The sequence below is a fragment of the Caldifarcimen microaerophilum genome (genome assembly GCF_055387105.1).
On record NZ_AP038914.1, the window covers coordinates 1 to 114,573 of the forward strand.

The 114,573-nt window shown below is 60.7% G+C and carries 108 protein-coding genes, 1 tRNA gene and 2 pseudogenes (1 of these 111 only partly in view); 39 read left to right on the forward strand and 72 right to left on the reverse strand.

Going from position 1 to position 114,573, the window contains the following annotated elements:
- Together AC6HU3_RS00005 and AC6HU3_RS00010 are read left to right on the forward strand one after the other, a co-directional pair.
- Positions 1–1,224 (forward strand): DnaA/Hda family protein, encoded by a 1,224-nt coding sequence (locus AC6HU3_RS00005; RefSeq protein WP_497473758.1) that lies wholly within the window; start codon positions 1–3, stop codon positions 1,222–1,224.
- Positions 1,214–1,462, forward strand: coding sequence for a hypothetical protein (locus AC6HU3_RS00010; protein ID WP_497473759.1), 249 nt, complete (start codon positions 1,214–1,216; stop codon positions 1,460–1,462). Before AC6HU3_RS00005 ends, AC6HU3_RS00010 begins: the two co-directional genes overlap by 11 nt.
- Here the strand turns inward: AC6HU3_RS00010 and AC6HU3_RS00015 are convergent.
- From AC6HU3_RS00015 to AC6HU3_RS00155, 29 genes are all read right to left on the reverse strand, one after another.
- Entirely contained in the window at positions 1,459–2,346 is an 888-nt protein-coding gene (locus AC6HU3_RS00015; protein WP_497473760.1) for a glycosyltransferase family 2 protein, read from the reverse strand. The two genes, AC6HU3_RS00010 and AC6HU3_RS00015, sit on opposite strands and share 4 nt — an antisense overlap.
- Entirely contained in the window at positions 2,343–3,293 is a 951-nt protein-coding gene (locus AC6HU3_RS00020; RefSeq protein WP_497473761.1) for an NAD-dependent epimerase/dehydratase family protein, read from the reverse strand. Before AC6HU3_RS00020 ends, AC6HU3_RS00015 begins: the two co-directional genes overlap by 4 nt.
- Entirely contained in the window at positions 3,290–4,519 is a 1,230-nt protein-coding gene (locus tag AC6HU3_RS00025; protein WP_497473762.1) for a dTDP-glucose 4,6-dehydratase, read from the reverse strand. Before AC6HU3_RS00025 ends, AC6HU3_RS00020 begins: the two co-directional genes overlap by 4 nt.
- Positions 4,516–5,325 (reverse strand): dihydropteroate synthase, encoded by an 810-nt coding sequence (folP, locus tag AC6HU3_RS00030; protein WP_497473763.1) that lies wholly within the window; start codon positions 5,323–5,325, stop codon positions 4,516–4,518. The genes AC6HU3_RS00025 and folP overlap by 4 nt, the downstream gene beginning before the upstream one ends.
- Complete coding sequence (locus AC6HU3_RS00035; protein WP_497473764.1) at positions 5,325–6,359, reverse strand: hypothetical protein; 1,035 nt, start codon at positions 6,357–6,359, stop codon at positions 5,325–5,327. Before AC6HU3_RS00035 ends, folP begins: the two co-directional genes overlap by 1 nt.
- Position 6,360: 1 nt before the next feature.
- The gene (locus AC6HU3_RS00040) at positions 6,361–7,614 is read right to left on the reverse strand and encodes an adenylosuccinate synthase (protein ID WP_497473765.1); all 1,254 of its coding nucleotides are present in this window, start codon (positions 7,612–7,614) and stop codon (positions 6,361–6,363) included.
- A gap of 2 nt (positions 7,615–7,616) precedes the next feature.
- On the reverse strand, positions 7,617–8,624 hold the full coding sequence (gene ruvB / locus AC6HU3_RS00045; protein WP_497473766.1) for a Holliday junction branch migration DNA helicase RuvB: 1,008 nt from the start codon (positions 8,622–8,624) through the stop codon (positions 7,617–7,619).
- Positions 8,621–9,169 carry a Holliday junction branch migration protein RuvA gene (ruvA, locus tag AC6HU3_RS00050; RefSeq protein ID WP_497473767.1) on the reverse strand — a complete coding sequence of 183 codons (549 nt, stop codon included), beginning with the start codon at positions 9,167–9,169 and terminating at the stop codon, positions 8,621–8,623. Before ruvA ends, ruvB begins: the two co-directional genes overlap by 4 nt.
- On the reverse strand, positions 9,166–9,636 hold the full coding sequence (locus AC6HU3_RS00055) for a crossover junction endodeoxyribonuclease RuvC (protein WP_497473768.1): 471 nt from the start codon (positions 9,634–9,636) through the stop codon (positions 9,166–9,168). Before AC6HU3_RS00055 ends, ruvA begins: the two co-directional genes overlap by 4 nt.
- Positions 9,636–10,391 carry a YebC/PmpR family DNA-binding transcriptional regulator gene (locus AC6HU3_RS00060; protein ID WP_497473769.1) on the reverse strand — a complete coding sequence of 252 codons (756 nt, stop codon included), beginning with the start codon at positions 10,389–10,391 and terminating at the stop codon, positions 9,636–9,638. The genes AC6HU3_RS00055 and AC6HU3_RS00060 overlap by 1 nt, the downstream gene beginning before the upstream one ends.
- A gap of 81 nt (positions 10,392–10,472) precedes the next feature.
- Positions 10,473–11,408 (reverse strand): calcium/sodium antiporter, encoded by a 936-nt coding sequence (locus AC6HU3_RS00065; RefSeq protein WP_497473770.1) that lies wholly within the window; start codon positions 11,406–11,408, stop codon positions 10,473–10,475.
- A 231-nt stretch (positions 11,409–11,639) separates the two neighbouring features.
- On the reverse strand, positions 11,640–12,023 hold the full coding sequence (locus AC6HU3_RS00070) for a hypothetical protein (RefSeq protein WP_497473771.1): 384 nt from the start codon (positions 12,021–12,023) through the stop codon (positions 11,640–11,642).
- A gap of 3 nt (positions 12,024–12,026) precedes the next feature.
- A complete protein-coding gene (locus AC6HU3_RS00075) occupies positions 12,027–12,206 on the reverse strand; it encodes a hypothetical protein (protein WP_497473772.1) in 180 nt (59 codons plus the stop codon).
- 149 nt (positions 12,207–12,355) lie between these two features.
- Entirely contained in the window at positions 12,356–12,826 is a 471-nt protein-coding gene (locus AC6HU3_RS00080) for a V4R domain-containing protein (RefSeq protein WP_497473773.1), read from the reverse strand.
- Between the two features lie 11 nt (positions 12,827–12,837).
- Positions 12,838–13,221: a roadblock/LC7 domain-containing protein gene (locus AC6HU3_RS00085; RefSeq protein ID WP_497473774.1), complete on the reverse strand. Its 384-nt coding sequence runs from the start codon at positions 13,219–13,221 to the stop codon at positions 12,838–12,840.
- A gap of 166 nt (positions 13,222–13,387) precedes the next feature.
- Positions 13,388–14,785, reverse strand: a complete 1,398-nt coding sequence (locus AC6HU3_RS00090; RefSeq protein WP_497473775.1) for a SpoIID/LytB domain-containing protein — start codon at positions 14,783–14,785, stop codon at positions 13,388–13,390.
- Positions 14,782–15,636, reverse strand: coding sequence for a YihY/virulence factor BrkB family protein (locus AC6HU3_RS00095; protein WP_497473776.1), 855 nt, complete (start codon positions 15,634–15,636; stop codon positions 14,782–14,784). The genes AC6HU3_RS00090 and AC6HU3_RS00095 overlap by 4 nt, the downstream gene beginning before the upstream one ends.
- Positions 15,637–15,639: 3 nt before the next feature.
- On the reverse strand, positions 15,640–16,944 hold the full coding sequence (locus AC6HU3_RS00100; protein WP_497473777.1) for a hypothetical protein: 1,305 nt from the start codon (positions 16,942–16,944) through the stop codon (positions 15,640–15,642).
- Positions 16,941–18,425 (reverse strand): NAD(P)H-hydrate dehydratase, encoded by a 1,485-nt coding sequence (locus tag AC6HU3_RS00105; RefSeq protein WP_497473778.1) that lies wholly within the window; start codon positions 18,423–18,425, stop codon positions 16,941–16,943. The genes AC6HU3_RS00100 and AC6HU3_RS00105 overlap by 4 nt, the downstream gene beginning before the upstream one ends.
- Positions 18,422–19,381 (reverse strand): bifunctional UDP-sugar hydrolase/5'-nucleotidase, encoded by a 960-nt coding sequence (locus tag AC6HU3_RS00110; RefSeq protein WP_497473779.1) that lies wholly within the window; start codon positions 19,379–19,381, stop codon positions 18,422–18,424. Before AC6HU3_RS00110 ends, AC6HU3_RS00105 begins: the two co-directional genes overlap by 4 nt.
- 3 nt (positions 19,382–19,384) lie before the next feature.
- A complete protein-coding gene (locus AC6HU3_RS00115; protein ID WP_497473780.1) occupies positions 19,385–19,924 on the reverse strand; it encodes a phospholipase D-like domain-containing protein in 540 nt (179 codons plus the stop codon).
- A gap of 18 nt (positions 19,925–19,942) precedes the next feature.
- The gene (locus tag AC6HU3_RS00120; protein WP_497473781.1) at positions 19,943–20,878 is read right to left on the reverse strand and encodes an aldo/keto reductase; all 936 of its coding nucleotides are present in this window, start codon (positions 20,876–20,878) and stop codon (positions 19,943–19,945) included.
- The gene (gcvT, locus tag AC6HU3_RS00125) at positions 20,878–21,987 is read right to left on the reverse strand and encodes a glycine cleavage system aminomethyltransferase GcvT (RefSeq protein ID WP_497473782.1); all 1,110 of its coding nucleotides are present in this window, start codon (positions 21,985–21,987) and stop codon (positions 20,878–20,880) included. The genes AC6HU3_RS00120 and gcvT overlap by 1 nt, the downstream gene beginning before the upstream one ends.
- Positions 21,988–21,993: 6 nt before the next feature.
- Entirely contained in the window at positions 21,994–22,557 is a 564-nt protein-coding gene (locus AC6HU3_RS00130) for a YceD family protein (RefSeq protein ID WP_497473783.1), read from the reverse strand.
- The gene (locus AC6HU3_RS00135) at positions 22,554–23,492 is read right to left on the reverse strand and encodes a dipeptidase (protein ID WP_497473784.1); all 939 of its coding nucleotides are present in this window, start codon (positions 23,490–23,492) and stop codon (positions 22,554–22,556) included. Before AC6HU3_RS00135 ends, AC6HU3_RS00130 begins: the two co-directional genes overlap by 4 nt.
- A gap of 46 nt (positions 23,493–23,538) precedes the next feature.
- Entirely contained in the window at positions 23,539–24,192 is a 654-nt protein-coding gene (locus AC6HU3_RS00140) for a hypothetical protein (protein WP_497473785.1), read from the reverse strand.
- On the reverse strand, positions 24,189–24,992 hold the full coding sequence (locus tag AC6HU3_RS00145) for a hypothetical protein (protein WP_497473786.1): 804 nt from the start codon (positions 24,990–24,992) through the stop codon (positions 24,189–24,191). The genes AC6HU3_RS00140 and AC6HU3_RS00145 overlap by 4 nt, the downstream gene beginning before the upstream one ends.
- Positions 24,993–25,012: 20 nt before the next feature.
- A complete protein-coding gene (locus AC6HU3_RS00150; protein ID WP_497473787.1) occupies positions 25,013–25,798 on the reverse strand; it encodes a hypothetical protein in 786 nt (261 codons plus the stop codon).
- Positions 25,798–26,796, reverse strand: coding sequence for a DUF6754 domain-containing protein (locus AC6HU3_RS00155; RefSeq protein WP_497473788.1), 999 nt, complete (start codon positions 26,794–26,796; stop codon positions 25,798–25,800). Before AC6HU3_RS00155 ends, AC6HU3_RS00150 begins: the two co-directional genes overlap by 1 nt.
- Positions 26,797–26,873: 77 nt before the next feature.
- Between AC6HU3_RS00155 and recF the strand changes: the two genes are divergently transcribed.
- The 9 genes from recF (at position 26,874) to AC6HU3_RS00200 (ending at position 35,970) form a co-directional block, all read left to right on the forward strand.
- Complete coding sequence (recF, locus tag AC6HU3_RS00160) at positions 26,874–27,911, forward strand: DNA replication/repair protein RecF (protein WP_497473789.1); 1,038 nt, start codon at positions 26,874–26,876, stop codon at positions 27,909–27,911.
- On the forward strand, positions 27,908–28,201 hold the full coding sequence (locus tag AC6HU3_RS00165; protein ID WP_497473790.1) for a hypothetical protein: 294 nt from the start codon (positions 27,908–27,910) through the stop codon (positions 28,199–28,201). The genes recF and AC6HU3_RS00165 overlap by 4 nt, the downstream gene beginning before the upstream one ends.
- On the forward strand, positions 28,198–30,087 hold the full coding sequence (gene gyrB / locus AC6HU3_RS00170) for a DNA topoisomerase (ATP-hydrolyzing) subunit B (protein ID WP_497473791.1): 1,890 nt from the start codon (positions 28,198–28,200) through the stop codon (positions 30,085–30,087). The genes AC6HU3_RS00165 and gyrB overlap by 4 nt, the downstream gene beginning before the upstream one ends.
- Positions 30,088–30,102: 15 nt before the next feature.
- Entirely contained in the window at positions 30,103–31,299 is a 1,197-nt protein-coding gene (locus AC6HU3_RS00175) for a thiamine pyrophosphate-dependent dehydrogenase E1 component subunit alpha (protein WP_497473792.1), read from the forward strand.
- Between the two features lies 1 nt (position 31,300).
- Positions 31,301–32,278 (forward strand): alpha-ketoacid dehydrogenase subunit beta, encoded by a 978-nt coding sequence (locus tag AC6HU3_RS00180; RefSeq protein ID WP_497473793.1) that lies wholly within the window; start codon positions 31,301–31,303, stop codon positions 32,276–32,278.
- A 10-nt stretch (positions 32,279–32,288) separates the two neighbouring features.
- Positions 32,289–33,611, forward strand: coding sequence for a dihydrolipoamide acetyltransferase family protein (locus tag AC6HU3_RS00185; protein WP_497473794.1), 1,323 nt, complete (start codon positions 32,289–32,291; stop codon positions 33,609–33,611).
- A gap of 86 nt (positions 33,612–33,697) precedes the next feature.
- A complete protein-coding gene (locus tag AC6HU3_RS00190; RefSeq protein WP_497473795.1) occupies positions 33,698–34,636 on the forward strand; it encodes a polyprenyl synthetase family protein in 939 nt (312 codons plus the stop codon).
- A 9-nt stretch (positions 34,637–34,645) separates the two neighbouring features.
- Entirely contained in the window at positions 34,646–35,608 is a 963-nt protein-coding gene (locus tag AC6HU3_RS00195) for a GWxTD domain-containing protein (RefSeq protein WP_497536321.1), read from the forward strand.
- Entirely contained in the window at positions 35,605–35,970 is a 366-nt protein-coding gene (locus AC6HU3_RS00200; protein ID WP_497473796.1) for a YraN family protein, read from the forward strand. Before AC6HU3_RS00195 ends, AC6HU3_RS00200 begins: the two co-directional genes overlap by 4 nt.
- A gap of 4 nt (positions 35,971–35,974) precedes the next feature.
- Here AC6HU3_RS00200 and AC6HU3_RS00205 read toward each other — a convergent pair whose 3' ends face one another.
- Positions 35,975–37,033 (reverse strand): N-acetylmuramoyl-L-alanine amidase family protein, encoded by a 1,059-nt coding sequence (locus tag AC6HU3_RS00205; RefSeq protein ID WP_497473797.1) that lies wholly within the window; start codon positions 37,031–37,033, stop codon positions 35,975–35,977.
- Between the two features lie 119 nt (positions 37,034–37,152).
- Between AC6HU3_RS00205 and AC6HU3_RS00210 the strand changes: the two are divergent.
- Positions 37,153–37,695 (forward strand): annotated as a pseudogene (locus AC6HU3_RS00210) (ABC transporter substrate-binding protein); the annotation flags it as partial.
- A 64-nt stretch (positions 37,696–37,759) separates the two neighbouring features.
- Positions 37,760–37,909: a hypothetical protein gene (locus AC6HU3_RS00215; RefSeq protein WP_497473798.1), complete on the forward strand. Its 150-nt coding sequence runs from the start codon at positions 37,760–37,762 to the stop codon at positions 37,907–37,909.
- Between the two features lie 50 nt (positions 37,910–37,959).
- On the opposite strand, the gene tpx is transcribed toward AC6HU3_RS00215, so the two are convergent.
- From tpx to queA, 9 genes are all read right to left on the reverse strand, one after another.
- A complete protein-coding gene (gene tpx / locus AC6HU3_RS00220) occupies positions 37,960–38,466 on the reverse strand; it encodes a thiol peroxidase (RefSeq protein ID WP_497473799.1) in 507 nt (168 codons plus the stop codon).
- Between the two features lie 250 nt (positions 38,467–38,716).
- Positions 38,717–39,763, reverse strand: a complete 1,047-nt coding sequence (locus tag AC6HU3_RS00225) for a GGDEF domain-containing protein (RefSeq protein ID WP_497473800.1) — start codon at positions 39,761–39,763, stop codon at positions 38,717–38,719.
- Between the two features lie 32 nt (positions 39,764–39,795).
- Positions 39,796–41,100: a short-chain fatty acid transporter gene (locus tag AC6HU3_RS00230; protein ID WP_497473801.1), complete on the reverse strand. Its 1,305-nt coding sequence runs from the start codon at positions 41,098–41,100 to the stop codon at positions 39,796–39,798.
- A complete protein-coding gene (gene panB / locus AC6HU3_RS00235) occupies positions 41,100–41,876 on the reverse strand; it encodes a 3-methyl-2-oxobutanoate hydroxymethyltransferase (protein WP_497473802.1) in 777 nt (258 codons plus the stop codon). The genes AC6HU3_RS00230 and panB overlap by 1 nt, the downstream gene beginning before the upstream one ends.
- Positions 41,873–42,322: a nucleoside deaminase gene (locus AC6HU3_RS00240; RefSeq protein WP_497473803.1), complete on the reverse strand. Its 450-nt coding sequence runs from the start codon at positions 42,320–42,322 to the stop codon at positions 41,873–41,875. Before AC6HU3_RS00240 ends, panB begins: the two co-directional genes overlap by 4 nt.
- A gap of 1 nt (position 42,323) precedes the next feature.
- Positions 42,324–43,577, reverse strand: coding sequence for a S8 family peptidase (locus tag AC6HU3_RS00245; protein ID WP_497473804.1), 1,254 nt, complete (start codon positions 43,575–43,577; stop codon positions 42,324–42,326).
- On the reverse strand, positions 43,574–44,236 hold the full coding sequence (locus tag AC6HU3_RS00250; protein ID WP_497473805.1) for a Crp/Fnr family transcriptional regulator: 663 nt from the start codon (positions 44,234–44,236) through the stop codon (positions 43,574–43,576). The genes AC6HU3_RS00245 and AC6HU3_RS00250 overlap by 4 nt, the downstream gene beginning before the upstream one ends.
- Positions 44,236–45,141, reverse strand: coding sequence for a class II fructose-bisphosphate aldolase (locus tag AC6HU3_RS00255; RefSeq protein ID WP_497473806.1), 906 nt, complete (start codon positions 45,139–45,141; stop codon positions 44,236–44,238). Before AC6HU3_RS00255 ends, AC6HU3_RS00250 begins: the two co-directional genes overlap by 1 nt.
- Positions 45,141–46,199, reverse strand: a complete 1,059-nt coding sequence (queA, locus tag AC6HU3_RS00260; protein ID WP_497473807.1) for a tRNA preQ1(34) S-adenosylmethionine ribosyltransferase-isomerase QueA — start codon at positions 46,197–46,199, stop codon at positions 45,141–45,143. Before queA ends, AC6HU3_RS00255 begins: the two co-directional genes overlap by 1 nt.
- Before the next feature lie 115 nt (positions 46,200–46,314).
- Between queA and uvrA the strand changes: the two genes are divergently transcribed.
- From uvrA to AC6HU3_RS00335, 15 genes are all read left to right on the forward strand, one after another.
- Positions 46,315–49,131: an excinuclease ABC subunit UvrA gene (gene uvrA / locus AC6HU3_RS00265; protein ID WP_497536322.1), complete on the forward strand. Its 2,817-nt coding sequence runs from the start codon at positions 46,315–46,317 to the stop codon at positions 49,129–49,131.
- Between the two features lie 3 nt (positions 49,132–49,134).
- Positions 49,135–49,728, forward strand: coding sequence for a hypothetical protein (locus AC6HU3_RS00270; protein ID WP_497473808.1), 594 nt, complete (start codon positions 49,135–49,137; stop codon positions 49,726–49,728).
- A gap of 47 nt (positions 49,729–49,775) precedes the next feature.
- Entirely contained in the window at positions 49,776–50,696 is a 921-nt protein-coding gene (locus tag AC6HU3_RS00275; protein WP_497473809.1) for a diacylglycerol/lipid kinase family protein, read from the forward strand.
- 10 nt (positions 50,697–50,706) lie between these two features.
- Complete coding sequence (gene fabD / locus AC6HU3_RS00280) at positions 50,707–51,609, forward strand: ACP S-malonyltransferase (RefSeq protein ID WP_497473810.1); 903 nt, start codon at positions 50,707–50,709, stop codon at positions 51,607–51,609.
- Positions 51,610–51,621: 12 nt separating this feature from the next.
- The gene (gene tdh, locus AC6HU3_RS00285; protein WP_497473811.1) at positions 51,622–52,665 is read left to right on the forward strand and encodes an L-threonine 3-dehydrogenase; all 1,044 of its coding nucleotides are present in this window, start codon (positions 51,622–51,624) and stop codon (positions 52,663–52,665) included.
- On the forward strand, positions 52,662–55,109 hold the full coding sequence (locus tag AC6HU3_RS00290) for a tetratricopeptide repeat protein (RefSeq protein ID WP_497473812.1): 2,448 nt from the start codon (positions 52,662–52,664) through the stop codon (positions 55,107–55,109). The genes tdh and AC6HU3_RS00290 overlap by 4 nt, the downstream gene beginning before the upstream one ends.
- 34 nt (positions 55,110–55,143) lie before the next feature.
- Positions 55,144–55,908 (forward strand): phosphate ABC transporter ATP-binding protein PstB, encoded by a 765-nt coding sequence (gene pstB / locus AC6HU3_RS00295; RefSeq protein ID WP_497473813.1) that lies wholly within the window; start codon positions 55,144–55,146, stop codon positions 55,906–55,908.
- Positions 55,909–56,121: 213 nt separating this feature from the next.
- Positions 56,122–56,763, forward strand: a complete 642-nt coding sequence (locus AC6HU3_RS00300; RefSeq protein ID WP_497473814.1) for a peroxiredoxin — start codon at positions 56,122–56,124, stop codon at positions 56,761–56,763.
- 167 nt (positions 56,764–56,930) lie between these two features.
- A tRNA-Leu gene (locus AC6HU3_RS00305) sits at positions 56,931–57,014 on the forward strand.
- Positions 57,015–57,029: 15 nt separating this feature from the next.
- The gene (locus AC6HU3_RS00310) at positions 57,030–58,082 is read left to right on the forward strand and encodes a V-type ATPase subunit (RefSeq protein WP_497473815.1); all 1,053 of its coding nucleotides are present in this window, start codon (positions 57,030–57,032) and stop codon (positions 58,080–58,082) included.
- Complete coding sequence (gene sppA, locus AC6HU3_RS00315; protein ID WP_497473816.1) at positions 58,079–58,951, forward strand: signal peptide peptidase SppA; 873 nt, start codon at positions 58,079–58,081, stop codon at positions 58,949–58,951. Before AC6HU3_RS00310 ends, sppA begins: the two co-directional genes overlap by 4 nt.
- Positions 58,951–59,670 carry a bacillithiol biosynthesis deacetylase BshB1 gene (gene bshB1, locus AC6HU3_RS00320; RefSeq protein ID WP_497473817.1) on the forward strand — a complete coding sequence of 240 codons (720 nt, stop codon included), beginning with the start codon at positions 58,951–58,953 and terminating at the stop codon, positions 59,668–59,670. The genes sppA and bshB1 overlap by 1 nt, the downstream gene beginning before the upstream one ends.
- A 6-nt stretch (positions 59,671–59,676) precedes the next feature.
- Positions 59,677–61,080, forward strand: a complete 1,404-nt coding sequence (locus AC6HU3_RS00325; RefSeq protein ID WP_497473818.1) for a hypothetical protein — start codon at positions 59,677–59,679, stop codon at positions 61,078–61,080.
- A complete protein-coding gene (locus AC6HU3_RS00330; protein ID WP_497473819.1) occupies positions 61,052–61,834 on the forward strand; it encodes an inositol monophosphatase family protein in 783 nt (260 codons plus the stop codon). The genes AC6HU3_RS00325 and AC6HU3_RS00330 overlap by 29 nt, the downstream gene beginning before the upstream one ends.
- On the forward strand, positions 61,831–63,000 hold the full coding sequence (locus AC6HU3_RS00335) for a THUMP domain-containing protein (protein WP_497473820.1): 1,170 nt from the start codon (positions 61,831–61,833) through the stop codon (positions 62,998–63,000). Before AC6HU3_RS00330 ends, AC6HU3_RS00335 begins: the two co-directional genes overlap by 4 nt.
- A 162-nt stretch (positions 63,001–63,162) precedes the next feature.
- On the opposite strand, the gene AC6HU3_RS00340 is transcribed toward AC6HU3_RS00335, so the two are convergent.
- The 24 genes from AC6HU3_RS00340 to AC6HU3_RS00455 form a co-directional block, all read right to left on the reverse strand.
- Positions 63,163–64,458, reverse strand: coding sequence for an oligosaccharide flippase family protein (locus tag AC6HU3_RS00340; RefSeq protein WP_497473821.1), 1,296 nt, complete (start codon positions 64,456–64,458; stop codon positions 63,163–63,165).
- The gene (locus AC6HU3_RS00345) at positions 64,455–65,570 is read right to left on the reverse strand and encodes a glycosyltransferase family 4 protein (protein ID WP_497473822.1); all 1,116 of its coding nucleotides are present in this window, start codon (positions 65,568–65,570) and stop codon (positions 64,455–64,457) included. Before AC6HU3_RS00345 ends, AC6HU3_RS00340 begins: the two co-directional genes overlap by 4 nt.
- Positions 65,567–67,360 carry an asparagine synthase (glutamine-hydrolyzing) gene (asnB, locus tag AC6HU3_RS00350; protein ID WP_497473823.1) on the reverse strand — a complete coding sequence of 598 codons (1,794 nt, stop codon included), beginning with the start codon at positions 67,358–67,360 and terminating at the stop codon, positions 65,567–65,569. The genes AC6HU3_RS00345 and asnB overlap by 4 nt, the downstream gene beginning before the upstream one ends.
- Positions 67,361–67,397: 37 nt before the next feature.
- Positions 67,398–68,444 carry a hypothetical protein gene (locus tag AC6HU3_RS00355; RefSeq protein ID WP_497473824.1) on the reverse strand — a complete coding sequence of 349 codons (1,047 nt, stop codon included), beginning with the start codon at positions 68,442–68,444 and terminating at the stop codon, positions 67,398–67,400.
- A gap of 239 nt (positions 68,445–68,683) precedes the next feature.
- Positions 68,684–69,829 (reverse strand): glycosyltransferase family 4 protein, encoded by a 1,146-nt coding sequence (locus AC6HU3_RS00360; RefSeq protein ID WP_497473825.1) that lies wholly within the window; start codon positions 69,827–69,829, stop codon positions 68,684–68,686.
- Complete coding sequence (locus AC6HU3_RS00365) at positions 69,826–70,749, reverse strand: glycosyltransferase family 2 protein (protein WP_497473826.1); 924 nt, start codon at positions 70,747–70,749, stop codon at positions 69,826–69,828. Before AC6HU3_RS00365 ends, AC6HU3_RS00360 begins: the two co-directional genes overlap by 4 nt.
- A 21-nt stretch (positions 70,750–70,770) precedes the next feature.
- Positions 70,771–71,727, reverse strand: a complete 957-nt coding sequence (locus tag AC6HU3_RS00370) for a sulfotransferase family protein (RefSeq protein WP_497473827.1) — start codon at positions 71,725–71,727, stop codon at positions 70,771–70,773.
- 1 nt (position 71,728) lies between these two features.
- On the reverse strand, positions 71,729–72,694 hold the full coding sequence (locus tag AC6HU3_RS00375; RefSeq protein WP_497473828.1) for an SDR family NAD(P)-dependent oxidoreductase: 966 nt from the start codon (positions 72,692–72,694) through the stop codon (positions 71,729–71,731).
- A gap of 6 nt (positions 72,695–72,700) precedes the next feature.
- Entirely contained in the window at positions 72,701–73,099 is a 399-nt protein-coding gene (locus tag AC6HU3_RS00380) for a DUF559 domain-containing protein (protein WP_497473829.1), read from the reverse strand.
- A 53-nt stretch (positions 73,100–73,152) separates the two neighbouring features.
- Positions 73,153–73,797, reverse strand: coding sequence for an acetyltransferase (locus AC6HU3_RS00385; protein ID WP_497473830.1), 645 nt, complete (start codon positions 73,795–73,797; stop codon positions 73,153–73,155).
- Positions 73,797–74,111: a tRNA-binding protein gene (locus AC6HU3_RS00390; protein WP_497473831.1), complete on the reverse strand. Its 315-nt coding sequence runs from the start codon at positions 74,109–74,111 to the stop codon at positions 73,797–73,799. The genes AC6HU3_RS00385 and AC6HU3_RS00390 overlap by 1 nt, the downstream gene beginning before the upstream one ends.
- Positions 74,112–74,453: 342 nt before the next feature.
- Positions 74,454–78,710: a tetratricopeptide repeat protein gene (locus tag AC6HU3_RS00395; RefSeq protein ID WP_497473832.1), complete on the reverse strand. Its 4,257-nt coding sequence runs from the start codon at positions 78,708–78,710 to the stop codon at positions 74,454–74,456.
- Positions 78,688–79,428 (reverse strand): phosphocholine cytidylyltransferase family protein, encoded by a 741-nt coding sequence (locus AC6HU3_RS00400; protein ID WP_497473833.1) that lies wholly within the window; start codon positions 79,426–79,428, stop codon positions 78,688–78,690. The genes AC6HU3_RS00395 and AC6HU3_RS00400 overlap by 23 nt, the downstream gene beginning before the upstream one ends.
- Complete coding sequence (locus AC6HU3_RS00405; protein WP_497473834.1) at positions 79,410–80,492, reverse strand: CDP-glycerol glycerophosphotransferase family protein; 1,083 nt, start codon at positions 80,490–80,492, stop codon at positions 79,410–79,412. Before AC6HU3_RS00405 ends, AC6HU3_RS00400 begins: the two co-directional genes overlap by 19 nt.
- 5 nt (positions 80,493–80,497) lie before the next feature.
- Complete coding sequence (locus AC6HU3_RS00410) at positions 80,498–81,466, reverse strand: SH3 domain-containing protein (protein ID WP_497473835.1); 969 nt, start codon at positions 81,464–81,466, stop codon at positions 80,498–80,500.
- Positions 81,467–81,505: 39 nt separating this feature from the next.
- On the reverse strand, positions 81,506–82,831 hold the full coding sequence (locus AC6HU3_RS00415; RefSeq protein WP_497473836.1) for a nucleotide sugar dehydrogenase: 1,326 nt from the start codon (positions 82,829–82,831) through the stop codon (positions 81,506–81,508).
- The gene (rfbC, locus tag AC6HU3_RS00420) at positions 82,815–83,366 is read right to left on the reverse strand and encodes a dTDP-4-dehydrorhamnose 3,5-epimerase (protein ID WP_497473837.1); all 552 of its coding nucleotides are present in this window, start codon (positions 83,364–83,366) and stop codon (positions 82,815–82,817) included. Before rfbC ends, AC6HU3_RS00415 begins: the two co-directional genes overlap by 17 nt.
- Positions 83,367–83,379: 13 nt before the next feature.
- Positions 83,380–84,450 carry a glucose-1-phosphate thymidylyltransferase gene (locus AC6HU3_RS00425; RefSeq protein WP_497473838.1) on the reverse strand — a complete coding sequence of 357 codons (1,071 nt, stop codon included), beginning with the start codon at positions 84,448–84,450 and terminating at the stop codon, positions 83,380–83,382.
- 1 nt (position 84,451) lies between these two features.
- Complete coding sequence (gene kdsA, locus AC6HU3_RS00430) at positions 84,452–85,297, reverse strand: 3-deoxy-8-phosphooctulonate synthase (protein WP_497473839.1); 846 nt, start codon at positions 85,295–85,297, stop codon at positions 84,452–84,454.
- A 3-nt stretch (positions 85,298–85,300) separates the two neighbouring features.
- Positions 85,301–85,930, reverse strand: a complete 630-nt coding sequence (locus AC6HU3_RS00435; protein WP_497473840.1) for a hypothetical protein — start codon at positions 85,928–85,930, stop codon at positions 85,301–85,303.
- A gap of 14 nt (positions 85,931–85,944) precedes the next feature.
- Complete coding sequence (locus tag AC6HU3_RS00440) at positions 85,945–86,625, reverse strand: hypothetical protein (protein ID WP_497473841.1); 681 nt, start codon at positions 86,623–86,625, stop codon at positions 85,945–85,947.
- Positions 86,622–87,047: an Ig-like domain-containing protein gene (locus AC6HU3_RS00445; RefSeq protein WP_497473842.1), complete on the reverse strand. Its 426-nt coding sequence runs from the start codon at positions 87,045–87,047 to the stop codon at positions 86,622–86,624. The genes AC6HU3_RS00440 and AC6HU3_RS00445 overlap by 4 nt, the downstream gene beginning before the upstream one ends.
- A 27-nt stretch (positions 87,048–87,074) precedes the next feature.
- Positions 87,075–89,522, reverse strand: coding sequence for a ComEA family DNA-binding protein (locus AC6HU3_RS00450; RefSeq protein ID WP_497473843.1), 2,448 nt, complete (start codon positions 89,520–89,522; stop codon positions 87,075–87,077).
- A gap of 1 nt (position 89,523) precedes the next feature.
- Positions 89,524–90,324: a hypothetical protein gene (locus AC6HU3_RS00455; protein ID WP_497473844.1), complete on the reverse strand. Its 801-nt coding sequence runs from the start codon at positions 90,322–90,324 to the stop codon at positions 89,524–89,526.
- An 84-nt stretch (positions 90,325–90,408) separates the two neighbouring features.
- Here AC6HU3_RS00455 and AC6HU3_RS00460 point away from each other — a divergent pair, with 84 nt between their 5' ends.
- Both AC6HU3_RS00460 and AC6HU3_RS00465 read left to right on the forward strand, forming a co-directional pair.
- Positions 90,409–92,442: a ligand-binding sensor domain-containing protein gene (locus AC6HU3_RS00460; protein WP_497473845.1), complete on the forward strand. Its 2,034-nt coding sequence runs from the start codon at positions 90,409–90,411 to the stop codon at positions 92,440–92,442.
- 2 nt (positions 92,443–92,444) lie between these two features.
- The gene (locus AC6HU3_RS00465) at positions 92,445–94,496 is read left to right on the forward strand and encodes an LPS-assembly protein LptD (protein ID WP_497473846.1); all 2,052 of its coding nucleotides are present in this window, start codon (positions 92,445–92,447) and stop codon (positions 94,494–94,496) included.
- 19 nt (positions 94,497–94,515) lie between these two features.
- Here AC6HU3_RS00465 and AC6HU3_RS00470 read toward each other — a convergent pair.
- From AC6HU3_RS00470 to AC6HU3_RS00495, 6 genes and pseudogenes are all read right to left on the reverse strand, one after another.
- Positions 94,516–96,114: pseudogene (locus AC6HU3_RS00470) on the reverse strand (penicillin-binding transpeptidase domain-containing protein); the annotation flags it as partial.
- Positions 96,111–96,506 (reverse strand): hypothetical protein, encoded by a 396-nt coding sequence (locus AC6HU3_RS00475; RefSeq protein WP_497473847.1) that lies wholly within the window; start codon positions 96,504–96,506, stop codon positions 96,111–96,113. The gene AC6HU3_RS00475 and the pseudogene AC6HU3_RS00470, both read right to left, overlap by 4 nt.
- Entirely contained in the window at positions 96,457–97,140 is a 684-nt protein-coding gene (locus AC6HU3_RS00480; RefSeq protein ID WP_497473848.1) for a rod shape-determining protein MreC, read from the reverse strand. Before AC6HU3_RS00480 ends, AC6HU3_RS00475 begins: the two co-directional genes overlap by 50 nt.
- Positions 97,140–98,198 (reverse strand): rod shape-determining protein, encoded by a 1,059-nt coding sequence (locus AC6HU3_RS00485; RefSeq protein ID WP_497473849.1) that lies wholly within the window; start codon positions 98,196–98,198, stop codon positions 97,140–97,142. Before AC6HU3_RS00485 ends, AC6HU3_RS00480 begins: the two co-directional genes overlap by 1 nt.
- Positions 98,161–100,740: a DNA mismatch repair protein MutS gene (mutS, locus tag AC6HU3_RS00490; protein ID WP_497473850.1), complete on the reverse strand. Its 2,580-nt coding sequence runs from the start codon at positions 100,738–100,740 to the stop codon at positions 98,161–98,163. The genes AC6HU3_RS00485 and mutS overlap by 38 nt, the downstream gene beginning before the upstream one ends.
- Positions 100,737–101,609 carry a PHP domain-containing protein gene (locus AC6HU3_RS00495; RefSeq protein WP_497473851.1) on the reverse strand — a complete coding sequence of 291 codons (873 nt, stop codon included), beginning with the start codon at positions 101,607–101,609 and terminating at the stop codon, positions 100,737–100,739. The genes mutS and AC6HU3_RS00495 overlap by 4 nt, the downstream gene beginning before the upstream one ends.
- A 123-nt stretch (positions 101,610–101,732) precedes the next feature.
- Between AC6HU3_RS00495 and AC6HU3_RS00500 the strand changes: the two genes are divergently transcribed.
- Genes AC6HU3_RS00500 through AC6HU3_RS00540 form a run of 9 tightly spaced genes read left to right on the forward strand, consistent with a single transcriptional unit; the run spans position 101,733 to position 111,768 of the window.
- Positions 101,733–105,032, forward strand: coding sequence for a hypothetical protein (locus tag AC6HU3_RS00500; RefSeq protein WP_497473852.1), 3,300 nt, complete (start codon positions 101,733–101,735; stop codon positions 105,030–105,032).
- A 4-nt stretch (positions 105,033–105,036) separates the two neighbouring features.
- The gene (locus AC6HU3_RS00505; protein ID WP_497473853.1) at positions 105,037–105,339 is read left to right on the forward strand and encodes a UPF0758 domain-containing protein; all 303 of its coding nucleotides are present in this window, start codon (positions 105,037–105,039) and stop codon (positions 105,337–105,339) included.
- A gap of 22 nt (positions 105,340–105,361) precedes the next feature.
- Positions 105,362–108,595, forward strand: a complete 3,234-nt coding sequence (locus AC6HU3_RS00510) for an N-6 DNA methylase (RefSeq protein WP_497473854.1) — start codon at positions 105,362–105,364, stop codon at positions 108,593–108,595.
- Between the two features lie 50 nt (positions 108,596–108,645).
- Positions 108,646–109,026: a nucleotidyltransferase domain-containing protein gene (locus AC6HU3_RS00515; protein ID WP_497473855.1), complete on the forward strand. Its 381-nt coding sequence runs from the start codon at positions 108,646–108,648 to the stop codon at positions 109,024–109,026.
- Positions 109,023–109,211: a hypothetical protein gene (locus AC6HU3_RS00520; protein ID WP_497473856.1), complete on the forward strand. Its 189-nt coding sequence runs from the start codon at positions 109,023–109,025 to the stop codon at positions 109,209–109,211. Before AC6HU3_RS00515 ends, AC6HU3_RS00520 begins: the two co-directional genes overlap by 4 nt.
- A gap of 6 nt (positions 109,212–109,217) precedes the next feature.
- Positions 109,218–109,541, forward strand: a complete 324-nt coding sequence (locus AC6HU3_RS00525; RefSeq protein ID WP_497473857.1) for a nucleotidyltransferase domain-containing protein — start codon at positions 109,218–109,220, stop codon at positions 109,539–109,541.
- On the forward strand, positions 109,538–109,945 hold the full coding sequence (locus AC6HU3_RS00530; protein ID WP_497473858.1) for a HEPN domain-containing protein: 408 nt from the start codon (positions 109,538–109,540) through the stop codon (positions 109,943–109,945). The genes AC6HU3_RS00525 and AC6HU3_RS00530 overlap by 4 nt, the downstream gene beginning before the upstream one ends.
- Entirely contained in the window at positions 109,938–111,362 is a 1,425-nt protein-coding gene (dnaB, locus tag AC6HU3_RS00535) for a replicative DNA helicase (protein WP_497473859.1), read from the forward strand. The genes AC6HU3_RS00530 and dnaB overlap by 8 nt, the downstream gene beginning before the upstream one ends.
- Positions 111,334–111,768: an acyl-CoA thioesterase gene (locus AC6HU3_RS00540; RefSeq protein WP_497473860.1), complete on the forward strand. Its 435-nt coding sequence runs from the start codon at positions 111,334–111,336 to the stop codon at positions 111,766–111,768. The genes dnaB and AC6HU3_RS00540 overlap by 29 nt, the downstream gene beginning before the upstream one ends.
- Here AC6HU3_RS00540 and AC6HU3_RS00545 read toward each other — a convergent pair.
- The 3 genes in view from AC6HU3_RS00545 to AC6HU3_RS00555 are tightly spaced (each overlapping or abutting the next) and all read right to left on the reverse strand, a layout consistent with a single transcriptional unit that may run on beyond the window.
- On the reverse strand, positions 111,748–113,412 hold the full coding sequence (locus tag AC6HU3_RS00545) for an ABC-ATPase domain-containing protein (RefSeq protein ID WP_497473861.1): 1,665 nt from the start codon (positions 113,410–113,412) through the stop codon (positions 111,748–111,750). The two genes, AC6HU3_RS00540 and AC6HU3_RS00545, sit on opposite strands and share 21 nt — an antisense overlap.
- Positions 113,378–114,367 carry an acyl-CoA thioesterase gene (locus AC6HU3_RS00550; protein WP_497473862.1) on the reverse strand — a complete coding sequence of 330 codons (990 nt, stop codon included), beginning with the start codon at positions 114,365–114,367 and terminating at the stop codon, positions 113,378–113,380. Before AC6HU3_RS00550 ends, AC6HU3_RS00545 begins: the two co-directional genes overlap by 35 nt.
- Positions 114,352–114,573, reverse strand: the final stretch of a protein-coding gene (locus AC6HU3_RS00555; RefSeq protein WP_497473863.1) for an HAD family hydrolase. The gene runs 543 nt beyond the window's last position; 222 of the gene's 765 nt are visible here — the last part of the coding sequence; the start codon falls outside the window, past its right edge — the gene reads right to left on this strand; the stop codon is at positions 114,352–114,354. Before AC6HU3_RS00555 ends, AC6HU3_RS00550 begins: the two co-directional genes overlap by 16 nt.

The following is a 114,573-nucleotide window of genomic DNA, read 5'->3' on the forward strand; positions in this document are numbered from 1 at the left end:
ATGTCTGCCCTTTCGGAGTCCCGTCTTCTTGATCTTGTCTGGGAACAAATTCGCTCGCGCCTTGGCCGGGGTGGCGAGCGGAGGGATCTCAAACTGCTGGAGGTGAGGGGGAAAGAAGCCGTGGTGCGGGGACGGCCCACCACGGAACTGGAGCGATGGCTTCTCTCTGCCCTCCAGGAATTTTTCCCCGCCGTGGAACGTGTGGTCTTTCAGGAACCGGAAGCTCCACCGTCGCCCGAAAGCCCCCTGGACCGCATCGCCCGCACACCTCACAACCGGTTTGCCGTGGAACTCATGGCCCATCTTCTGCCCCGCAAAGGCAAGCCCCTCTATAACCCTCTGGTGTTCTGGGGTCCTCCCGGCGCCGGAAAGTCCACGGTGATTCTGGCCTATGCCCACGCCCTCCGGAATCAGGGGGTCCCCGTTCTCTACTGGACCGCCGATCGGTTCATGAAAGACGCGGTGGAAGCTCTTCGGGAAAAGCGCCTGCGCGCGTGGCATGCGGAAATCACCCGTCACACGGTGATCATCCTGGAAAACCTCCAGGAACTCTCGACCCGGGGGGGCTTTTTCCAGTCGGAGGTTCTCACCCTGTTCGAGGAAACCCGGGTGCACAGCCAGTGGATCCTTTCCCTGGACCAGCACCCCCGCCATCTCCGCAAGCTCCGGGATGACCTCCGTTCTCGTCTTCTCGGTGGGCTTTCCGTCCACCTCCCTGCGCCGGATCTGGAAAGCCGGCGGGCGTTTGTACAATTTCTTCTCGAGAAACGGGGCCGGGCGCTCCCTTCGGAACTGGTGGACCTCCTGGTCTCCCGTGCCCCCGGAGATCTGCGGGTTCTGGAAGGCTGGATCAATCAGGTGCTGGCCTATGAAGAGCTCCAGGGACGCCTCCCGGACTGGCACACCCTGGAACGGGATGTGCTCCTGGAGGAACCCTCCATTGCCCACACCGTGATCGCCGTGGTGAGCGAGACTCTGTCCGTTTCGGTGGACGGCATCCTGGGGCGGAGCCGCCGCCGGAACGTGGCCCTTGCCCGCCGGATTGCCATGTTTCTGCTCCACGAAGACTTCCACATGTCCCTGCGGGAGATCGGTGAGGTGTTCGGTCGCCACCACACCACCGTCCTTTCCAATCTCCGGACCCTGGACAGGGAACGCCGCAGGGATTCCCGTGTGGACGGGCTGATTCAGCGTATCCGGAGTGCCCTTGAGAGTGAGACCTGAGGAAATCCGGGAGCGCGTCCGCGAACTGTATGTCCGGGCGGAAGAAGGTTATGAATCCCGGCTTCGCCCCGTTGTCCCCGGGTCCCCTCCCTTCTGGCTGTTTTCCCTTTTTCTGGCGGTGGGACTGGTGGGGGTGATGTGGGGCACGATGTTTGCCCTTCTGGGGGGCTGGCATGCCCTCACCCGGATGGTCAACTTCCTTTCCGAGGCCACCCGGGTGTATGAACCCACGCCCTAAAACCCGAACCGATCCACCACCACAAAATTCTGATACTCCAGAAATCGCCGACCGGTCAGGCGTTCGGTGAGATCGGCAACCGCCTTCTGGAGCCGCCGGCGCAGGGAAGGCGGGCGAAGGGTGGGGCGAAAAGTCCAGGTGCACCGGGCGAGGTAGTCCTCCATCACGGCGGGATGAGGACCCCTGTACCGGCGAAGCCCTTCCGTCTCCCCATACACCGCTTCCGCCGGAACGTCCTCTGGGGGTTCGGCGATCTCGGACCGCTTGCCCCGAACGTATTCGGATTGATAGATTTTCCGGAGCATCCTCCGCGGCGGGAGCATCCACCCGTAGTGGTGGATCCAGGCGTTGAGGAGCACCACCCGGAGTTTCCGTCCCTGCCGGCGAAAGCCCTGGGCATCCCCCCATGCGTGGATGTCAGGGAGATTGCGCACAATCCGGACCTCCCGGGCATACCAGCCGTATCCGTGGTGGAAATATTCGGGGCTCCCATAAAAGTGCCGGTATTGAAGGGCCATGCCCTCCACCCGGGAATCTTCCTCATAGCGCTCCAGGGCCTCCCGGATCAGGGGGATATCCCATTCGGGGATGACCTCGTCCGCCTGGAGATACACGCACCAGCGCCCCCGGCAGGCCCTGAGGGCCAGATCGGTGTAGTGGGCATAATAGCGGGGACCGGTGAAGGGAACGGGATCGGCCGGGAGGATCCGGATTTTCGGATCGTTGAGGGATCGCAGAATGTCTTCCGTTCGGTCTTCGGAAGGGGCGAGCACCACCACCAGTTCGTCCACCAGGGGAAGAAGACTCAAAAGGCTTTCCCGCAGGGGATAGCCCGCCCGCTCGGCGTTGGCGACAAAGGTGAATCCACTCACCCGGGGGGTCATGCGGGGAGAAAAGCGAGAAGGGTTTTCTGGAGGCCCTCCCGCAGAGACGTTCGGGGGGCCCACCCCAGGACCTCCTGCGCCCGGCGGGGGGAAAGAAGGCTTTTCTTGAGATCTCCCGGCCGGGCGGGGCCCTTCCGGGGTTGTTCCGCTCCTTCGGGAAGGGATACCCCCGCTTCCCGCAGAAGGTCCACCAGAAGCCGGTACAGTTCCCCCGTCGTGGTGGGCCTGCCCGTGGCGATGTTGAGGATCTCCCCGTCTCCACGGTGCAGGGCGAGGAGATTGGCCTCCACCACGTCCCCCACGAACACGTAATCCCGGATCATGCCGTCCGGGGTTTCCGGATAGGCGTACATCACCGGAATCTCGCCGGCAAGCAGTTTTTCCAGAAAGATGGCCACCACGCCGGCCTCTCCGTGGGGAACCTGCCGGGGTCCATACACGTTGGCATACCGCAGCACGGTGAAGGCAAGGCCGTGGGTCTGGCCGAACCAGCGGATGTACAGCTCGCCCGTGAGTTTTGAAAGGGCATAGGGGGAGAGGGGAGAAGGAGGACGGCTTTCCTCCGCAGGCTCATCCACCTCGCCATAAATGGCACCGCCCGTGGAGGCAAAGATGATCTTCCGAACCCCGGCCCGCACGGCGGCCTGGAGGAGCCGGAGGGTTCCGAGCACATTGACGCGGGCATCTTCGTGGGGGTCCTCCACCGAAAGGGGCACCGAGATCTGCGCCGCATGGTGATTGATCACCTCCGGCCGCTCCCGGAGAATGAGCTCGTCCACCGCCGGATCCGTGATGTCCATCTTGAAGAACCGGGCATCGGGATGGACGTTCTGTGCCTTTCCGCTTGTGAGGTTGTCCACCACCAGGACCTCATGCCCGGCCGCCACATACGCATCCACCACGTGGGAGCCGATAAATCCTGCACCACCCGTGACCAGGATCTTCATGACAGACGCTCGCTGTACCAGGCGTCAAAATATTGCCGGAACTGAGGATCGTGGTCCACAATCCGCTCCCACCAGGCCGGATGGGTTCGATACCATTCCACCGTGAGTGAGAGGCCCTCGTCCAGGGAAATCCGGGGCGACCAGTCCAGGTCCTTCCGGGCCTTGCTGGAGTCCAGCCAGTAACGCCGGTCGTGCACTGGACGATCCTTCACAAACCGGATGAGGGACTCCTCTTTCCCCAGAAGTTGAAGGATTTTCTTCACCATTTCGATGTTGGGGGTGGGGCGTTCGGCACCCAGGTTATACACTTCGCCCGGTTTTCCTTTCTCCATCGCCCGCACGAGCCCTTCCACCGCGTCCTGAACGAAAAGCCAGGATCGCTCCTGCCGACCGTCCCCATACACGGGAAGGGGGGCGTCCCGCAGGGCACGGATGATCATGAGGGGAATGAACTTTTCCGGGTGCTGGCGAGGGCCAAAGATGTTGGTGGGTCGAACCACCACCCCCGAAAGGCCCATCCGGGCAAAGAACGCGTGGGCAAAGCGATCTGCGGCAAGTTTGGAGAGGGCATAGGGGTTGGTGGCGTCCAGGGGTGCGTTCTCGGATGCGGGGGAAAAGGTTTCACCATACACCTCGTCCGTGCTCATGTGGAGGATCTTCCCCGCATACTTCAGACGGTGGGCTTCCTGGAGCAGGGAGACCGTGCCATGGATATCGGAAAACAGGAAACTCTCCACGTCCAGAAACGACCGGTCCACATGGGTTTCCGCCGCCAGGTGGAACACACCATCCGAAGCCGACAGGAGGGCCGGCCACACCGAAGGGTTGGCCACATCGGCAACGACCAGGACAAACCGGTGATCCTGCCCGAACCGATCTTTGAGAAACATCCCGAGATCTTCCGAGGTGGGGACGGGCTGGACGGACCAGGCGGAGGGGATTTTCACCGCAAGATCCCGGGCTTCTTTGGCCTCCATGGCAAACTCGGCGAGGCGGTGTCCATCCTCCTCGGCATAGTGGGCATAGAGGGCGTGCCGGCGGGGAAGACTCCCGAACAGGGGCACATAGACCTTCCGTTCCGATTCGGGGACGAAATCCAGATTTTCCACCGATCCCGCATAGGTGAGCCAGTCCACGCCGATCACACGGTGTCCGAGAGAGAGGAGATGCTCCACCAGATGGGATCCGATGAACCCGGCCGCGCCGGTGACGATGTAGGTTTTCATGAGACCTGCTCCTGGATGGCTTGGAGAACGGTAAAGAACTTTTTGTGGGCGCCCACATCGTGGACCCGGAACACCCGTACACCTTTGAGAAGACACCAGGCGGCCGCAGCAAGGGTGCCCTCCAGGCGTTCATCCGGCGTGTCTCCCGCTCCCAGCATCCCGATGAAAGACTTGCGAGACACGCCGATCAAAACCGGCGCCAGTTCCCGAAAGCGGTCCACATGGTGAAGGAGGGCAAGGTTGTGCTCCAGACGCTTGCCAAACCCGATGCCCGGGTCCACCAGCACGCGGTCCACGCCGTGCTCCCGGGCAAACCGGACCCGTTCAGAAAGAAAGGTGTGCACTTCCTGGACCACGTCCCGGTATTGCGGGTTCTGCTGCATGGTTCGCGGGGTTCCTTTCATGTGCATGAGCACCACAGGGACCTGGTAGGTCCGGGCCACCTCCACCATCCGGGGGTCAAACCGGAGGGCGGACACATCGTTGATCCAGTTTGCGCCCTGCTTGAGGGCCTCTTCCGCCACCGTGGCTTTGGTGGTGTCCACCGAAATGGGGATATCAAAGCGGGTGCGGATGGCCTCCACCACGGGAATCACCCGCTCCAGTTCTTCCTCAAGGGAAACCGGTTCGGCACCGGGGCGGGTGGATTCCCCACCCACGTCCACGATATCCACCCCCTCTCGCACCATCTCCTCCACCCGGCGAAGGGCCGCATCCAGGCGATTGTACCGTCTGCCATCGAAAAAGGAATCCGGGGTGACGTTGAGGATTCCCATGATCACCGGGCGAGGGGGAAGGGGCCACATCAGAGCTCACCCGCAAAGGCCCAGACCTGGAAAAGGCGTTCAGGAGGAATGGATTGCTCCAGCCGCTCCAGGGACAGGGGCTCACCGCTGTGGAAGGCCTGGATCTCCCGATCGTGCAACACCACAATCCCCTGCCTCAAATCCTCTCCGGGAAGAACGTAGAAAAGGTCTCCCGGGACCTGGGCTTCCCGGAGGGCCCGGAGCCACCACAGAAGGCTCCCACCGGGGAGAATCCCCTGAATCAGGGGGATGCCGGTGAAATACACCCCGATCCCGGTGAGCAGACGTTCTTCCAGATCATAAAAACGCCATTCCATGGGATCCACGGTGGAAAGCAGGTGCACGTAATGGAGGGCTGCCCGACCTTCTCGCAGTTCGTCCACGCCGTTTTTCCAGAACACCGATCCCACCACGGTCCCCCCCAGAAAGATCCCCCAGAGTTTCCCCTTGGTTGAGCGTCCCAGAAGGAGGCCCGAGGCTTTCGCGCGGTAGATCTCCCGGAAGATTTCCTTGGCCAGGGACCACTGTTCGGCCTTGCGCACCCAGCGTTCCTGGAGGGGGAGCTGGGCGAGAAGGGCATCAAAGAGCTCAAATCGGTTGGCCTCCACCACCGTTCGAACCCGGACCATCTCCAGCAGCTCAATCCCCCGCTCCATGGAGGACTCGGGGGGTGTTTCGGGGGCCTCGGCAGGCGCCGCCTGTTCCGCCGGCCTGCGCTCCAGCACGGCATACACCTCTTCATCCTTTTCGAGGCCTCCGAAATCCTCCGAGGTGAGGGCTTCCAGTTCCGGGACCTCTTCCAGGGATACTTCTTCGTTCAGCTCTTTTTCGGCATACTCCCCCGCACCCCACAAAAACAGTTTGGAGAGTTCTTTTCGTCCCCCGCCCCAGGTGCTGTCCACCGAGAGAATCCGCCCCTCTTTGATCTTGACGATTACCACCCCCGACCGCTCCGGTCCCCAGAACACGAGCTGGACCGTCTTCTTTTTCGAGAGGGCGTTGTACAGCACATCCACAAAGGATCCACGTCTCATCTCACCGCCCCGTGCGTTCAATCAGGGCATCCCTGGCCTGGCCGACCGAAACCCATCGCACCGGGACACCCAGCGCTTCTTCCAGTTGTAAAACATAGGGGGCGCGGTCCGCTCCGTCAAGATCCTCCGGAACCGGCCACATCCCATACTCCACCTCCACATCCTCCAGGTCAATCATCCCCAGAGGCGGCCATTCATACCGTTTTTCACCGATCCGCCAGGCCACACCCACCGGGACTTCACCCAGACCCGCCAGGACATCCAGCTTGGTGAGGGCAATATCCGTGACACCGTTCAGGCGGACCATGTAGCGCAAGAAGGGAAGATCCAGCCAGCCGCAGCGTCGGGGACGTCCCGTGGTGGAACCGTATTCTCCCCCCCGATCCCGCAACCATTCGGCTCGTTCATCCCTGATCTCGGTGGGGAAAGGTCCTTTTCCGACGCGGGTGGTGTAGGCTTTCATCACACCGATTACCCGGGTGAGGGCATGGGGTGCCACGCCGAGTCCCACTGTGGCACCTCCGGCGATGGTGTGGGAAGAGGTCACGAAGGGATAGGTTCCGAAGGCGAGGTCCAGGCCCGCACCCTGCGCCCCTTCCAGAAGGATCTGGCCCCCCTGTTCGTGATCCTTCTGGGTGAGGTAGGCTACGTCGGCCACAAAGGGGGCCACCCAGTCCCGAAAAGCCAGAAGTTCCTCCATCACCCGATCCCGGGGAAGGGGTGGTTTCCCATACCGTGCCGCAAGGATCGCCTCGTTCCATTCAAAAAACCGCTGAAGCATGCGGTCCCGGCGTTCCGGCCGCTCAAAAAGAACCCGGAGGGGGATGCCCCTCCGGGCACTACGATCCCGGTAGGTTGGGCCAATCCCGCGGCGCGTCGTCCCCACCCCCTTCCCCTTCTCTTCCTCAAAGTGGTCTTCCCAGCGGTGGTGGGGGAGGACGAGATGGGCCCGGGCATCCACAAACAGGCGGTCCCGCAAAGGGATCCCCTTCTCTTCCACGGTGGCGACTTCCTCCCGGAGAACGCCCGGATCCACCACCACCCCCGGACCGATCCCGCACCGGACATTCGGACGCAGAATCCCGGAGGGGAGCAGGTGGAAGATGTGTTTTTCACCGTTCACCAGAACGGTGTGGCCCGCATTGGCCCCCCCCTGAAACCGCACCACCCAGTCAAACGAGGGGGTAATGGCGTCCACGATTTTGCCTTTTCCTTCATCTCCCCACTGGAGTCCGATGATGACCGTGTAGGGCATGGCTATCCTCCAAAAAGGTCTGGCGTTGTGGAAAGCCCGAGATACCGAAGTCCCCGGGCGGTGATTTTCCGTCCCCGTGGGGTGCGAACCAGAAAACCGATCCGGAGCAGAAAGGGCTCCACCACCTCTTCCAGGGTCTGGGGATCCTCCCCCAGGGTGGCGGACAGGGCCCGAATGCCGGCGGGACCTCCCCCAAATTGTTCCACCAGCGTTTTCAGAAATCGCTGGTCCAGGGCGTCCAGGCCCCGGGGGTCCACACCCATGCGGTCCAGGGCATAGCGGGCAAGGTCATCCGTGATCACGCCATCCCCTTCCACCAGCGCAAAATCGTGGGTGCGACGCAACAGACGGTTGGCGATTCGAGGCGTTCCCCGGGACCGTCGGGCGATTTCCAGCGCACCTTCGGGGGTGATCTCCACACCGAGGATCCGGGCGGAGCGCACCACGATGTCCCGGATTTCCTCGTCCACGTAATACTCCAGGTGTTCCAGGATCCCGAACCGGGAGCGCAGGGCACCCGTGAGCATACCCGGACGGGTTGTGGCACCCACCAGGGTGAAGGGCTGGAGGTGGAGGCGGATGGCACGGGCGTGGGGACCGCGGTCCAGCATCACGTCCAGGACAAAGTCTTCCATTGCACTGTAAAGGTATTCTTCCACCACACGGGGCAACCGGTGGATCTCGTCAATAAAGAGCACGTCCCTTTCCTTGAGGCGCGTGAGAATGCCGGCAAGGTCGGCAGGGCGCTCAAGGACCGGTCCCGACGTGGCCACGATGTCCACGCCGAGTTCCTGAGCGATCAGATGGGCCAGGGTGGTCTTCCCCAGCCCCGGAGGTCCCGAGAGCAGCACGTGATCCAGGGCTTTCCCCTGCTTTCGGGCGGCCTCCACATACACCCGAAGGTTGGACACCACCCCCTTCTGTCCGACAAATTCCTCAAAGCGCCGGGGCCGGAGGGTGGTTTCGAGTTCTTTTTCTTCCGGGAGGGGAAAGGGAGAGTGCCAGCTCATGGGGGGCTCCTGAGTTCGAGGGCCCGACGAAGGAGGGCCTCTTCATCGGCTTCGGGATGCTCCCGGAGAGCTGTCTGAAGGGCTTCCCGGGCTTCCCGGGGGGAGAGTCCCAGGGCGATGAGGGCCTCCAGCACGCTGGATGGAACCTGCGCCGGAAGGGTCAGATCCTCTTTGAGCTCTGCAAGGATTCGAAGCGCCCGCTTTTTCCCCACCCCCGGAATCCGGGAGAAAAACCGTGTGTCTCCGCTCTCCACGGCCTGACGGAGTTCTTCCAGAGTGGACCCGGCAAGGATGCGCAGGGCCGTCTGGGGTCCAATCCCCGGGATCTTGAGAAGACGAAGAAAAAGGTCTCGCTCCGGAAGGCTCTGAAAACCATAAAGGGCGGGCACATCCCCCATCACAAGGTGGGTCCAGAAGGAAACGCGGGATCCGGCCGGTGGGAGATTCCGGGGAACCGTCCACACACGAAACACCACCGGACCCACCTTCAGGAGGACCCAGAGATGCCCCCGTTCGACCACCTCCCCTTCCAGGCGTTCGATCACCGGAGCATCCCCGTTTGCACGGCGAAACCGGCGGCCAGGGCCAGGGCATCGGTGAGATCCCGGGGCCAGGATGTGAGATCCGTATCCAGAAGATGACCGATCATCCGGGCAATCTGTTCTTTGGATGCCTGTCCATATCCGGTGAGCATGCGTTTGATACGGGTGGGAGACACTTCCTCCACGGGGATCCCTGCCCGGGCGAAGGCCACCAGAAGGGCTCCCCGGACAGCCCCCATCCCCAGCGCGGTTCGGGGATTTCGATGAAGGATCACCCCCTCCATCACCACCTGATCCGGGCGCTCTCGCGTCAGAATGGCTTCACACATGTTCACAATGGAAAGGAGCCGTTCAGCCAGCGGATCCCGGGAGGATGTCCGGGCAAGCCACCCCTCCACCCGCCGATGGTCAAGATCCAGCAGGGCAAATCCTGTGGAGCGAAGGGCAGGATCCACCCCCAGGATGCGCATCAGGACGATTCCGCAAGGGCCTGGAGGGTTTCCTCGGAGATATCGAAATTGGCAAACACCCGCTGCACGTCGTCATGCTCCTCAAGGGCTTCCATCAGTTTGATCACCTTTTCGGCGTCCTTCCCCTCCACCCGCACGGTGCTCTGGGGAAGTTTGGTGAGTTCGGCATGGGTGTAGGGGATCCCCGCCTGCTCCAGCGCCTCCACCACCGGGCGGTAGGCCTCCGGAGATGTGAGGATCTCATAGGTTTCTTCCTGCGCCCGGAGGTCGTCCGCGCCCGCCTCGATGGCGATCTCCATTAGGGTGTCTTCGTCCACCGCCTGGCGGTCCACATAGATCACGCCCCGCTCTTCAAACTGCCAGGCCACGCTTCCAGGGGTGGACAGGTTCCCTCCGTGTTTGCTGAAAAGATGCCGGATTTCGTTGGCCGTCCGGTTGCGGTTGTCGGTGAGGGCCAGGACAAGAAAGGCCACTCCACCGGGGCCATACCCTTCATACACGATCTCTTCGTACTGCACCCCCTCGGCTCCCCCGGTGGCCCGTTTGATGGCCCGTTCGATGTTATCCATGGGCATGTTGTGGGCCTTGGCCCGTTCAATCGCCAGGCGAAGGCGAGGGTTGAGGTCCGGATCCGGTCCCCCCTGCCGGGCAGCCACCATGATTTCGCGGGTCAGTTTGCTGAACACCTTCCCCCGCTTCGCGTCCACCTTGGCCTTTTTATGCTTGATCTGCGCCCATTTGGAATGTCCAGCCATCCCATCACCTCCTTTCAGGGGATAGTATAGCCTTTCCAGCGGGTAGCGTCAACCGCAAGAGGGACAAAAGTCGGGGTAAATTCAGCGAAACAGAAAGGTGATGTAGGTCGCATACAGGATCAGCATCACGAGCCCATGCCACCGGCGGATGAGGCGGGTTCGGGCCACCCCAAAGAGAAACACGCTGAAGGCCAGCATTGTGAGAAAATCGGGGAGCATGGACGACTCCACCGGCACAGGGTGAAGAAGCACGGCCACGCCCAGAACCGACGCGATGTTGAAGATGTTGGATCCCACCACATTGCCCAGGGCAATATCCGCCTCTTTTTTGAAGGCGGCAACCAGCGTGCTGGCAAGTTCGGGAAGGCTGGTCCCCACCGAAACAAGGGTGAGACCAATAACCCGTTCGGAAACCCCCAGCGCCCGGGCCAGTCCCACACCCCCCTCCACCAGGGCATGGGACCCCCCCACCAGAAAGGCCACGCCCAGAAAGACCTGAAGTCCCGCCAGCGAAGCCCGTCCGCTCCAGCCAAACTCCTCCTCAAACTCCTCCAGCACCCTTGGATCCTTCTCTCTCATGAGGAGCCCCAGATACCCCATCCCCACCACAAAGAGCAGGAGTCCCTCGGGTCGTGTGAGATGATGACCGGTGAGGGCCACCCCCACCATCAGGATGGACAGGAGGATCATGAAGGGAATCTCCCGGAGAAAGGCACGGGCCTCCGGATGGATGGGGGAAACCAGGGCGGTGGTGCCCAGGATCAACCCGATGTTGGCGATGTTGGATCCCACCACGTTCCCCACCCCGAGGGCGGGGACCCCCCGGAAAAAGGAGAGGAGGGTGGCCGCAAGCTCCGGCATGGAGGTGGCGGCGGAGACCACGGTCATCCCGATCACCCAGGTGGAAACCCCCAGACTCCGGGCGAGGATCACCGCGCCCCGAACGAGAAATTCGCCCCCTCCATAGAGGAGGGCGATCCCGAGGACCACCAGGGAAAGGTCCGCAAGGAGGGACATATCTTAAGTATAGCCGGAACGACCAGACCCTTCAAATCGCCGCACCCGGATGACCGTTATGTCTCCTATAAGGAAAAGTCCTGATGAAGTTGCCCTTCCCTTCAGAGGTATGTCCAGCGGATCGCTGAGTCGAGTGCACATGACAAGGGGGCGAATCTTCCTTCCGCCTTTGGTTCTTCCCGAGTTTCCCCCCGCAGGGTTTCCACAGAGAAACTCCGCGGGGTCCCTTACCTAATGTGTTTTTCTTAAAATGTTGGTCTTTTCCCGGGGCCCCGCGCGATTCCGAAGAGAATCGTGTGGGGTGTCTTTTCGAGGTCCCCAAGCAAAATCAGAGATTTCTTGCTTGGGGTGTGTTGATATACCCAAAAGTGTAAACGTTTTTTCCGGACAGCGCACCCTTGCAAAGACAAAGAAGAGACCCGGAAAAAATTTCCGAAGGCAGATGTTCAGAGATGCATGGTTCGTGCGAACCGGATGCGAAATACGTGGAAGCATTTCTGTGATGGCCACCACCACCCCTCCGATGGCCACGGGAAACTGGAAGAGATTGTGTTTCTCGAGTTCTTCCGGCGTCATGGGGGCATCGCTTGCCCCGAAGTCCACCGTGCGGTTCACGATCTACCGAACCCCTCCGCCGGAGCCAATGGACTGATCATTGAGCCGGTTCCCCGTTTTTTTCTCATACTGATAGGCCCAGGACGAGAGCAGGGGATAGATGAAGGTGGAGCCTGCTCCCGTGAGGGTTGCCCCCAGGGTCAGGGCGGTGAGGGTCACAACCACCGCTGTGCGACGCATCACGGATGTCCCCCTTTGCTGAACTGTGTTTAGGTTCGCATATAGGATACCGGGACCGGGCTAAAACCATGTGAAACCAGCGTTAAGAATACGTGAATGGCAAGCGCCCCGGGGACAACCCCCGGGGCGGTGGGCGAAACGGGGCCACGGCGTCAGGACATCCGCACCTCAAACGTGCAGGCGTCGTCTCCTCTGGCCCGGCAGGTCACCTCTTTGACCTGGACCTTCTTCCCCATGATGGCTTTCACAAAGCCCTGGATGGATGAAGCAATGGGATGACACGCGGGTTTCTTTGCAGAGGTGGCTTCAGAAAAGAGGGTGGAGGGTGCTTTCAGGGTGAACCCGGTCTCGTCCCGGAATGCCACGTCAAAACTTCCCCAGTGGCCCTCTCTGAGAAACGCCGCGACGATATCGGGAAGATCTGCGGGATCGGGATCACCATACAGGTTTTTGTATTCCTCGGCCACTCTGGCGGCTGAGCGCTCCACCGCAGACGAAATCAAACTGGTGAGCCCGATACCTGAAAGACGGAGGACCTGGGCATAGGCCTCCGCAAGGGCCGAGCGGGGAACCACCACCCCATGGTGTTTGAGAAATTCCCGCATCTTCTCATTCTGAAACATAATTCACCTCCTCAGAGTTCGGCAAGCAGAGGTGTGAGGGACTGCACGAGCCGCCGGATATAGCCCACGAGAATCCCCATACGCACCGTAGGTTCGGCAATCACCGTGAGGGTTTGACCGTGGGGGAAGATCACCATCACCGTCACCCCCTGGTCCGCTTCCAGGATCATCTGCGTGAGATTGCCCTGACGGGTTTCGCTGAGAGCGGAATTGACCATGGACGCAACGCCCCCAAACAGGGAAGCGATGAGAAATGGATCCGATTCTTTTTCCTCTTCGGGGGGATAGGTGGAAATGGGAAACCCTTCTTCCGAGATGAGGAAAATCTCCCTCACCTCGGGCACATCCCGTTTCAGTTTCCCAAGGTATTCGTCAATCCTTTCCGCCAGCGTCATGGGTAACCTCCTGTTCGGTTTCCAAGATGTTTGCAAAACCATTGCCAGTGAAAAGAGAGCACCGGGTTCAGAACTTCCCCATGGGGAGGCCACTTTATGCGACACATCAGGACGGGGGTTTCAGCCGTGAAACTTTTGCTGAAGCGAAATTCTCAAAAATGAAATATCACCAGATCCGGAAAGACGTCAGGCTAGGGTAATAATGCTCCAGGATGGTCCGGTGGTCGGCGCCCATGGCCGCCATCCCCCCTGCACCCACCTGACACATCCCCACGCCATGCCCGTATCCCCACCCCACAAGCCAGATCCCCTCGGGCTTTTCCCGAACCTGAAAGAGGGTGCTGGGAAGGGGTTTTCCCAGCATCCGCCGGACACGGGCCTGCCCTTCAAAGGTACGACTCCCTGCTGTTCCCTGAAAGAGGATGGCTTCCACCCGTCCGGAAGGGCTTCGCCGGAGGATCTGAACGGTCTGAAAACGACCCAGGCCAAACGCCCGTTCCAGCCAGGTCCGGGGAACAAAGGCATGCCAGCGCTCCCGTTTGCCAAACCAGGCGAGTTCCGGGACTTTCCGGGTGGCGTATTCGCAGGCCACCACCCCCTGATACAGATCCGGCCGCGCCCGGAGATAGGGCTTGCTCACACCGAACACAGCTTCCCCATTTGCAAGCATGCCGCCGCAGTTGGCATGATAAAACACCACCGCCACCGAATCCCCATCCAGAAGGACCTCTCCCCGGGTTTCACGCACGGCCCGGCGGATCACCCCCGGCGCCTCGCCCCCCCGATACGCCTGGTGACGCACGTCTCCGTACAGGTGGAAGGGTGCGAACAGGGGCCGGTCCAGGAGGGTGCGCAGGGCATAGGTTCGGGCCGCCACCGCCTGGGCTTTGAGCGCTTCCAGGGGAAACTGGGGTCCCATTTCGGCAAGGAGCACACCCTCCAGATACACCTCCATGGGCAGGGCGTTGATCACGTCCATGCCCGAGTTTCCAGGCCAGAGAACGAGTTTGCCGGAAAACTGCCCGAAAGAGGTGGACACCCCCCGTCGCCCGTCCCCACCCCAGGGCCAGATCTCCAGCGGCCCGCTCCAGAATCTCCGGTGGTCCCTCTCCCAGAACCCCACCGGGGGCCGGGGAATCCAGAGGGTGTCGGAGCATGTTGGATTCGGTGTGAAAGAAAAGCCGGTCCGGAAACGCCGGATCCCCTCCACCACCCGACCCACAAACAACCCCGTGGTGTCCACCCGGCCGCACACGCCTTTCGGGGGAAGTTCTACGGTGCGCAGAATCCGGATCCGGGTTCCCGGGAGGAGGGTGTCCACCCCCGTCGTGGTGATCAGAAGGGCCGTGTCCGTCAGAGTGAGGGCAGCACGCTGATCCACCCGGATACGAACCCACGGACCCAGGGCCGAAGCCCGCAGGGTTTCGGCGAAGGGGGGGAGGGGAAGGACCCGGAGGAGCCGAACCGGAGGTCTGCGGGGTGGGACCGGGGGAGCCGTGCGACAACCCGCAAGAACGCCCAGCATGGCAGGAAAGACGATAATGAGTGATCGTATCCGGTTCACGATTCCGGATCCTGAACGCCGACTTTCTCGGGGTGGCCGAGGACTTCCAGAAGGGCGCTGTTGACTTCCGCGCCGATGAGCAGAAGAAGGCTTGCGAGATAGGCCCACATGAGTCCCACAATCATTCCGGACAGGGCGCCATACACCGCCCGGTATACGGCGATCTGGCTCACATAAAAGGCGTAGAGACGAGTTCCCACGAGCCAGGAAAGGGCGAAGAACACCGTTCCCGGAAGATGGTATTTGAGGGCAATGCGCCGTGGTGGGGCCAGATAGAAGAGAATCATGGCGGCCCCCCCCACCAGGAGAAAACCCACGAGATAGGGAAAGATCTTGACAAGGGGAATCCGGACCAGATCCGGGAGAACCTGGACCACGAGAGGATAGAACAGGAAGACCAGAAGGGTGAGCGTTCCCCAGGCTATGAGGAGGAGGAAGACGAGGAGAGCCATGAGGCGGGTGAACCAGAAGGGGCGGTGATAGGGAAGTTCATAGGCCCGGTAAATGGCGTGCATCAGGGATGATAGGGCCATGGACGCCGCCCACAAAAGCCCCACCGCGCCCAGACCGATGCCGGTGGAGACGCTTCCCCGCCGAAAGAGCACGTCCTCCAGTGCCCGCTGGAGCATTTCCACCGGGGCTTCCGGCATGAGGGTGGACAGGAACGGCAGGACGGCCCGGAACAGGGCTTCCCGCCCAAAAAGATGAAGAACGGCAAACACCAGAAGCAGGGCGGGGAAAACGGAGAACACGGTGAAAAACGCCACGGCTGCCGCCCGGTCCATCACGTCATGACGCCCCATCTGGAGGAGAACCAGGCGCACCCAGGCAACAAACTGGTCCCGGCGCATGGGCTATCTCAGAAACAGCCAGAGACCGCGGGGTGTTGTTGCAATCAGCGTATCTCCATTGGCTTTCAGATCCACCACGTCCTGGAGGTTGGTCGGTGTGTAGATCGGGACCGGTCCTTCGGGACGAAACGCCACAAGCTGGGTTCCGTCATAACCCACAGGATCGCTTCCCGTGAGGGTGATCCGTTCCACGGGATGACGGGACAGAACATGAAGACGTCCTTCTTCACTCCACAGAACCGCACCCAAAGGAGAGGCCGCGATCACCGTATCGTTTTGCGCGTCCAGATCCAGCACGTCGCCGGAGAGAACACCCGCCGTATCCGGAAGCCGCTCCCATGCGGTGTCTCGAAGAACAAAGAGTCCGGCCGAAGAAGCCACCCACAGCGTTCCGTTCCATGCAAGGTCCCGTACCCTCACCGAGAGGATCAAGCCCTTTCCGACTTCCCAGACCCCATCCGGCCCTCCCACCCAGAGGGCCTGACCCCCGCAGGCCATCCGTTCAAAGGGCCCGCCGCTCAGGGGGAACTGCTGGGGAAACCCTCCCTTCCACAGGAGAAGGGTGAAGGGCGTGAGAAACCGGTCGGGTGGACAGGCCGCAACCACCCGTTCTCCCGGAATGATCCACCGCCAGCGCTGTTCGTTCGTGAGAAGAGCAACGCCCCCTTCCCCATACACGCCGGGGGAAGGCCGGAGAAAGGCCCCGGCAAGGGGATGGACGGATGGGACAGGGAATCCAAATGCCTTTCGCATGCCTGTCTGGAGATCCACCATCACCACACCGGAATCTTCCACCACCCATGCACGATCCCGCCGGGGTTCATAGAATGAAATCCGGGTGTGCACCGGATCCAGGAGGGTCCGGCCCGGATGGGATTCGGGAACCTGGCCCCAGAGGCCGCTCCAGGCCAGGTTCCGCGGGCGGGGTTCGTGGCGGGGAAAGCCGGCCACATCCAGGGTGATCACCCGGTCGCTCAGGGTGGCAAAAAACACCCGCTGGCCGTCCGTGGCCAGAGAGTGCCCTTCCCCCACGTGAACCAGGCGAAAACTCTGGAGACTCTGAAGATCGCTCCGGTACAGATCGCCTTCCGCGTCCACCCAGAAGAGATTCAGACGGTTCGGGGCCAGCACGGCCATCACGGGAGGGGTTGGCGTGGGCACCCCGGTCTGAATGTTTCCCGACGTGTCCATCACAAGGATCCCGCCCTGAACGGCCAGAACCACCCGGTCATCCATCGCGAAGACGTTCTGGATCTCTCCGGCGGGGAGAAACATCCGGAAGGTCCAGGCCAGGAGGATCAGCGTCATCGGTCCATCTCCCTGAGCGCCGAAGCCACCGAATCCGCGATTTCCCGCGCGGTGAGTCCCATTTCACCCCACGTTTCCCGGGCGAGATCCCCTGCACGACCGTGGATCCACACGCCACTCCACGCAGCCGTAAGAACGTCCATCCCCTGCCCCACCAGGGCCCCGATCACACCGGCCAGCACATCACCGCTTCCGCCTGTGGCCATCCCCGGATTTCCCGTTGGATTCCAGAAGACTTTTCCTCTCCCCGCTGTCAGTGTGGGTGCACCTTTCAACACCAGCAGCGAGGAGGCTTCCTCGGCCCACTGTTCGGCGATCTCCATGCGTTTCCGGTCAATGTCCACGGCCGAAAGCCCTTCAAGAAGATAGGCCATTTCTCCAGTATGGGGAGTGAGGATCAGGTTCTCCCGCCTCCGGAGAATCTCCTCTCCTCGCAGAAGCACCAGCGCGTCGGCATCCAGGAGAACAGGGTCTGAAAACGCCCGGAGGAGTTCAAGCACCACCTCCCGGAGATGGGGTTCTCGCCCCAGCCCCGGTCCCGTGATCACGACATCGGGCCTGTAAGAAAGCGCTTTTTCCACGGCATTCCTGTCCAGGGTCTCGCCGGCTGAAGCGGAAAACACCACAGCGGGCGGAACCGCCCCGGCCACAACGGGATAGATGGCGTCCGGCACTCCCACAAACACAAGCCCCGCACCGGCCCGGAGGGCACCCCAGGCTGCGTGAATCACGGCACCGGCATAGTTCTTCCGTCCAGACAGGATGAGCACCCGTCCCACCTGGCCCTTGTGTTCCGGACCCCGACGACGGGGAAGCGCCGTCCTCACGTCAGAGGCTACCACCACCCGGTGAGGGGTGGAAGCCACGGCCTCCGGATCCAGACCGATGGGCACCACCACGAGCTCGCCCACGAACCGGCGACCGGGATAGAGGAGATGCCCGGGTTTGGCCTGCTGGAAGGTGACGGTGAGGTCTGCGCGAAAGGCCCGGGCGGCTTCGCCAGTCTCTCCATTCACCCCGGAGGGGATGTCCACCGCCACCCGGGGCAGGTCGTCCGGAATCCGGTCCAGGATCTCTGCGATGTCTTCAGGAAGTTCCCCCCGGAACCCCGTGCCAAACAGGCCATCCACCACCACCGCTTTCCGCGGGGTGTAGTCCGAAAGGGGCCGGATGTCACCGCCGGCCCGCTCATAGCGTAACCGCTGAAAGGAAGCATCGGGAGAAAGCTGGTCAGAGAGAAGATAGGCCCGCACCGAAAAGCCTGCTTCCAGGGCCAGCCGTCCCACCACCAGAGCGTCGCCCCCGTTGTTCCCCTTTCCCACGAGAAGATCCAGTGCCCGGTGGTGGGGGAACCGTTCCCGGAGAGCATAGAACACACCGCATCCTGCGGCTTCCATGAGAACAAGGGACGGAATTCCCCGTTCTTCCATAGTGATCCGGTCGGCTTCCCGGGCAAGACGAGGGGGAGCAAGGGGGATCATGGCTGAAGGGGTGCCTCCGGAATGGTTGTGCCTTCCGGAAAGGCAAAAAACTCCTCTTCGTCTTCCGGCTGCGGGAGGGGGGAACTCACCGCAGGCGTTCCCGGGTAATCTTCCCACAGGAGGGCCACGCTCTTATACCGGTAGTTCACCACGCCGCCCACGTTCCGGTCCACCCACAGCTCCAGCACGCCCGCCTGCGTTCCGCCGCTGTAGGGTCGAACGATCAGCGTGTGGCGGGGACCCTCCACCACGGGTTCCCTCAGGCCCGGCGGGTCCAGCGATCCCAGGATCACGTCAATTCCCGGGACTTCCCGGGCAAGACGGCGTTCGTGGGCGAATCCGGTGTTGGAAAGACAGATGACGAGTTTGGCCCCCTGCGCCTTGAGGCGCTGAACAGCTTCCCGGGCGGCCGGAATCTCCCGCTCCACCTTCCAGACGTCCATTTTTTCCCACAGGTTGTAGATCCGGTAATATTCGCTGGTGAGCCCGAAAATTCCGATGGGCACCCCGTCCACCACGATGAGGGTTTCCGCCTGGATAAAGGGGGGGCGGGCACCATCCGCCATGCGGAGATTGGCGGAAAGGAGAGGCGAAGGGATGCTCGCCCTCAGAAGGCGAAGGCGATCCGGTCCCAGGGCAAGATCCCGAAAACCCACGTTCAGGGCGGTGTAGGGGTGTTGTCTCAGAAAATTCACGGCATCCTGGATGCGCGAGCCCTCCCCGAAAAGGTCCCCCGCCGCAAAGTTGCCCGAATCCAGGAGAAGCAGGTGTCGGGCGCGTTTCCGGGTGTGGTTGATCAGATCGCCAAGCGCCCGGAGTCCCCCGATGGGGGGCGGGAATTCGGGGTTGAAAAACCAGGCCCGGGTCCCGTTGTATTCGCTGTAAAACTCCCCGGTGTGGATGAGGGTGAGATGGAGGGGCTCCAGGGCCAGCAAAACCGCAAGCAGGGCCGTCATGACTCACTCCTCAAGGGGTGGGAAGTCCTTGGTGGCGAAGCGCATGGCCTCTTCCATGTGGGCGAGAAAATACTCGGCAAGGGGCCGGGATTTGAGAAGCACGCTGGCTTCGTTGTTTCGCTCCAGCGCATAGTAGCTCCAGTTGGTGGACCCCACGATCACAAAGAGCGTGTCCACGATGATGAGCTTGTCGTGGCTTGTGACGTTGGGATCGTCATACCAGACGTCAATCCCCGCCCGCTGGAGGCTGTCTCCAAAGGCGCGGTTCTGCAGGCTGTTTCCGACATTCCAGCTGGAGGCATCCAGCAGAACACGGACCCGAACCCCCCGGTTGTGGGCGTTGATGAGGGCCTGGATGATTTTGCTGTTCGCGTCCTGCGGATAGTTGGGATAATAGCGACCGATATACATGAAGATGTCAATGGAGTGCTTCGCGTTGTTCAGGACTTCGAGAAGGGCGGGAACGTATTCCCGGTTGGGAATGGGCCAGGCGGCCTCCACGGGATAGCCCGGTGTCAGGGCAAGCCAGAGTGCCAGCAACATCGCTCTTCTCCTTGCATGTTATTCCACAAAATACGTGATTTCATACCGGGAAACTTCCTCCAGCCGCGCCCAGTCCTCCGGCGTGAGCTCAAAGTCCATGGCGGCGGCATTGTCCCGGGCCTGCTGGGGGTTTTTGGCGCCGGGAATGGCCACCACCCCGTCCTGCTGAATGAGCCAGCGGAGGGCAATTTGAGCAGGGGTGCGGTTGTATTTCTGGGCCATTTCCTTCAAAACGTCCACGATCCGGAAGATGTGATCCACGTTGGGGGAGCGAAAGAGGGGATGATCCGACCGGATGGGGTCCTGCGGAAGGTTCTCCCGGGTGTATTTCCCCGTAAGGAGTCCCTGGGCGATGGGGCTGTACGCGATGATGGTGATGCCGTGGCGCCTGCAGTAGGGGAGAACGTGTTTTTCGATGGAGCGATCGGCCAGGCTGTAGCGTACCTGATTGGACACGAGTTTGTCCCCCAGCGCCTGACGGAGGGGTTCGGTGAGCTCGGGGGGAAAGTTGGACACGCCCACATACCGGATTTTTCCGGACCGGAGGAGTTCTTCCAGGGCTTTCAGGGTTTCCTCAAGGGGCGCATAGGCGTTGGGCCAGTGGAGCTGGTAGAGATCAATCCAGTCCCGCCCCAGCCGGGAGAGGGAGCCTTCCGCTGCCTTCAGAACGTCCCGGTATCGCAGATGGGACCCGGCCACCTTGGTGGCGATGATCACCTCCCGGATGCGTTCCCCGAGGGCTTCCCGGATGATGCGCTCGGACTCCCCATCCCCATACACTTCCGCCGTGTCAATCCAGTTGACCCCGGCTTCAAGGGAGGCGTGGATGGCGGCGATGGCGTCCTCCCGGGTGAAGTCCGCGCCATATCCCCACCGCTCGGTTCCAAACTGCCAGGCGCCCAGACCGATCCGGGAGACCTCAAGATCCGGTGCAAGGGCCCATGTTCGACCCATTATGCACCTCCTTTTTTCGCCGAGGATTTCAGCGAACCGTGTTTATAGAAGGGCATGCGAACGATGGTCACATCAAAGGGTTTCCGCCCGGCAATGGTGAGGTGATCCCCCACCCGGGCGTGTTCCACCGGGACATAGCCCATCCCGATGCCCACGCCTAAGGAAGGCGAAAGGGTGCCGCTCGTGACCTTTCCGATTTCCGTCCCTTCTTTCAGGATGGCAAGTCCCTCCCGGGGAATGTCCCGCCGGGAGGCGGACTGAAAGCCCACACGCTTGCGAGCGATACCCGCTTCTTTCTGCTTGAGCAGGGCCTCTTTGCCGAGAAACCGCTCTTTGGAGAGCACCACCGTCCAGGAAAGACCGGCCTCCAGGGGGGTGGTGGTTTCGTCAATGTCGTGCCCCCACAGGGGATATCCCATCTCCAGCCGGAGGGTGTCCCGGGCACCCAGTCCGGCAGGGGACACATCCGGATGGGAGAGAAGGCGTTCAAAGACCTTCCGGATCACGTCGGGGACGGCATAGATCTCAAAGCCGTCTTCGCCGGTGTATCCGGTCCGGGAGACGAGGGCGTGCCCGCCTTCAAGGGAGGTTTCCACAAAGTGATAAAAGGCCACATCCGAGAGGTCCACGCCGAAGAGTTCCTTCATCACCGTTTCGCTTCGGGGACCCTGGAGGGCAAGCTGGGCCCAGTTCTCCGTGAGATCCCGGAGGTGGACGGAGAACCCCGGCGTGTGGCGATGGAGGTGATCCCAGTCCTTCATGGCATTGGCGGCGTTCACCACAAGAAGAAACCGGCTGTCGGCCAGGCGATAGAGCACGAGATCGTCCACAATCCCTCCGCTTTCGTTGAGGAACAGGCTGTACTGGGCACCGCCGGGGGAAAGCCGCCCGGGATCGTTGGAGGTGACAAACTGGAGAAAGGCCAGCGCATCCGGGCCGTCCACCAGGAACCGGCCCATGTGGGACACGTCAAACACGCCTGCACGGGTGCGAACCGCCTGGTGCTCCTCCAGAATGGACGTGTACACGAGAGGCATGGAATACCCGGCGAAGGGCACCATGCGGGCGCCATGGGCAACGTGCAGATCAAAAAGGGGTGTGCGCTTCATGATGGGTTATTCCTCCCTGTGCTGTTTCTGTGCGGCCTTCCAGAGATCCTGCAGGGCCGCAAGGCCTTTACGTACCGGTTCCTGAAGGGCTTCTTTTTCCTCTGCCTCGCGGTGCGGGCAGGTCTCCACGTTCCAGTTGGCTCCGCACACCGGACACAGCCCCGCGCAATCGTCCCGGCAGAGAGGGCGCATGGGGACTTCAAGGAGAAGGACCTCTCGGATGAGGGGGAGGGTGTCCATCTCTCCTTCGGTGGTGAAGATGGTGTAGATGTCTTCGTCCGAAAGGGTTTTCTCCCGGGAAAGGCGTTCGCTTCCCTGCCGGATGATGTAGGTGGCTTCGCCTTCCACGTCCTTTGAAAAGGTTTCCCCACACCGGCTGCAGACCATCTCCGCCCGGGTGCGGGCGGTGAGGCGGAGTTCAATCAGGGTGACCTGCTTGTGGGCCACCAGGTTCACCGAAACCCTTTCCCGAAATGCCGGATCTTCCTGCGGAAGATCCAGTTCGGCAGGCTCTGTCGTGAAGGCAAATTTGTTTTTCCCGGGTTTGAGTTCTTTGAACACCAGGATCATGGGCGTCCTCCCAGGGCATCCAGAAACCGGTGGACATACCGGACGCTGTTTTCCCAGAACAGCGCCCGGACCTCCTCAACCGTCATGCCCCCTTCCTGAAGGGCGTCCACGAGGACAGGGAGGTCGGTGTGGTTCTGGAGTTCGGGGGCCATGGAGGAGGGTCCCAGGCCGAAAAAGTCGGATCCCAGGGCGATGACGTTGGGGAACTTCCGGAAAAGGTCTGTGAACACGTCCACCAGGTCCTGAAGGGCCAGGCCTTCTTTCTCCAGGAAGAGGTCACCCACGCCCAGCCCCACCAGGCCCTGCCCAAAGTGTTCCATCTCCGCAAGGCTCAGATTCCGGGCGTCCTGAGGGGCGGAAAGCACACCGCCGTGGGAATAGAGCGGGGGGATCTCCGGGAAGGTCTTGGAGAAATCCTGCCGGGTTCGGGGGCTTGCGTGGGCCAGGTCCACGAACATCCCGAGGGACAGGGCTTCGTCCACCACCCGTTTCCCGAAGTCGGTGAGGCCATAATCCTTTCCGGTCTTGCAGGATGCGGCAAGAAGGGTGTCCACGTTCCAGGTGAGGCCCAGAAGGCGCACCCCCATCCGGTGGAGACTCCGGACGTGGTAGGGGTGGCTGATCATGTACCCCCCTTCCACCCCCAAGAGGATGCCCACCCGGTCGTCCGGGAGGCGCTCCACTTCCTCCAGGCGGGTGAGGAGGACCAGGTGAGGGTCCTGTTCGATCCAGGCGTGGTAGAGTTCCAGGGCCAGGGCGGTTTCGTTGAAGCGATCATCGGGAGGATGCCAGAATCCGCCTGCTTTCTGGAGGGGGAACACGGCGCCCACCATCACCCGGTATCCGGCCTGGAGGTAGCTTTCCCCGGTGGGGGGCTCCCCTTTCACAAGGGCGGACAGAACATCCTGGTGCCAGTCAAACACGGGAACGGGCATGGAGAAAGGATAAAGACTTGAAGGGGAAGCATCAACGCGAGGGGGGTCACACCAGATGGAGCCACTCGCTCAGGAGGAAGTAAATCCGTCCGATGAGGAGGGACACACGGGCCATGACCGTGTAGCCAAAGGAGGCGCCGAAAGCCACCATAATGAACACGATCCCCAGCCGGAGCGCCGTCTGCCCGACCCGCCCCCGAAACTGGAAGGAGAAATAGAAATACAGGATGGAAAATAGCACCCCCACCACCAGCACCCAGTTGGAAAGAAGGGTCTGGAAATCCGCGGCCCACAGGGGAACCAGCGTTGCTTTGAGCTGGGGAAAAATGAACCCCTGGACGGTGGCGACGATCCCGATCCCGACCCCGATCCCGGTGATGAAGGCGATGGGCCAGTGGGAAAGCCGCCGCCCTTCCGGCCAGATGGACGCCACCACCTCCAGTTTGGTGAGCATCAGGGTTCCGAGCAACAGGGCGAGCACGCTGACGGCTTTGAGGAAGGGATGGGGTGCCTGAAAGGCCGCACGGAGGGAGGGCCACACCGCCTGGTCCAGCGCCACCAGGATCCCAAATCCCGCCGAAACCCCCACAAAGAGGTGCTCCGCGAACCGGTAGAGCGGATTTTCACCAAAAAGGAAACTGAAAATGGCCAGGGTGAGAAAGGCCGCAAGCCACACCCCCAGAAGGTCCAGAGGGCTCATCGCGCCCACCTCCGTGCCATGAAATACCCGAGATTCCCGACGAAAATGAGAAGGAGGAGAAAGGCGTGGACGGCAGCCTGGCTGGTCATGCCCAGCGTCGCTGGTCCCACAAGGCCCACCAGGTGCTCATATTCGCTGGCCCCTTTGAGAGCGGGAATCAACCCCACCACCTGACCGGCGTTGTAATAGAGGTAATGCCCCGGGGAGAGCACGGCCGTGGACGCGAGGGCGAGAGGAAAGTGATAGCGGGACTGGCCATAGATCACCCAGAAGTCCCCCGCCGCCGTCGCCGCAAGGCTCACCACCAGTCCAAAATCTGAAAGGGTTTTCACGCCCTGGAGGGCGGGGAGGCTGTCCAGGGGGGTTCCGTTGATGTCGGCGTCAAACACGGAGCGAATGTCCTTTCCCATGTTGATGATCACCGCGGCCGCACCGGGGCGGTATCCGAGGAGCACGTAATCCGTGCCATACCGTTTCCCCATTTTCCGGGCGATTTTGTCCAGTCCCATCTGGGCCACGATGATGCCCTGATAGGTGGTGTGGGTCATCACCGCCACCCGGAGGTTTTTCCGGAAGGCCTGAGTGAGCAGGGCTTCCAGGGTGGGTTGCAGTTCGGGCATGGACGAGGGACCGTAGTCGGTGGAAAGGAGAATGGGGGTGCCGGGTGGGAGGCTTTCCACGAATTCATAGACTTTCCGGACCTCCGGGGTAACGTCCACGGGCAACGCTTTTTTGAGAAAGAAGGGCAGGGCCGCGGCCAGGAAAACCAGGGTATACAGCCACGGACGCGGGATGCTCATCAGGGCCTCACCCAACCGCCTCATCGCAGATACCCCCGTTCCATGCCAAAGAGTACCCGGTAGCCAAAGGCAATGGACCCCAGGGCCAGTCCGAGCTCCACCCCCCGTTTGCCGGCCACCTGGGGCACCGAAACGATCCAGCCCGCAAGAGGTCCCACGGATGCTGCCAGTTTGGGAAAGGCGAAGGGCAGGAGGATGACCACGGCAAGAAGGAGGAAGAACAGGGCGGCAAGGCGTTCACCCATGCGGACGCCGGGATCGGGGGAGCGCCGCTGGTAAAGATCATATGCCAGAAGCAGGAAAAAGGCAGAAAACAGGGGAACGGCAAGGTATCCTCCAAGCGGCACCCGCCCCATCATCACAAGCCCGGCACTCACAAGGAGAAGGGTGGCCTCAAAGTTCCGGGCCCGGAAAGCCCGATAGGCGGCGGAGGCGATGAAGAAAGCGAGGAGGGAAAACATGGTGGCATCCAGCGGGACCTCAACATACCGGAAAAGCCAGAGAAAGCTGGAGTTGGGGGCAAAAGGACTGCCATACCGGACCCACGCGTACACACCCCAGGCAACTGTAATGAAAAACCCGAGGACCAGCGTGGCCGAGTAAAAGGCCTGAAAACCTCCGCGCCGGATCCGGCGAAGGTTGTGAAGGATCAGGCTGTCCACACCGAGAAGAAGGGCAAAGCCGAGGACAATGTAATACCAGCGGAGCGCCCAGAGTTCCATCTGGGGGAAGGGTTCCACATTCAGGAAGAAGGAGACGATCATCAGAAGTCCCGAAAGAAACACCAGGATGACCGGTCCCCGCATCAGCCGACCTCCAGCAGGGTTTTGAGGATGTGGATGCCCAGTCCTTCCAGGATCGAACCGGCCAGAATGGTGGCCATATAGAAGAACTTCACAAAGTCTTCTGCTTTGATGGTGGCCAGTTCATCCGGGCTTTCGGAGAGATAGGCGCTGGCCGCATAGAACTCTTCCCCGATCAGCACATAGTCGCAGGCGGCGATGAAGAAGGGGAGCTGGTCGGTGGCGGCGGTTCCGGCAATCTGAATGGCACCCACGGCGTTTCCGGTTTCCGCCATGATCAGGCTTTCGGCGTAATAGTGTCCCATGAGAAAGATGGCACCGGGGCGTTCTCGCATCATGGTGCCCGCCACCGTGGAGGCATAGCCGAACTGCTGGGTGGTGGTGAAATACACCTTGTCTTCGTCATACAGGTCCGGCCGACCGGCTTCGGTGAAGGCTTCCCGGAGGATTTCCTGCGCCGCTGCCATCACCATGGGTTCCCGGAGGGGGACGATCACGGGAAGTTCATAGAGGGCAGCCTTTTTCCCCACATATTTGAGGACGGAAAGGGCTGCGATGGTGGACAGGCTGTCAATGTCGGTCATGCCGGGGATGAAGAGGACGGGACGGCCCATTTCCGTGCTGCGTCCCACCGCATCGTCCAGCGCTTTGAGTCCCGCGATGGGGCGCAACCAGGGTTTCTGCCCCGAACGGGCCAGCTGGACCTGCCAGAAATACAGCCCTCCAAAAAACAGGAGAAAGGCCAGAACGGGCAGGCGCTCGGTGCGGACGGGTTTCGGAGGCTCCTGCTCCTCCGGCGAGGCTGTCGGTCCCTGCTGGGGGGCGGTGATGGTGGTTTCCTGAAGGACGTTGCCCGCGGAATCCAGAAGTCGATACGTGCCCGGTGTGGTGAGGAGGGATTCCGGAATGGTCTGCGTTGTGTCCGGAAGGGGGATGTGCAGGGTATCCCCCGCACGCAGGGCCAGAACTTCCATGGCAGCCACCAGGAAAACAGCCCACATGATGGCCCATAGGATACAGGCGCAGGAAAATTGTGTCAACCGTTGAAGGTTCAGGCCCCATCGGGGATAATTAGCCGATGATTCTGAAAGAACTTCGCCTTGCACAGTTCCGGGGTTTCACCCACGCTCACTTTGTTTTTGATGGGGGGATCTGGTTGATTCACGGACCGAACGGGGCTGGAAAAACGTCCCTGCTGGAAGCCATCGCCTATCTTTCGGTGCCTCGTTCCTTCCGGGGAGTGCCGGACGCCCTTCTGATCCACCGGGGGAAGGAGGGTTTTTCTCTCTCCGGCCGGGTGGAAAACGGGGGAACGCACACCCTGAAAGTGCAATACACCCTCCCCAAGGGATCCGGAAAAGAAAAGACCAAACGGGTCTGGATCAACGACAAACGGGCCCGTTCCATGCGGGAACTGTTTGAACGCTTCGTGGTCCTTTCCTTCACCCCCGAAGATCTCACGGTGCTCACGGGTCCGCGGGAACACCGCCGGCGCTTTGTGGATCGGATGATGGCCCTTTTCGAACCGGACACCTATTCCCTTCTCACCGATTATTACCGGGCCCTCAAGCAACGCAATGCCCTTTTGCGCCAGAACCGGTTCGGGACCCATGAAGAACGGGTGTTCCGGAGCCGGCTCCTGGAGCTCAGCCACGCCCTCCAGGAACGGCGGAAGGAGGTGCTGGGGCGCTGGAGCACCCACTGGCACCGGAGACGCTCCATGCTTCTTCCGGGCCTTCCCCTCCGGATGCGCTATGAACCCAGCACACCGGATCCGGATCGGGATCGCCATGCACGGACAACCACCTGGGGGGGCCACCGGGATCACTACGTGTTTCTCCTGGACGATCGGGAAATCCACACCTTTCTTTCCCACTCCGAACTCAAACTTGTGCTCCTTTCGATGTTTCTCGCGTGGGTGGATCTGTTTCGGGAGCAGGGGAGGGTTCCGGTTCTGGTGGTGGACGAACTCCTTTCCACTCTCTCCGAAGATCGCCTGCCCGCGGTTCTGGAATCCTTTGAGGCGTTGCAGTGTTTCCTCACCCACCACCAGGACCTTCCGGGGTATCCCCTGAAACGCCTGGCCCTGCATGATTGGGCGGGAGTAGCCGGATGAGAAAACTGCGGGACGTGCTCACGGAGGTCTCCAGGGCTCTTTCCCTGGAGCAGCGTCTGGCCGAAGCGGAGGTCCGGCAGGCCTTTCATCTCCTCCCGGAGTCCCGGGATCTCCGCCTGGTTTTTGTGAACTTCCGGGAGAAAACCCTGGGGCTTGCCTATCGCTATCCCGGAGATGGGGAGCGGTTCAGGTCCAGGGAGGCCCATCTTCTGCATCAGATTGAACGTCTTTCAGGCCATCGTTTTGAGCGCATCCACTGGATGCTGGACAGAAAGGGAGGCACTTCATGAGCGAACGGTACACGGCTTCGGATATTCGCGTCCTCAAAGGGCTTGAAGGGGTGCGGATGCGCCCCGCCATGTATATCGGGGACACCGGACGCCGGGGACTGCATCATCTCGTGTATGAGCTGGTGGACAACGCGGTGGACGAAGCCATCGCGGGCTTCTGCACGGAAATCCACGTTCGACTCCACGCCGACGGATCCGTTTCGGTGTCCGACAACGGCCGGGGCATCCCGGTGGATCCCCATCCAGAACTGGGAATCTCCGGTGTGGAGGTGGTGTTCACCCAGCTCCACGCGGGCGGAAAGTTTGACAAAAAGGTCTATCAGATTTCCGGTGGGCTTCACGGTGTGGGGGCCTCGGTGGTGAACGCCTTGTCTTCCTGGCTTGAGGTGGAAGTCTGCCGGGAAGGAAAGCGCTACCGTCAGCGCTATGAACGGGGCAACACGGTGACCCCGCTGGAAGAAATCGGCCCGTGTGACCGCTCCGGCACGACGGTGCGGTTTGCCCCGGATCCCGAAATCTTCCGGACCACCACCTTCGAGTTTGATATTCTGGCCGAGCGTCTCCGGGAAATCGCCTTTCTCGTGGCGGGTGTGAAAATTGTCCTCTCCGATGAGCGCTCCGGCAGAGAAGAAGTTTTCCACTATGAAGGCGGGATCCGGGAGTTTGTGGCCTATCTCAATGAGGGACGGAATCCCATCAGCGATATCTTTTATCACCGGGATCGGGCAGAGGATATTGAAATTGAGGTGGCCTTTCAGTATCACGACGGTTACACGGAAACCGTTCTCTCCTTTGTGAACACCATTCACACCATTGAAGGCGGAACCCACGTTTCCGGTTTCAGGAGCGCCCTCACCCGGGCCATCAACGACTACGGACGCAAATCCGGACTTCTGAAGAATCACTCCCTGGAAGGGGAAGACGTGCGGGAGGGGATCACGGCCATTATCCATGTCAAGGTCCCCCACCCGCAGTTCGAAGGGCAGACCAAGACCAAACTGGGCAATTCCCATGTGAAGGGCCTGGTGGAATCCAGCCTGTTTGAAGCCCTCACTCGCTATTTTGAAGACCACCCGAAGGAAGCGGACCGGATTCTGAAGAAGGCTCTGGATGCCTCCCGGGCCCGGGAAGCCGCACGGAAAGCCCGGGAACTCACCCGCCGCAAGAGCTTCCTGGATTCCGACAGTCTGCCCGGGAAGCTGGCCGACTGCATTTCCCGAGATCCCCACGAGAGCGAGATCTTCCTGGTGGAGGGGGAATCCGCCGGCGGTTCGGCCAAGCAGGGCCGGAACCGGGAGTTTCAGGCCATCCTGCCCCTCCGGGGGAAGATCCTGAACGTGGAAAAGGCCCGGCTGGACAAGGCCCTGTCCAACGAGGAGATCCGGACGATTGTGAGCGCCCTGGGAACAGGGATTCTGGACGAGTGCGATCCGTCCAAAAGCCGGTATGGCAAGATCATCATCATGACGGATGCCGACGTGGATGGCGCCCACATCCGGACCCTTCTCCTCACCCTGTTCTACCGGTTTCTCCGCCCCCTTGTGGAACAGGGGCTCGTGTATATCGCCCAGCCACCCCTGTACCGGATTCAGAAGGGGAAAAAGGTGTTCTATGCGTATTCGGACGAGGAAAAGGACCGTATTCTCGCGGAGCTGGGTGGAGAGAAGGGGGTGCACATTCAGCGCTATAAGGGTCTCGGGGAGATGAACCCGGAGCAGCTGTGGGAGACCACCATGAACCCGGACACGCGGGTGCTCCGCCGGGTCACGGTGGAAGATGCGGCAGAGGCCGACCGGCTTTTCTCCATTCTGATGGGGGAAAAGGTGGAACCTCGCCGTGCTTTCATTGAAAAACACGCGAGAGAAGTTCAGGAACTGGACGTCTAAACCAGGGAGGTGGGGATGAGTCCCAGAAAAACCCGAAGCAAGAAAGTTGCTGTGGGCAAGGAGGTCCTCCAGAAAGCGCTGGACCTCACGCCCTTTACGGATGAACCCCTGCGGTTCATCGACGAGGACGGCCATCCCGTGGCCGATTTTTCCCTGTCCGATGTGGGGCTGGACGAGGCCACGGCGGTCCAGATCTACGAGGATATGGTGCTCACCCGGGAAATCGACCGGATGGCCTGGGTGCTGGTCCGGCAGGGCAAGGCGTTCTTCCACATCTCCACCACCGGCCACGAGGGGATCTTCGTTCCGCAGCTTCACACCCTGAAAGACGAGGACTGGGTGGCGCCCTTCTACCGGATGCCGGCTTCCCTTCATGTCCGGGGGATCAAGGTGGAAGAGATTTTTGCCCAGTATCTGGGGACCCGGCTGGATCCCCTGAAGGGGCGTCAGATGCCCGGCCACCTCGGTCACCCGGATCACAAGCTGTTCGCTCACGGAAGCGGGGTGGGGTCCCAGTTTGCCGTGGCCATCGGGATTGCCCGGGCCCTGCAGTATCGCGGAAAGGGCATGTGCATTGCCTATGGTGGAGACGGTGCCACCTCCGAAGGCCATTTCCACTCCCTCATGAACTTTGCCGGGGTGTTCAACCTTCCCGTGGTGGTTACGGTGGTGAACAACCAGTATGCCATCTCCGTGCCCCGGTCCCGCCAGACCGCGTCAAAAACCATCGCCATCAAAGCCATGGCCTATGGATTTGACGGCTATCTCCTGGACGGGAACGACCCCATCGTGATGTTTTACGCCACACAGAAGCTGGCCGAGAAGGCCCGTTCCGGTGAGGGGCCGTCTCTGATCGAGGCCCTGACCTATCGGCTGGATCCCCACTCTTCGGCCGACGACGACAAACGCTATCGTACGGAAGACGAGGTGAAATACTGGTGGGAGCACGACACCCTGAAGCGGATGCGGACCTTCCTGGAAGACATGGGCCTCTGGGACCAGGATCGGGAGGAGGCCCTCCGCGAACGGGTGAAGACCCAGATTGACGAAGCGGTCACGAAAGCGGAAGAAGCCGGACTGCCCGACTGGGAAGAACTCTTCACCGACGTGTTTGCCGGGGAAACCCCCTGGCACCTCCTGGAGGAAAAGCATCTCCTTGCGGAAGAACTCAAAGAGCGTCCTCTCCACAATCCCCTGAAAGGAGGTCACTGAGATGCCCACCATGACCCTTGCACAGGCCCTTCGGAATGCCCTGGACCTTGCCCTGGAACGGGATGACCGGGTGATGATCTTTGGGGAGGATGTGGGAAAGCGTGGGGGCGTGTTCACCATCACCGACGGCCTTCAGGATAAATACGGCGAGATGCGGGTGTTTGACACCCCTCTGGATGAGCTGGGAATTCTCGGCATGGGGGTGGGTCTTGCGGCGGCCGGAATGCGTCCGGTGGCGGAGATCCAGTTCATTGACTACATCTGGCCCGGATTTGACGCCCTGTATTCCGAGGCGGCCAAACTCCGCTTTCGCTCCGGCGGGCGGTTCTCCGTGCCCCTCGTGGTGCGTTCCCCCTACGGTGGGCGGGTGAAAGGCGGTCTCTACCACTCTCAGAGTCCGGAGACCATCTTTGTCCACACCGCCGGTCTCAAGGTGGTGATCCCCTCCAACCCCTACGATGCGAAAGGGCTTCTCCTGGCCTCCATCGCGGACGACAACCCGGTGGTGTTCCTGGAGCACAAGCGGATGTATTTCATGGCGAAAGGGGAGGTGCCGGAGGGATATTACGAAGAACCCATCGGCAAGGCCAAGGTGGTGCGGGAAGGTTCGGACGTCACGATCCTGGCCTATGGCATGATGGTGCTGGACAGCCTGGAAGCGGCGAAAACGCTGGAAAAGGAAGGGATTTCGGCCGAGGTGATCGACCTCCGGTCCCTCATGCCCTATGACGGGGAAGCCATTCTCAATTCGGTGGCCAAAACGGGGCATCTCGTCACGGTGCACGAGGCTCCCCGCACCCTCGGGTTTGCCTCGGAAGTGGCGGCGTTTGTGGCCGAACGGGCCATTGAATATCTGGACGGACCCATCGTGCGGGTGACCGGCTGGGATATGCCCTTTCCCTATATCCTGGAAGACGCCTACATGCCCAATCCGGTTCGGATCGTTCGGGGTGTGAAAAAGGCTCTAAACCTGCTCTGAGGAGGAAACCATGGCCAAAGTCCTTCGCCTGCCGGAGGTTGCCGAAAGCGTGGTGGAGGGGGAGATCACCCGGTGGATCAAGAAAGAAGGGGAACCGGTGGCCAAGAACGAGCCCATCGTGGAGGTGATGACGGAAAAGGTCACGGTGGAGGTTCCTTCACCCTATGAGGGCGTGGTGGCGAAAATCCTGGCGCAGGAAGGTGAGGTGGTTCCCGTTCACAAACCCATTGCGGTGATCGCCGACCCGGGAGAAGATCCTGCATCCATTGATCTCGCGGCTCTCCTGGGAGAGGAGGCTCCTCAGGCAGCGCCGGTTGCAGAAGAGAAACCCGCTCCCGAGGAAAAAGCGCCGCCCGCGCATATGCACGAGGCGGTGGCCCGCGCGGCGGAAGAAGCCACGCCTGCCCGGATGGAGGGAGGCGAGCTCAAACCGCCGAAGGTTCCCGGAAAGGTGCTGGCCACACCGGCCGCCCGGAAGGCAGCCCGGGAGCTGGGGGTGGACCTTGCGGAGGTCCCGACCACATCCCCCGTGGGCCGGATCACCAAAGGGGATGTTCTGGCCTACGCCGAAGCCCGGAAAGAAGCAGCACCGGCGCCGGCCGTATCCATGCCCGCTCCCCCGAAAGCCGAAGAAGCTGAACGGATTCCCTTCCGGGGTCTTCGTCGGGAGATCGCCCGCCGTCTCCGGGAGTCCAAGGACCACGCCGTCCACACCCTTCATGTGGACGAGGCCGACGTCACGGAGCTGGTTCGTCTGCGGGAACGCATCAAGGAACACGCCGAGGCGGAAGGGGTCAAACTCACCTATCTCCCCTTTGTGGTGAAGGCGGTGGTGGCGGCCCTCCGCAAGCATCCCTATTTCAACGCCACTGTGGACGATGAACGGGGCGAGATCGTCCTGCACAAAACCTACAACATCGGCATCGCGGTGGCAACGGATCAGGGGCTGGTCGTTCCGGTGATTCACCATGCCGAAAGCAAGACCCTGCTGGATCTGGCCCGTGAAATTCAGGACAAGGCGGATCGCGCCCGCCGGGGAGAGCTCTCCATGGAGGACGTGTCGGGCGGGACTTTCTCCATCACCAACATCGGATCCATCGGCGGGCTTTTTTCCTTCCCGGTGATCAACTATCCTCAGGTGGCCATCCTGGGTCTCCACAGCATCAAGAAGCGCCCGGTGGTCCTTCCCAATGGCGATGTAGCGGTGCGGGATATGGTCTATCTTTCCCTCGCCTTTGATCACCGGGTGGCGGATGGAGCTCAGGCAGCCCTGTTCACAAAGGAGATCATCCGTCTGCTGGAGAACCCGGATCTCCTGATCCTTTCTTCCTGAACCGGTCAAACGGGGGCGTCTGCCCCCGTTTGACCATGCTGTGAGGGCTCTTTATACTATACCGCGACGAAAACCAGGAAGGTTGCATGCTGAAAGATCTTCGTGAAATCTACGCCCCCATTGCGGGAGCCCTGGATGCGGTCAATCAGGCCATTGTGGAGATCGTGGACTCCCCCTTTCCCATCCCCCTGGAGCCCTTTTTTCAGGGAGGGAAGCGTCTCCGGCCAGCGGCGGTCCTGTTTGCCGCACGGGCCCGGGGTCCCGAGGATAACCGGGCCGTTCGGGCAGCGGCGGTGGTGGAACTCGTCCATGCCTCCTCCCTGATCCACGACGACATTGTCGACCAGGCCATCCTGCGACGGGAAGTGGAAGCCCTCAACTATGCCCACGGGGAGAGTGTGGCCGTTCTGGCAGGAGACTACGTGTTCGTCCGGGCTCTCCGGGGAGCCTATGCCCTGGGGATTCCTCCCATCATCGAAGAACTCCTCATCGTGGTTCAGGACATGGTGGTGGGGGAGTTCTGGGAGGAGATGGCCACCCGGGACCAGAACTTTACCACCGAAATGTATTACAAAATCATTGGAAAGAAAACCGCGTCCCTCTTCGCCGGGGCGCTGAAGATCGGCGGCCTGGTCCGGGGGGCGCCGGAGGACGAACTGGATGGCCTTTTCCAGACGGGTTATGCCTACGGGATGGCCTTCCAGATCCTGGATGACTGTGTGGACCTGTTCGACGAAACGGACAGCGACGCCAAGAAGGGGCGCTGGAGCCTTCCCGCATTGCTCCTTCAGGAAAAGGGGCTTGTGGATCTTGCCCGGCCCGCCATGAGCCTGGAGGAACTCCGGGACCTGACCCTCCGGGAAGGGGGGTTCCAGGAAACCCTTGAGATCGCCCGAACCTATGCCGAACAGGCGCGAGGTCAAGCTCACGCCCTTCCGCAGGACATCCGGGAGGGCATCCTTCGCTTCATCTCCACGCTGGACCTTCTGGCGGCACGGGTTGAGTCCATCCTGACACCGGGATAAAAGCCCGTGATGGGCGTGTTCCCCTATCTTGTGTGGCAGACCGCCCCCCTGCTGTGGATCTGTTTTGTCCCCCCCGATTCCTCCGCCCGGTATGAACTTCACGTGGAGGTGAACCCTGAGCGCGGGCTTCCCCGAACGCAACTCTTCGTGCATCAAACATCCGGATGGGACACCCTGTTTCTCCCTCCTTCAGCCACCTACCGGCTGAACCTTCGGGTTCTCAAGGGGGCGTTGTTGCGGGAAGCTTTCCGTGTGGATACCCTTCTCCAGGGCATGCAATCTCCGCAGGACCTTCCGGATCCCCTCCCCTGGCGGGACGATCAGCCCGCCTGTCCTCCCGAACAAGCCACGGGCATCCGGGTGGCGGGACCGCCCGAAAAACCTCTGAAGGTGACCTTTCTCACCCCCTGGGGTGACACGCTGGAGGCGTTTTCCCTCATTCTTACCGACGGGGACACAGTCCTTCCCCGCCCCGACCACGCGGTGTTCCACGTTCAGGTGGAAGGCCCGGGTCGACGGAAGGGCCACGGGATCTTTCACCTTCGCCCGCCGGATCTCCTGGATCTCCTCACCTCCCGGGAAGCAGAGGAGGTGGTCCGGCTGTTCGGGGATGACCGGACGGCGGAACGGTTTTCATCGCTGGATGCGGAAGCTCGCCGTGCCCTTCTGGATTCTCTTCTTGCACCCTTTGACCCCGATCCCGCCACGCCCCGGAACGAATTCCTGGACACGTTGAAAACCCGCATCCGGATGGCCCGGGAGCGCTTTCGTGAAGGGATGAAACGGGGGCTTGAAACGGATCGGGGGCGGGTGTTCGTGCGGTATGGCCCACCCCGGGAGGTGGAGGAAACGGTGGACCCTCTCACGCGGCAGGTTCTGCTCATCTGGCACTATCCGGAGGAGGGGATTGCAGCTGTCTTTGTGAAGGTGGACTGGACCACCTATGTCCTCCTGGAAATCCGACCGGAATGAAGAACCGGCGAAAGGAACGGGGGGCAAAAGGCGAGGCACTGGCGGCCCGTTATCTTGAATCTCAAGGATACAAACTCCTGGCCCGGAACGTTCGGTATCCCTTTGGCGAGCTGGATCTCGTGTGTCTTCATCCCGTGCGGGGACTGGTGGCGGTAGAGGTCCGATCCCTGGATCCCCGGATGGGGTTTCACCCTGCCGAGAGTCTGGGGCCCCGGAAGCGGAGGCGTCTGGAACGGGCGCTTCAGGCCTTTCTGATGCGCCATCCAGAGTATCAGAACCTTCCCCTGCACCTGGACGTGATCACGGTGGTGTGGGAGGACCCGCCCCGGGTGGAACACCTTCCGGACGGGTTTGGCTATTGACCCCTCAGTGTCTGCCGTTCTTTTCAGCGTAGAGCCGGATATAGCGCAAAAGTCCCCGGGCAATCCCCTGAGCGACCTTGTCCTGAAAGGAAGGACTGGAAAGCAGGCGGGCTTCCCGGGGATTGGAGATGAAGCCCAGTTCGATGAGGACGGCGGGCATATAGGCTTTGGAGAGCACATAAAACCCCGCCTGGCGGACCCGCCGGTCCGGCTGACGGGTGCTTCCCAGGATGGTTTCGTGGAGAGTGACGGCAAGGTCCTGGGACTGGACCAGAAAGGCGTTCTGGGCAAGATCGGAAAGAATCCCCTTGAGCACGTCCTGCAGGATCTCTTCATCCTCCACCTCATACCGCAACGCACCGTTCTCAAAGTTGGCCACCGCACGGGCCCATTTCGTTTTGGCCTCCGAGAGGAAATACGTCTCCAGCCCCCGCACCTTCCGGTTCCGGGCGTAGTTGCAGTGGATGGACACAAAGAGATCAGCGCCCCACCGGTTGGCGATCTCTCCCCGCTTGGCCAGAGGGACAAACACGTCCCGGGTCCGGGTAAGGCGGACCTCCAGGTCGGGCGCCCACTTCTTGAGGTAATACGCCACCTTCTTGGCCACCTGCAGCGTGATGGTTTTCTCCCGCACGCCTCCCCAGCCGATGGCGCCGGGATCCTTTCCCCCGTGTCCGGGGTCAAGGACAATGCGGCGAATGGGATGATGGGGACGGGGGGGAGACCGGGACGGTGTGCCGTGCCGGTAGATCCAGATGGCGATCCCCCCCTTCACCGGATGAATGCGGACCCGGAAGTTGTCGTGGGGAAGGGTGAAGGTGAAGGTGGTGGACCAGGAAGAGGTCTTCACATCGATCCGGGACAGAAGGGGCCAGTCACGGCGAACTTTTAGCGGACCTTTGTAGGATGTTCCGTCGAACCGAACGGTGAAGGTGTTGCCGGATCGGGAAAAGTGCCAGGGATACCGCTGATCCCATTTCAGTTCAAACAGCACGGTGTCCTGGTAATTCTTGAGGCGCGCGACCTGAAGTGTCCCGATGAGAGCGAGAAAAATAAAGGCCATATCATAAACGTACAGGCACGGACGGGGTTTGTCAAGGGTCGGGGGCCGATTTTTCTGGCCGCATCCCGTACAATGCGGTCTCACTTGATGTTTCACGCCGGTTTCCCTATGCTCCTTCCATGCGCATCGTGGCGCTGGCGGCCGAAGCCGTGGATATTCTCCACCATCTGGATGCCCTGGAGACCCTGGTGGGGGTGAGCCGGTACGCCCCTCTTCCTCCCGGGGTCCAGATCCCTGTCGTGGGCGGATTTGCTTCCGTTCACCTCGAGGAAATCCTGAACCTTCAGCCCGATCTCGTTCTCCTCACATCCGACGTGCAGATTCCCATTGCCCGCGACCTGGTTCGTCAGGGACTGCCGGTCCTCCACCTTTTTCCGAAGCGCCTGAGGGATCTCTTTCGTCATATCCGCTGGATCGGCGGCCTGGTGGGACGCTCGTCGGAGGCTGAAGCTCTGACCCGTCGTCTTCAAACCGTCCTCGAGCAGCACCACAACATCTGTCCTCCCCTCCGGATTTTCTGGGAGGAATGGCCCGACCCCCTGGTGTATGCAAGCGGATGGCTGATGGATCTTGTGGAATGGGTGGGTGGCGTGGACGTGTTTCCGGAACTCAGGACGCGCTTTCGGGCATCGGAACGGGTGATTCAGCCGGAAGAAGTGGTTTCGCGCGACCCCGAGGTGATTTTGTTTTCCTGGTGCGGGCGGCCAGGGAAGACAGAAGACGATTTTGAAACGACCCGGATGGGAGAACATTTCCGCGGTTCGGCACCATCGGGTGGTGGAACTTCCCTCCGAGCTCTATCTTCAGGTGGGACCTTCCCTGATCGTTCAGGGATTGCCCCTCCTTGTGGAGGTGTTGCGGGAAGTGTCATCATAAAAAAACGCCGCAGGATTCCCCGCGGCGCCGATGGTTTTTCAAAGAACGGTTCAGAGGAGATTTTTCAGAAAATTCAGAACGTCGTCATAATCCGGTTCATCGGTGATCTCCGGGACGATCTGGCGATACACCACCTTCCCCGTGGGATCCACCACGAAAATCGTGCGGGCAAGCAGCCCCCGAAGGGGTCCTTCCTGGATGATCACGCCGTATTTCCGACCGAAGTCCCGGTTCCGGAAGTCGGACGCCACCGTAAGGTTCTCAATTCCCTCCGTGGAGCAGAACCGTGCCGCCGCAAAGGGAAGGTCCATGGAAATCACCACGGCGTCCACGGGAAGATCCGCGAGTTTCTCGTTGAACTTCCGGGTTTCGGTGGCACACACGGAGGTGTCCAGGGAGGGCACCGTGATCAGCACCTGCACCTTTTCTTTCGCCCCCCCCACCTGAAGATCCTCAAGGTCTTTCGTGGTGACCGTGGCCACCGGGGCCAGATCTCCCACCTCCACGAGTTTGTCCCCACCGATGGCGACGGGATTCCCTTTGAGTGTGACCTGCATGCTGCGCCTCCTTTTCTTGACCTGTTCAGTCAACTTCAAGGATATGCCTTTCAGGGTGTTTCATCAAGGTGATGTTCTGATCTCCGGACATAAATTCAGACACCCCCACCCCGACCCTCCCCCATCAAGGGGGAGGGAGTGAGCATCCATTCACGGTTTCGGAATATCTTCTCCCCTCCCCTGGTGGGAGGGGCTGGGGGAGGGGGAAAATGTCCGAACTTCAGGATCTTGGTCCGGATAAAGGCAGAAGTCAGTCCGAAACGACGGTATTGCGGCGCCTTTTGGCACGATAGAGGGCGCGGTCTGCCCGGCGGAGGAGGTCAAAGAGATCCCGATCCCGCGCGGGATCCCGCTCGGCCCCCCCGATGCTCACCTGGATGGGGATGCCCACATCCAGCGTTCTCAACGCTTCCTGAATGCGGTAGGCAATGCGGTTCGCCTGCGCCCGGGACGTATCCGGAAGAAGGACCACGAATTCGTCGCCCCCATACCGACCGATCACATCCGACTCCCGGAGCGTCCTTCGTAGCGTGCGGGCAATCTCCACAAGCACCCGATCCCCCGCAAGATGTCCGAGGGTGTCGTTGACCTCTTTGAAGTTGTCCACATCCAGGATCAGGAGGGACAGAGGCCGTCCGGTCCGTTCCGCCCGGGCCCATTCATCCCGGGCACGGTCAAAGAACCCCCGCCGGTTGAACACGCGGGTGAGATCGTCCAGAAAGGCGAGTTCCTGAAGTCTCTCATACATCCGTGCAAGGACAACCGCATTGGCAGCCCGGCGGGCAAGGATCTGCAGAAAATCCCAATCTTCCTGAGAAAGGCGCCGGGGTTCTCGAAACAGGGCATAAAGCACCCCCAGGGCCTCATCCCTCCACAGGAGGGGATAACCCACAAAACCCCGCAGACCCCGGGCGGCCAGTCGGGGATTGGGGACATGTTGTTCTTCCTGTGTAACATCCGGGACAAAAAAGGGGTTTCGGTGTTTGAGGATCCATGCGGTGGCACCCTCCGGGCGGGTTTGCTCGATCACGTCTTCCGGGCGTTCTCCCGGAACCGTCGTGGCCGCAGCCGAAATCTTTCCCGTTTGGGGATCCACAAGAAGAATGCTTGCACCCCCGTTCGCAGGAAGGTACCGCGCCGTGACCTCCACAATTCGATTCAGAGCCGACTGAATATCCTCAGGGCGTTCCAGAAAGGTCATCTCCGCAAGGACGGCCAGTCGCTCCCGCTGGAGTTGCCTGCGCGTGCGGGGCCGACGGACCTTTCGCCGAGGAGGGGGACGCTGTTCAGCACCCATCCGGCCTCAAACCCCACGCATTCACCGTCCCATCATCCCGTCGTCCACCAGCCCAGCACCCCACACCACAGCGTCCAGATCCCACCGGCCACAGCCAGGGACACAAGGGTATAGGCCATCATCTTACGGGCTGGGAGGCGGACCATCCCCAGAAGAGGCAGGGCCCAGAAGGGCTGGATCATGTTGGTCCAGGCATCCCCCCAGGCAATGGCCATGGCCGTGACCACCGGATCGGCCCCGATGCGACGGGCAGCTTCCATGGCCACCGGCCCCTGGACCACCCACTGACCTCCTCCTGAAGGAACAAAGAAGTTGATGAGACCGGCCGTGTAAAACTGAAGGAGATAGAACAGCTGCGCGGGCGCGGTGTTCGCAATCCATCCGGCGATTTTCGCACCCAGTCCGGACTGGATGAGCACCCCCTGGATGCCTCCATACAGCGGAAACTGGAGAAGAATCCCCGCCACCGCGGGTGTGGCAAGAGCGATCGCCCGGCCATACCGCAGGGCGGATCCGTGAAGGGCCATCCCCAGAAGAAGGAAAAGCAGAATCACCACGTTCAGATTCAGCCCTCCTCCATGGCGCCAGTGATAAACAAGATACATGGCTCCAAAGAGGACAAGCAGACCCTGAAGCGACGCACCCACCCTGTCCCGGAAAGGAGGAAGAACATTCGTATCAGGGACCTCATCGGAGGGCATCGCTTCCTCCACGGACAGCGCACGAGCCCATCGGCTGAGGGCCCACAGGGACACGACCAGGACGAGCACGGCAGAAACCAGGTTCCACCAGGCGAAAATGGTGGTGCGGATGGGGGCCACAAAACCAAACACCCGTTCCAGTTCGTTCTGGGGAAGTCCCGGTGTGGCGATGGTGAGCGGAATGGATCCCGAAAGCCCGGAATGCCACACGAGGAAACCGGTGTAGCCCGAAGCCGCAAGCAGGGGCAGGGAAATCCTTTGTTCCCGGTGCACCCGCAGGGCCAGAATCCCCCCCACCACCAGCCCCAGTCCCCACTGGATCCAGGAGGCGACCCCGGATGCGAGCCCCACAAGCCACACGGCCTGAACGGGGGTGCGGGGAAGGGAAGCGAGACGCCGGAGCAGGCGGTCCACCGGGGGGCTCAGGGCCAGGGCATAGCCCGTGACCAGAATCAGGGCCATCTGGGTGGTGAAGGTGAAGATCCGGGAAAACCCCTCTCCCCAGAACCGGGCAAGGTCCACTATTCCCCACGGCGTGCCCACCCAGGCGGCGAAAATGGAAAGAAGGGAAAGTCCCAGGGCCAGGACATAGGGATCCGGATAACGTTTCTCAAGAAACTGCAGAAACCGGTTCATCACGCCGGGAACCGTCCTTCCCGAACTTCTCCAATATACCGCGCCACCGCCTCCTTCACCAGGTTCGCCCCGTCCAGATAGGCCTTTGCAAAGGGAGGGCGAAAATGGGAAAGTCCCAGCATATCCTGAAGGACCAGCACCTGACCGTCACAGGATGGACCGCTTCCGATCCCGATGGTGGGGATATCCAGGGCTTCCGTCACCGCTTTTGCAGCCTCCTGATTGATGTTCTCCAGCACAAGGGCAAAAATCCCGGCATCCTGCAGGCGCCGGGCTTCGTCCACGAGGCGACGGGTTTCTTCCTCATCATACACGATTTTCCGGTATCCTCCCAGCGCCCGCACCTTCTGGGGCTGAAGGCCCAGATGTCCCATCACCGGAATCCCGACGGACACCAGTCGCTCAATCACGGGAAGGATTTCCGCTCCACCTTCCAGTTTTACCGCATCGGCGCCCAGCCGAAGAAAGGCGCCGGCGTTCCGCACCGCTTCCTCCACGCTCACCTGATAGGAGAGAAAGGGCATGTCCCCCACCACCATGGCCCTCTCCACCCCCCGTGCCACAATCTCCGTGTGATAGAGCATGTGGTCCATGGTCACCGGGTGGGTGGTGGCATGCCCCTGCACCACCATGCCCACCGAATCCCCCACCAGGATCACGTCAATCCCCGCTTCGTCCAGGAGGCGGGCAAAGGTGTAGTCATAGGCGGTGAGCATGGTGATCTTCTCACCCTTTTTCTTCCTCTGCCAAAGGGTTCGAACCGTGACCTTTTTCATGACCGACGCTCCCTGAAAAACCGTTCAAGCAATGCCCTGGCTTCCTTCTCCAGCGGACCTTTCCGGAACCGGACCCGGTGGGGAAGGCGGGGGTGCTGGACCACGTTCACAAGGCTCACGAGCCCCCCGAACCGGTGGTCTTCCGTGGCGAAGACGATTTCCTTCAGCCGGGCAAGCACCGCAAGGCCGGCACACTGGATGCAGGGCTCCAGGGTTACATACAGCACGCAATCCGAAAGGCGCCAGTCACCCCGCCTCTTGCAGGCCCCCCGCACGGCCAGCATCTCCGCGTGGGCAGAAGGATCCTTCGTCGCTTCCACCCGGTTGTGGGCGGCGGCCACCACCTCGCCCCCACACACCACCACCGCACCCACCGGCACCTCTCCCTCTTCATAAGCCTTGCGGGCTTCCTGAAGAGCCTGAGCCATGAACGTCCGGTCGTCCATCTCAGGGAACCACCAGACGGACCGGAGGTTTCCCCTCCAGGTGAAGGGTGTAGATGCCGGGGGAAAGCCGGGGCACCCCCCGTCCGGAAAACACGATGCGTCCCGCGGGATCATACACCCTTTTGGACAGAAAACTCACTGTCCGGAGGTCCTCCAGCGTCCAGACCGTTCGGGACGCGAGATGGAGGCGCACGGGTGGGGAAAGGAGGAGCACGGCGTCCACCAGGCCGAATCCCGTCCGCTCATCAAATCCCGGGTCCTCCAGGTCCACCGTGGCTCTCCGCACCGCCCGGATCACCTCTGAAACCGTGGCTCCGGGATGGAGGGAAAGATACAGGGCCACGAGCCCCGTCACGTGGGGTGTGGCCATGGACGTCCCATCCGCATAGGCGCCGGCACAGTTCTGGCCGGACCCTGGAGGATCGCAGGGATAGGCGGAGAGAATCCCGGTTCCGGGGGCCACCACGTCCAGTTCAGGCCCCCAGTTGGAATAGCTCGCCCGGAACTGAAGGCTATCCATGGCGCCCACGGCGATCACGCCGGGAGATCGGGCCGGATAGTTGATGCCCCGGAGACCCTCATTTCCGGCGGCTGCCACGATCACCACGTTCCGGGACAGGGCATAGGCCACCGCCGAGTCCAGGATGGAGGCGGGCTGCGAGGTTCCCAGGGAGAGGTTGATCACGTGGACCTGCGCGGAGTCCACAAGCCAGAACATGGCCTGGACCACGATGTCCAGCGTGGTGGTGGACTGGGAAAAGGCCCGGACGGCATAAAAACGCACGCTGGGTGCAATGCCGGCCATGCCCAGCAGGTTGTGCTGTCCGATAATGGTCCCGGCCACATGGGTGCCGTGAAATTCCGAAGGGGAGGCGGGGAGGACATCCGTGTCGTCATCCACCAGATCCCGTCCCCCATCCACCTTGAGATCGGGATGGCTGTAATCCACCCCCTGGTCCACGAGTCCCACGCGAATCGCTGGATTGCCCCGGGTGATATTCCAGGCGCTGTCCATGCGGATCACCCAAAGGTCCCACTGGCTTCCGTCCTGCCACCACGGATCCACCGGAGCATACGCAAGCCGGACCTCCAGGTTGGGGTCCACCGGAATGCCCCGGGCTTTCAGGGACTCCGCCTCCTGCGGTGAGAGATCCATGAGCACCCAGCCGTGGCCGATTTCTTTCTGGATCCGCTTGGAAAAGCCCGACGGAGGGCCGTACACCAGAAAGGGCAGTGCGACGAGAAAAACGTTCATGACATCGCCTCCCGGGGGAGCAGAACCCCCTCTTTCGTGGACTGAATCACCCCTTCCTGTTCCAGGATTTTCAGGGCTCGTGACGTGGTCTCCCGGGTGAGCCCCACGAATTTCGCCAGTTCCTGGACCGTGAGCCGGGATCGCGGAATCAGTATGCCGTCCTCATGGTCTTCCCCCAGATCCCGGGCAAGGTCCTGAAGGGCCCGGGCCACCCGCCCCGCCGCGTCCCGGGCGGCCAGATAGGCAAGGTGCTGATTGGTTTCTTTCAGGCGTCTCAAAAGGGTGGCAATGAGGGAAAGAGCCACCTCGGGATGGCGGCGGATCACATGGAGGAAATCGTTCCGGTGAAGGACCAGGAGAGAGCCGGATTCCAGCGCCCTGACGCTCGCCGTACGGGGCTCGCCCAGAAGGGCCTGTTCACCGAAAACATCGCCGGGGCCGAGATAATTCAGGATGACCTCCTGATCTTCCTCCTCCGCGGTGACCTTGAAGAACCCCGATTCGATAAAATAGACCATCGTCCCCTTTTCCCCCGCCTCCACCACACAGTCTCCCCGTGAAACCCGCTTGCGGACCACATACGGCAAAAGAGCCCGGAGAAGATCTTCCGGAATGGACGCCCAGATGGGGAACTTCTGAAGGTCCTCAATCTGAACCATCACCCTTCCCCTTGCAAAACACGAATCCGATGGATGGTGACCTGTTTCATGGCCTTCCGCGCGGTCCCCAGAATGGACCGGGGGTCAAACTGTTCCGGGTGCTCGGCGAGAAACTCTCGAACGGAAGCCGTGAAGGCAAGCCGAAGATCCGTGTCGGTGTTCACCTTCCGGATGCCCCGGCGAACCGCCTCCCGGAGCATCTCATCCGGAACCCCCCGGGCCTCCTTCAGACGAGCGCCAAACCGATTCGCCTGTTCCACCAGTTCCCGGGGCACACCGGAGGCCCCGTGCAACACGAGAAAGGCGGGAACACGCCTGTGGATTTCTTCAATTCGGTCAAAATCCAGTCGGGGCTCGCCCTTGAACTTGTAGGCACCGTGAGACGTTCCCACCGCCACCGCCAGCGCATCCACGCCCGTCTCCTCCACAAACCGGACGGCTTCGTCGGGATCGGTGAAACGGGGATGCTCTCCCGTGACGTCGTCTTCCACGCCGGCAAGCACCCCCAGCTCCCCTTCCACCGTCACGCCCACCGCGTGGGCGATCTCCACCACCTTCCGGGTGAGGGCCACATTCTCCTCAAAGGGAAGATGGGAGGCGTCCATCATGACCGAGGTCCACCCATGCCGGATGGCCCACACCACGTCTTCAAGGGTTTTCCCATGGTCCAGGTGGAGGGCCATGGGAAGGGGATGAGCCCGCAGGGCTTCAAAAAGCAGCGCAGCAAAGGCTTCCCCCGCATACCGGAGGGCTTTGGGCGTGGTGGCCACGATCACCGGAACGCCGGTTTCGAGAGAGGCCTCCAGCACCGCCTGAAGGCTTTCCAGGTTATACACGTTGAACGCCCCCGCTGCAGTGTTCCGGCGGTCCATCTCCTCAAGAAGGGTCCGCATGGTCACAAGCATTACCCATCCTCCCGAAAACGAAGCCAGAGGCTTGCATCACCGTAGCTCAAAAAACGATAGCCTTCTTTCAAGGACTCATCATAAGCCCGTTTCACGAGATCCAGCCCTGCAAAGGCGGCCACCAGGGCAAGGGGGGTGGATCGGGGCTGATGGAAATTGGTGAAAATTCCGTCGAGCACCCGGAAACGGTATCCCGGATGGATGAACAACTCGGTGGAACCCCGCGCAGGTCCTTCCCCAAAAGCCCACGTCTCCAGCGCACGGGTGGCCGTCGTGCCCACCGCAACGATGGGGTTTCCGGCATCCCGGGCCTCCCGGAGGACGCCCTGCGTGGGCTCGGGAATTTCATACCACTCCGGGAGCATCCGATGGGTCTCCACCTCTTCGGTAAGAATGGGAAGGAAGGTGCCGGGTCCGACGTGAAGGGTAAGGAAGACCATGGCGATGCCCTTTTCCTGGAGACGCGCGAGAAGTTCAGAAGTGAAATGAAGGCTGGCGGTGGGGGCAGCGATGGATCCGGGGTCCTCCGCAAACACCGGTTGATACCAGTTTTCGTCATCCTTTTCAGGATCCCGACGAATATAAGGAGGAAGAGGCATTTTTCCATGCGTCTCCAGAAAGACGTCCAGGTCCAGTTCGGTCGGAAGGAGGAGGGTGAGCCACTTTCCCTTCCGCTCGGCCACTTCCAGAACTACGTCCCCCACAGAGAACCGCTGACCTTCCCGGATCTTTCCCCGCTGGAGAAGGGCCCGAACCGTGCGCACCGCCACGGCCGTGCCCCCACCCGACATCAGGTCTTCCGGGGAGGGGTCCAGGATCACCGTCACCCGTCCGCCGGTGGGTTTTTCGCCCTCAAGACGGGCTTTCACCACCCGGGAGCGGTTGAACACCAGCACCGTGCCCGGGGGAAGAATGTCCGGAAGGTCCCGAACCCGTTGGTGGCGGATGGAGCCGGTGGACACGTTCACCACCAGGAGCCGGGCCGCATCCCGTGGCTGGACGGGTTTCAGGGCAATCCGCTCGGGCGGAAGGTGATAATCCAGGGCTTCCCGTTTCACGGGTATATTATAGGCCACCCCGGATGAACAAATCTGCAAACTTCCCAACCTGAAGGTTCATCCCCGGTTCTCTATGCTTTACACATCCCACGCGGAAGGAGGTGAGACGGTGAGTGTGAAGTGGATTGTGGCCCGGGGCGTGCGGGTCCATAACCTGAAAAACATCGACGTTCGCATTCCAAGGGAAAAGTTTGTGGTGATCACGGGGCTTTCCGGGTCGGGTAAGTCCTCCCTGGCCTTTGACACCCTGTATGCGGAGGGCCAGCGCCGCTATGTGGAAAGCCTTTCCGCCTATGCCCGCCAGTTTCTGGGCATGATGGAAAAGCCCGATGTGGACCACATTGAAGGGCTCTCTCCGGCCATTGCGGTGGAACAGCGCAAAGCCGCCCGAAACCCCCGATCCACCGTGGCGACGGTCACGGAGATCTACGATTATCTCCGCCTGCTCTTTGCCCGGATCGGCAAACCCCACTGCCCCCACGATGGAACGCCCCTCAAGGCCCAGACCGTGGACGAGATCGTGGACCAGCTCCTGGCCCTTCCGGAGGGAACCCGGCTCATGATCCTTGCTCCCGTGGTTCGGGGACGCAAGGGAACCTACAGGGATCTCCTCCAGAAGATTGCACGGAAAGGGTTCCTCCGGGTCCGGGTGGACGGGGAATTTTATGAGATCGAAGAGGTCCCGGAACTGGAACGCTACAAGCAGCACACCATCGAAATCGTGGTGGACCGTCTGGTGATCCGGGAAGGCATTCGCTCCCGGCTTGCCGAAAGCGTGGAGGTCGCCCTCCGGGAAGCCGAAGGCGTGGTGACCGTCATCATCGGTGAGGAAGAGCGGACCTTTTCGGAAACCCTGATGTGCCCGGTGTGCGGGTTTTCCATGCCCGAACCGGAACCCCGGCTGTTTTCCTTCAACTCCCCGTATGGCGCCTGCCCGGTGTGCACGGGGATCGGCGTCAAGATCGAACTGGATCCGGAAGCGGTGGTCCGCCCCCATCTCTCCATCCTGACCGGAGCCATCAAGCCCTGGGGACCTCCGTCGCCCATGCTCCTGGGCAAGATCCAGCGCCTGGCCCGGACCTATGGCGTGAATCTGGAGACCCCCTGGAAAGACCTTCCGGAAGCTTTCCGCAACGTGATCCTCTATGGCACGGAGGACCCCGCCGATTTTGATCTGGACCATCCGGAACGGGACTACTGGGACTGGGAAGGCGTGCTCCCGTCGCTGTGGCGGCGGTATCACGAGACCGAGTCCGACTGGGTGCGCGGTGAGATCGAGCGCTTTATGGTGATGCACCCCTGCCCCGCCTGCAAGGGAGCCCGCCTGAAGAAAGAGGCCCTTGCTGTCAAGGTGGGCGGAAAATCCATCTGGGACGTGACCCGGATGAGCGTGGAAGAAGCCCGCACGTTCTTTGAACGCCTTGAACTTTCCGAGCGAGAACAGCTCATCGCCCGTCAGGTCATCCGGGAAATCGTTGCCCGGCTGGAGTTCCTGGAAAACGTGGGCCTGGGCTATCTCACCCTGGAACGGCCCACGGAAACACTGTCCGGGGGAGAGGATCAGCGGGTGCGCCTGGCCAGTCTCCTGGGTTCCGGCCTCACAGGGGTGCTGTATATCCTGGACGAGCCCTCCATCGGCCTTCATCCCCGGGACGTTCACCGCCTGATCCGCACCCTCCAGCGTCTCCGGGATCTGGGGAACACGGTGATCGTGGTGGAGCACGATCAGGAGACCATCGAATCCGCCGACTGGATTATCGATCTCGGCCCCGGGGCGGGGAAAGACGGAGGCCGGATCGTGGCGGAGGGCCCCGTGGAAGTTGTGAAAAACCACCCCGCTTCCCTCACCGGGCAATACCTCTCCGGCCGCCGGAGCATTCCCCTTCCGGACAAACGCAAGGAACCGGATGGACGGTATCTCATCCTGAAGGGTGTGCGCACCAACAACCTGAAAAACATCACGGTGCAGTTTCCCCTGGGCCTTCTTGTCGTGGTCACGGGAGTCTCCGGATCGGGAAAGTCGTCCCTGGTCCAGGACACGCTGTATAAAGCCCTTCGGCGTATCCTCTACGGTTCCATCGAGCCTCCCGGGCCCTATGACGAGATCCTGGGCCTGGAGCACATTGACAAGGTGATCCACATCGATCAGAGCCCCATCGGTCGCACCCCCCGATCCAACCCCGCCACCTACACCAAGGCCTTTGATCCCATCCGGGCGCTCTTTGCCTCCACGCCGGAGGCGAAGGTCCGGGGCTACAAACCCGGCCGGTTTTCCTTCAACGTGCGGGGGGGGAGGTGTGAGGCCTGCCGGGGCGACGGGTACGTCCGGATTGAGATGCAGTTTCTCCCGGATGTGTATGTGCCCTGTGAGGTGTGCAAGGGCAAACGCTATAACCGGGAAACGCTGGAAATCCGGTATAAGGGGAAAACCATTGCCGACGTCCTGGAGATGACGGTGGACGAGGCCTACGAATTTTTTGAGGCCATCCCTCAGATCGAACGGCGCCTTCGTCTTCTCAAAGAAGTGGGCCTGGGCTATCTCCAGTTGGGCCAGCCCGCGCCCACCCTTTCGGGGGGTGAGGCTCAGCGCATCAAGCTCGCGCGGGAACTTTCCAAGGTTCCCACGGGAAAAACCCTCTATATCCTGGACGAGCCCACCACAGGCCTCCATTTTGAGGACGTGCGGAAGCTTGTGGAGGTCCTTCTCCGGTTGCGAGAAGGCGGAAACACGGTGATCGTGGTGGAGCACAACCTGGACGTGATCAAGTCGGCTGACTGGGTGATTGATCTGGGCCCCGAAGGGGGAAGCGGTGGCGGCGAGGTCGTGGCGGAAGGACCTCCGGAGGAAATCGCCCGGAACCCCCGGTCCCACACGGGGCGATACCTTGCCCGGGTTCTTTCGGGGGGAGGTCTCGCCGTGAAAGGAGCGTGAGCCATGTATTCCCGTGTCGTGTGGTTTCTCTCAGGCCTTCTGCTGGGCGGACTGGCCCTGGGCTTCTTTCTTCTTCGCTCTCCGCGTTCGCCTGCGTGGCCGGATCTCCTCCCTGCCATCCGTTCCGATCTCCAGGATCGGCTGGGGTTTGTGCCTCAGCGCGTCTGGATTGAGGATACCCTGGATCTCACGGGAGATGGGGTGAAGGAGGCGCTCGTGGCCTATCAGGCCGGGGCGGCGGTGGAAGAAGTGGCCGTGTATGGGGTGCGGAAGGGCAAGCCCGTCCTTTTCTTTCGCAAACGAGAAGGTCATGAGGAGCCCATGATCCTGCGCAGGGGTGCTGGAGGGGCGGGTCGCTACGGGTTTGATTTCTGGGTTTTACCTGAGGGTGCGGTGGTGCAGGGGGGCTTTCAGGTGGAGGGCACCCCTCGGGATTCCTGCGGTGCGGTGGCGTTTCGGTGGGAGAAAGACAGGTTTCTGGCGGATCCAGCGCTCACGACTCGGGAATCGGAGCGCTATTGCCGGAAGATCTGCCTTGAACTCAAGAAAACGCCCTTCCGGGACCTCGCTGCGCCCCTGTGCTCCGGACTGGATTGATCCCCCGTTCATTGAAAGTTCTGTGCCCAGAGAGTACAATTCATGCCATGAAACTCCTCGCCATCGTGAATCCCATCGCGGGAAGCGGTCGGGTTCGTCGTCTCTGGCCCAGGATCGAAAAACTCCTCCGTCAAGCCGGTCACGCCCTCCATGCCCTGTTCACCCGTCATCCGGGGGACGCGGAGGCGCTGGCCTATGAAGCCACCGGCCAATCCTTTGACCGATTGCTGGTCGCCGGGGGGGACGGAACCCTTCATGAAGTCACAAACGGACTGGTAAGGGGTGGCGATCCCCTTCCGGAGGTGGGGCTTCTGCCCCTGGGAACGGGACGGGACGTGGGCCGGGCCTTCCGGTTTCCCCGGAAACTCCCGGAAATGGTGCGCACCGCCCTTTCTCCCGTGATCCGTCGCCTGGACCTCATGGCCCTTCGCCTGCGTTCGGATGAGGGGCCGGTGGAGCGGGTGAGCGTGAATGTGGGGGGCTTCGGATTTGACGCCCAGGTGGCCCATCGGGCCAACCGGTATTATGAGAAATTCGGCGTGCGGACCTTTGCCATCTATCTCGTGAGCGTGTTCCAGGAACTCTCCCGCCTCCCCCACTTCCGGATCCGCGGCACCGTGGACGGAGACCCCTTTGAAGCCCACTCTCCTCTCGTGGTGTTTGCTTCCGGACAATATTTCGGCGGTGGTTTCCACGTGGCGCCTCACGCCCGGATGGACGACGGCGTGTTTGAGTTGGTGTGGACCGAGCCCCTCTCCCGGCTGGAGGTGATCCGCCTTCTTCCTTCTCTGTATCGCGGAACCCATCTCGCCCATCCCAAAGTCCACACCCGCACCTTCCAGACCGCACGGTTGGAGGCCGTTCCCCGGGCGGTGGTGGAAGCCGACGGGGAAATCGTGGGCTTCACATCCATTGAGGTTTCTCCCCATCCCCTGAAACTTCCCGTAGCCGTTCCCGAAACGGTTTAAGGAGGCTCGCATGGTCTGGATGTTTCCCGGACAGGGTTCGCAAAAAGTGGGCATGGGGAAAGGCTTTCTGGAACAGGCGTGGGCACGACCCTTCGCGGAACAGGCTTCCCGCTCGGTGGGGCGAGACCTGATTCAGCTCATGCTGGAAGGCCCGGAGGACGAACTCCGGAACACCCGGTATGCCCAGCCGGCGCTTTTTCTCGTGGGATACCTGGCGGCCCGATTCCTTCTGGATCAGGGGTATGCCCCCGAGGTCGTGCTGGGACACAGCCTGGGTGAACTCACCGCCTACACGGTGGCGGGAGTCTGGACCTTTGAGGAAGGCATGGAAGCCGTGGCGCTCCGGGGACGACTCATGGCCCAGGCCAACGAAAAGGCCCCCGGTGGCATGCTCGCCGTCATCGGTGCGGATCCGGACATCCTCCGGGACGTGGTGGAGCGATCGCCGGAACCCCTGGTGATGGCCAACGAGAACGCCCCGGACCAGATCGTTCTCTCGGGAACCCATGGGGCCATCCGGTATGCACAGGAAGCCCTCCAAGGCAAAGCCCGGCGTCTCGTTCCCCTCAACGTGTCCGCGGCCTTTCACTCCCCCCTCATGAAACCGGCTGCCGAAGAGTTTGCGCGGTTTCTTTCCACCCTGACCTTTCGGAAACCCCGTTTTCCCATCGTGGTGAACCCCACGGGCGCCTGGCTGGAAGACCCCGGGGCCCTTCGGGATTCCATCCTGATCCAGCTGGAGAGCCCGGTTCGGTTCACCCGGATGATGGAAACGCTGAAGGAGCGGGGACACCTTCGGTTTGCCGAGCTGGGTGTGGGCAAAGTGCTGTGTGGCCTGGTGCGGCGCAACCTTCCGGAGGCGACCTGTGAGGTGGTGGACCGCCCTGAAGTCCCCGCGTCCTGGACGGCATAAAGGAGAGAGACCATGGCAACCATGATGGCCGTCATGAAGACCCGGCCGGAGCCGGGCGTGGAAATTCGTGACGTTCCGGTTCCCGAACCTGGAGATGGAGAAATCCGGATCCGGGTTCAGCGGTCCTCCATCTGTGGAACGGACGTCCACATCTACCGGTTTGACCCCTGGTCCCGGGAGCACATCCATCCCCCTCTCATCATCGGTCACGAGACGGCCGGGGTGGTGGAGGCGGTGGGGCGGGGGGTCCGGAACCTGAAGGAGGGAGACCGGGTGGCGGTGGAAACCCACATCTTTTGCGGGTCCTGCCGGATGTGTTTGCTGGGCGAGTTCCATCTCTGTGAGAACCTCCAGACCATCGGCATTGATCGGGACGGCTCCTATGCGGAATATCTGGTGATTCCCGCCGTGAACGCCTGGAAAATCCCGGACTCCATCCCCTTTGAGATCGCCACGCTGATGGAGCCCTTTGGCAATGCGGTGTACACGGTGGAAGAGGCCCATGTGGAGGGAAAAAACGTGCTGATCACCGGGGCGGGACCCATCGGGCTGATGGGCCTTCTGGTTGCGCGGGCGCTGGGTGCAGCCCGGATCGCCGTGGCGGAGCCCCGTCCTCTCCGGGCGTCCTTCGCCGAACAACTCGGCGCAGACCTGGTGGTGGACCCCACGAAACCGGACGCCGTTGAAACCCTCCGGGACTTTTTTGGCGGATCTGCGGATGTGCATCTGGAATTTTCCGGAGCCTCGGGAGCCTTTGAACTCGGTCTCCAGCTCCTCAGGAACGGGGGGGTGGTGAGTCTGCTGGGGCTTGCCGGAAAACCCTTTTCCTACGACTGGGACACCTTTATCCTGAAAGGCCTTCACGCCATCGGGATCCACGGGCGACGGATTTTTGCCACGTGGGTGCGGGCGCAGGAACTCATCCTTTCGGGGAAAGTGGACCTCGCTCCCCTCATCACCCATCGCCTTCCCCTCGAGCGGATTGAGGAGGGGTTTCAGGCCATTCTGGATGGAGAAGCCGTGAAGGTCGTGCTGACACCGCCGGGCGCGGAATGAACCTTCTCCTTCTGGGGATCGCCCTCTCTCCCCTCTTCCAATCCGCCCGGAACCTCGCCCGGGAAGGACGGTGTGATGCCGCCCTGCCCCTCTATCTCCAGATCGCCTATTCCCCGAATTCTCCCGAGCGGGCACAGGCCCTTCTGGGCGGATCCCGGTGTGCCCTCGCCCTGGGGGACACCGCCCTCTCCCGCGTGCTCCTCACCCGGTTCCTCCACCATCCGGATCCTTATCTACCCCTGATGCAGGAAGCCTGGACGCTGGTTCGTGCTCTGGAAGACACCGCCCATCCGGCGTTCAGGCTTTTCGAACCCTATCTCTTCACCCTCCCCCCGGAAACCCTCCAGGTCCTGCTGCCCCGGCTTCCCGACTCCCTCAGGTTCGGGATCGTGCAGGAGCTCCGGGCATTGGGAAAGCGGGTCAACCTCCCGGAAAACCAGCGCCCCTGCTCCTGGATCCTGCAGGAGGGACGGGACACAGGACAGATGCTGCTCTGTCGGGGAGACACCCTCCAGGCCGTGCTGGCAGGGAACGTCTCCCCGGAGGCCTTGGCTCCATGGATTCTGAAGGATTCCCTGCGGTGTCTGCCCGGAGAGACGGGTCCTTTCGCCTGCGCCCTCTCCGTGGACTCGGTTCTTCGACTCACACCGGACAGTCTGAGGGATTCTGTGCTCCGCGTGTTCGAGGGATGGGGTCGGGGCTGGCCGGAGGAACGGTCCCGGTGGCGAAAGGAACTCCGGTGGGAGCAAACCGGAGAAAAGGACGCGGACTTTTATCCTCTTCGCCCGGCTCCTGGCCATGAACGCGTGCTCCTTTCCGGGATCACGACCCTCTCTCCCGAAACCCTCCTTGCCCGGGCCCGCACGGTGTGGCTTCTGGAGGGGTGGCCGCCTCCCCGTACCGGGATCCCCCCGGTGGACCGGAAACTCTTCGAACTGCACTATTTGCGCTTTGCCCGGGACCGTTTCTGGGGTCGAAGCACGGGAGCGTTGCTGGACAGTCTGGTGGACTGGATGGAAGCACTGGATAGCCTGTCCTTCCTGCCCGTTCTGGATCTTTCCCTTGCAGCCGATCTTCCCCGTCCACCGGTGACACGGATTCCCATCCCGGAACTCTCCTCCCGGGAGGTCCTCCTCCTGGCCCGTTTCCTGGGACGGAAGGGGATGGAACGGCCCTTCCGGGACATGATGCGCTATCTGAAGGGTGATCTCGCTCACAAGGCTGCTTTCGCCTTCTTCGTTGAGGCCCGCGAACCCGACAGCGCCTTCCGGTATCTGGACGTCCGGGACGGGAAAGGTCTGCGGGACTACCTTCTCATCGTTCCCCCGAAGACGTTTCGGGAAGCCCTGGAGCTTTACACCCCCCATGCCCTCAGGGCCGAGCTCTCCCTCCTGGAACGCGTTGTCCGGGAAATCCCGGAACCTCCGGAAATCTGGCGGAGTTTTCTGGCCCGGCCTCTTCCCGACACCCTCCGCCTTCCCCTGGCCCGGCATTTCCTCCGTGAGGCCCTTCAGAAGGGCGACCTTGAGGAGGCGGGCGTCCTGAGTCTTCACGCCCCCAAAAGCCCCGAAGCTGGAGTGGTCCGGTTTCTTCTCGGCCTGTCCCCCCAACGGCCCGAGGTGGATTCATCCCTTCTGGCCCTCCTTCCCGAAAGCCTCCGGATCCACTGGATGGTGGACACCCTCACACCTTTCCCCTCGCTGGATTCCCTTCCGCCCCTTCAATCCCTTTCGGATCGCCTCCGGGTGCTGCTCACCTTTCAATCCCTGGACACGCTTCTTCTGGAGCACCTTCAGGGGGAGCTTCCCCGGGAACTCGCCCCCGTGGGCCGGTGGCTCCATCGCCGGGCCCGGGTTCTGTATCGGGAAGGGGATCGGGTGCGGGCAGGACGGATCTGGTCCTTTCTCCTGCGTGCCGAGGACCGAAAACTCCAGGCCCTCGCCCTGTATCACCTGGGCATTCTGGAGAAAGACGAACGGCGTCTGGATCGGGCGGTGGCCTATCTGGAGCGCCTGGTTCAGGACTATGCCGACGTCCATAACATCTGGACGGAGGGCGCCTTCCTCCTGGCCGGGATCTTTGCGGAACAGCGGGAGCCCGACAAAGCCCTCCGTGTGCTGGAAAGCCTGAAGGGCCTGGTGGGACCGGAAGAAGAGGGAGAGCGCCGGTATTTTGCCATGCAGGCCTGGAAAGCCCTGGGGGATTACGCCCGCGCCGTCCTGGAGGGCCAGATTCTCTGGAACCGCTTCCGGAAGGACGCACCGGGCTGGGCCATCACCGCGGCGCTGGACGTGGCCCAGTTCTGGGTGATCCGGGGGCATACGGATCGGGCACGGGACCTGCTTCAGGACGTGGTGAACCGCTTCCCCAATCACCCCCTCACCGGGACGGCGCAGGCCCAGCTCCAGGCCCTTTCTCAGCTGGAAACTTTCCAGGGACGTTAACCGCTCGTTAACCTCTGCACGGTATCATCACGGCATGACACCGCCCGTGAAACTTGAGGTGCGCAACCTCTCGTTCTATTACGGCACCCATCAGGTTTTGAAAAACATCTCGCTGCCCGTGTATGAGAAGCGGGTCACGGCCATTATCGGTCCATCGGGGTGCGGAAAAACCACACTCCTCCGGTGCTTCAACCGCATGCACGACCTTTACCCCGGAACCCGCTATGAGGGGGAAATCGTTCTCTATCCAGACGGGGTGAACCTTCTGGAGCCGGGTGTGGACGTGATGGAGCTCCGAACCCGCATCGGGATGGTGTTTCAGAAGCCCAACCCCTTCCCCACCAGCATCTTTAATAACGTGGCCTATGGTCTGAAGCTCCACGGGATTCGGGGAGCGGAACTCCGGGAACGGGTGGAGTGGGCCCTGGCCAAAGCCGCCCTCTGGGATGAGGTGAAGGATCGCCTGGATGCCCATGCCTATTCCCTTTCCGGAGGGCAGCAGCAGCGCCTGTGCATCGCCCGGGCCCTTGCCGTTCGCCCCGAGGTGCTCCTTTTTGATGAGCCCACTTCAGCCCTGGATCCCATCGCCACCTCCCGGATCGAAGATCTGATGGCGGAACTGCGGGACGAAATCACCATCGTGGTGGTGACCCACAACATGCAGCAGGCGGCACGGGTGGCCGATTACACGGCCTTTATGTACCTTGGTGAGCTCGTGGAGTTCGGCCCCACCGAGGAGATTTTTATCCGTCCCAGGGAAAAGCTCACCGAGGCCTATGTCTCGGGGAAATTCGGCTGAAGAAAAGGCCGAACAACCGGGGCGGGAGCAGGGGGTATGCCTTCACAGCAAATCGTTTGGCTGGATTTGCTGTGCCATAATCACGCTTGAGTCCGTCGGATCCATCCGTATTTCTTCTTCAACCCACGACCCTTCTCCCTTTCGACCCATGGACAGTTCGCCCCTCCGGGTATATAATTGTAAAGTGCAAATATAAACAAAAGGAGGATAGCCATGGAAGGACGGATCCCGCTCCTGGGAGAAACTTTCCCGACCCTCGAAGTTCAAACCACCCACGGCCCCATGAAGCTTCCAGACGACTTCCGGGGCAAGTGGTTTGTGCTTTTCAGTCACCCGGCGGATTTCACGCCGGTGTGCACCACCGAGTTTGTCGCGTTCCAGAAACGTTACGATGCTTTCCGCGAACTCGGCGTGGAACTGGTGGGGCTGAGTGTGGATCAGGTCTTCTCACACATCAAGTGGATCGAGTGGATCGAGAAACATCTCGGGGTCAGGATTGAGTTCCCGGTGATCGCGGCCAACGATCAGGTCGCCGCGGCCCTCGGCATGATCCACCCCGGCAAGGGAACCAACACGGTGAGGGCCGTGTTTGTGGTGGATCCGAAGGGCGTTGTGCGGCTGATTCTGTATTATCCGCAGGAAATCGGGCGCAACATCGACGAGATCCTTCGGGCAGTCAAGGCTCTCAAAACCTTTGATGAACATGGCGTGGCCACACCCGCCAACTGGCCCGAGAACGACCTGATGGGTGATCGGGTGATTGTTCCCCCGCCGACCGACGTCGAAACCGCGAAGAAGCACAAAGAGACCTACGACTGTTACGACTGGTGGTTCTGCCACAAATCGCTGTCCTGAACGGGGGAGCGGGTTGCGCGATGACAGTGGGGGAGATCGGCCAAAAGGTATATGTCCACCCGTTCCTCCCATTGCCAGAACTTCGGGGGGGTGGGTCAGGATGTATTGTCATGGTACATGCCTATTTGACCCTCCCCCCCTGAAGATGTATAATTAAGTCCGACGCTGCCGGGGTGGCGGAATTGGCAGACGCGCATGGTTGAGGGCCATGTGCCCGTAAGGGCGTGCGGGTTCGAGTCCCGCCCCCGGCATGCTTTTTTCTTGCCATGGTTGACGATTACGGATACATCAACGCACGCATTCGGGCCCACAAAAGCCGGCTCCTCGGGGTGGAGGTGTATGAGGAGCTTCTGCGGACGGAGTCTCTGGAAGACCTGTTTCCTGCTCTCCGGGAAACGCCCTACGGTGAGGATCTTCTCCGGGTGAGTGAGGACCTGGACCTGGAAGACCGGATTCAGCGCGCCCTCCACCGGAACCTGAGCCGGACCTACCGGAAGATCATCTCCTTTTCGGGGGGACGCCCCCGGGAACTTCTGGACGTGGTGTTCGGCCGGTATGATGTTCACAACCTCCTTTCCATTCTCCGCGGGAAAATCCTGGGCATCGGTCCGGCAGAAATCCGCCTTTCCCTTCTTCCGGCGGGCATTCTGGATCCCACCCGGCTGGAAGACCTCCTGGCCCGGGAGACCGCCCGGGACGTGCTCGAGGTCCTGGCTACCTGGAACCTGACCCTCCCCTTCCGCCTCACCCGCGAGGTGTTCAAGGCGGCGGAAGCCGGGCGGGTGGATCTGCTGGAGCAGCACCTGGTGAGTGGGTATGTGGCCTGGGCCACCGAGCGTCTGGCCTCCCGGGACCCCAACGCCGAGCTTGTCCGGCACATCATGGAACTCTGGATTGACGTGCGCAACATTCTGGGAGTGCTTCTTTTTGTCCGGGAAGGTGTCCGCCCTGCCGGCCGGATGGTGTGGCTGGAGGGGGGCCATCTCTCCCCGGCCCGGCGCCGGCGTCTCCTGGAAGCCCAGAGCTTTGATGATGTGCGGAACGCCCTGCGGGGGACGGTGTTCGGGGATGCCATTCCCTCCGGTCTGTCGCCCATGGATCTCCCGTCCGTGGAGCGCAAACTGGAAGAGCGGATGGTCCGCCATGCCCTGGAGGCCCGCAAAACCGATCCTCTTGGCATCGGCATTCCCCTCTCCTATATCTATGCCAAGGACAACGAAGTCACCAACCTCCGGATGATCACCTACGGCAAAGCCTTCGGGCTCCCGGCACGGGAGATCCGGGAATTCCTGGTCCTCCCTGAGACCGCGGTGGCATGATTCGCTTCTGGGGAACCCTCCTAGGGCTGTTTCTTCTTCTTCTCCTTGCGGGCTGGTTGTTTCCCAAAGTGAAAGACCTTCCCGAGCGAGGCCGGAAGGTGGGGTGGGTGGAGGTCCACGGTCCCATTGTGGATGTCTCCCGGACGCTGGACTGGATCGATGAACTCCGGGACAAATCCATCCGGGCGGTGTTCCTTCACATCGACAGTCCCGGCGGCACGGTGGGCGGAAGCCAGGCCCTGTATTTCGCCCTGAAACGGCTGAAAGAAGAGAAAAACATCCCGGTGATCGCCTATATTCCCTCTCTCGGTGCCTCCGGTGCGTATTACGTTGCTGCAATCGCTGATAAAATCGTGGTCCAGCCGGGTGCCATCGTGGGGTCCATCGGGGTGATCGCCCAGCTTCCGGAATATTACGAACTCGGCGAAAAGATCGGCCTCCGGATGCGCACCTTCAAGGCGGGCAAACTCAAGGATGCCGGCAACCCCTGGCGCCCCATGAAGGAAGAGGAAATCCGCTATTTTGAGCACCTTCTGGAGGAGATGCACGCCCAGTTCATCCGCCACGTGAGCGAGGGGCGAGGCCTTCCGGAAGATTCCCTCCGGCCCTATGCAGACGGCCGGGTGTTCACCGGCGAGGAAGCCCTGCGGTATGGCCTTGTGGACGCGGTGGGCTCCTTTGCCGAAGCCGAAAGTCTGATGAAAGAAATGGCGGGGATCGAGGGCGATCCCGTGTATGTGTATCCTCCCGCCCCCCGCAAACCCCTTCTGCGGCGGCTCATTGAAGGAACTGTGGGGGAGTCCTCTTTCTCCGTGTCTTCCCTTCTCAAACCCTATCCTCAGGTGCTCTATCTCTGGACGGGTCCGTAATGGACGTCGTGTTCGGAGACCTCGCGCCGGTGGATGTGGTGGTGCTTGCCCCCCACCCGGACGACGCCGAGCTTGCCATGGGGGGGACCCTCATAAAGATGGTGGAGGAGGGGATCCGGGTGGGTGTGGTGGACCTCACGAACGGCGAACCCACCCCCATGGGGAGTCCGGAAACCCGTCGGGAAGAAGCCCGGAAAGCCGCTGAACGCATGGGCATCCACTTCCGGGTGATCCTGGACCTCAAGAACCGGGAACTCATGGACGAAGTGGAGGCGCGCTACCGGGTGGCCGGTGTGATCCGTCTGGCAAAACCCCGGTATGTGTTCATTCCCTGGATCAAGGACGCCCATCCCGATCACATCCAGTCCCACTTCCTGGGCATTGCTTCCCGGTTTTATGCCAAACTCACCAAAACGGATATGCCGGGGGAACCCCATTATCCGGAAAAGATGATTTTCTATTCCCCGAGTCACCTGAACTTTCTCTTTCGGCCTCGTTTCATCGTGGACGTCTCGGAAACCTTTCCCCGGAAACGGGAACTTGTGGAGATCTATGCCTCCCAGTTCGGCTGGGGGAACCGGGCGGAGTGGCTGTGGGAGCGGATGGAAGCCAAAGCCCGGTTCTATGGCGCCCTCATCGGCGCCCGGTATGGGGAGCCTTTCTATACGGAAGAGGAAATCGGGGTGCGCAACCTCCGGACCTTTCTCGATCTCTCCTGAGGGTTCATGAAGATCCATACCCCTTCCAAGGACATCCCCGCCCGGGGTCCTGCCTGGACCCATCCTCTGGACACCTGGCCTGAACTTCTTGTCCATGATCCCCTTCTCCAGGACATCCGACGGTCGCTGCGGGAAGAACTGGGTGTGCCCCAGGATGCGGTGTGGGTGGCCGCGGGCCACCAGCCCTGGCCCTTCCATCCCGGGATTGTGGCGAAACTCCTGGCGCTCGAGCAGGCGGTTCGGACCTTCGGGTGGTGGGGAAGTTTCCACCTCCAGACCCACAGCCCTGTGGCAGCGTTTGCCTATCCCGCCTTGCGAAACGGACGGGTGACCTGGATCCGGCCCTTTGCGGATCGCCCCAGCACCTATCATCAAATGCACCAGGACCTGCCCCGGGACGAGATGCTGCGGGGCGCCCATGAACTCCTGGACGCACTGGACCTGTCCTGGAGAAAATCCACGGTGGAAATCAACCTTTCCCGATTCCCGGAGGGCGAACACCCCCTGGATCACCGGATTCTCACGGGATTTCTTGCCTGGTACGGCGATCCTGCATGGACTGTGTTTCCCACCCATTCGATCTTTGCCACCCGGGCGTTTGGCGCGTTCCTGTCCTGGATCACCCGGGAGCCCCTTGCCCTGTGGGAACGCATCCAGAACGCGCTGGTGGACTACCGGAGACGTCACCGCATCCGCACCCGCGCCCAGCCTTTCCGGGATCTGGAACGACGCGACCCCTGGGTGGAACTTCCCTTCTGGTGGATTGATGAGGAAGGGCGGGACACCCTCTGGATCCACGCCGAAACCCGGGAACTCCGGGCGCGGGGGCGGGACGTCAGCACGCCGGATGATCCGGATGTCCTGGGATCCGTTTACCCGAAAGCCCTGATGCTCACCTTCTTTTACCGGTACGTGGCCACGGATTTTTTTATCCACGGGTGGGGTGGACTCCATTACGACGAAGTGACCGACCAGGTGGCGCAGGACCTCGGTTTCCGGGTCCGGCCCCGGGTGGCGGTGACGCTGAGCCTGGGACTTGCGGACCGGGACTGTGAGGCCCTGCGTCAGGAACTCGAGAAACGCCGGGAGGAACTCAAACACATCCCCCACAAACCTGAACGGTATCTTCCGGAAGATCACCCGCTGAAACGTGCCAAAAAAGAACGGGTGATGGCGTTTCAGGATCCCGGCGCGGATCGTTCCCGTCTTCACCGGGAGATGAAAGCCCTCAACCGGGCGATGCTGGACACTCCGGAAGTCCAGGCCCGCCTTCGTGATCTGAATGAAGAAATCCAGCGGCTTTCAGAAGAACTGGAGCGGTGTGAAGCGGTCACATTTCGGGAATATCCCTTTTATTTCTTCACCCGGGAGGAGGTGGACCATGCGTTTTCGGGCACTGGCCCTCGCTGAACGGGCGGCCGACCGTGCAAGGGACATCATCCGGATGCATTTTCGAAGGCTCCGGCGGGAAGACGTGGAGGAAAAGTCCCGGGACGACTTTGTGACCTCGGTGGATGTGAAGGTAGAGCGGGCGATGCGGGAGATCCTCCTGGAACTTCCCGGAAGCGCGTATCTTGCAGAAGAGGAAGGGGGGACACGGGAAGGGGAACGCCTCTGGATCGTGGATCCCCTGGACGGAACGAACAACTTTGTGTTCGGCATGCCCTGCGTGGCGGTGTCCATCGCCCTGCTGGTGGAGGGAAAAGTGGAGGTGGGGGTGGTGGACCTGCCCCTTCTCGGAGAGCGGTTTCGGGCGGTGCGGGGAGAAGGGGCGTTTGATCACACGGGCCGGCGGCTTGCGGTCAGGGCGGACCGGGGACTTCGCGGGGCCCTCCTGGCCACGGGATTTCCCTTCCGGAAGCCGGAACTCCGGGAGCAGTATTTCCGGGCTTTTCACGGGCTCTTTCCCCATGTGGTGGATTTTCGGCGGGCGGGAGCGGCGGCCATGGATCTCGCCTATGTGGCGGCGGGGATCTTCAGCGGCTTTTTTGAAATGGGCCTTTCGCCCTGGGACCTTGCGGCGGGGATCCTCCTGGTGGAGGAGGCCGGAGGGGTGGTGCGGAACTGGGACGGAGGAGAGGAGGTGCTGTGGCGGGGAGATGTGGTGGCGGGAAATCCTGAACTTGTGAACGCAATTCTGAAGCACACGCGGGACGGGTCATGATGCGAACGGGTTATGCGACCACGGCCATCGGGCTGGAGGACCTCGTTGAGGAGGCTCTCCGGGAGCAGGGTTTTGAAGTCCTTCCCCGGCCGGAGGGGCTTCGGGGCCGGGTAGCCTTTGCCTTTGAGGACGAAACCGACCTGGTCCGGGCGCTGGATGTGCCCCTTCTCCACCGGGTGGGCATCCTGGTCCACCGGGAGGTTCTGCCCGTGGAGGCCTTTCTCGCCCGGATCAAGGAGATCTGCTTTGATCTGGACTGGCGGGACTGGGGTCTTCCAGACGTGAGTTTTGCAGTCCGGGCGGCCCGGCGGGGGAATCAGCCTTTCCGCTCGCCCGATGTGGAGCGGGAAGCCGGTGCGGGGGTGGTGGAAGGGATGACAGCCCGGGTGCGCCGACCCAGGGTGAACCTGACCGATCCCGATCTCATCATCCGGGTGGATGTGGGACCCTCCGGGGAGGCGGCGGTGTGGGTGGATCTCGTGGGATATGAGAGTCTCCACCGGCGGGGATATCGCGCGTATGAACACCCCGCACCCATGAAGGGCACGATTGCCTCGGCCATGCTGCGGATGATGGGCTATGCGGGGCAGGGGCTTCTGGTGGACCCCATGGCCGGAGGAGGGACCGTCGGGATCGAAGCGTTGTGGGGTATGCTCAAGGTTCCGCCCTACTGGCTGCGGGCTGACACGCTTCTCCTTTTCCGGATTCCCACGCTGACCCGGTTGCAGGAAGCGGTTCGGGAGCGGCTTGAGGGAGTGCGGATTCCGGAGGTCGGGCCGGAGGTGGCGCTGGGGGACCGGTTTGCCCGGCATGTGGAGGGGGCGCGGAGGAACGCCGAGCGAGCGGGGGTGGCCCATCTCATCCGGTTTTATCAGGAGAACGTCTCCCGGTTCAGCCGGCGGTTTCAGAACGTGCCCTTCGTGGCCACCAATCCGCCCTATGGTTTACGTGTGGCCTATCCGGAGGAGGTGGAACGGGTCTACGCCGCCTTTTTCCGGGAGATGGAACGGGGCATGGCGCCCGAGGGGCGCATCGGCCTGATGACCCCCCGGATCGATCTGGTGAGGAAACACGGCGAGGCCCACGGGTGGGCGATCCGGGCGGACCGGCAGGTTTTCCACGGGAAACTCCCCATCCGCCTGATTCTCCTGGAACGGGCGGGATGAGTATGTTCAATATGCACATATTGCATTCGCCCGGAAATGGGGGTATACCCACTTCATGCGTTTATGAATATTCCACAGCCCCCGCCTTTTTCTGACCCCGGTTTTGCCCACCATCCTCCCTCAACATGACATAAGGGTCCTTATGTTTCTTTTTTGAGGGGATCAGAGCACCCCCACCCGGATGCGGAAGCGTTTCCAGACGAAGGCGGTGAGAATCAGGTTCCAGGCGGCAAGGGAGAGGGCGGTGGCCAGGGCGGTGCCCATGAACCCCCATCGGGGGGTGAGGAGGGCGTTGAGGAGGACGTTCAGGAGAAGGGCGGCGCCCACGCCCACGGCGTTGTCCTTTTCATTGTGGGTCATCTGGAGGACCCACCCCACCGATCCCGCGCCCACGTTCACAAGCTGGGCCAGCCCCAGGAGGAGAAAGGCGGGATAGCCCGCCTGATATGCTTCCCCCGCAAGGCCCAGAATCCACCGGCCCGTGAGGGCAAACCCGAGCCAGATGACAAGGGCTGCGACAAAGGCGATCCGGATGAACCTCCGGATCCAGCGGGCGAGCGCCTCCATCTCCCCCCGGACGAAATAGCCCACGATCCGGGGACCGATGGAGGCGTTCGCAACGAGCAGGGGAAAGGCCACAAAGGCCGCAAGCCGGACGGCCAGGCGATAGAGACCGATTTCTTCATTCCCCCGAAACATCCCCAGCATCAAGATATCCACCTGACCGTTCAGGGTGAACATACTCGTCGCGAGAAAAATGGGCAGGGCGGATGCAAGCCAGGCCCGGACGTGCCAGGAAGGAGGCTCGTTTTGATAGGCGGGGGGCAGCATCCGCTGGAGCCACCCCTGATACAGGACCACGACCAGAGCCAGGCTTCCGAGGAGGGCCATGACCACTCGGTTCAGAGGGAGACGTTCACCTCCCACAAGGAAAAGACCCACGAGGGCGAGAAGATAGAGTGCCTCCTGAACAGGGAAATTCGCAAGAACGATCCGGCGAAGCCCCTGAAGGGTCATGTTTTGTAGGGCAATCCAGGAACTGAAGATCAGAAAAGGCGCCATCACGCGGATCAGTGCCCACCGGCCCGAGGGGTCCGAAAGGAAGTCGCCCACAACGACCATATGAATGACGACCCAGAGCAATCCACCCACCCCAAAACTCCACAGGAAGGCAAACCGGCGGAGGGCTTTCACTTCACCCCAGATGTTCTGCTCCAGGGCTCTGGACGTCTCCCGCAGCACCACCACCGGAAGACCCAGCTGCACAAGAAGGGTCAGGATACTCAGGATGGAAATGGCGTATCCGTAGCGCCCATAATCCGCCGGTCCCAGACCCCGCGCGAGAAGAAAGCCCGTCACCACCGTGAGGATCATGGCCAGGATCCGGAAAGCAAACACGCCCGCCGATTCCCGGACCTGAGAAGACGTTTTCAGACGGCGGAACAGGACACGGATCATGATGCTGTGTCCTCCAGAAGACGGATCAGCATTGCGTTCACCTTCCGCACGTCAAACACCTCTTCCGCCCGTTTGCGGGCCGCCTGCCCCATCCGGGCCACCAGGGACGGGTCGTCCACAAAGCGTTCCATCGCCCGGGCCAGCGCTCCAGCATCTCTCACCGGCACCAGAAAACCGCTCACCCCGTTTTCCACAGTTTCGCGGCACCCCGGGGCGTTGGTGGTGATGACGGGGCGGGCCATGGCCATGGCTTCCAGCACGCTCCGGGGCGTGCCCTCCCGATAGGAGGGAAGGATATACACGGAGCATTCCCTCAACGCAGGACGCACGTCGTCCAGAAAACCGAGATAGTCCACAACCCCCTCCCGTGTCCATGCCTCGAGTTCTTCGCGGGCGATGCTCCCGGGATAGTCGGGTTCAAACCATCCGGCCAGGCGAAACTGGACCTCTGGATGACGGGCCTTCACCATCCGGGCTGCTTCCACATATTCCCGGACCCCTTTGTCCACAATGAGGCGGGCCAGCATCAGAAAGGTGAGGGTTTCGGGATAGGGGGCAGGACGGAACTCCTCCAGATCCACACCGGAACCGGGCACGCGGTGGATTTTCTCTCGGGACACCCATCGCCGGACCACGGCCTCGTCGTCCGGGTTCTGGACCACCACGGCGTGGGCGAAGGGGAGGCTCATCCGATACAGCATCTCTACCACGCCCCGGACCAGGCGTTTTTTCGATGAAAACGGGGGTGTGAAGGCTGCGCCCATGCCGGTGATGAGGGCCACCCGGCGGGGGACCCCCGCGCGAACCGCGGCCAGCGTCCCCCAGATCACGGGTTTGATGGTGTAGGCAAGGACCGCATCCGGCTGGAGGACTCGGAACCGGTGCTCCAGGGCCCGATGGGTCAGGAGGTCCCGGAGAGGATTCACCCCCTGACGGGCCAGGGGAAAGGTGTGGAAGGCAACGCCCCACTCCCGGAGGGTCTGCTTCACCTGTTCATCGTTTTCAGGGGCCAGGGCGTGGACCTCATGTCCTCTCTTCACGAGCTCCCGGAGAAGGGGACCCCGGAACTTCACAAGAGAAGGGGCAAAAGAGGCCACGACGGCGACCTTCATGGAAGCCACCGTCCTGCCCAGCGCACCAGGACAAAGAGATTCCAGAGCTCCCAGAACCGGTCGCGCTTCCGGGCAAGGTGCTCGGAGAGAAGCCTTCGCACCCCGGCCTCATCCAGACCCACCCGCCGGGCTTCGGGGGAAAAGAGGGCATCCTCCAGCGTGGGCCGGAGCTCCCCACGCATCCATTCGCCGAGGGGAATGCCAAATCCACCTTTGGGGCGATGGATCACCCTCTCGGGGAGCCACCGTTCGGCAACCTTCCGAAGGATCCACTTCCGGGTGAACCCCCGGAGCTTCAGGGCAGCGGGGAGGGAAAAGGCCGTTTGAGCCACAGCGGCATCCACAAAGGGAACCCGAACCTCCAGCGCCACCCGCATGCTGGCGGTGTCCACCTTGAACAGCATGTCCCCCGGAAGAACAAGCTGGCTGTCCAGATACAGAACCGCGTTGAGCCCTGAAAACCCGCGCTCTCTCGCTTCTTCCAGGAGCGCCTGGACCCGGGCGTGAAGAAGATCGTCCCGCATCCGAAGGGAGGGAAGGGGAAGTTCGCTCATCTCAAAGAGGGTGAGGGTGGAGAGGATCCGCTCGATAGGATCGGGGCTCGCGGTGCGCACCAGTTTGCGAAACTGACGCCAGCGCTCCCCCAGAGAGGAGCCCCGTTGCTCGGGAAGAGGGAGACGGGCAAGGCCCCGGAGCACCGGCTGCAGGGGCGCCAGCCAGGCCGCCAGACGAAGTCCCTGATATTTCGTGTATCCGGCGAAGAATTCGTCTCCGCCGTCCCCGGACAGGGCCACCTTCACATGCCGGCGGGTGACCTCACTCACGATGGACGCCGGAACCAGGGAAGAATCCCCGAAGGGCTCGTCCAGATGCTCCACCACCCGCTCCAGGATGTCCAGGGCCTCCCGGGCGGTCACGGGGATTTCGGTGTGGCGGGTTTCCAGATGTTCGGCGGCTGAACGGGCATAGGGGGCTTCGTCATAGGTGGGAAAGTCCGGAAAACTCACGGTGAAGGTCTGGAGGTCCGGGAGGTGCTCCCGGGCCATGGCCACCACAAGGGAAGAGTCCAGTCCCCCGGAGAGAAAGGCACCCACCGGAACGTCGGAAAGAAGGTGCATCCGCACCGACTCCTTCAGGACCTGCTCCACCTGTTCCACCGCTTCTTCGGAGGATGCCGGCGGAGTTCCGGGTCGGAGGTCAAACCAGCGCCAGTGCCGGATCACGTTGCCGTTTTTCACCCGGAGGGCGGTGCCGGGTTCCAGTTTCCGTGCGGCGCGAAAGATGGTGTGGGGATGGGGGATGTAATTCAGGCGAAAATAGAGGAGAAGGGCGTCCTCGTCCAGGTCCCGGGGGAATTCGGGGAAGGAGGCAAGGGTCCGGAGTTCGGAGGCGAACACGAACCCCTGCGGGAGTTCGGCGAACACGAGGGGTTTGATCCCAAAGGGATCCCGGGCGAGAAAAAGTTCCCCGCGCGCGCGATCATACAAGGCAAAGGCGAACATGCCCCGGAGTCTGGAAAGGACGTCCTCCCCCCAGGTCTCATAGCCGTGGAGGATGGCTTCAGCGTCGCTGTGGCTTTTGAAGCGGTGTCCCCGGGCCTCCAGGTCTTTTCGGAGATCTGGATAGTTGTAGATTTCTCCGTTGAACACGAGCCAGAGGGTTTCGTCTTCATTGGACATGGGCTGTTTTCCCGCATCGCTGAGGTCCAGAATGGCAAGCCGGCAGTGGAACAGTCCCACATGGTCATCCTGAAACGATCCGAAGGCATCCGGCCCCCGGTGCCTGAGCACATGTCCGGGGAAATGTCGAAACGATCCCTGAAACCCGCTAATCCCGCACATGGGGTTTCCGTTCTGGAAGGGAGCCGAGATACAGGAACCAGAAGGGAAGAAGCTGGACCTTCTGACGAACCAGCGTGCCCAGGTTGCCGGAAGCGGGATAAAAGGCGAGGATGAACAGGAATACGTAGATCCCCGCAAAAAGCCCAATGGTGTGAGCTGGAACCCACCGTCTTTTTCGCAGAATGGCCAGCGAGAACAGGAGGAGGATCAGATTCTCGGCAGCCGAAACGAGGGCAAACGGAGACCGAGCTTCCCAGGGAAAGGGACGAAACAGGACGGTGAGGAATCCGAGTGGGTAGAAGAGAAAAAGCATCGAGAAAGAACGGATCTCTGGAACGCGAATCGCAGAATGTCCATAAGCCGAGGCTTTTCCACGGAAAGTGGCAAAATCAAAAGCCTCATCTAACGAGTATACATTGAATGCCTCCATAACACTCCATACGGAAACCGCTGCCACAGAGATGACCAGCATTATGCCCATAAACCTAAACAAGGGATGTGCCTTGCTGGATCTTATTCCATAGACGAGCCCAAAGAGACTCAAAGAGAGAGAAAAGATGGCGGCCACGTGAGGGCGGATCCAGGCCATGCCCAGAACTCCCAGGACGATCATGACGAAATGCCGGGGAGAAAACGTCTGAAGAAATCGGTGAGAGAAAAAGGCGGCCATCCCAAGAAAGGCATACATCCAGGGGTCCTTGCCGTGAATGGACGTCCAGTACAGGGCACTGGGCATGAAAAACAGAAACAGCAGCGGAAGATCCACCACGCCACCCGGCCGGACAAAGCGGTACACGCGATAAAACCCGATCATGCCCAGAAAGGCCACCGTGGTGTTGATCACCTTCATCATCTGAGCGGAGGCACCCAAGAGTCCATAAAACACGCTGGTCTGGAGAATGTAATGAACGGTTCCGTCCCAAAGAAGAACGCGTCTCTCAACATCTTCGGGAAGCACTTGAAAACGCCTGAAATAGTCTGCGACCAAAGCCCCCACCCGATGATACATGTCGGCATCCAGACCGGTCCGCATCCGGTAAAACCCTTCCACCCAGACACCCAAGATAGTTACCACAATCAATCTAACAAGCCAAGAAGTTTGGAGCCACATTTCATCGCTTTTACGCGTGGAAAAAAGAGACACAAAAGAAAATACAAAAAGCGACGCAATCCAGGACCATACAATGCCATATTTATAGTCGGAAGAACTCCAAAAGATAGAAGCAACAGAAAGACAGAAGAGAATACCGATGGCGCTCAAATGGGTACCCTTCATTGGCTTATAATTTGATAGAAACTACGCATAAAATTTTCCCATGAAAGGACTTCTTGGGAAAACTTAAAACCGAATTCCCCCATTGCAGAACATAAGGACGGATTCTGTAAGAGATAAAGAATAGCATGGGCAAGAGCCTCGGGGTCATGTGGCTGAACAATCAATCCTGTTTTGCCGTGAACAACTTGCTCAACAATTCCACCAACCGAAGTTGCGATAACGGGCAACTTATACGCATATGCTAGCGGAATCACGCCAGATTGAGAAGCATGGATATATGGGACAACTACAAACGAAGACCGGTAGAGGAGAAAAGGTATTTCTCGTGGCAAAATCCAACGATTGAGTAAATAGGCTCTACGTAAGTTTGCAAATAGCTTTGACGAACGTCGACCAAGTTTGCCTTCTCCTGCAATCACAAGAAAGGCGCCCGTATGCATCGATTCTACAGCTTTCCACGCTTCAAGAAGCACATTTATACCTTTATATTCCAAAATCCTTCCAAAAAACAATACGACGGAAGAATCCTCCTCGATTAGTGGGAAATTTTCAGCCCAAAACTTCTTAATTTCATTAACTTTCGGATGTATCGGACGTATGAAGGTAGGAAGGGGTAAGGCTTCAACAACTTTATCTGGATGCATTTTACGGAACTTCGGCAGGAGCTTATTCGAGTGTAGAATGATAATGTCACTATTATTCACAGTCATGTTTTGAACAAATTCAATAACTTTATTCTTTTCTCCAATATGAAGTTCTGGATCATGAATCACTGTAACGACACGAGCATCATCTTTAATCCATGGCAACAGCAGGGGGAGCCATAAATGAACCATGGGTATAAATAGGATTTTCGGGCGAAACTCTCGAATCGAACGAATGATTTCAACATGATAAAGTGGATTAATCGTTCGGTAAGTAAATTCATAAATGTTCCTGTATGTGGGAATGAACTTTAAATTTATCCTTTCGCTATTATCTTCCTTCAACTTGACCCACGATCCTCTGTTTTCGATGAACTCGGAAAGTAAAACTAAAATTTCTGCATTCTCACCCATGTAGTCTAAGGCATGCTTTATGAATTTTAGTGTATAGTCTGGCAATGCTCCTCTTCTGCCCAGGTAAAGTACGGCCAATCTCATGAGCACAACCTCCTCTCATTACGCAAAAATAGCTTTCGGAGGATAGGTCTGATGCTATCCGGTATAAAAAGGGACGTCAATCGTATCGCAAACAGAGCCTGTGAAATGATTTTCGATCTTGGAACAGGATAATGGTGAAGTAAAAAATCATAGTGCCTTGACATAAACTTCCAATTATTTCTGATTGCCCAAAAGTACCATTTCATCTTTGAGAGATGCCATTGTCCACCAGATTTTGAAGGAAAATTTATATGTAAAACAGTTACATGAGGGATGAACCAAATGGCTGCTCCAATCTTCTTGGCTTGCACAGATGCACTCGTTTCTTCCCTATATCCATTTACAAGATAATCCTCTTCATAGTATACACCCATGTCAAATAATTTACGTTTCCATAAAGCGACACTTGAAAGAAACGGAACATTAATTGGTTCACCCGTATTGACATAATAAAATACTTGCAAGGTTTTCCAATCTATAAATTTCCCCTGTATATTCTTATACTGCGGTAATGGTTCAATTCGTCCATCATTAATGATAGCAGGTAAAACCCTAGGGCCGACAACATCCGCGTTTAAGCTTACCATGTATTCATAAAGTTTACATACACTACCTTTTGGGAACACAACGTCATCGTCTGTGCATAAGATTAAGTCATATGATGACTTCGATATTCCGAAATTTCGGGCGGCTGCCGAGCCAGAACGCTTACTTAAACGGTAATATATGAGATTTTTCCCAAGCATAGAATATTTGTCCTTGAACGTATTTACTACAATCGAATAGTCCTCATCGCTACAATCATCAACAACTATAACTTCTCTAAGACAGTTTTGGTGCATCAACGAATCCAAAAGGAAACGAATAACATCAACCCTATTATATGTCGGAACAACGACAGAAACGTCTGTTTGATTCATATGGCCTCCCATGCAAAAGATCTATAAACGATCCCATCGTTCAATAACTCTATCCCACCATGTTTTTAGGCTTGGGTTTAAATGGTCAAGTATGTCATGCAATTCGGCATTCTTTTCCACGTAATATTCGACAACTCTGCGAATATCTCGCTCGTCCAACTCTATATATACCTTTTCCCGCCTGTTTTCAGAAATGAATAAACCGATTTTCCTTCTAAGTGGCATCGGTATGTACGATTTAATCTTTGTTGGCAGATAAGTCTGGGAAACTTTATATAAAGCTACCGCCAGTCTACGTTTAAACTCTGGAGGGGACGATGTGTTTCTTTTCGATAGATTTACCGAATATTGGTTCTTAAGCCCTAAAAAACCCAGCATATCTTCGATAATACTCATTTGATTCAGGCCCTCCATATGTGTGATAAATAATTGGGATGGAGTAAAATATTTTAGATATTTGGAAATGATACGCGCATACTCTCCCGAAATGATCATATAAGGGCCATCTCCGATAGTATGTAAGTCGCACGAATTTCTAGCACGATCAAGGAGATCTTCTCGAAAATTTTCATCGAGAAATTCCTGAAAATTCGCTTTTACCTGTCCAAATCCTACGCGCATTCTAAATTCGGATATCAATCGCTCAACGGGATCTCGAAGCAATATGATTATTTTTACGTCTGGGAAGCATCTCTTAAGGATACAAGGTATTTCTCTGCATGACCAATAAACGGGGTCTATTTTCCCAACCTTCAACCCGTCATTTATTCGCTTTATGTTAAATACAGATGCCATAAACTTTTTCCACTCTTCTTGGTCTGGAAGTGATGAACAAGTGAACCTATGAAGATATGGCGCTTCTTTGCCCCATGGAAGCAATACTTGAGGATGCTGCGAAAGAATACCGTACAACGTCGTGGTTCCAGCCTTGGGGGCTCCAACGCAGATAAAATCAAGGGGAGGATTCAGCCTGCTCATGTCATATCTCCAGATGCTGTGCCCAGCCCCATTCGGTTTTCATCCAGTCCACGACATGCTGAAGGCCCTCATCAAGCGTCGTTTTCGGCTCCCACGAAAGAATCTCCCGCGCGCGGGTGATGTCCGCCCAGGTGGCTTTCACATCCGCCCGGTGAAAGTCCCGGAATTCCATTCTTGCCTTTTTCCCCATGAGTTTTTCCAGGAGCCCGATCACTTCCAGCAACGTGTGCGGTTCGTCAGACCCTAAATTGATAAGATGAAACCCCCGAAGATTCAACGCTGCCAGGGTTCCCCGGGCGATGTCCTCCACAAAGGTGAAATCCCGACTCTGCGTCCCATCCCCAAACACCACAAGGGGCTCATCCGCAAGGAGCCACCACACAAACCGGAAAATGCTCATGTCCGGCCGACCCGCCGGACCATACACCGTGAAATACCGCAGGACCGTGATGTCCATCCCGTACAGGTGATGATAACTATAGGCCAGCGCCTCGGCGCCCTTCTTGGACGCCGCATAGGGCGACAGGGGTTCGTTGGCGGGGAGATCCTCCCGGAAGGGCATGGGCTGACCGGCATAGAGCGACGAGGTCGAAGCAAGCACCATCCGGTTCACACCGTGAAGACGCATCATCTCCAGCACGTTGAGCGTGCCCGTGACGTTGGTGGACACATACACCCAGGGATTCTCCATGGACTGACGCACACCCGCCCGCGCCGCAAGGTGGAGCACCCCGTCAAATGCATGCTGCCCAAAAATCCGCTCCAGCGCCGGAAGATCCTCCACGTCCACCCGGTGAAAGGTGAACCCCTCACGCTTCTTCAGATCCTCCAGCCGCCAGTGCTTGAGACGGGGATCATAGGCGTCGTTCAGGTTGTCCACCCCTACCACCCGGTGGCCCCGCTCCAGAGCCATCCGTGCGGTGGCCCACCCGATGAACCCGGCACAGCCAGTGATGAGAAGGTTCATGAGATCTCACCCCCACCCCAACCCTCCCCCCAAATGAACCCCATGCGGTTTTTCAGAGAAAACCGCATGGGGACCCCGAACATAGAGGATTTTTCCTGAACGTTGACGGGGTCCCCATCCAGTTTCCTCCGGAAACTGGATGGGGTGTTTTCTCCCCTCCCCTGGTGGGAGGGGCTGGGGGAGGGGGAGCCCAGCATCTCTCGTATCCTCATCAATACGCCTTCCAAGTTGCTCAAGACCTCGTGATTCCAGACCGGAGAAAATGTACGGTCCTATGGGCTCCTGTCTGCGGAATTTTACGCCCAGTTGGCTTCTCCGTATACGAGACCACAACAGGCGCTCCGCATCTGTCATTCTTTTGCGGAAATTGCACGCGATTTTCCGAAGAGGGTGTTGATGCGTCATACTCTCATTCTACCCCTGCCTTTATTCCCTCTCATCGAAAAGGCTGCCGGGTTTCAGAATGATGCCACTTTCTCTTTGACGACTCTGGCCGGAACACCCACGGCCACAACATGGTCTGGCAAATCGTTCACCACCGCTGCACCGGCACCCACGGTGGTCCATGCCCCCACACGAACCCCAGGAATCGCCACACTCCCAATTCCCATGAACACCCCTTCTCCCAGGGTGACATGGCCGGCAAGATGCACACCGGGAGCAACGTGAACAAAATCACCGATATGGCAATCGTGATCAACGGTCGCTCCGGTGTTCACGATCACGTGCGCACCGATCACGGTGTCGGGCTGGATCACACTCCCCGCAAATACCACACTCCCGGCTCCGATGGAGACAGACCCGTGGACATATGCAGAAGGATGAATCACACGGACCCATTCCCAGCCCTCGAACGTTCGGGCAATCTGTTTGCGCATTTCGTTGGATCCCAGGGCAATCACGCCGGCCACATTTCGCAGAGTGCGGGCATCCTTCATAGAACCCAGCACCGGAACGCCCAGAATTTTCCGGCCCTGCTTCTCGAGATCGTCGTCAAACACACCTTTCACCTCATATCCCGCATCCAGAAGCGTGGCGATCACCACCTTGGCATGGCCTCCCGCCCCGATCACATACACTTCCCGGAAAACCGTTTCGGCCATCAAAACACCTCCACACCCACAGGTACCTCGCGATCGGGTTGAAGGAGGACCACTCGACCCTGCTCATCGGGAACACCCAGGACCAGTACCTCCGACTTCACCCCACCGATCACCTTCACCCCAAGATTCATCGCGCACACCACCAGCCTTCCCACCAGGTCTTCCGGTGCATACAGGTCCGTGATCTGCGCCGAAGAGGTCTTCACGCCGTGTTCGCCGAAGTCAATTTTGAGGACATATGCGGGTTTGCGGGCCTTCGGATGGGGCCGGGCTTCCACAATCCGTCCCACCCGCATCTCCAGTCCGGCAATCATCGGGGGATATTGTATGGCATCGGTTTCAAACCGTCATCCTGTCATCAGGGTTTGCCTCCAAGAACTGTGCACCCCCACCCCAACCCTCCCCCATCAAGGGGGAGGGAGCGACCATCCACGGCTTCAAAGTGCTTCCGCCCCTCCCCTGGCGGGAGGGGGTGGGGGAGGGGGACATGTCCGAACGTCATGAGGGAGAGACCGCCCCTTACGTTCTCCTGAAATGCGCACAAAAAAGCGCGTGCGGAGCAGGCGCTCCGCCTCGTCCAGGGCCTCCGGCGTGTCCACATCTCAAAGTGATACGCAAACACCCCGACATCGGAGAGCGAACACGTCTGGAAGACCTCATGTCTGTCTGCGTTCAAGTTCTTCCTGGATCGGTTCGATGGCCTGGATCAGAACACGATCTCCGGCCTCCCGGGCATAGCGTGCCGCCCTGCGAAGGAGAGACCGGGCTTTCGTGAGGTTCCCATGAGCGATGTGCAGACGCGCACAGAGAAGTCGGGCCATGGCCGCGTCCCTCCGGAGTCCCCGATCAGAAAACACCTGCAAGGCTCGCCGGGCATCGTCCAGGGAATGGGTGAGCTCCCCACGGAGCATCAGGATGGATCCCACCTCGGCCCAGAGTTCTGACGTTTCCGCATGCTGGAGGGCCTCATCCAGAAGGGCCAAGGCTTCTTCCCGCATGCCCCGTGCTTTGAAAATCCGGGCCTGAAGGATCTGAACCCGGACGTCCGCAAACGACCTTTGAAGTCCCCGTGCACGCTCCCGGGCTCGGTCGCACCACACCTGAGCCCGCGCAAGCCACCCCCGGAATTCGAGAATCTCTGCGATCTGGAGCGTTGCGATAAAAACCCCTACGGGATGACCCACTTCCTCCAGGAGACGGAGTGCGTTCCGCGCAGTGCGCAGTGCCTTTCGCGGTTGACCCAGCGCGAGTTCCACGGGCACCAGATCCAGAAACGCAAGTCCCTGGCGCATGCGATCCCCGATGGTTTCAAAGATTTTCGCAGCCTGCTGAAGCCGGTTTCGAGCCTGACGCAGCCGTCCAAGATTACGGAGAATGTGCCCCTCGCTTGCAAGATTGGCGCCCATGCCCTGAAGGTATCTCAGATCCCTGGCAATTTTTCTGGACATGCGATGATAACGAAGGGCCTCGTTGTGCCGATGGAGGGCCCGAAGCACGAGACCGATGTTGTGCTGGACCACAAGGAGAGCGTAGCGATCCCCCAGTTGATCAAACGCCTCTGCCGCACGAACAAAATATTCTCTCGCCTGGTCCATGGCTCCACGGGTTTCGTAAACGAGTCCCAGGTTGTTGAGCGCGACCGCTTCCTGGTACAGGTTCCCCCAAGAAAGAGAAACTTCCAGAGCCTTTTGAAAACAGGATTCCGCACGATCTAGATCATTCTGATGCAGCAGGGCAAGCCCCATCCTGTTCAGGGTGTCCGCCTCTTCGTGGGCCTCTCCAGCCTTGCGAAACGCCCGGATGGCGCGGGAAAATATCTGTACAGCACGTTCCAGGTTCCCCAGGAGGCTCTCGACACCGCCTTCTGATCGGAGGGCCCGGGCGGCTCCCAGAGCATCCCCCGCTGCCCGGAACAGGGCCTGCGCCCTGGCAACATGTTCCCTGGCTTTCTCCAGATCCCCCAGCAGCATGGCCACATCCGCATGGTGGGCGAGAGCCATGGCCAGAAGTCCCGGATCCTGTGCCCGCTGGGCCTCTTGCACCGCCTGGCGGGCATCCTGCAGACCCGCCTTCCCGGCACCCATCCGGAAATGGACTTCGGACCGCCCAATCAGAGATCGCACCCGGATCTCCCGGAGTGGATCTGCCGCTGGACCTTTCTCCAGCCGATCCACACAGGCTATCGCCCGGGTGTAGAACTCCATCGCCTCATCATTGGCATAGGCTTTTCTGGCGCGTTCGCCCGCTTCAAAGGAATAGCGCAACGCCTTTTCATGGTTTTCAGCGAAGAACCAGTGACGGGAGAGCATTTCCAGAATCTCCAGGTCTTCCGTGGCCTTCTCAAACTTCTGCTCCACAAAGGCGGCCACCTTCGCGTGAATCTCCCTCCGCCGGGCAAAGGAAAGGGAGCCGTAGACCACGTCCCGGATCAGTGCGTGTCTGAACCGGATGGGCTCACCCAGCGTGAGAAACCCCCGCTCGTTCAGATCACGAAGAATGGCCTCCAGCCGTTCAGGATGCGGGGCAATACCTTCCAGAAGAAACCGGTCGAACTCCCCGCCCAGAACGCTGGCATGGTGCAGGATGTCCCGATGGGAGAGTCCCAGTCTGTCCACCCGGCCAAGGATCACACCCTCCACGGTCTCTGGAAGGACCTGCTGACCTGGAGAGAATGTCCACCGGCCCCGCACCCTTCGCAGCGATCCACCCTCCACAAGGGCCCGGACAAGCTCCTCCACAAACAGCGGATTGCCCTGCGCCCGGCCCAGAATCTCCTCCTCCAGCGCCGGGGGGATCGCTCCGCCCAGGATATGGTGCAGAAGCTCTCGCGTCATGTCCGGTGAAAGTTCCTGAAGGGGCAGAGGGGTGTAATGACGGAGATCCATGAACGGTTCCGGAGATATGGGACGGAAAGAGAGAAGAAGAAGGATGGGGAGGTTTCTCAAACGCCGGGCGAGCTGGTTGATCCCCTCCATGGAAGCCCGATCCGCCCAGTGAAGGTCCTCAAGCACCAGCAACAGAGGACGGGATGCACAGCAGCGGCTCACCACATCCACAAGAAGGTCCACGGTTCGTTGTCTGCGAAGTCTGGCGTCCAGCGAACGGGTCATGGGTGTTTCCGGAAACTTCACCCCCAGCAGGTCTCCGAGGAGAGGAAGCCACGCCTCCAGCGAGGGGGTCAAATCCAGGAGGGCCTGCCGAACCTTTTCCCTCCGCACTTCTCCACGATCCACAGGGTGGAGTCCGAGAAGGCGTTCCAGGACCGCCGACCAGAGGTGAAAGGGGAGGGTGGCGCCATGGGGTTCACACCCACCCGTGATCACCTGAAACGTTTCTTCCAGCCCTGCAACAGCGTGCCGAATCAGATGGGACTTTCCGATGCCCGGATCCCCCACCACGCCGATCAGCTGGCCCTGACCCCTCTGAGCCCGCATTGCCGCCTTGCGGATCTGTTCCAGCTCTTTCTTCCGCCCCACCAGGATGGAAGAGCCCGCAGGCAGAGGGGAAGGTCGGACGGGATAAGGGCGCCGGGCCTTTCGGAGACGAAAAAGACGGATGGGCGAGCGTTTTCCCTTGAGCCGGATCTCACCTTCATCCCGGACAGGGAATCTGGAGCTCACCCTGCGCTGGACCGATGCGGTGATGAGACATGTCCCTCCCCGGGCCTTTCCGGCAAGCCGGGCTGCAACATTGGCGACGTCTCCCATCACCGTGATTTCTCGCCGGAGGTCAGATCCCACCGGTCCCACAAACACTCTCCCCCGGTGGACTCCTCCGGCGAACGTCCATCCCGGCACATCCATCATCTCTTCAAGGAACAGACAGGCACGCCGCTCCACATCCTCCACGGCATGGGGATAGCCAAACACAGCGAGAAGGCGATGCCCCCTCCGATCCACATCCAGCCGGGTGATGGTTCCTCCCAGGGCTTCGGCCACCTGACGAATGTGGGCATAAACGTTCCGGAAACGTGCCAGGGCCTCATCGGGCTCCCGCCCCAGACGTCCACGAAACCGGAGGAACACCACGCCCAGGTTGCGATGCTCCCCGTCCTTGGGGGTGAGGGCAGGGCGTGCGGCAATGCGGTCATAGAGCCATTCGGGAACATAGGGGCGGATGCGCTCCAGGGCTCTGGTGAGCCCGGAAAGATCCCGAACCTCGGGCACGGGATTCAACCCCGGTGGGGGAGGGTGATCCCGCAGGCGGATCACGCGAAACGTTCCATCCTTTTGCTGGCGCAGAACCGCCACGGACCGGAGATGGGGTACCAGTTCAGGTCCCACAAGGATGTCTCCCGCACGGGCTCGATCCTCGAGATCCACAAGCCGGTGAAACACCCCGCCGGCAAACGCATAATCCCGGCCAAGGTCCAGAAACCGCGCCCGTCCGGACGCAAGGGCTGCGTGCATTCGGATCCGAAAGGTCCCCACATCCGTTTGAACGGCTCCATGACGATCCACATGCTCCATGCAGGAACGGATCGCAGCCAGCGCCCACAGAGCCGAACGGTCCGAACTTCCTGGAAAATAGGCCATCAGCGCATCTCCCGCAAACCGGAGGATCTCACCTCCCCACATCCGGATTTCCCGAACCAGTGGGTCAAGAAACCGGTTCACAAGCAAGGTGAGTTCTTCTGCTCCACGGGGACCCTTTCGGGCAAGGCGTTCGGTGAGGGGCGTGAATCCAGAGATATCCAGAAACACAAACGTTCCGTCCATCACCGTCACGGGATCCGCCCGGTCGGCGGCGATTTTTCGGCGGAGAAATCCCGAAGGGAGGAACGCCGCAAGGACCCTGAACATCTGGGTCAGATGTTCATGAAGCGTACGGTTGTCGCCCTGCTCCAGAAGGGGTTGAAGAACCTGCGGGGGAAGGACCGAATGAAGATCTTCAGGGACAGGCCGCCGCGCCATATCCCCTCCCCTCCTGCCATTTTCGGGTCTGAAGACGGCGCTCCGCCTCGTCCAGGGCTTCCGGCGTGTCCACATCCAGCCAGAGGCGGGGCGCCCGCACCCACTGCACCAAAAGCACCCCCGCCCGGAGGGCAAGCTCCAGGGCATCCGCGATGCCAAAGGCCTCCTGACGCGACACTTCCACAAAAAAGGGCAGGATCTCCCGGTTCAGACGAAACATCCCGATGTCCACCCCGTCAAACCGTTCCAGGGTCTTGGAGAACGCCGGCGGATCCAGGGACACCTTCATGCCGTCCGGAAGATCAAAGATGGCCTCCACAAAGGGATCCACCCAGATCCGGTTTTCGCCTGCCCTCAGCGAGACGAGGTCCTCCAGAAGTTCCGGCGCATACAGATGATCCGACATCAGCACCCCCACCTCCGGGAGGTCCTCCAGCGCCCGTTTCAATCCGGCCCACAGGGTGTCCCCGTTCCCCCGCTCCCACCGGGCATGGTGGATGCACTCCACGCCATATTTCTCAAGCACCGCAAAGGGTTCGTGCAGGGCCCCTGTGACCACCCAGATGCGCTCCACCCCCAGGTCCCGAAGCACTTCCAGATTCCAGAAGATCAGGGGTTTCCCGGCAACCGGAACCAGCGCCTTGGGGATCTCCTCACCCGTGCGGGAGCGAAGTCTCGTCCCGGCGCCTCCCGCCGGAATCACGACACCGCGCAGCATCGTTCCATCACCTCCAGCGCCCGCAAACTCGCCCTGCCATCCACCGGATGAAAGAGTCCTTCCAGAACCGCCTTTCGCCGTTCACGCGCCTCCTCGTCCGGCGATTGCGCCCGGAAGAAGGCCTCCGGAATTTCCTCCGCCCGCTCGATCACCGGGAACACTCCCCGGAAAAGCTCCCGGGGAGAAACGGCCAGCAGGGGTTCCCCGTCCGAATGACGAAGGCGCTCTTCCGGAAGGGCCACAAAGATCACAGGTTTGCCCACCGCAGCGAACTCAAAGGCCACGCTGGAGGCTTCCGTGATCACTCCATCCGCCATGGCGAGAAAGGGCAAAATGTCCCGTTCCTCCGGCGGCACAAGCCGGGCGTGGGGAAACCGGGGCACAAGGGCCTCAAACAGGCGGTGATGACGATGGGGGGCATATTTCCCCTCCCAGGAATACGGATGGAGTTTGATGAGCAGGTTGAAGTCCCGCGTGGCCGGAAGGAGATCCTCCCCGATGAGGTCAATGCTGGAGGGTTTGTAGGTGGGGGCATAGAGCAGGGTGGGTTTGTTCGGGTCCAGCCCCCACGCTCCAAGCAGGCGCTCTCGCTCTCTCTGGAGACGCGGATAGGGGTCCAGTTTGATGTAGCCCACGATGTGCACCCGGAACGCCCCTTCCCCCACGTGCCGGCGGATCTCCTTTTCCCTGTGGGGTCCTTCCACCATCAGGTGATAGGGGACGTTTCGCTGTTTGCGGAGAAACCGGTACATCACCGTTTTGAAGCCCGTTCCGTGGTTCACCAGCACAACCGGCCGATCCCCGAACATCCGGGGGTTGGACAGAAAATCCGTGGTCACCACCACGTCCACATCCGGGGGCATCTCGGGCTCAGCGGGAACGCCCCGGGAACGGAGGGTGTTCAAAAACTCCGCCTTCCGGGATCTGCGGAAAACCAGCCACTTCCGAAGGGGCGCATCCCCCGGCATCACCACCACGTCATGCCCCTGCCGGAGGGCTTCCTCCACCAGAGGCCCCACAGCCGGCCAGTGGTACAGATGATGGAGAAACACACCGATCTTCACGGGAATCAGGCCGGGGCTTTGCGGATCTCAACGAGTTCTTCTGAAAATTCTCCGTCCATATACCAGGCCACCCCCGCCTGTCTGGCCCGGTCCCGGGCATCCCCCACCCATTCTTCACCCACCACCACGCCCAGGGCGTCCACGCCTGCATCCCGCAGAACGCTTGCCCGGCGGGCTGCGCGCTCCACATCCTTTCCGTTCACCCGGAGGGAAACCTCCACCACCAGCACCTTTCCGCCTTTCCACCACACAAGATCGGCAAGAAACACGCTGTCTGTGAGGTTCGGTATTCGTGCAATCTGTTCCCCAAGAAGCGACTGAATCCTTCGCTGAATGTCCGGATGTTCGGGAGATCCCCCCTCCCCACCGGCAAAAAGCACCGGCGCACTGCGGATGATTCGCTGCTCATACCGCTCTCCACGACGGCGCCCCTCTTCGCCTTTTCGCCATTCCTGCAGATCCTGAAGGACGGGAAGCACCTCGTCCCGCAGTGTGATTTTGATCGCCCGAATCTCCTCCCAGATCCGACGGTTTTCTTCCTTGAGAGCCTCGATCTCCTGCCAGATTTTCTGGTTCTCTTCCCGAAGTTGCCGGATATCCTCTTTGATCGCTTCAATCTCTTTCCAGATTTTCTGGTTTTCTTTCTTGATCTCGCGGATATCCTCCTTGATGGCGGCAATTTCTTTCCAGATTTTCTGGTTCTCTTCTTTGAGAGCCTGAATCTCCTGCCAGATCCTGTGATTTTCTTCTTTGATCGCCTGAATTTCTTCCCATATCTTGCGGTTCTCTTCTTCGATCCGGGCAATCCGTTCCAGCATCTCTTCCTGGACGGCGAGGGAGCGGTCCATTTTTTCCGGGAGGGCAAGGAGATCCTCTGTGAGGAGGATTTGACGCAAACGAGCCTTCCACTCCGGGCGCTCTTCCAGAACCCGGAGAAGGTCAAGGAAAACCTGTTCCCTTCTCGTTCGTGCCATGATAGCAGATGATACAGGATGCCCCGGGAACCACCAACCTCACAGGAAAAACACCCGGTCCTCCGGGAAGGACACACCCCGCCGGCGCAGGGCGTTCCGGGTGTCCAGAATCAGGCTGGCCTGGGTGACGATCTGTTCATAAGGAACCCGGTCGTGATCCGTCGTGATCACCACGAGATCCTGTTCCTGAAGGGTTTCCGGTGTGAGGGGCACACTCCGGTATGTGGGGCCCCCATCCAGCCTGACCTCCGGAACATGGGGGTCGTGATAGACCACCTCCGCCTGGCGCTTCCGGAGCTCTTCCAGAAGGTCCAGCGCCGGGGATTCCCGCACGTCTCCCACGTTGGGTTTGTAGGCCACACCCAGAAGGAGGATCTTCGCACCCCGCGCGGGTTTCCCATGGGCGTTCAGAAGATCCACGATCCTTGAGACCACAAACAGGGGCATCTGGGCGTTCACCGTGGTGGCCACCTCCACAAGCTGGGGAACAAAGCGGTATTGCCGGGCTTTCCAGGTGAGATATTTCGGATCCACCGGGATGCAGTGCCCGCCGATCCCCGGACCCGGGAGAAACTTCATGAACCCAAAGGGTTTGGTGGCCGCCGCCTCGATCACCTCCCACACATCCACCCCCATGAGATAACAGATCTGGGCGAGTTCGTTCACCAGGGCGATGTTGACGTTGCGAAAGGTGTTCTCAAGGAGTTTCGCCATCTCCGCCGCCCGGGCGGAGGACACCGGGTGCACCCGTTCAATGGCAAGACTGTAGAAAGCTTCCATCAGTGCGGTGGAACGAGGATCCACGCCCCCCACCACCTTGGGAATTTTTCGGACCGTGAACACCGGGTCCCCCGGGTTGATCCGCTCCGGAGAAAACCCGAGAAAGACGTCCTCGCCCACCCGGAATCCCGCTTCTTCCAGCATGGGCTTCACCAGTTCCTCCGTGGTGCCCGGATAGGTGGTGCTTTCCAGAACCATCAGCATGCCCGGATGGACATGGGGCAAAAGGCTCCGGAGAGCCTGAACCACATAGCTCAGGTCAGGTTCTCCAGACTTGGAAAGGGGCGTGGGCACGGTGATGAGCACCACGTCCGCTTCCCCGAGCACCCCGTAGTCCGTGGTGGGGCGAAACCGCCCCCGGGCGAGGGCCTCCGCCAACCAGGAAGAAGGCACGTCTTCCACATAGCTCCGGCCTTCCCGGAGGACCTGAACCTTTTCCGAACTCACGTCCACACCCAGGACCATGAGACCAGCTTCCTCAAAGGCCTGGGCGAGGGGGAGGCCCACATAGCCCAGCCCCACCACACCCAGCACCGCTTCTTTCGCGCGAATTTTCTCAAGTTGCTTCTCAAAATGCGAGTTCATGCAGAACCTCCTTCAGAAGGGGGGCGTTCCGGTCTTTCTCCGAGAGGATGGGATCTTCCAGAGGCCAGGGAAGCCCGATCTCCGGGTCATCAAACCGGACGGCCCGGTCCAGGGAAGGGTCGTATTCTTCGGTGGTCTTATACAGCACCCAGGCTTCCTCCGACAGCACCTGAAAGCCGTGGGCAAAGCCAGGTGGAATCCAGAAAAGCCGGGGGTGTTCGTCGGAGAGTTCCACCGCCACCCATTTCCGGAAGGTGGGGGACGACGGGCGGATGTCCACCGCCACATCCCAGATCCGTCCTTTCACCACCGTCACAAGCTTGCCCTGGGCTTTCGGCGCACGCTGAAAGTGAAGCCCCCGGATCACCCGATGCACCGAGCGGGAGAGGTTGTCCTGCACAAAGGCATGGGGGATATGGGGAGCAAATTCCGAGTGCTTGAACAGTTCCAGGAAATGACCCCGGTGATCCGGATACACCCGGGGTTCCACAAGAAGGACTCCGGGAAGCTCCGTCTCATGAAAGGCGAAGGGCACGCTTTTCTCCCCGTTAGAACTGGATTTCTGCGTCGTCCCCGATGAGGAGGCGCAGGGCTTTCCGGACCTGGCCGTCTGTTTTCCGGACAAGGCTTCGATGGCCGATGAGGCTGTCTTCCAGGTGTTCCACCCCTTCCACCACGGCTTTGTCCAGAATCACGCTGTGCTCCACGCTGCTTCTCTGAATGCGGGCACGGGCGCCCACGCTGGTGTAGGGGCCCACAAAGGCATCTTCCACCACCGCGCCCTCCCCGATCACCACCGGTCCCCGTATGACACTGCGCACCACCCGGGCTCCCTTCCGGACCTCCACCCGTCCCACGATCTGGCTCTCCTGGATGTCCGCGTCTGGCGCCACCCGCCGCTGGATCCAGTCGTCCAGCACCACCCGGTTGGCTTCCAGAAGATCGTCCTTCTTTCCGGTGTCCAGCCACCACCCTTCCAGCTCAAAGGCCAGCACCCGGTGCCCCCGATCCACCAGCCCCTGAATGGCGTCGGTGATCTCATATTCCCCTCGCCAGGAAGGCTGAAGGGTTTCGATGATTTCGTGAACCAGCGAGGTGAACAAATACACCCCCACCAGGGCAAGGTCGGACGGAGGATCTTTGGGTTTCTCCACCAGACGGACCACCTTGCCGCTTTCGTCCACCACCGCCACGCCAAAGGCCCGGGGATCTGGCACCCGTTTGAGAAGGATCAGGGCATCGGGATTCTCCTCCCGGAAGGTCTCCACAAACGCCCGGATGGGCGAGCCGATCAGGTTGTCCCCGAGATACATGACAAAGGGGTCCTCTCCCAGGAAGTCCCGGGCGGTCTTTACGGCATGAGCCAGCCCCAGGGGGGCTTCCTGAACGATGAAGGTGAACCGGTGCCTCCAGGGATTGGACTCAAGGCTTGCCCGGATCTGATCCCCCGTCTCCGGTGCCAGGATCACCCCCACATCGTGAATCCCGGCATCGGCAAGCTGGTCCATCACATAGTGGAGGATGGGTTTGCCGGCCACGGGCACAAGCTGTTTGGGAAGGGTGTAGGTGAGGGGACGCAATCTTGTCCCCTTCCCCCCGGAGAGAACCAGCGCCTTCATCTCACCCCTCCTTGACATACCGGTCCAGATCCACCAGCTGTTTCAGAAGGGGCTCGGCCTGATCCAGAGGAAGCATGGACGAAGCGTCGGACAGAGCCTCCGGTGGATTCGGGTGCATTTCGATGAAGATGCCGTCCACTCCCACGGCGGCCCCGGCCCGGGCGATGTAGGGGATGAACTCCGGTGCGCCTCCCCGGGGGTCTTTGGAAGGCACACCATATCGCCGGACCGGATGAGAGGCGTCCAGAATCACGGGATGACCGAGTTTGCGCATGATGGGGATGCTCCGGAAGTCCACCACCAGGTTGTGATATCCAAAGGCCACGCCCCGCTCGGTGAGCATGATCCGCTCGTTGCCCAGGCTTTTGTATTTCGCCAGGATGTTTCCGGCGTCTTCCGGGGCGAGAAACTGCCCTTTCTTCACGTTGATGGGTTTGCCGGTGCGGGCGGCGGCTTCGGCGAGACTCGTCTGCATGGAGAGAAAGGCGGGGATTTGAAGGACGTCCACCACCTCCGCGGCCGGCGAGGCCTGTTCGGGTAGGTGGATGTCGGTGAGCACCGGGACGTCGAAGGTTCGTTTCACCTTCTCCAGCATCCGCAGGCCTTCTTCCAGGCCCGGACCTCGATAAAATTCCACCCGGGAACGGTTATCCTTCCAGAAGGAGGCCTTGAACACCCAGGGGATGCCCAGGCGGGTGGTGAGATCCTTCAGGCGTTCGGCGGTGCGCATCACCACGCCCTCGGTTTCCAGCACGCACGGACCCGCGATGAGCACAAAGGGCCGGGTGCCCCCGATCACCACACCGGGGGCGATGTCCATTTCTTTCACCGGATGAATGAGAGCCATGCCTTACCTCCACGTTCGAGATACACCCAGACGGACGCCCGTGTCTTTCGGATCCTTCCACCATCGGATGAAACTCCCGCCCACGGTCCAGTTCCCGGGCAGGGCGACCGCAACGGCCATTCCCGAGTTCGCATAACCATAGCCCAGACGTACCCAGAACCAGTCGGGAAGTCCGAGCCCCACATGGACTCCGCCCAGGACGAAAAAGGGGAACATGTCCACCCCCCGGGGAACACCTGCCTGGAAAGTCACGCCTCCGGAGACCCCTCCTTCCAGCCTCAGCCGGGTGATCGGGAGAAGGAGGGAAAGCCGTGCGAGCAGGGCGGGGTTCACCGAAAGGGCCTCACCCGTGAAGGAAGGATCCGCATATCGATAGGTTCCTCCGAAGAGAAACGCTGCGAGATCGACCCGGAACCACCGGGAGAAGTGAGTGAGCCCCCCCGAAAGCCCCGCCATGGTTCCCTCCTCCCCAGCATACTGAGCCGGCACCTTCACGACCTCTCCACCAACCCAGGAACCTTTCCGGGGTGCGGGAGGCTCAGGCGGGAAGCCGACCGGATGAGGAACATAAATTCGTCCTCCGCATGCGGCAAGCAGGAGGCTGCCTGCGGCCATGGCAATTTTTTTCATCATCGCTCCGCCCTCCTTCAGGCGCCCATATCCTTCCATATCCCCGCTGAAAAGGAAAGCCCTGGCAGATGCAGCCCTGGCCAGGGCCAGAGAAGCGAACCACCCACGGTCCATTCCTGATGAATTCGAACGGTTTCTGACACGCCTAAGCCCCAGAACCCCACACCCACCCGTACCCAGTAGTGATCGGGAACGCCTCCTCCGCCAAACGCTTCCAGAGAAGGAGACCATGGGAACACACGTAAATACCGCGTATACGCCTTTGGATAGGGTTGCTCATCCATGCCTGCGCCCACCCCGATTTCAACATGTATGCCTGAAGAGGAAAACGAAATCCACCGGAGACGGAACATTTGTCGAAGGGCAAGGCCTTCTTTCCACACCCGAATACCCCTGTAGTCCACATACGTCAGCCATCCTCCGTACACCCCACCCGCAAGTTCAAACCCCACGGATCCGGTCAGCTGACCTACTCGAAATCTCATGCCCCCACCCAGAATCCGTTCATCCGTGCCTGCAGAAATCATGATCCCATCCATTCCCAAGTCCATGCCGGGACCAAGAGCCGGCGATCCGGGAGGGAGAAAGGTCGTGAAAGGAGGAAGAACCTGGACCACATCGGCCACGACCGGGGAAGGCAGACTGAGCCCCGCAAGCAGGATACACAGGAGTGCTGTGTTGCGTTTCCAGCCCATCATCGCTTTTCCTGCTCGGACTCCACCGAATCGGACGAAGGCGGCACAAATCCTTCGAGAATCAGCGTTCGGGAGACCTTTCCTGCGTTGTCCCAGTAGTCCCAGACTTCCAGGGTGAGGCGGAGGGTTTCGGAAGACGGGTGGAACCGGGCGGTATCCACCACCCAGAGAAGTTCAAGGGGAGGGGTGGAATCCGCCGCGACCACCTGATCGTTCACCTTCATCACCGCCCGCACGACCTCGCTGGAGTCCACCGCCTCAAACACCACCCCCACCGTGTCACCCTGGCCTATGGAAAATCCCTCCGGCGGGTGAATGAGGTTCACGGTCGGAGGGGTGGTGTCGGGCTTGCCGGGCGGCGGCGCCCGGTGTCCGCAGGCATACAGCGCCAGCGCACAGACCATCAACCCGCGTTTTCCGATCATGGGTGCCTCAGCACTCCGCACGTGGGCTCAGAAGAAATAATCCAGCGTCCAGGAAAGGAACCAGGATGGCTCTTCCGTGGTGAAGCTCCCCTCCACCGGGCGGCCAAAGGCGTCGGTGATTCCGTTTTCCAGATCCAGGTTGCTCCGGTACAGGGTGTTTTTCATCCGGAGTTTCAGACGGGCCACCATCCGGTCGGCCACCGCATGGGCCACCGTGACATAGAATTTCGTTCCGTCGCCATACAGAAAATCAATCCCTGTGTCTTCAAAGATCCACTGGCTTCCCCCCTCGTTGGTCCACACGGCCGTCCCGGTCTGAACCTGGGTCTGGGGGGTGAGGTCATACCGCAGAAACAGGCTCACAAAGCCCCCTTTCATCCCCGCCCGGGGGATGTCCACCCGGGGGGTGAGATCCACCGCGCTATAGCGAACCTCCACACCCGCAATGCCCCGCTGGAGGAGATAGAACACCCGGAGGGCCCGCTCCTCGGAAAAGCTTTCCGTGTAGGCCACACCCCGGAGGTTCCGGCGTTTCTGATAGCGCTCCCGATACCGCAGGCGCAGGGCATGGACGGGCCGGAATTCGCCCTCCACGTTGATCCGATAGTTCCACAGGCCGTCCGTGAGATCCCGCCAGACGTCCACATAGAACCGGGGCACAAGCCACTTCCGGTTGAACTGATACCGGGTCTCCACGAAAAACCCTTCCTCCGGCTTGGGGGCGGGAAAGTCCCGCAGAGAAGAGGCCAGCGGGTCCACCAGGCGGTAGGGCCGCTCGAGGGGCGTGTCCTCAAACCGGCTGTCTTCCTGAAAGGAACGCTGGTAGGGGTTGAAAAATCCGGGGTCCTGCCGGCGGTAATGGAGATTCCAGTTGAACCGGGGCTTCTGCACCCGAAGGGCCACGGCCAGAGCGTTCCCCGAACCGCCCCGCAGTTGATGGGCCCACTCCGTCTCCAGGCTCACCGGGAATTTGACCGTCTGGAAAGCAAAGCCCGCAAACCGGAAGCCCTCCACCGGTCCCTCCGGAAAGCTTGCGTCATAACTCAGATCTTCCCGGTCCAGAGGGAGGTCCAGGTCGTCAAACCGCATGGAAAGCGGGCGGTCATAGGCGATGTCCAGAAGATGGAACCGCAGACGGCTTCCCACCAGGAAGGGGCGGGGAAGGTCCACATCCAGAAGTCCCCCCACCACCCGTTCCCGAACGCCGTGGTCCCAGAGCACCGTGGGGATGAAGCTCCCCGTGAAGAGGAAAAGAGGATTGCCTTCCCTGTCAGGCAAAACCGGACGGCGATTGGAGGCCACATAGCCTCCGAGATGCAACGGGCCTCGCCGCAGGCGCACAAACCCGCCCAGAAACCCCATGGTTCGGCTTGCGGTGAGATCACCGAACACACCCTGATCCCGGTCCATCAGGCGATCCCGGGATTCTTCGGCGTTGTCCATCAGAACCCCCTGATCCAGGGCGATCCGGAAGTTCCCCAGAAGCAGACGCTCCAGGAAGCCTCGCGACGCATAGTCCACAAAGGCCCGAACCAGGGGACCTTCCACGTAATAGGGGGATTGATGGAAAGCAAGGCCTGCCCGGATGCCCGAGCGATGGTTCAGCACCCCTTTGAACCGGAAGAAGGGCCGGGTGGTGATGCGGGATTCGTCCTCACGGTAGGCCGAAAGCCGGGCCAGCAGGCTGTCCACCTGGGCATCCGTCCAGCCCGCCTGGCGGAGGAGAGTCCGGGTGGTGGTGTCTGCGGCGCGGGTGTCCAGTTCCTGAAGGCGCTCATACAGATAGTCCGTGGAATACACGACCGCGTTAGGGAGATACAGGCTCGCCGACGCCCAGCCATACACCTCCGGGAGACGGGGCTCCCGGATGGTCACAAAGGGGCGGAGGTTGAAATAGCCATAGGAGGAGAGCTCGGGAGCCCGGCGCAGATGGGAGATCCGGAAAAGGCTTGCTTTCCGGGCATAGCGCACCGCCGCCACCGCATCCAGAAGGCTCACACCCGGAAGGCTCTGGAGTTCTTCCACCGTGGCGTGCTGGATCCAGATGGGGGAGCGAAGCCGAAAAAGCCAGTAATCAAAGGCGCTGGTGCGGGGGCTTTCTTCCGAAGCCCCATACCCCCGGATGCGCTCCACGTCTCGCACGATCCCCCGTTCCCGCGGGGGTCGAACCACCAGGTGGTCCTTCCACCGGGCGATGTCCCCGGAGGTGATGCCGGGCACACGGGCAAGGTCATACACCGTGCGGAAAGGACCGTGAAGGTTCCGGTATTCCACCAGGATGCGGACTTTTTCCTCCGGAATCCCTTCGGTGCGCAGAACCTCCTCCACCGACCGGCCTTCCCTTGCCGCCAGGCTCACCGCATCCTCATAGCCGATGGGAAGAAGGCGGAGGCTTTCCGGAGGCGCCGTGTTCAGGTTGATGGGTGAGACACCGGCCGAGAGGAGAACCGGAAGAAAGAGGCTCACGAGGCTCATCTCACCACACCCGGTTCAGGGCAAAACTGTGGGAGACGGGCAGTCCCGGGCGAAACTGGGCAGCGTAGTCCACATCCAGACCGGAAAACCGGAAAGAGCCCCCGGCGGCAAAGGCCACATAGGCGTCGCTCTCCCGCTGGAGGCTGAAGCGAAAGGCCACGGGATAGGCGTTGAGTTTCACTTCTTGTCCCACCATCCACCGCAGGGCTTCCCCTTCCACCTGGCGGACCCCGGCCGTCGTGGTCACCCCTTCATAGGGGAACAGGGCCACGGCTGCCTCCAGGGCAGGCGGGACAGGCTCCGAACCGACGGTGGGCCGGTTGGCATTGGAAAGCACCACCCCCACCGACCAGAACCGCTGGGGAAGAAAGACAAAACCCATGTCCACTGAGGGGGCATGAAGGGCCCCGGATCGAGGGTCCTGATAACGGAGGAGTTTCAGGGCAAGACCCGCGCGGAGCACGGGCGCCACCTGAAAGGCGCTGTTCACCCCGGCCGTGATCTCCGCATACCGTCCGGTGTAGGTCCCTTCCAGGTTCGCCCCCACCTGTTCCACGAACGCACCTGCCCGGAGGCGTGCTGAGAACGGGTGGACATAGGCAAGACCCAGGTGGTGCAGGAAGATGCCAGCGCCACCGTAGGGGAGGCTGAAAAATGCACTGTAGACCCGGGACTCCAGGGCGCCGGGGTTGCGGAACGCCACTGCGGGAGAGGTGGGAAGGGCCACAACGGAGCCCATCCCGATTTCAGCGGGATGACCCACGGGCTGTTCAAAGAGAAGGGCGATGAGAAACCAGTGCATGACCCACTCCTTTTCCGTTTGTTTGAAGGGAAGTGTACAGAGCCCACAGAGAACCTTCAATCTCCTTCCTTTATACTTAAAGCCATGTGGCTTTTTCTTCTGGGCCAGGTTCTCCTTTCGGGGAGCCAGGTGCTGGATCTTCTGCCGGTGGGAGACAGCGCGGTCTTTGTGGTGTCCTCGGCCGGGATCCACCTGTGGCACAGCGGGATGCTGGATTCCCTTGCTGATCCCACCGTCCTGAACGGCCTGCCCCGGGCGATCGCCCTGGTTCCACCGGACACGCTGTGGGTGGGGACGGATGAAGGGCTCCGGCTGTGCCGGGGATCGTCTGAGCGAATCCACGCCTGCGGGGCGGTGGGCATGGATCCGGTGATGGACCTCTTTGTTCGCGGAGACACACTCTTCCTTGCCACCACCGCGGGCCTCGTTCTGCGGAGTTCTGAACGGGAAATCGCCCGGCTGAACCGGGCCGCAGGACTTCCCCTTCTCTCCGACACCCTCCTGACCCTTCGTCTCACAGGCGACACCCTGCTGGTGGGCACCGCCCGGGGTCTTCACCGGGTGCCCCTCACCGCACTCAACCAGATCACCTCCTGGAACGATACCCTCCTCACCGGCCACCCCATCCGGGACGCCATCCTCTTCCACGACACCCTGTGGATCGCCTCCGATTCGGGTGTGTGGCGGGAAGGAATGTGGATCCATTCTGAATCGGCCTTCCATCTCGACACCCTGAACGACACCCTGCTGGTGGGCGCCTGGCCGGAGGGTCTCTATTATGCCACACCTGCGGGCCTCATGCCTCTCTTTGCCGGATTTTCCGGCCATGCGGCCCACGTGTTCGTCCGGACAAACGAGGGCTTTCTGTGGGGGGATCACGGAGCCTGGCCCGGTCTTGTCCCCGAAGAAGGGAGTGGTCTGTGGCTCGATACCCTGCGCTATCCCATGGGCCTTCCCTTCCGGCGGTCTACGGATCTGGTGGAAGATCGGGATGGAAACCTGTGGGGTGTGTTCTGGAACCGGGAAGGGCTCCCCGATGCTCCATCCGGTGGTCTGTGGGTGTATCTTCCCGTGGAGGATACCGTCCTCTTCACGTTTCTTCCCCAGCCTCTCCGGCTTGCCCCCCATCCGGACGGAGGGGTGTGGGTGTCCCACTACACGTGGAGTGGAGGGGGCAACGCGGGCCTGTATCGGGCGGTGGTGGAAGCCGGAAGTCTCCGGGTGGATTCGGTGGATGTGGGGACCCGGCTGGTGATGGCCCTCGAAGCGTATGGCGACCGGCTCTATCTGGGTTTCTATCAGGGAGGAAGTTCCGGGAAGTTCGGCATCCGGGTGCGGGAGGCGGATGGGACGGTCCGGTCCCTCCAGGACAACCTTTCGGAGATCTGGCGGGTGGAAGCCCCCGCTGTGCTCCGGGTGTGCGCAGGCCGCCTGTGGGTGGGCACCCAGGGACAGGGACTTCTCGCGCTGGATACCTCCGGAACCCTGATGGGATCGGTCCCCCTCCCCAACAGCGTGGTGATGGATGCCGTGTGCATGGGCGATTCCCTTCTTGCCCTCACCGACGGAGGGCTTGTGTCGGTCCACCCGGACCTCACAACCGGACGGACGCTTTCCCTCACGGAGCCCGTCGCACTGGATCGGGGGCTGGGGGCGCTCTGGGTTCTCACCCGCCGGGAACTCCTCAAACTCTCCGACGACTTCTCTGTGACCGAACGCATCCCCCTGGGAACGGATCGTCTGCCCGGAACCCTCTTTGCGAGTTCCACCCTTCGTCCCCTTCACCATCCGCTCGCCGTGATGAAAACGTCCTCCCGTGTAGCGGTGGCCACCACCCGGGGCGTGGTCCTCCTGTCCTTTGATGATGTTTCATCCCGCTCCCCCTGGAGGATCTGGCCCCATCCGGTGCAGGGAACGTCCTTTTTTCTGGACGGCCCGCCTGTGGATCGGCTCTATCTCCTTTCACCGCAGGGCACACGCATTCCCCTGCGGGTGGACCGGGTGGGAGGAAATCGTCTCCGGATTGTCCTTCTCGTTCCCCCGTCCCGCGGACCCCACTGGCTGGTGGTGGAGGGGCGAGGGGAACGCCACACCCAGATCGTCCTCATCCGTCCGTAGCGATGGCCGCACTGTTCCTCTTTTTTTCCGCAGTCGTTCACTTCGGTGCAGGGAAACTCGTGTATGAACCCGACAGCCACCGGGTCTGGCTGTTTGATTCCGCCTACGTTCGGACGGAAAACACCCTTCTCCTCGCCGACACCGTGCTGTATGAAGACTCCGTCAAACGCCTTCAGGCCTGGGGGAATCCGGTTCTGGTGTTCCTGGACCGGGGGGATACCCTGAGGGGAACGTATCTGGTTTATCGCATCGACACCCGTCAGGGCATGGCCACGAAAGGCCGATCCTTCATCCAGAAAGGCTGGCTCACCGGGGAGGAGATGTATCGCCTGTCGGAGAACGAAATCCTCGTAAGAAACGGGACCTTCACCACGTGTTCTCTGGAAACGCCTCACTATTATTTTGCGTCCCGAACGGTCAAGGCCATCGAAAACAACATGGCCATCGTTCGTCCTCTCACGTTCTATATTCGTGATCTCCCCGTTCTCGCCCTCCCCTTCTGGATGTTTCCCATCGCCCGCGGGCGAAAGTCCGGATTCCTCACCCCCCGGTTCGGCCTTTCGGGGACAGACGGACGGTATGTCCGGAATCTCAGCTACTACTGGGCAGCAAGCCCCTACTGGGATGCCACCTTCACCCTGAACCTGTTTGAACGGCAGAAAATCCAGGCGGCCGTGGAGATCCCTTACAAACGATACCGCGTGTTCGACGGCTCCTGGCAGGCAAGCGCAGCCCAGGAATTCCAGACCGGAACCACCCGCTACAGCCTGGAAGGTTATCACACCCACACCTTTTCTCCCCGGAGCAAGCTCACCCTTCGCCTCCAGTTCCTTTCAGACGAACGCTACATCCGGGACTATTCCGAAACCCGGGAGGAGTTTCTGAAAACCAGCGTGTATTCCTATGCCACCTATGCCTATTCCAGTTCCCTCTTCGGGGTGAACGTTACGGCAAGCCGGTATGAGGACCTGATCCGCAACACCCTTCAGCAGAACCTTCCTTCCTTTTCCTGGAGCCTCCCCGCCTTCCGGATGGGAGGACTCACCTTCTCCACCTCCGGGCGGGCGGACCGCACCACCCAGGAAAACCCCGACACCGCCTGGACCCGGTGGGGCGCCCGCCAGGACGCAAGCCTGTCCCTGCCCTTCCGGATCCTTCGCCATGTTCAGGTCTCTCCTTCCCTTCAGGGGTATGCCCTGCTGATGGACCGGGACCGGTTGGGTCGGCCCTACGCCACCTATGCCACCGCGTCCGCCGGTGTGGCCCTTTCCACCGTGCTTTACGGCTATTCCCTCTTTTCTCTCGGCACCGTCGAGCGGTTTCGCCACACCCTCCGGCCCTCCGTTCAGGCCTCTTATGCCCCCAGGAATCCGGGCGACCATCTCCTTCCCTTCGGGGGTTACGGTCCCACCCCCGGAGGCACCTGGTCGGCCTCCTGGCGGGTGAGCAACCTCTTTGAGGGGAAAACCCCCGGGGGGGTGATCCAGATCGGGCGACTGGATGTCTCCCAGTCCTACAATCCCCAGGCTCCGCAGGGATCACGATTTTCAGACTACAGTGCTTTCTTTGAACTTCTTCCCGGCAACCCCCGTCTGAACGTCCGGGGCTCGGCCGTGCTGAACCATCCGGACTTCACGTTGAAAAGCCTTTCCCTGGACTGGCGAACGGACTTCTCTCTGGAATACCCCATGGTGTGGACGGCCACGAAAGACTCCACCACGGGGGCGCTCACCTATGAACCCGCCCGGTGGCGCCTTTCCCTGGCCCTCTCCTATCAGAAGACCCGTGGACTTCCGGCCTCCCAGTTTCTGGATGTGGGGCTTTCGGGGAACCTGACCCGTCTCTGGCGGATCAGTCTGACGACGGGCTACGATCTCGGGCAGGGGAAATGGCTTGCCCGGAGGCTGTCGGTGACCCGGGACCTCCACTGCTGGGAGATGGCCTTTTCGTGGACAACCCAGGGGGACTACTGGGCCTACGATTTCCGGCTGTGGATCCGGGACCTCCCGGATGTGAAGGTCCATCGGGGCCTGTTTGATACGTTCCTTCCCTGAAATACGTCTCGAGGAGGGCCCGGGCAAAGGGGGCCGCCACCTCGCTTCCGTGACCCGCATTCTCCACCACCACCGCAAAGGCCACGCGAGGCGTATCGTAGGGTGCAAAGCCGATGAAAAGAGAGTGCTCCTCCCCGTGGGGATTCTGGACGGTGCCTGTCTTTCCCGCATACACCTGCCCCTCAAGGCGTGCCCCATAGGCGGTTCCAGAAGAGTCGTTCACCACCTTCCACATCCCCCGAAGGACCACCTCCCATGCCCGTTCGGGTGCGTCCAGTTGCAGGGTGTCCCCGGAGACCGAATCGGCCAGGAGGTGAGGAGCGGGAAGACGTCCGCGGGTGGCAAGAAGACCGGCCATCAGAGCCATCTCATAGGGTGTCATCAAAATCTCTCCCTGCCCGATGGCCAGGTTGAGGGCCAGGCCTTTGGGAGGTTCCGGTCCATACCGATTCCTGTAGGTCTCCAGGGTGGGAGACGTTCCCCGACGGGCTTCGGGAAGGAGAAGAGGGGCACGGTGGAGGGGGACTTCGATGGCATGGAGGAGGGAAAGGGTTGATTCGAGGCCCATCCGGTTAGCCAGCGCGTAAAAATACACATCGCAGGACTGGGCGATGGCGTCCACGGCCGCAAGCGCCCCGTGTCCCGCAGGATCCCAGCACTTCCAGGTCCGGGAGCCCAGCGTGTAGGTGCCGTCGCAAAAAGCAAGGCGTTCCTCGGGCGTGACAACCCCCCGGGCCAGGGCAAGAAGAAGGAAAAGGGGTTTGAAGGTGGAGCCGGGGGCATACAGCCCCTGAAGTGCCCGGTTCAGAAGGGGTCTGTCCGGATGGGAGAGGAGCTCTTTCCAGTAGGCACTGCGCTCGGCAGGGGAAAGAAGCCGTCCCGGATCAAAAGAGGGCGAAGAATACAGAAGAAGCACCTCCCCGGTGCGCACATCCAGCATCACCGCCGCCCCCCGGTGCCCCCGGAACAAACTGTCCGCCGTGCGTTGAAGCTCGAGATCCACCGACAGGCGGAGGGGAGGAGGGATCACGGGAGGCTCAGGAGGCAGGGGATCCCAGTGCCGGAGCTCCCCCCGGGCATCCACCTGAAGAAAGCGAAGACCATCCTCCCCTCGAAGCCGGGATTCAAAGGCTCGCTCCACCCCCATCTTGCCCACGAAACGCCCCCATGCCGTGTCCTCCCGGGCTTCGGCCACATACCCCACCAGGTGACCCACCGGCGACCCCGCCGGATAGGTCCGGAGGGGAAAGAGGAGGGGGACCACACCGGCATAGCGGAAGCTCTCTTCCACATAGGGGAGGGCCTGGGCAAGGGGAAGCACGCGGCTCTGAGGGAGGTATCGAACCTGGGCCGGGGTGTAGCTCGGGAAAGGTGTTTTAACCGCCGGATCCGTGCGCACGAACGCCACCCCCCCGGTGTATCCGGCAAGAAGACGACCCTTTCGATCCAGAATGAGGCCCCGGGGAGCAGGAAGGGGGATGGCCCGCAGGATGTTGGCCCGGGAAAGCCGGACATAATGGGCACGCCGAACAATCTGCCGATAGGCAAGGACCGAGACAAGTCCCATCCACACGGCAAGAAAAGCACCCTGGAAAATCCGGATCCGCACAGGGTTCATGGGAAAGAACGCTGCTGAATTTCGTAAAGAGTGAAAGCCACGAGCCCGCCCAGAAACGCCCGCTCCACGCCCGTGTGCACGAACACCCCCAGCACAATCGCCCAGCCTGCAAACCACATCCCCCGCACCATTCGACTTTCAAAGTTCAGCCGGTGACGGAGGGGCCGTTCCAGGAGAACAAAACTGGTGAAAAGAAGGGGGATTTCCATCCATCCAAAAAGACCGCCCCGCAAGAGCCCTCCAAAAAGGGCAACCCACACAAACCCCGGGACCTCAGCGCTACCAAGGAGAAGAAATCCCACGCTCAGATCCGGTATCCACCGGGGAAGAGCAAGGCTTCCCTCAAGGTAGCTCGCGGCCAGAAACGCCAGGGTCCACAGAAGAGATTTCATGTCCCGTGCTCCAGAAAAACAGGGTGGTGTGATAGCGGGCGAAGGGCTCCACCTCGGCCCGGAAAAACCCCGGCTCAATGCGCGAGGTCTCCACCTGCGTGATCACGCCCACAAGGAGATTCTCGGGAACTCCGGAAAAGCCGGCTGTTCGCAGGGTTTCCCCGGGAGAGAGGGAAACGTAGACCGGGATCCACAGCAACACCGGAGGTTGTCCCCCACACACCAGTCCCCAGAGGGCGCGGTCGCCCACCCGAACGTTCACACACAGCCCCGGAGAGAAAAGGGTGCGGGCGGTGTGGGCCCGACCGGCGGAGCGCACAATGCGCCCGGCAAACACACCCCGGTCGTCCACAAGGATTTCCCCGGTCGGGTTTCCCTCCAGCACAAGTTCCTGAGGATCATCTCCCGGAAACGCTCCCCGGAGGCGGAGCCGGCCTTCTGGAAGGGTGTTCTCCTGGCCGAGATCCGGGGGAGACTGCTGGATTTCTTCCAGAGCGCACCACCGGTAGGTCCAGATCAGGGCGCGAAGTTCGTTCATCGGACGATAAACAGGAAGCATGGCCTCCTGCACCGTCTGACCCACGGGGGGAAGAAGAAGCAACAGAGCCATCAGGAAGGGAATCAGATCCCGCATCAATAGCGTCGGGACGTGCCCACGTCCTTGGGTTTCAGGAGCAGGCGCTCATAGGTTTCCATGTCCTCCATGATCTTTCCCGCCCCTCTCACCACACAGTCCAGCGGGTCCTCCACCGTGTGCACAAGCAGGTTCACCTCTTCCTGAAGGAGTTCCCGCAGGCCCTTCAGGAGGCTCCCGCCACCGGCCAGATAGATCCCCTGGTCGATGATGTCCGCCACGAGCTCAGGCGGGGTGCGTTCCAGGGTTTTCTTGATGGCGTCCACAATGGTCTGGAGAGGCCCCTTGAGGGCTTCCCGAACCTCCTCCGATGTGATCTCGATGGTCCGGGGCGAACCCGAAAGCACGTCCAGTCCCCGGATTTCCATCCGGAGCACCCCGTCAAACACCGGAGACACCTGGGCGATGGTGTGTTTGATCTGCTCCGCCGTCTGCTCACCGATGGTCATTTTGTAGCGATCCCGGATATAGTTCTGGATGGCCACGTCCATTTCGTCCCCCGCCACCCGGATGGACCCGTTCACCACGATCCCCGAAAGGGAGATGACGGCGATTTCCGTGGTTCCACCGCCAATATCCACGATCATGTTTCCGATGGGCTCGTGGACCGGCAGTCCGATGCCCACCGCGGCGGCCACAGGTTCCTCCACCAAGAACACTTCCCGCGCGCCCGCCGCCACGGCGGCATCCCGAACCGCCCGGCGCTCCACCTCCGTGATCCCCGAGGGCACGGCCACCAGGATGCGGGGGCGAACGAACATGGTTTTTCCGATCACCTTTTTCAAGAAAGCATAGAGCATCTCCTGAGCGAGCTCAAAATCGTTGATCACCCCGTCTTTGAGGGGACGCTTGGCCAGAATGTTTCGGTGACCTTTCCCCAGCATCCGCTTGGCCTCGTGGCCCACCGCCAGGAGGTTGCCGGAAACCCTGTCCACCGCCACCACAGAGGGTTCACGGAGGATCACCCCCTGACCTTTGACATAGATCAGGGTGTTGGCGGTCCCCAGATCCACCGCCACATCATTTCCGAGAAGACGACCGAACTTCAGCGAGAACATGTTGGGAAACCTCCTTGAGTTCACGGAGAAGCTGTTGAATTTCTTCCAGGGTCAGCGTTTCCATCCGCCGATCCCGGATCCGCTCCAGGATGGGAAGCACCCGATCCAGAGCGCCGGAAGTGGCAGGACGGGCCTGTTCAAAAAGCCCGGGAAGGGATTCTTTTGCCAGCACGTCCCGGAGTTTGCGCTCACCCTTCGCCTCCCAGCGGGCCAGGATCTCCCGAGCACGCCGGAGTACCTTGTCCGGAAGCCCCGCAAGCTTCGCCACGTGGACCCCGTAACTCCGGGAGCTCGCCCCCTCCACCACCCGGTGGAGAAACACCACGTCTCCCTCCCATTCCTTCACCTCCACCGTGTAGGCTTTCACCCCCACATACAGATCGGCCAGCTGGGCGAGTTCGTGGAAGTGGGTGGCGAACAGGGTGAAGGCGCGGATGTCCTTGTAGAGATATTCCGCCACCGCCCAGGCGATGGCCAGTCCGTCGTAGGTTGCCGTCCCCCGTCCCACCTCATCCAGGATCACCAGACTGCGGGGGGTGGCGTTCCGGAGAATCTCCGCAACCTCCTGCATTTCCGCCATGAAGGTGGACACGCCCCGGGCCACGTCATCAGAGGCCCCGATCCGGCTGAAGATCCGGTCCACCAGGGGAATTTCGGCATGCTCTGCCGGAACAAAACTCCCCGCATGGGCCATGAGAACGATATGGGCCACCTGACGGAGATAGGTGGACTTCCCGCTCATGTTGGGACCCGTGATCACAAACAGTCGGGCCCTCTGGGGGTCCATGTGGGTGTCGTTGGGAACGAAGTCCACCAGGCGCTCCACCACGGGATGACGCCCTCCGCGGATGTGGAGTTCGCCGGAAGGACGCATCCGGGGCCGGGTGTATTCGTATCGGCGGGCCGCCTCGGCAAAGGCCTGCAGGAGATCCAGTTCGGCAAGGGCTTCGCTTGCCTGAAGGATCTCCTCCGCCCGGGCCACCACCCGGCGAACGTCTTCCTGAAACAGCTCTTTCTGGATCGCTTCCACCCGCGAGCGGGCCAAGGTGATGCGCTCTTCCAGCGCCTTGAGTTCCGGTGTGAGAAACCGTTCCGCATTTTTCAGGGTCTGTTTGCGGATATAGTCTGGAGGGACCTTGTCCAGATGGGAGCGGGTGACCTCAAAGTAATAGCCGAACACCGCATTGTATCCCACACGGAGATTGGGAATCCCGGTGCGTTCCCGTTCCCGGGCCTCCAGTTCCAGAAGTTTTTCTTCTCCCCGTTCGGCAAGCTCTCGCTGTTCGTCCAGTTCAGGATAGACACCGGGGCGATACAGGGGTCCTTCGGTGGGCGAGGGCGGCGGCTCCTCCACCATCCGCTCCAGGAGGTCCTCTCCCAGACGGACAAGATCTGGGGAAAAGGGCTCCGTAAGGGGCTGGAGGGGCGTGCCTTCGAGAAGGCCGCTAATTTGTTTCAGTTCCCTCAGGCTCCGGGCAAGGACCTGAAGGCGCCGGGGGGTGATGCGGGATGTGGTGGCCTGGGAGAGGAGCCGGGGAAGGTCCCCCATCTCCCCAAGAAGGTCCTGGAGGGTTCGGTGGAGGTCTTCATGCTCCAGGAGGAGCGCCACCCGTTCGTGCCGGGTGGTGATGGTCTCAAGACGCCGTAGAGGATGGGAAAGAACGTGGCGGAGCCAGCGCCCTCCCATGGGCGTCCGGGTGAAATCCAGAACGTCCAGAAGGCTCTTTCCGCCCGCTTCCGGATGAAGGGGACGGAGCACCTCCAGGTTGGCAAGGGTTCGGGGGTCCAGAAAGAGGACCTCGTCAAAAGGCACGAACCGGAGACTCCGCAGGTGTTCCAGCATGCCCCGCTTGGTCACTTCGAGGTAGTGGTAGAGTCCCCCGAGCGCCTCCAGGGCCCGGGGATGGTTCCGGGCATAGGTAGCACGGAACACCTCCTCGGCCACCTGCTCTCCCCGACGGAGAGCGAAGGCCTCTCTCCGGAAGGGGGAGAGGGGAATGTTCAGGGGATCCAGTGATGGATCGTCGCCTTCGGGCACCACGATTTCTCGCACCCGGAGGGTCTGAAATTCCTGAAGGATTCGATCGGGTTCCCCCTCATACAGGAGGACCTCACCGGTGGACACATCCGCCACCGCGGCCCCCGCTTCGTTTCCGCGCTTCACAAAGGACGCCACATACAGATGTTCTTTATCCCGGTGGAAGGATTCGGAGAGCACGGTGCCCGGTGTGATGATTTCCACCACCGCCCGGTCCATGAGCTTCCCGCCGGCTTCTCCGATCTGTTCGCACACGGCGATGTGATATCCCCGCTCCAGGAGACGCTGAATATAGGATTCGGCAGCCTTCACCGGGACCCCGGCCATGGGAATCCGGCCGGCCTTGCCCACCGGGCGAGAGGTCAGGGTGATGCCGAGTTCCCGGGCGGCGATTTCCGCATCTTCGAAAAAGAGCTCATAGAAATCCCCCATCCGAAAGAACAGGAGTTCGTTCGGATGTTCGGCTTTGATGGCCCGGTACTGTTCCAGAAACGGAGTACTCATCGAAGGGCTCTGGCCGCCTCCTTCAGGGCTTCCACGAACGCGTAGGGGACCCGGACATCGCCCAGCTCCCCGTGTTCGTCCGAGTCGTTGATTTCCTCAGAAATCCCGTGAAAGTCGGACCCTCCCGTGATCAGGAGCCCATGCTTTTCGGCGAGGGCCCGGTATTGCTCCACGTCCTCCGGGCTGTGGCGGGTGTGATAGACCTCAATGCCCCGGAGCCCCCATTCGATCATTCGTTCCACATAGTCGGGCGTGGTGTTCAGGGCGGGATGGGCCACCACAGGCACGCCGCCATAGGTGAGCACGAGTTCGATGGCCTCTTTCGGGGTCATTTTCGCCTTGGGAACATAGGCCGGACCTCCGTCCCCGATCAGCCGATCAAAGGCTTCCTGCCAGGAGGAAACCAGTCCGGCTTCCAGGAGAGCCTGGGCCACGTGGGGCCGTCCGATGGCCTGAGCGTCCCCGGCAATTTCCTGCACCCGTTCCCAGGAAATGGCATAACCCAGTTCGTTGAGTTTCTGGACCATAAGGAAAGCCCGGCGTTCCCGGATATCCCGGAAATACTGCAGCCGTTCCTGGAGTTCGGGGTTGTGATAATCCATGTAATAGCCCAGAAGATGAAGGTCATGACCGTCCGCCTCACAGGAGAGTTCAATGGCCGGAACCACCTCCACCCCCATTTCTTTCCCCGCCTCGATGGCGGCGTCAATGCCTCCGAAGGTGTCATGGTCGGCAATCCCCACCGCCCGAAGGCCCACGGATTTCGCCCGGGCCACCAGTTCTTCCGGCGTGAGCTTCCCGTCCGAGGCCGTGGTGTGGGCGTGGAGATCCACATCCCCGAGGTGATAGTAATACACTTCCCGTTCCATATTGGCTCCTTTTTGAGTATAATTATATGCCCTGTGGGGTGAACCTTGCGCATGGGAACGGTGTACGTTGAAGGTTCTGTGCAGGCGGGGTACAATTAGCCCGGACCGAAAAAGGAGGATGTCGTGCTGCGCTTCATGGGATTTCTTTTTGTCCTTGCCCTTCCCGTATGGGCCCAGTATACCCCGGTCCAGATCCGGGACATCCAGTTCACCACCAACCCCACGGGTGACTCTCCCCTCAACGGTCAGCGGGCGACCTTCACCGGGATCGTCACCGCCCCCCCTTCCACCTGGCAGTTCTCCATTTCGGGCTTTTTCGTTCAGGACACCACGGGACCCTGGTCCGGCATCTACGTGTACACCGGGAACTTTTCCGGAACCCTTCCCCAGCTGGACGAGGGGGACAGCGTTCAGATCTGGGGGACGGTCTCCGAATACAACGGCATGACCGAGATTTCCCCGCTCGATTCCGTGAAGGTGATCAAAAAACGTGTACGGATGGTCCCGGCGCAGACGGTGGGCGCCCGGCATCTGTGCACAGGCTGTGACTCCTCCGAAGCCTATGAGGCTGTGCTGGTTCAGGTGGAAAACGCGGTGGTGGTGAACAACAACCTGGGCTTCGGGGAGTGGATGATTTCCGACGGTGGCCCTGCCGACACCGTCCGGGTGGACGACGCGTCGGGCTATGTGTACAGCCCGGCAAACGGCGACACCCTGACCACAGTGCGAGGGGTCCTGTATTTTGCCTTTGATGCCAGCAAGATCGAGCCCCGGGGAGACGGCGATCTTTTCTTCCAGGATGCTGCAGGAAGCGGTCTCTGGTGGATGGAACCTGCCCTTGGCTTTGCGGGAGACACCGCAACCTTCCGGATCGTCCTGGTGGGCACCATCCCGGACACCCTCCACGGCTTCCGGGTGTTCTTCCCCGCTGGAGGAAACCTCCTGTCGGCCACACCGGGAGGCGCCTTCGCCGGTGCCGTGGTGAACGTGTCTGCCACGTTCCTGGACGTCTCCTCCTTCACCCTTCTCAAGGGAGACACGGGGTTTGTGGACGTTCAGTGGGCGGTTCCCGCCGAAGGGACCTATACCCTCACCGCCCAGACGGCGGAAAGCGCCACCTTCAGGGGACTGCCTTCTCTTGGCTTTGAAAGCGTTTCCCTTTCGGGATATCTCGCCGGTGCCGGAACCGCCTGGATCACGCCAGATGAGGCCTCCGCGGGAACGCCGGTGGATCTTGAACTCGCCTATGCGCTGGACCTTCCGGTGGTCCCTCCTCAGGGGGTGGCGCAGGTTCAGGTGGAACTTGTGGGAGAGCACGTCTGGAACGGCAACGTCCAGACCGGTGGTGCCTTTGCTTCGGCCACACCCACCGTGACCACGACGGATTCATCGGTGATCGTGGATCTTTCCGGGCTCAGCGTGATGCCCGGGGACACGGGGCGACTCCTCCTTCTGGGCTACACCCCTCAGGGTCTGCCCGGAACCCGGTGGATCCACGTCCGGACCGGTCTGGATTCCCTTGCGCCCCTTGCCGGAAGCCCTCTTGCTTTCGTGATTCGTCCCGACACCACCGGCATCCTTCCCCTCTCCGTGTTCCACGACCCCAATCTGGAGCCCCAGCTTCGCGGTCTTTCGGTGCGGGTTCAGGGAACGGTGAGCGCGGTGTTCAGCGACAAGGTGTTCCTTCAGGACGCCACGGGTGGGATTGTGCTCTATCGTCCCGAGGGCGTCTTTCAGGTGGGCGATTCGGTGGAGGTGCAGGGGGTGTATGATCCCTATTACGACCTGGCCGAACTCACCCCGGCGTCTCTGGTCCAGGTCCTGGCCACCGGTCGGCCGGTGGTTCCGGAAACGCTGGACTTTGCCTCCATCGGGGAGGCGGTGGAAGGCAAACTCGTGTATGTGGCGAATGTCCACGTGGTGGGAAGCCGGTTTTCCTTTGCGTCCGAAGGGGGACGGTATGACACCACCACCAACGCGGTGGTGGCCCAGGATCCCTCCGGACGACAGCGCTGGATCTATGCCGAATCCGGATCGGGTCTTGCCGGTGTGGTCCTTCCCCCCGACACCTTCCACCTCCTGGGCGTGATCCAGCAGGACAGCCGTTCAGGCGTGTATCAGTATGTGGTCTCTCCCCGGAGCGTGGAAGACATCCTCCCCACCGGCAAGGGCGCCGGGACCTTCACCCTGTCCTGGCCCTTCTTCACCGGGGATACACTGGATTCCGTGTGGCTTGTGATGGACGCCCCGGTGTCCGTTGGACAGGCGGTGGTCTCCTTCCCCAAGGACAGCCTGCACATCTCCGCAGTGGAATATGGCAAACCCCTTACGGTGGACACGGTGGCGGGACAGGTTCGCCTGAGTTTCTCCCCCGGGGTGGCCCGGGATTCGCTCCTTCTGCGGGGTGTGTTCCTGAACGCGGATCAGGTGACCCTGCAGGCGGCCACGAGCCCCGATCCCGCCTCCTCCCCTGCCCCTGTGCTTCGCTCGCCGGTGATGGTTCGAACCGACGCCATCGGAGAGATCCAGACGCCGGGGCCGGATGGGGACACCTCCCAGCGGGTGGGGGACACCGTGGTGGTGGGCGGTGTGGTGACCGCACCGTCCCGGGCCTTTTCTCCCGCAGGGCTCACCAGCTTCTATCTCCAGGATCGTACGGGGGGTGTGAACGTGTTTGCGGGCTTCACGCTTCCTGCGCTGGACACGGGGGAACTGGTGTTTCTCCGGGGCGTGGTGACAGAATATCAGGGGCTCACCGAGGTGGTGCTCGTGGACGACACGGCCCTTCACCGCCTGGGTCGCGGGACCCTGCCGGAACCGGTCCGGCTTGCCCGGGACGAAGGGATTGGAGAGAGCCTGGAAGGCATGCTGGTGCGGGTGGACTCCGGGGTGGTGGCGCAAAAGCCCTATCTTTCGGGGAGCGGATTCACGCTCAGGCTCTGGAACGGACGGTCGCTTGTGACGGTGTATGCTTATTCCACGACAGGACTGGATTCCCTCATGGCGTCCCTGGAGAAAGGGAACGTGGTGTCGGTGACGGGTGTGGTGGGGCAATATCAGACCACCTATCAGCTCCTTCCCCGTTTTCAGGGGGATGTGGTGGTCCATCAGGCACAGGAGGCCCCCCAGGCGACCCTGACGCTTTCGCCCAACGTGGTGCTCTTTTCCCGGGGGGAATGCCTGAACCTGTCGGTGTCCGGACCGGCTGCAGCGGAGTTCACGGTGGAGGTGTATGATCTCGCCGGGCGTCTGCGGGCCACGCCCCTTGCGCGGCACGTGGGAAGCTATGCCTTCTGCTGGGATGGTCGCGGGCGGGACGGCCGGAGACTCCGGGGAGGTCTGCACCTCGCCAAACTCATCGTGCGGTATCCGGACGGCCGGACCGAGGAGCAGCTCAAGCCCTTCGTGGTGGGGGTGAAGTGAACCCATGGCCAGAACGTGGCGGCATCCGGGGGGAAAGCTGCGGGAACTGGGGCCGGAGGCCCTTTCAGAAGTCGAACTCCTCGCGATCCTGATCTCCACCGGTGTGAAGGGCAAGTCCGCACTCGCCATTGCGCAGGAAGTTCTGGATCATTATGGTTCCCTATGGAATCTTGCACGCCGGCCCCTTGAGGAGCTTCTTCAGTTTAAGGGTCTTTCCGATGTGAAGATTATCCGTGTCGCCGCGGCCCTGGAGATTGCGCGCCGGCTGGCAATGGATTTGCCCCATGAGCCCCCGAAAAAGAAGTAAGCTTTCAGAAAAACCCGGGCGGATGCCTGATATCCACAAGCCCCAGCGTGATCGCATCGTTCGGGACTATCTCCAGGCCGTCCAGAACCTGCAGTCTGAGCCCGCACGTACCCAGCGATTCACCTTGCTCCTGAAAGATCTCTTTGGCCTGCAGCCGGGCTTTCTTGAAGACTATGTCGCCGGGGCCGAGCGATTCATCAAAATGCGTCAAAAAGATGCGGTGCTCCGGGGTCGGCCGGATGAACTTTTCGGCAATGTGATCATCGAGTTTGAGCGCGACCTCACCCGCCCCGAAAAGCTGCGAGAGGCAGAAGAACAACTGCGCAGATATGTGGCCCTGCTGTGGTCTCAGGAGCCCCCGGACGCCCGCACGCCTTATCTGGCCATCGCTTCGGACGGTGTGCACTTCCGGGTCTACACGCCGTTGCCCCATGCACCGGATCTGAACGAAATGCAGGCCGAGGACATTCGCCTGGAACTTCTTGACGAACTGGACGCAACCAGCCTGGAACATCCTGGAGATCTCTATTTCTGGCTGGATCGCTATCTCTGTCGACGGGAACTCCTCAGCCCCCGTACGGAAAACATCATTCGGGATTTTGGCCCCCGCAGCCAGGCATTCCAGGTCAGTGCCCACCGACTTCTGGATCTCTGGGAGCGTCTCAAGTCAACCTCTGAATTCGCGGTGATTTATGAAACCTGGGATAAATACCTCCGCATCGTCTATGGAAGTCCCTTGGCCGATGACGAACTGTTCATCCGCCATACCTATCTGGCCATGCTGGCCAAGCTTATGGCCTGGATGCGGCTGGTCGAAACCACAACAGCGTCGGAAACTGATCTGACCGCGGTTCTGGAGGGCCGCTTTTTTAAGGAACAGGGCATTGAGAACTTTCTTGAGGAGGATTTCTTTTCCTGGCCGGTTCGACCGCCTGTGCAGAAAGCCGCGCTGGAGATTGCTCGAAGCCTGCTCAGCCTGCTTCGCAATTATAACCTGCGAGAACTTTCAGAAGATGTGCTCAAATCCCTATATCAGGATCTGGTGGACCCCAAAACCCGTCATGACCTGGGCGAATTCTATACGCCCGACTGGCTCGCGTCCCGGATGGTGGAGCACGTGCTGGAGAATCATCCAGAGGCCCGTGTGCTGGACCCGGCCTGCGGATCGGGAACGTTCCTTTACCAGGCCATTCGGTCCAAACGGCGCCTTCTGGGCGACACCGCGGACACGCTGAAACACATCCAGGACGCGGTGGTCGGCATGGACATTCATCCTCTGGCTGTGATTGTGGCCAAGACGAACTATCTTCTGGCCCTGGGCGACCTTCTGCGCAAACGCCGCGGGAAAATAGTGATCCCCATCTATCTGGCCAATGCCCTGCGGTTGCCCGAACGCGAGATTCAGCCGACTCTGTGGAGACAGACCCCGAGCTTCCGCGTTGATCTCGGGGGCGTTCCTGTGTATTTGCCGGAAACCCTCATCAAAGACCCTGCCCTATATGACCTTGCTGTGGAAGCGACCCGGGAGTTTGCTGAAGAGTGGGCCGGGAAACATCCCACAGAGGAGACGTTCAACCATTTCCTGAAAGTGCGCCATCCGGAACTGGTGCAGGATCCTGCATGGACCCAGGCCCTTTTCCTGATTGCCGAGACCCTGAAACGGTTTCTGGAGGAAAAACGGGATACCATCTGGGCTTTTGTGCTCAAGAACGCCTATAAACCTCTTTTCCTTCAGCAACGCTTTGACGTGGTGGTGGGGAATCCTCCCTGGCTGGCCTATCGTTATGTGGAACAACCTGATTATCAAACCTTTCTCAAACACCAGATGACCCGGGTCTATCGCTTGCTCACCGGGCGCGGGGAACTGATCACCCAGATGGAACTGGGCACACTGTTTCTGGTGCGGGCTGCGGATCTTTATCTGAAAGAAGGCGGCACCATCGCCTTTGTGCTCCCCCGAAGTCTCTTCACCGCGGACCAGCATGATGGCTTGCGCCGTCAGGCCTTTTCCGGAGTATACCTGGACTATGAGGAACTCTGGGACCTGGAGCCGGTGGATCCCCTCTTCAACGTGCCGGCCTGCGTGCTGATGGCCCGGAAGGTTCCGGCCTCTCCGAACCGGAAGCCCACAACGGCCATCCCGGGACAGGTTTTTGCTGGTCGCCTGCCCCGCAAAAATGCGGATCTTCACGAGGCCGAAGCCGCGCTCCATGTGGAAACCGTAACCTTTTACCTTAACCGGCGAGGAAAACGTTCTTTTTGGGCTGCTACCCATAGCCATTCCAAAACCTCGGAAAGCCCTTATCGCGCGCGCTTCTTCCAGGGTGCGACCCTTGTCCCCCGTACCTTCTGGTTTGTGGAGATCGCTCCCTCGCCCATGGGCTTTGACCCGAATTTTCCGCCTGTGCGCACCGCACAGCGGGCCCGGTCCACGGCGAAGGATGCCTATCGGGATGTGATGCTCCAGGGGAATGTGGAAAGCCGCTTTTTCTATGCCACCCTGCTTTCCTCTGACCTGGTGCCCTTTGGCCATCTGGGCTTCCGCCTGGTGGTGCTCCCCATCGAACCTGAAGACGATCATTACCGTCTGGTGACCGCCGAGGAAGCCAAGGAGCGGGGCTTCTATGGCCTGGCCCGGTGGCTGGAACGGGTGCAGAAAGAATGGGAACAGCGCCGCGGGGCCAAGGCCAAAAGCATGAGTGTTGTTGAATGGCTGGATTACCGGCATAAATTGACGTCCCAAGACCCTCATGCACGGTACTGGGTGCTGTATCCTGATATAAACAGGATTATGTTCGCCGCGGTCATAGAATGGACATCCCAACTTAAAATAAGAAACGAAAGCCAAGAAATCTCGGTGAGATTTGTCTCCGATTACACGACTTATTTCTTTTCCGCAAATACAGAAGAGGAGGCCTTTTACCTCGGCTCTATACTCAATGCCCCTTGTTTGGATGAACGATTGCAACCCTTACGAAGGCGAAGTCAAAAAGGGCATCCCCATGTAGGGAAAAAGATTTTCGACGTGATTTCTATCCCCCAGTTTGACTCCCAGAACCCGGACCACCAGGCGCTGGCGGAACTGGGAAAGGCATGCACGGAGAAAGTGGCCGCGTGGCTGGCCCAGGGTGGGCCAGGCAAGACCCGAAGCATCGGTCGGATTCGGCGCATGATTCGGGATCTCCTGGCCCAGGAACTGGAGGAGATTGACCGCCGGGTCCGCAACATCCTGAAGATGCCCACTCCAGATGCCTGAAGGTCCCGGATCCCCAAATCCAGCACAGCGGTTCTGGAAAGGTCCGTTCGATGAAGAGACCGTATACTTTTCCCGGAACGAGCAACAAGGAATCCACCTGGGGTCATCTCATGGACGAGCGCATTCGAGCCCTGGCCCGGCGCGTGCGAATGCACCTGGAAGACCGGTTCGGGGAAGGGATCCGGGAGGTGATTCTCTACGGTTCCCACGCACGGGGAACCGCCACCGAAGACTCCGATGTGGACCTCCTGGTCGTGGTGGACGATACCCTGAAACCAGAGGAAGTGCGCAGCAGCGTGAGCGATTTTCTTTTTGATCTGCTTCTTGAGACAGGAGAGCTCGTTTCGGTGATCGTGCTCCCGGAAAGTTTCTTCAGGACGTATCGTTCTCCTTTTCTTCTCAATGTAAAGGAGGAAGGCATCCCCATATGAGAGAAATTACGGACCTGATCACAAAAGCAGAAAAGTTTATGAAAACAGCCGAAGCGGCTTTTTCACTGGGTGATGATGATTCCTGCGTATCACGGGCTTATGAAGCTCAAAAGACATTGAACGATGCGTATACGTTCATCGCTACGGTCCAGACCTATCTTGAAACGTTTCAGAAACAGGACTAACGTTCCATGAAAAAAACCATCTCACGCGCGAAGGAAATGATCATGGAGGAAGCCGAACGAATGGGATTTCGGGTTCGGCGTATTCTTCTTTTTGGCAGTCGCGCCCGTGGAGAAGCACGTGCGGACAGTGACTGGGATTTTTTCGTTGTGGTTGATCGTGACGCTCCTTTTCACGAACGCGAAGACCTGGCATCACGTATTGCCTGGCGACTTGCGCAGGTAAATATTTTTGCCGATGTTTTCGTTCAATCCGAAAACGCGGTTCGCACACACAAGAACGATCCGGGTCGTCTTGTTTACTATGTCCTGAAAGAAGGCAAACCCCTATGAACGAAAAGACCGTGAAAAAGTGGATACAAAAAGCCGACCACGACTTGAAGATAGGTAAGGACGAGATGTCCTTTCCCGATCCTGCAACCGATATGGTCTGTTTTCACATGCAACAATGTGCAGAAAAATATCTGAAGGCGTTCCTGATTTTTCACAACCAGGAGTATCCTCGAACGCACCGTCTGAGCATCCTGATCCACTTATGCTCAAAGATTGACCCCGAATTTGGCCAACTCATGTCATGGGAAGTCGATGCGTTAACGCGCTATGCCACCACCATTCGATACGGTGAAGACTTTTATACACCCAATCTGGAGGAAACGCAGAAAGCCATTGAACTGGCTGAACGGGTCAGGACGTTTGTCCGTGACAAACTCAGAAGTCAGGGATTCACCCATGAGTGACCGAACGGCCAAACCGCTGGAGGAGGTCCTCCGGGGCCACACGCCGCCTCACGACCTGGAGGCGGAACGGGAAGTCCTGGGGGCCATGCTCCTTTCCGAAAAGGCTCTGCACCTGGGCCTTGAACTCCTGCGCCCGGAAGACTTCTATGCCCCGGCCCACCAGAAGATTTTTCAGGTAATCTTTGACCTGTATCACGGGCGGAACAAAACCCCCGTGGACTATCTCATGGTCAAGGATGAACTGGAACGCCGGGGAGAGCTGGACGAGGTGGGAGGGCTCGCTTATCTCCAGGACCTGGTGACCAACGTTCTGTCTCCGGCGCTCCTTGAAAAACACGCCCAGATCGTCCGGGAAAAGGCCGTCTATCGGGAACTGATTGAGAAAGCCTGGCAGACTGCACAGGAAGCGCTGGAAGAAGCGGAACCCGCCGAAGAACTTCTCGAAAAGGTGGAACAGCGGTTCATGGAGATCCGGGGTCGCCAGATCGGGGAAGTGTTCAAAACCATCCGGGACCTCAAGGAAGAACTCACCACCCTCTTCACCCAGGAACTCCCCACCCAGGAAGGCACGACCGGTCTTCCCTCGGGCTTTCCGGATCTGGACCGCTACACGGCCGGCTTCCACAACGGCGACCTGATCATTGTGGCCTCCCGGCCCGGCATGGGAAAAACCAGTTTCGTCCTCTCCATCATGCGGTATCTCTCTGTGGAAAAGGAGATCCCCACCGCCATCTTCAGCCTGGAAATGCCTGCCGAGCAGCTCGCCATGCGCCTGCTGGCCATGGAAGCCCGGGTGAGCCTCCACAAACTCCGGAGGCTGGAAGTTCGGGATGTGGCGGCCCGGCTCACCGACGCCTTAGAGCGCCTGGTTCAGGCTCCCATCTATATTGACGATTCCTCCAGTCTCTCGGTGATGGATCTCCGGGCCCGGGCGCGCCGGGCCTACGACAAGGGCGCCAAAATCATCTTCGTGGACTACCTGCAGCTCCTCACCGCCGGGGATGCCCGCAGGCGGGAAGGCAACCGGGTGCAGGAAGTCTCCGAAATCTCCCGGTCCCTCAAGCTCCTGGCCAAAGACCTGAACCTCCCGGTGGTGGCCCTCTCCCAGCTCTCCCGCGCTGTGGAGCACCGGGAAGACAAACGCCCCCGCCTGGCGGATCTCCGGGAGTCCGGGGCCATTGAGCAGGACGCGGACCTGGTGCTTTTCCTGTATCGCCCGGAGGTCTATAGCCCGGATCCTGCCCTGGAAGGCAAAGCCGAAGTCATTATTGCCAAAAACCGGAACGGCCCCCTTGCCAGTGTGGATCTCACCTTCCTGAAGGAATACACCCTGTTCGCCCCCTCCACCGAAGCCGTGGGCCTTCCTTCGGACCTTCCGCCTCTGGACCATGACACCTTCGATGACATCGCCTTCTGAATCAAGACCCTTTGTCTATACCCGCCGGGTGGGTTATGTGGATACCGACCAGATGGGCGTGGTGCACCATTCGGTGTATGTGGTGTATTTTGAGGAGGCCCGTCTGGCCTATCTGCGGGAAGCCGGTCTGCCCTACCGGGAACTGGAAGAACGGGGTGTTCTCCTTCCGGTGGTGGAACTCCGGGTGCGCTATCGTCGTCCCGCCCGCCTGGAAGATCTCCTCGCCATCCACGTCCAGGTCGCCGACATCCACCGCCACGCCTTCACCCTCACCTACCGGATCTTCCGGGACAAGATTCTGCTTGTGGAGGGGTGGACGAAGCTTGCGGCCATGAACCGGGAGGGGCGCCTGATTCGCCTGCCGGAGGATCTTCTTGCCGTTCTGTCACCGGCACCGGACGGATAGCCCCCGAATCCGGGAAAGGGCCGCGGCAAAATCCTGAATCCGGAATTCCACCAGGTCGGGGGCACGATTCAGAAAGGTCATCCCCCGCTCCCGAAGTTCCCGCTGAAAGTTCCTGAGCAATTCGGGAAGCGGGGTCTGGCCGTCCACGTAATGCCGGAAGAAATACACGACTGCATGGGCCATGGCCTTGACCTGCCCGTCCTCCACGATCTGCTCCACCGCGTCCAGTTCCACCGTCTCCTCCCCCAGGTGCATCACCCGAAGGCCCCGGCTTTTCACATACACCTCCCGCCGTCCCCGGGAGAAATCCATTCCGGGAAGAAGTACGCGCTCCCGAACGGGCGGAAAATGCTCACCTCCCTCGGGTTGGCGAAGGGTGGGAAAGGCCTGCACCACCTTCCGGGCTTCTTCGGTGACGTGTTTGGGGCGAAAGGCCTCCATGGCGATCACGGTGTCCGCAACATCCAGATAGTCCCCGCTTCCCCCCATCACCAGAATCGTGGACACCCCCCGATCCCGATAAAGCTGGCGCACCCGGTCCACGAAGGGGATGATGGGTTCGGCGTGGCGGGCAATGAGCGCCTGCATCCGGGCATCCCGGATCATGAAGTTCGTGGCCGACGTGTCTTCATCCACCAGCAACACTTCCGCACCGGCTTCCAGGGCTTCCATGATGCATGCGGCCTGAGAGGTGGAACCGCTTGCGTTGGCCGTGGAGAAACAGGTGGTATCCAGTCCCAGAGGAAGATTCTGGATAAAGGGGGAGATGTCCACGCCCGTGATGCTCCGGCCATCCTCTGCCCGCACCTTCACCGCCGTTTGCCGGGTGACCACGAACTCTCGCCCGTCCCCGGGGATATGATTGTACACGCCTCGTTCCAGCGCCCGCAACAGGGTGGATTTGCCGTGAAATCCTCCCCCCACGATGAGGGTCACCCCTTCCGGAATCCCCATGCCCGTGATCGGTCCGTGATGGGGAAGGTCCACCGTGATCCGGAGATCCGGGGGACTCTCAAAAGGAATGGCGCCTTTCCGAAGAGGCCGGTCACTCACGCCGCTTTCACGGGGCAGAATGCTTCCGTCCGCCACAAAGGCCACCCGACCACGTTCCCGGAGGTGATCGCGCAGCCAGGAGGCATCTTCCGCCACATTCAGATGCTTCTCAAGGTCGTGCTGAGGAAGCCGTGCATAGCGCATCTGGTCAAGGATGGCCGGAATTCGCTCAAGGAAGATCCGCTCGGCTTCCCGTCCGAGAATCCTCCGGCCCCGGGCGGGAAGCTGGACAAAAAAGCGCAGCACCACCTCTCCATCCTTCACCTGACAGGCCGCCCGTTCCAGGATTTCCTGCCCCGGTGGATCAATCCGGATGGACCAATCCCGGCTCGCGAGGCGGTGAAAGGTTCGCACCAGAAAATCCCGAAGGGCCACGGTCCGAATGGGGTTTCCGTAGGTGTGAGGAGGAAGACCCATCACCTCACGAGGAAGAACAACCCGGACCCAGGAAGGAGGTGCGTAGGGGTCACTCTGGACACGTTCGACGGTGAGCGTGAAAAAGGGAAACCGGAAGGTTTTTCCCTGCAGATCTTTGTATGCGCCGTATCCCCGGCCGTCAATTCTCTGAAGTTCTTTCCTGAGACGCTCCATGTCCCTTCCTTCGGGCAAGACGGATGTTTCTGCGCTCCAGGGCTTCCTGCCAGAGTCTCTTTTCTTCCGGCGTTTGAGGGGTGAAATCCCCCTCAATGGGCGCCGGGCGGCGATCCGGCCCCAGATGGACGAAGGTGAGAAAGGCGGTGGCCACGTGACGGAGTTCCCGGACACGGAAATCTTCGGCCAGGATCTTCGCGCCGATTTCCATGCTTGTTCGGCCCACGTAATTCACGTGGAGGCGGAGATCCAGGGCGTTGCCCACCCGGGCGGGGGCATAAAAATCCACCGCATCCAGCGATGCCGTGACCACCGGTCCTCCGGCTGTGCGCAGGGCCAGAATGGCCGCGCTCTGATCAAGCTCCAGGAACAACCGCCCCGCAAACATTACATCCCCAAAGACCGTGTCGTCCGGCATAACGAGCTTCACGTGGTGAAGGGTTCGCCGGAGATTGGGAAGGAGGGTGACCTCCCGGGCCAGTTCGTGCCGGCGGGCAATTCGGGGTTTGCGGGCTTCCCTCCTTTGAAGGGCACGTTTCTGGATTTCCTCCTCATAGGGGTCCAGGGGTGTGACCCGGTTGGGGACCGGGCGGGGGCGTCCCTCTTCATCGATGGCGACAAAGGAAAGATAGGCCTGCGTGGCCAGTTTCCCCCGTTCCTCTCCAGGGTGGCGCACCTCCGAAAACACCGCCACCTCCATGCTGGAGTGCCCCACATATTCCACATACGCCCGGAACCGCAGCACATCGCCCACCTGCACCGGCTCCTCAAAATCCAGACTCTCAAGGGAGGCAAGGACCACCGAGCCTTCCGCCACCCGCGCCGCGGCCAGCATCCCCGCCTCCACAATCCAGTACATCATCCAGCCCCCATACAGGTTCCCCGCCGGATTGGCGAACCGGGGGAACACAAACCGGATCATCTCCGTGCGGGTGTCTCTCAGGGCGATCTCCATGCCACCCCCAGGGTTCGAAGGAGCAGGGCCGCTCCAGCCCGATCCGGTGAAGGCATCTCCCAGCGCGCGTAGTGGTGAAGATGAGGCAGGCCGTCGCGAGGCGCCGCGCTCCAGGGGATTTCCAGAAAAAGGGGAAGGTCCACCCCACCGTCGCCCATAAAAAGACACTGACGGGGAGAAAACCCGTACCACCTGAGCACCCGGAG

Coding starts and splice junctions, on each gene's coding strand:
- AC6HU3_RS00480 (WP_497473848.1), bottom strand. CDS start 97,140: ATGCGGGATCTGATTCCCTTCCTGATGGCTCTGTTGCTTCTTCTTCCC.
- AC6HU3_RS00200 (WP_497473796.1), top strand. CDS start 35,605: ATGAAGAACCGGCGAAAGGAACGGGGGGCAAAAGGCGAGGCACTGGCG.
- AC6HU3_RS00330 (WP_497473819.1), top strand. CDS start 61,052: ATGCGTTTTCGGGCACTGGCCCTCGCTGAACGGGCGGCCGACCGTGCA.
- AC6HU3_RS00310 (WP_497473815.1), top strand. CDS start 57,030: ATGGTTGACGATTACGGATACATCAACGCACGCATTCGGGCCCACAAA.
- AC6HU3_RS00510 (WP_497473854.1), top strand. CDS start 105,362: ATGCCTGATATCCACAAGCCCCAGCGTGATCGCATCGTTCGGGACTAT.
- recF (WP_497473789.1), top strand. CDS start 26,874: ATGATTCTGAAAGAACTTCGCCTTGCACAGTTCCGGGGTTTCACCCAC.
- fabD (WP_497473810.1), top strand. CDS start 50,707: ATGGTCTGGATGTTTCCCGGACAGGGTTCGCAAAAAGTGGGCATGGGG.
- AC6HU3_RS00245 (WP_497473804.1), bottom strand. CDS start 43,577: ATGAACGTTTTTCTCGTCGCACTGCCCTTTCTGGTGTACGGCCCTCCG.
- AC6HU3_RS00165 (WP_497473790.1), top strand. CDS start 27,908: ATGAGAAAACTGCGGGACGTGCTCACGGAGGTCTCCAGGGCTCTTTCC.
- AC6HU3_RS00365 (WP_497473826.1), bottom strand. CDS start 70,749: ATGAATCAAACAGACGTTTCTGTCGTTGTTCCGACATATAATAGGGTT.
- AC6HU3_RS00195 (WP_497536321.1), top strand. CDS start 34,646: ATGGGCGTGTTCCCCTATCTTGTGTGGCAGACCGCCCCCCTGCTGTGG.
- AC6HU3_RS00085 (WP_497473774.1), bottom strand. CDS start 13,221: ATGACGCTGGCGGAAAGGATTGACGAATACCTTGGGAAACTGAAACGG.
- AC6HU3_RS00520 (WP_497473856.1), top strand. CDS start 109,023: ATGAGAGAAATTACGGACCTGATCACAAAAGCAGAAAAGTTTATGAAA.
- AC6HU3_RS00485 (WP_497473849.1), bottom strand. CDS start 98,198: ATGTTCTCGCTGAAGTTCGGTCGTCTTCTCGGAAATGATGTGGCGGTG.
- AC6HU3_RS00110 (WP_497473779.1), bottom strand. CDS start 19,381: ATGACGGCCCTGCTTGCGGTTTTGCTGGCCCTGGAGCCCCTCCATCTC.
- AC6HU3_RS00335 (WP_497473820.1), top strand. CDS start 61,831: ATGATGCGAACGGGTTATGCGACCACGGCCATCGGGCTGGAGGACCTC.
- AC6HU3_RS00370 (WP_497473827.1), bottom strand. CDS start 71,727: ATGAGCAGGCTGAATCCTCCCCTTGATTTTATCTGCGTTGGAGCCCCC.
- AC6HU3_RS00465 (WP_497473846.1), top strand. CDS start 92,445: ATGGCCGCACTGTTCCTCTTTTTTTCCGCAGTCGTTCACTTCGGTGCA.
- AC6HU3_RS00040 (WP_497473765.1), bottom strand. CDS start 7,614: ATGCCCTACACGGTCATCATCGGACTCCAGTGGGGAGATGAAGGAAAA.
- AC6HU3_RS00150 (WP_497473787.1), bottom strand. CDS start 25,798: ATGCGGGGACCGGTCATCCTGGTGTTTCTTTCGGGACTTCTGATGATC.
- AC6HU3_RS00515 (WP_497473855.1), top strand. CDS start 108,646: ATGAAGAGACCGTATACTTTTCCCGGAACGAGCAACAAGGAATCCACC.
- ruvB (WP_497473766.1), bottom strand. CDS start 8,624: ATGAGCTGGCACTCTCCCTTTCCCCTCCCGGAAGAAAAAGAACTCGAA.
- bshB1 (WP_497473817.1), top strand. CDS start 58,951: ATGGACGTCGTGTTCGGAGACCTCGCGCCGGTGGATGTGGTGGTGCTT.
- AC6HU3_RS00400 (WP_497473833.1), bottom strand. CDS start 79,428: ATGCTGCGCGGTGTCGTGATTCCGGCGGGAGGCGCCGGGACGAGACTT.
- AC6HU3_RS00290 (WP_497473812.1), top strand. CDS start 52,662: ATGAACCTTCTCCTTCTGGGGATCGCCCTCTCTCCCCTCTTCCAATCC.
- AC6HU3_RS00135 (WP_497473784.1), bottom strand. CDS start 23,492: ATGCCCGTTCCCGTGTTTGACTGGCACCAGGATGTTCTGTCCGCCCTT.
- AC6HU3_RS00435 (WP_497473840.1), bottom strand. CDS start 85,930: ATGATGAAAAAAATTGCCATGGCCGCAGGCAGCCTCCTGCTTGCCGCA.
- AC6HU3_RS00025 (WP_497473762.1), bottom strand. CDS start 4,519: ATGAAAACCTACATCGTCACCGGCGCGGCCGGGTTCATCGGATCCCAT.
- AC6HU3_RS00055 (WP_497473768.1), bottom strand. CDS start 9,636: ATGCGCATCCTGGGGGTGGATCCTGCCCTTCGCTCCACAGGATTTGCC.
- AC6HU3_RS00240 (WP_497473803.1), bottom strand. CDS start 42,322: ATGGACGACCGGACGTTCATGGCTCAGGCTCTTCAGGAAGCCCGCAAG.
- AC6HU3_RS00015 (WP_497473760.1), bottom strand. CDS start 2,346: ATGACCCCCCGGGTGAGTGGATTCACCTTTGTCGCCAACGCCGAGCGG.
- AC6HU3_RS00080 (WP_497473773.1), bottom strand. CDS start 12,826: ATGTTTCAGAATGAGAAGATGCGGGAATTTCTCAAACACCATGGGGTG.
- AC6HU3_RS00550 (WP_497473862.1), bottom strand. CDS start 114,367: ATGGAGATCGCCCTGAGAGACACCCGCACGGAGATGATCCGGTTTGTG.
- AC6HU3_RS00005 (WP_497473758.1), top strand. CDS start 1: ATGTCTGCCCTTTCGGAGTCCCGTCTTCTTGATCTTGTCTGGGAACAA.
- AC6HU3_RS00120 (WP_497473781.1), bottom strand. CDS start 20,878: ATGGGTCGAACATGGGCCCTTGCACCGGATCTTGAGGTCTCCCGGATC.
- tpx (WP_497473799.1), bottom strand. CDS start 38,466: ATGCAGGTCACACTCAAAGGGAATCCCGTCGCCATCGGTGGGGACAAA.
- AC6HU3_RS00390 (WP_497473831.1), bottom strand. CDS start 74,111: ATGATTGCCGGACTGGAGATGCGGGTGGGACGGATTGTGGAAGCCCGG.
- AC6HU3_RS00095 (WP_497473776.1), bottom strand. CDS start 15,636: ATGCGCCGGGACCAGTTTGTTGCCTGGGTGCGCCTGGTTCTCCTCCAG.
- AC6HU3_RS00185 (WP_497473794.1), top strand. CDS start 32,289: ATGGCCAAAGTCCTTCGCCTGCCGGAGGTTGCCGAAAGCGTGGTGGAG.
- gyrB (WP_497473791.1), top strand. CDS start 28,198: ATGAGCGAACGGTACACGGCTTCGGATATTCGCGTCCTCAAAGGGCTT.
- dnaB (WP_497473859.1), top strand. CDS start 109,938: ATGAGTGACCGAACGGCCAAACCGCTGGAGGAGGTCCTCCGGGGCCAC.
- AC6HU3_RS00450 (WP_497473843.1), bottom strand. CDS start 89,522: ATGAGCCTCGTGAGCCTCTTTCTTCCGGTTCTCCTCTCGGCCGGTGTC.
- AC6HU3_RS00100 (WP_497473777.1), bottom strand. CDS start 16,944: ATGACGCTGATCCTCCTGGCCTGGACCTTCCGGATGTTTCTCCCCGCC.
- sppA (WP_497473816.1), top strand. CDS start 58,079: ATGATTCGCTTCTGGGGAACCCTCCTAGGGCTGTTTCTTCTTCTTCTC.
- AC6HU3_RS00495 (WP_497473851.1), bottom strand. CDS start 101,609: ATGGAACGGGAAGTGTATTACTATCACCTCGGGGATGTGGATCTCCAC.
- mutS (WP_497473850.1), bottom strand. CDS start 100,740: ATGAGTACTCCGTTTCTGGAACAGTACCGGGCCATCAAAGCCGAACAT.
- AC6HU3_RS00345 (WP_497473822.1), bottom strand. CDS start 65,570: ATGAAGGTCGCCGTCGTGGCCTCTTTTGCCCCTTCTCTTGTGAAGTTC.
- AC6HU3_RS00250 (WP_497473805.1), bottom strand. CDS start 44,236: ATGGTTCAGATTGAGGACCTTCAGAAGTTCCCCATCTGGGCGTCCATT.
- AC6HU3_RS00180 (WP_497473793.1), top strand. CDS start 31,301: ATGCCCACCATGACCCTTGCACAGGCCCTTCGGAATGCCCTGGACCTT.
- AC6HU3_RS00445 (WP_497473842.1), bottom strand. CDS start 87,047: ATGATCGGAAAACGCGGGTTGATGGTCTGTGCGCTGGCGCTGTATGCC.
- folP (WP_497473763.1), bottom strand. CDS start 5,325: ATGTGGCCCCTTCCCCCTCGCCCGGTGATCATGGGAATCCTCAACGTC.
- AC6HU3_RS00145 (WP_497473786.1), bottom strand. CDS start 24,992: ATGAGCATCCCGCGTCCGTGGCTGTATACCCTGGTTTTCCTGGCCGCG.
- AC6HU3_RS00505 (WP_497473853.1), top strand. CDS start 105,037: ATGGCCAGAACGTGGCGGCATCCGGGGGGAAAGCTGCGGGAACTGGGG.
- AC6HU3_RS00455 (WP_497473844.1), bottom strand. CDS start 90,324: ATGCACTGGTTTCTCATCGCCCTTCTCTTTGAACAGCCCGTGGGTCAT.
- AC6HU3_RS00375 (WP_497473828.1), bottom strand. CDS start 72,694: ATGAACCTTCTCATCACTGGCTGTGCCGGGTTCATCGGGTGGGCCACC.
- AC6HU3_RS00270 (WP_497473808.1), top strand. CDS start 49,135: ATGTATTCCCGTGTCGTGTGGTTTCTCTCAGGCCTTCTGCTGGGCGGA.
- AC6HU3_RS00340 (WP_497473821.1), bottom strand. CDS start 64,458: ATGATCCGTGTCCTGTTCCGCCGTCTGAAAACGTCTTCTCAGGTCCGG.
- AC6HU3_RS00395 (WP_497473832.1), bottom strand. CDS start 78,710: ATGGCGCGGCGGCCTGTCCCTGAAGATCTTCATTCGGTCCTTCCCCCG.
- AC6HU3_RS00175 (WP_497473792.1), top strand. CDS start 30,103: ATGAGTCCCAGAAAAACCCGAAGCAAGAAAGTTGCTGTGGGCAAGGAG.
- AC6HU3_RS00385 (WP_497473830.1), bottom strand. CDS start 73,797: ATGGCCGAAACGGTTTTCCGGGAAGTGTATGTGATCGGGGCGGGAGGC.
- AC6HU3_RS00255 (WP_497473806.1), bottom strand. CDS start 45,141: ATGCTTGTGACCATGCGGACCCTTCTTGAGGAGATGGACCGCCGGAAC.
- AC6HU3_RS00325 (WP_497473818.1), top strand. CDS start 59,677: ATGAAGATCCATACCCCTTCCAAGGACATCCCCGCCCGGGGTCCTGCC.
- AC6HU3_RS00525 (WP_497473857.1), top strand. CDS start 109,218: ATGAAAAAAACCATCTCACGCGCGAAGGAAATGATCATGGAGGAAGCC.
- AC6HU3_RS00540 (WP_497473860.1), top strand. CDS start 111,334: ATGACACCTTCGATGACATCGCCTTCTGAATCAAGACCCTTTGTCTAT.
- AC6HU3_RS00530 (WP_497473858.1), top strand. CDS start 109,538: ATGAACGAAAAGACCGTGAAAAAGTGGATACAAAAAGCCGACCACGAC.
- AC6HU3_RS00065 (WP_497473770.1), bottom strand. CDS start 11,408: ATGTCCCTCCTTGCGGACCTTTCCCTGGTGGTCCTCGGGATCGCCCTC.
- AC6HU3_RS00060 (WP_497473769.1), bottom strand. CDS start 10,391: ATGGCTGGACATTCCAAATGGGCGCAGATCAAGCATAAAAAGGCCAAG.
- AC6HU3_RS00205 (WP_497473797.1), bottom strand. CDS start 37,033: ATGGCCTTTATTTTTCTCGCTCTCATCGGGACACTTCAGGTCGCGCGC.
- AC6HU3_RS00425 (WP_497473838.1), bottom strand. CDS start 84,450: ATGAAGGCGCTGGTTCTCTCCGGGGGGAAGGGGACAAGATTGCGTCCC.
- AC6HU3_RS00355 (WP_497473824.1), bottom strand. CDS start 68,444: ATGCGGACCGGTCTGGATGCCGACATGTATCATCGGGTGGGGGCTTTG.
- AC6HU3_RS00155 (WP_497473788.1), bottom strand. CDS start 26,796: ATGTGGGCTGTTTTCCTGGTGGCTGCCATGGAAGTTCTGGCCCTGCGT.
- AC6HU3_RS00230 (WP_497473801.1), bottom strand. CDS start 41,100: ATGAACCGGTTTCTGCAGTTTCTTGAGAAACGTTATCCGGATCCCTAT.
- AC6HU3_RS00105 (WP_497473778.1), bottom strand. CDS start 18,425: ATGATCCCCCTTGCTCCCCCTCGTCTTGCCCGGGAAGCCGACCGGATC.
- AC6HU3_RS00140 (WP_497473785.1), bottom strand. CDS start 24,192: ATGAGCCCTCTGGACCTTCTGGGGGTGTGGCTTGCGGCCTTTCTCACC.
- AC6HU3_RS00225 (WP_497473800.1), bottom strand. CDS start 39,763: ATGGGTGCTGAACAGCGTCCCCCTCCTCGGCGAAAGGTCCGTCGGCCC.
- AC6HU3_RS00440 (WP_497473841.1), bottom strand. CDS start 86,625: ATGATGGGCTGGAAACGCAACACAGCACTCCTGTGTATCCTGCTTGCG.
- AC6HU3_RS00020 (WP_497473761.1), bottom strand. CDS start 3,293: ATGAAGATCCTGGTCACGGGTGGTGCAGGATTTATCGGCTCCCACGTG.
- AC6HU3_RS00115 (WP_497473780.1), bottom strand. CDS start 19,924: ATGTTGCTGGCACTCTGGCTTGCCCTGACACCGGGCTATCCCGTGGAG.
- AC6HU3_RS00380 (WP_497473829.1), bottom strand. CDS start 73,099: ATGACGCATCAACACCCTCTTCGGAAAATCGCGTGCAATTTCCGCAAA.
- AC6HU3_RS00035 (WP_497473764.1), bottom strand. CDS start 6,359: ATGAGACGTGGATCCTTTGTGGATGTGCTGTACAACGCCCTCTCGAAA.
- tdh (WP_497473811.1), top strand. CDS start 51,622: ATGGCAACCATGATGGCCGTCATGAAGACCCGGCCGGAGCCGGGCGTG.
- AC6HU3_RS00360 (WP_497473825.1), bottom strand. CDS start 69,829: ATGAGATTGGCCGTACTTTACCTGGGCAGAAGAGGAGCATTGCCAGAC.
- AC6HU3_RS00190 (WP_497473795.1), top strand. CDS start 33,698: ATGCTGAAAGATCTTCGTGAAATCTACGCCCCCATTGCGGGAGCCCTG.
- AC6HU3_RS00475 (WP_497473847.1), bottom strand. CDS start 96,506: ATGAAATCTCTTCTGTGGACCCTGGCGTTTCTGGCCGCGAGCTACCTT.
- panB (WP_497473802.1), bottom strand. CDS start 41,876: ATGAAAAAGGTCACGGTTCGAACCCTTTGGCAGAGGAAGAAAAAGGGT.
- AC6HU3_RS00130 (WP_497473783.1), bottom strand. CDS start 22,557: ATGATCCTGGTGTTCAAAGAACTCAAACCCGGGAAAAACAAATTTGCC.
- AC6HU3_RS00275 (WP_497473809.1), top strand. CDS start 49,776: ATGAAACTCCTCGCCATCGTGAATCCCATCGCGGGAAGCGGTCGGGTT.
- gcvT (WP_497473782.1), bottom strand. CDS start 21,987: ATGAAGCGCACACCCCTTTTTGATCTGCACGTTGCCCATGGCGCCCGC.
- pstB (WP_497473813.1), top strand. CDS start 55,144: ATGACACCGCCCGTGAAACTTGAGGTGCGCAACCTCTCGTTCTATTAC.
- AC6HU3_RS00415 (WP_497473836.1), bottom strand. CDS start 82,831: ATGAACTCGCATTTTGAGAAGCAACTTGAGAAAATTCGCGCGAAAGAA.
- AC6HU3_RS00545 (WP_497473861.1), bottom strand. CDS start 113,412: ATGGAGCGTCTCAGGAAAGAACTTCAGAGAATTGACGGCCGGGGATAC.
- AC6HU3_RS00300 (WP_497473814.1), top strand. CDS start 56,122: ATGGAAGGACGGATCCCGCTCCTGGGAGAAACTTTCCCGACCCTCGAA.
- AC6HU3_RS00410 (WP_497473835.1), bottom strand. CDS start 81,466: ATGGCACGAACGAGAAGGGAACAGGTTTTCCTTGACCTTCTCCGGGTT.
- AC6HU3_RS00460 (WP_497473845.1), top strand. CDS start 90,409: ATGTGGCTTTTTCTTCTGGGCCAGGTTCTCCTTTCGGGGAGCCAGGTG.
- kdsA (WP_497473839.1), bottom strand. CDS start 85,297: ATGGCTCTCATTCATCCGGTGAAAGAAATGGACATCGCCCCCGGTGTG.